General features: G+C 35.7%; 97 protein-coding genes, 4 pseudogenes and 1 riboswitch (2 of these 102 cut by a window edge). Of the genes and pseudogenes, 63 read left to right on the top strand and 38 right to left on the bottom strand.

Features of this window, described 5'->3' with window-relative positions; genetic code table 11:
* From AC0IXC_RS19565 to msrB, 3 genes and pseudogenes are all read left to right on the top strand, one after another.
* A protein-coding gene (locus tag AC0IXC_RS19565) for an AI-2E family transporter (protein ID WP_002016425.1) crosses the window boundary here: on the top strand, positions 1-875 show its 3' portion. The gene continues 160 nt to the left of window position 1, outside the view; 875 of the gene's 1,035 nt are visible here — the last part of the coding sequence; the start codon falls outside the window, past its left edge; it ends in the stop codon at positions 873-875.
* Positions 876-976: 101 nt separating this feature from the next.
* Positions 977-1,444 (top strand): annotated as a pseudogene (msrA, locus tag AC0IXC_RS19560) (peptide-methionine (S)-S-oxide reductase MsrA); the annotation flags it as partial.
* A 45-nt stretch (positions 1,445-1,489) separates the two neighbouring features.
* Complete coding sequence (gene msrB, locus AC0IXC_RS19555; protein WP_369811989.1) at positions 1,490-1,942, top strand: peptide-methionine (R)-S-oxide reductase MsrB; 453 nt, start codon at positions 1,490-1,492, stop codon at positions 1,940-1,942.
* Between the two features lie 25 nt (positions 1,943-1,967).
* Here the strand turns inward: msrB and AC0IXC_RS19550 are convergent, their stop codons facing one another.
* Entirely contained in the window at positions 1,968-5,084 is a 3,117-nt protein-coding gene (locus AC0IXC_RS19550; RefSeq protein WP_471653169.1) for an efflux RND transporter permease subunit, read from the bottom strand.
* 299 nt (positions 5,085-5,383) lie between these two features.
* On the opposite strand from AC0IXC_RS19550, the gene AC0IXC_RS19545 reads away from it, so the two are divergent.
* Positions 5,384-6,265, top strand: coding sequence for a TetR/AcrR family transcriptional regulator (locus AC0IXC_RS19545; protein WP_215590537.1), 882 nt, complete (start codon positions 5,384-5,386; stop codon positions 6,263-6,265).
* Between the two features lie 23 nt (positions 6,266-6,288).
* Here AC0IXC_RS19545 and AC0IXC_RS19540 read toward each other — a convergent pair whose 3' ends face one another.
* Positions 6,289-7,842 (bottom strand): ABC-F family ATP-binding cassette domain-containing protein, encoded by a 1,554-nt coding sequence (locus AC0IXC_RS19540; RefSeq protein WP_002143940.1) that lies wholly within the window; start codon positions 7,840-7,842, stop codon positions 6,289-6,291.
* Positions 7,843-8,011: 169 nt separating this feature from the next.
* Here AC0IXC_RS19540 and AC0IXC_RS19535 point away from each other — a divergent pair, with 169 nt between their 5' ends.
* Positions 8,012-8,584: a TetR/AcrR family transcriptional regulator gene (locus tag AC0IXC_RS19535; RefSeq protein ID WP_016102336.1), complete on the top strand. Its 573-nt coding sequence runs from the start codon at positions 8,012-8,014 to the stop codon at positions 8,582-8,584.
* Positions 8,585-8,642: 58 nt separating this feature from the next.
* A complete protein-coding gene (locus AC0IXC_RS19530) occupies positions 8,643-9,581 on the top strand; it encodes an SDR family NAD(P)-dependent oxidoreductase (protein WP_088040510.1) in 939 nt (312 codons plus the stop codon).
* Between the two features lie 48 nt (positions 9,582-9,629).
* On the opposite strand, the gene AC0IXC_RS19525 is transcribed toward AC0IXC_RS19530, so the two are convergent.
* The 7 genes from AC0IXC_RS19525 to AC0IXC_RS19495 form a co-directional block, all read right to left on the bottom strand.
* Positions 9,630-10,568, bottom strand: coding sequence for a glycosyltransferase family 2 protein (locus AC0IXC_RS19525; RefSeq protein ID WP_002130144.1), 939 nt, complete (start codon positions 10,566-10,568; stop codon positions 9,630-9,632).
* Positions 10,569-10,660: 92 nt separating this feature from the next.
* On the bottom strand, positions 10,661-13,333 hold the full coding sequence (locus tag AC0IXC_RS19520) for a YfhO family protein (protein ID WP_471653168.1): 2,673 nt from the start codon (positions 13,331-13,333) through the stop codon (positions 10,661-10,663).
* 321 nt (positions 13,334-13,654) lie between these two features.
* The gene (locus AC0IXC_RS19515; RefSeq protein WP_088040507.1) at positions 13,655-15,076 is read right to left on the bottom strand and encodes an oligosaccharide flippase family protein; all 1,422 of its coding nucleotides are present in this window, start codon (positions 15,074-15,076) and stop codon (positions 13,655-13,657) included.
* 93 nt (positions 15,077-15,169) lie between these two features.
* The gene (locus AC0IXC_RS19510; RefSeq protein ID WP_088040506.1) at positions 15,170-16,150 is read right to left on the bottom strand and encodes a glycosyltransferase family 2 protein; all 981 of its coding nucleotides are present in this window, start codon (positions 16,148-16,150) and stop codon (positions 15,170-15,172) included.
* Positions 16,151-16,381: 231 nt separating this feature from the next.
* On the bottom strand, positions 16,382-16,726 hold the full coding sequence (locus tag AC0IXC_RS19505; RefSeq protein WP_002016417.1) for a DUF2304 domain-containing protein: 345 nt from the start codon (positions 16,724-16,726) through the stop codon (positions 16,382-16,384).
* A gap of 6 nt (positions 16,727-16,732) precedes the next feature.
* Entirely contained in the window at positions 16,733-17,461 is a 729-nt protein-coding gene (locus AC0IXC_RS19500) for a glycosyltransferase family 2 protein (RefSeq protein ID WP_000021472.1), read from the bottom strand.
* A gap of 218 nt (positions 17,462-17,679) precedes the next feature.
* Positions 17,680-18,192 carry an acyl-CoA thioesterase gene (locus tag AC0IXC_RS19495; protein ID WP_000412118.1) on the bottom strand — a complete coding sequence of 171 codons (513 nt, stop codon included), beginning with the start codon at positions 18,190-18,192 and terminating at the stop codon, positions 17,680-17,682.
* Positions 18,193-18,558: 366 nt separating this feature from the next.
* Here AC0IXC_RS19495 and AC0IXC_RS19490 point away from each other — a divergent pair, with 366 nt between their 5' ends.
* Complete coding sequence (locus AC0IXC_RS19490) at positions 18,559-19,872, top strand: ArnT family glycosyltransferase (RefSeq protein WP_088040505.1); 1,314 nt, start codon at positions 18,559-18,561, stop codon at positions 19,870-19,872.
* 91 nt (positions 19,873-19,963) lie between these two features.
* Here AC0IXC_RS19490 and AC0IXC_RS19485 read toward each other — a convergent pair whose 3' ends face one another.
* The 3 genes and pseudogenes from AC0IXC_RS19485 to AC0IXC_RS19475 form a co-directional block, all read right to left on the bottom strand.
* The gene (locus AC0IXC_RS19485; protein ID WP_370458378.1) at positions 19,964-20,770 is read right to left on the bottom strand and encodes a methyl-accepting chemotaxis protein; all 807 of its coding nucleotides are present in this window, start codon (positions 20,768-20,770) and stop codon (positions 19,964-19,966) included.
* Positions 20,765-21,145: pseudogene (locus tag AC0IXC_RS19480) on the bottom strand (protoglobin family protein); the annotation flags it as partial. The pseudogene AC0IXC_RS19480 and the gene AC0IXC_RS19485, both read right to left, overlap by 6 nt.
* A gap of 241 nt (positions 21,146-21,386) precedes the next feature.
* On the bottom strand, positions 21,387-22,019 hold the full coding sequence (locus AC0IXC_RS19475) for a trimeric intracellular cation channel family protein (protein ID WP_002016412.1): 633 nt from the start codon (positions 22,017-22,019) through the stop codon (positions 21,387-21,389).
* Between the two features lie 495 nt (positions 22,020-22,514).
* On the opposite strand from AC0IXC_RS19475, the gene AC0IXC_RS19470 reads away from it, so the two are divergent.
* From AC0IXC_RS19470 to AC0IXC_RS19435, 8 genes are all read left to right on the top strand, one after another.
* Complete coding sequence (locus tag AC0IXC_RS19470; protein WP_193652225.1) at positions 22,515-23,966, top strand: O-antigen ligase family protein; 1,452 nt, start codon at positions 22,515-22,517, stop codon at positions 23,964-23,966.
* Between the two features lie 95 nt (positions 23,967-24,061).
* Positions 24,062-25,171, top strand: coding sequence for a glycosyltransferase family 4 protein (locus AC0IXC_RS19465; protein WP_002089874.1), 1,110 nt, complete (start codon positions 24,062-24,064; stop codon positions 25,169-25,171).
* 21 nt (positions 25,172-25,192) lie between these two features.
* A complete protein-coding gene (locus AC0IXC_RS19460) occupies positions 25,193-25,933 on the top strand; it encodes a WecB/TagA/CpsF family glycosyltransferase (protein ID WP_002016406.1) in 741 nt (246 codons plus the stop codon).
* 155 nt (positions 25,934-26,088) lie between these two features.
* On the top strand, positions 26,089-27,288 hold the full coding sequence (locus AC0IXC_RS19455; RefSeq protein WP_002016404.1) for an MFS transporter: 1,200 nt from the start codon (positions 26,089-26,091) through the stop codon (positions 27,286-27,288).
* A 207-nt stretch (positions 27,289-27,495) separates the two neighbouring features.
* Positions 27,496-28,212, top strand: coding sequence for a LytR/AlgR family response regulator transcription factor (locus AC0IXC_RS19450; protein WP_002089871.1), 717 nt, complete (start codon positions 27,496-27,498; stop codon positions 28,210-28,212).
* Between the two features lie 122 nt (positions 28,213-28,334).
* Positions 28,335-30,410: a carbon starvation protein CstA gene (gene cstA, locus AC0IXC_RS19445; protein WP_002089870.1), complete on the top strand. Its 2,076-nt coding sequence runs from the start codon at positions 28,335-28,337 to the stop codon at positions 30,408-30,410.
* Positions 30,403-30,606 carry a YbdD/YjiX family protein gene (locus AC0IXC_RS19440; protein WP_002130134.1) on the top strand — a complete coding sequence of 68 codons (204 nt, stop codon included), beginning with the start codon at positions 30,403-30,405 and terminating at the stop codon, positions 30,604-30,606. Before cstA ends, AC0IXC_RS19440 begins: the two co-directional genes overlap by 8 nt.
* A 146-nt stretch (positions 30,607-30,752) precedes the next feature.
* Entirely contained in the window at positions 30,753-31,808 is a 1,056-nt protein-coding gene (locus tag AC0IXC_RS19435; RefSeq protein ID WP_063226000.1) for a GGDEF domain-containing protein, read from the top strand.
* 111 nt (positions 31,809-31,919) lie between these two features.
* Here AC0IXC_RS19435 and pdxK read toward each other — a convergent pair whose 3' ends face one another.
* The gene (pdxK, locus tag AC0IXC_RS19430) at positions 31,920-32,744 is read right to left on the bottom strand and encodes a pyridoxine/pyridoxal/pyridoxamine kinase (protein WP_215590531.1); all 825 of its coding nucleotides are present in this window, start codon (positions 32,742-32,744) and stop codon (positions 31,920-31,922) included.
* A 134-nt stretch (positions 32,745-32,878) separates the two neighbouring features.
* Here pdxK and AC0IXC_RS19425 point away from each other — a divergent pair, with 134 nt between their 5' ends.
* From AC0IXC_RS19425 to AC0IXC_RS19415, 3 genes are all read left to right on the top strand, one after another.
* Positions 32,879-34,450 (top strand): GAF domain-containing sensor histidine kinase, encoded by a 1,572-nt coding sequence (locus tag AC0IXC_RS19425; protein ID WP_002016395.1) that lies wholly within the window; start codon positions 32,879-32,881, stop codon positions 34,448-34,450.
* A 20-nt stretch (positions 34,451-34,470) separates the two neighbouring features.
* Complete coding sequence (locus AC0IXC_RS19420; protein WP_002016393.1) at positions 34,471-35,118, top strand: response regulator; 648 nt, start codon at positions 34,471-34,473, stop codon at positions 35,116-35,118.
* 190 nt (positions 35,119-35,308) lie between these two features.
* On the top strand, positions 35,309-35,935 hold the full coding sequence (locus AC0IXC_RS19415) for an FMN-dependent NADH-azoreductase (protein WP_471653167.1): 627 nt from the start codon (positions 35,309-35,311) through the stop codon (positions 35,933-35,935).
* Between the two features lie 66 nt (positions 35,936-36,001).
* Here the strand turns inward: AC0IXC_RS19415 and AC0IXC_RS19410 are convergent, their stop codons facing one another.
* The gene (locus tag AC0IXC_RS19410; RefSeq protein WP_002191328.1) at positions 36,002-37,231 is read right to left on the bottom strand and encodes a chloride channel protein; all 1,230 of its coding nucleotides are present in this window, start codon (positions 37,229-37,231) and stop codon (positions 36,002-36,004) included.
* A 319-nt stretch (positions 37,232-37,550) separates the two neighbouring features.
* A riboswitch (SAM riboswitch) is annotated at positions 37,551-37,655 on the top strand.
* Between the two features lie 234 nt (positions 37,656-37,889).
* Here AC0IXC_RS19410 and AC0IXC_RS19405 point away from each other — a divergent pair.
* The 3 genes from AC0IXC_RS19405 to AC0IXC_RS19395 all read left to right on the top strand — a co-directional run bounded on the left by AC0IXC_RS19405 (position 37,890) and on the right by AC0IXC_RS19395 (position 41,511).
* On the top strand, positions 37,890-39,188 hold the full coding sequence (locus AC0IXC_RS19405; RefSeq protein WP_002068601.1) for a bifunctional O-acetylhomoserine aminocarboxypropyltransferase/cysteine synthase: 1,299 nt from the start codon (positions 37,890-37,892) through the stop codon (positions 39,186-39,188).
* The gene (gene metA, locus AC0IXC_RS19400) at positions 39,172-40,077 is read left to right on the top strand and encodes a homoserine O-acetyltransferase MetA (protein ID WP_002191327.1); all 906 of its coding nucleotides are present in this window, start codon (positions 39,172-39,174) and stop codon (positions 40,075-40,077) included. The genes AC0IXC_RS19405 and metA overlap by 17 nt, the downstream gene beginning before the upstream one ends.
* Positions 40,078-40,215: 138 nt before the next feature.
* The gene (locus AC0IXC_RS19395) at positions 40,216-41,511 is read left to right on the top strand and encodes a homoserine dehydrogenase (protein ID WP_471653166.1); all 1,296 of its coding nucleotides are present in this window, start codon (positions 40,216-40,218) and stop codon (positions 41,509-41,511) included.
* Positions 41,512-41,540: 29 nt separating this feature from the next.
* Here AC0IXC_RS19395 and AC0IXC_RS19390 read toward each other — a convergent pair whose 3' ends face one another.
* On the bottom strand, positions 41,541-42,167 hold the full coding sequence (locus AC0IXC_RS19390; RefSeq protein WP_002089845.1) for a YczE/YyaS/YitT family protein: 627 nt from the start codon (positions 42,165-42,167) through the stop codon (positions 41,541-41,543).
* Between the two features lie 97 nt (positions 42,168-42,264).
* Here AC0IXC_RS19390 and AC0IXC_RS19385 point away from each other — a divergent pair, with 97 nt between their 5' ends.
* From AC0IXC_RS19385 to AC0IXC_RS19365, 5 genes are read left to right on the top strand one after another with little or no spacing between them, the layout of a single operon-like run.
* The gene (locus AC0IXC_RS19385) at positions 42,265-43,242 is read left to right on the top strand and encodes a LacI family DNA-binding transcriptional regulator (protein WP_471653165.1); all 978 of its coding nucleotides are present in this window, start codon (positions 42,265-42,267) and stop codon (positions 43,240-43,242) included.
* A 10-nt stretch (positions 43,243-43,252) separates the two neighbouring features.
* Positions 43,253-44,134 carry an SGNH/GDSL hydrolase family protein gene (locus tag AC0IXC_RS19380; RefSeq protein ID WP_002034946.1) on the top strand — a complete coding sequence of 294 codons (882 nt, stop codon included), beginning with the start codon at positions 43,253-43,255 and terminating at the stop codon, positions 44,132-44,134.
* Complete coding sequence (locus AC0IXC_RS19375) at positions 44,131-45,048, top strand: ABC transporter ATP-binding protein (protein WP_002089840.1); 918 nt, start codon at positions 44,131-44,133, stop codon at positions 45,046-45,048. The genes AC0IXC_RS19380 and AC0IXC_RS19375 overlap by 4 nt, the downstream gene beginning before the upstream one ends.
* Positions 45,041-46,033 (top strand): ABC transporter permease, encoded by a 993-nt coding sequence (locus AC0IXC_RS19370; RefSeq protein WP_002089839.1) that lies wholly within the window; start codon positions 45,041-45,043, stop codon positions 46,031-46,033. The genes AC0IXC_RS19375 and AC0IXC_RS19370 overlap by 8 nt, the downstream gene beginning before the upstream one ends.
* 19 nt (positions 46,034-46,052) lie before the next feature.
* Positions 46,053-46,730: a uracil-DNA glycosylase gene (locus AC0IXC_RS19365; RefSeq protein ID WP_215590527.1), complete on the top strand. Its 678-nt coding sequence runs from the start codon at positions 46,053-46,055 to the stop codon at positions 46,728-46,730.
* A 38-nt stretch (positions 46,731-46,768) separates the two neighbouring features.
* On the opposite strand, the gene AC0IXC_RS19360 is transcribed toward AC0IXC_RS19365, so the two are convergent.
* The 3 genes from AC0IXC_RS19360 to AC0IXC_RS19350 all read right to left on the bottom strand — a co-directional run bounded on the left by AC0IXC_RS19360 (position 46,769) and on the right by AC0IXC_RS19350 (position 49,735).
* A complete protein-coding gene (locus tag AC0IXC_RS19360; protein WP_000953390.1) occupies positions 46,769-47,062 on the bottom strand; it encodes a DUF3817 domain-containing protein in 294 nt (97 codons plus the stop codon).
* Between the two features lie 209 nt (positions 47,063-47,271).
* The gene (locus AC0IXC_RS19355; protein WP_088040491.1) at positions 47,272-48,093 is read right to left on the bottom strand and encodes a Cof-type HAD-IIB family hydrolase; all 822 of its coding nucleotides are present in this window, start codon (positions 48,091-48,093) and stop codon (positions 47,272-47,274) included.
* Between the two features lie 358 nt (positions 48,094-48,451).
* Positions 48,452-49,735 carry a purine/pyrimidine permease gene (locus AC0IXC_RS19350; protein WP_471653164.1) on the bottom strand — a complete coding sequence of 428 codons (1,284 nt, stop codon included), beginning with the start codon at positions 49,733-49,735 and terminating at the stop codon, positions 48,452-48,454.
* Positions 49,736-49,830: 95 nt separating this feature from the next.
* Here AC0IXC_RS19350 and AC0IXC_RS19345 point away from each other — a divergent pair, with 95 nt between their 5' ends.
* The 3 genes from AC0IXC_RS19345 (at position 49,831) to AC0IXC_RS19335 (ending at position 51,549) form a co-directional block, all read left to right on the top strand.
* On the top strand, positions 49,831-50,823 hold the full coding sequence (locus tag AC0IXC_RS19345; protein ID WP_002143915.1) for a potassium channel family protein: 993 nt from the start codon (positions 49,831-49,833) through the stop codon (positions 50,821-50,823).
* A gap of 6 nt (positions 50,824-50,829) precedes the next feature.
* Positions 50,830-51,117: a YwdI family protein gene (locus AC0IXC_RS19340; RefSeq protein WP_001198367.1), complete on the top strand. Its 288-nt coding sequence runs from the start codon at positions 50,830-50,832 to the stop codon at positions 51,115-51,117.
* A 63-nt stretch (positions 51,118-51,180) separates the two neighbouring features.
* A complete protein-coding gene (locus AC0IXC_RS19335; protein WP_002016371.1) occupies positions 51,181-51,549 on the top strand; it encodes a DUF423 domain-containing protein in 369 nt (122 codons plus the stop codon).
* Positions 51,550-51,580: 31 nt separating this feature from the next.
* On the opposite strand, the gene gerQ is transcribed toward AC0IXC_RS19335, so the two are convergent.
* The 4 genes from gerQ to hemQ form a co-directional block, all read right to left on the bottom strand.
* Positions 51,581-52,018 (bottom strand): spore coat protein GerQ, encoded by a 438-nt coding sequence (gene gerQ, locus AC0IXC_RS19330; protein ID WP_002143914.1) that lies wholly within the window; start codon positions 52,016-52,018, stop codon positions 51,581-51,583.
* 27 nt (positions 52,019-52,045) lie between these two features.
* Positions 52,046-52,468: a cell wall hydrolase CwlJ gene (gene cwlJ / locus AC0IXC_RS19325; RefSeq protein WP_000538158.1), complete on the bottom strand. Its 423-nt coding sequence runs from the start codon at positions 52,466-52,468 to the stop codon at positions 52,046-52,048.
* A 174-nt stretch (positions 52,469-52,642) separates the two neighbouring features.
* The gene (locus tag AC0IXC_RS19320) at positions 52,643-53,920 is read right to left on the bottom strand and encodes a serine hydrolase (RefSeq protein ID WP_326996687.1); all 1,278 of its coding nucleotides are present in this window, start codon (positions 53,918-53,920) and stop codon (positions 52,643-52,645) included.
* A 195-nt stretch (positions 53,921-54,115) separates the two neighbouring features.
* Positions 54,116-54,859 carry a hydrogen peroxide-dependent heme synthase gene (hemQ, locus tag AC0IXC_RS19315; protein ID WP_001287592.1) on the bottom strand — a complete coding sequence of 248 codons (744 nt, stop codon included), beginning with the start codon at positions 54,857-54,859 and terminating at the stop codon, positions 54,116-54,118.
* Between the two features lie 278 nt (positions 54,860-55,137).
* On the opposite strand from hemQ, the gene pta reads away from it, so the two are divergent.
* Complete coding sequence (pta, locus tag AC0IXC_RS19310) at positions 55,138-56,109, top strand: phosphate acetyltransferase (protein WP_000067219.1); 972 nt, start codon at positions 55,138-55,140, stop codon at positions 56,107-56,109.
* A 69-nt stretch (positions 56,110-56,178) separates the two neighbouring features.
* On the opposite strand, the gene lipL is transcribed toward pta, so the two are convergent.
* Together lipL and AC0IXC_RS19300 are read right to left on the bottom strand one after the other, a co-directional pair.
* Positions 56,179-57,024: an octanoyl-[GcvH]:protein N-octanoyltransferase gene (gene lipL / locus AC0IXC_RS19305; protein ID WP_002143911.1), complete on the bottom strand. Its 846-nt coding sequence runs from the start codon at positions 57,022-57,024 to the stop codon at positions 56,179-56,181.
* Positions 57,025-57,151: 127 nt separating this feature from the next.
* The gene (locus AC0IXC_RS19300) at positions 57,152-57,847 is read right to left on the bottom strand and encodes an RsfA family transcriptional regulator (RefSeq protein WP_002016365.1); all 696 of its coding nucleotides are present in this window, start codon (positions 57,845-57,847) and stop codon (positions 57,152-57,154) included.
* A 289-nt stretch (positions 57,848-58,136) separates the two neighbouring features.
* Between AC0IXC_RS19300 and AC0IXC_RS19295 the strand changes: the two genes are divergently transcribed.
* From AC0IXC_RS19295 to AC0IXC_RS19270, 6 genes are all read left to right on the top strand, one after another.
* Entirely contained in the window at positions 58,137-58,361 is a 225-nt protein-coding gene (locus AC0IXC_RS19295; protein ID WP_000526075.1) for a YuzB family protein, read from the top strand.
* A gap of 237 nt (positions 58,362-58,598) precedes the next feature.
* Positions 58,599-59,654: a FecCD family ABC transporter permease gene (locus tag AC0IXC_RS19290; RefSeq protein WP_000388282.1), complete on the top strand. Its 1,056-nt coding sequence runs from the start codon at positions 58,599-58,601 to the stop codon at positions 59,652-59,654.
* The gene (locus AC0IXC_RS19285; protein ID WP_012262062.1) at positions 59,651-60,667 is read left to right on the top strand and encodes a FecCD family ABC transporter permease; all 1,017 of its coding nucleotides are present in this window, start codon (positions 59,651-59,653) and stop codon (positions 60,665-60,667) included. Before AC0IXC_RS19290 ends, AC0IXC_RS19285 begins: the two co-directional genes overlap by 4 nt.
* A 15-nt stretch (positions 60,668-60,682) precedes the next feature.
* Complete coding sequence (locus AC0IXC_RS19280) at positions 60,683-61,495, top strand: ABC transporter ATP-binding protein (RefSeq protein ID WP_000212073.1); 813 nt, start codon at positions 60,683-60,685, stop codon at positions 61,493-61,495.
* 201 nt (positions 61,496-61,696) lie between these two features.
* On the top strand, positions 61,697-62,635 hold the full coding sequence (locus tag AC0IXC_RS19275) for an ABC transporter substrate-binding protein (protein ID WP_002138981.1): 939 nt from the start codon (positions 61,697-61,699) through the stop codon (positions 62,633-62,635).
* A 145-nt stretch (positions 62,636-62,780) separates the two neighbouring features.
* Positions 62,781-64,085 (top strand): HD domain-containing protein, encoded by a 1,305-nt coding sequence (locus AC0IXC_RS19270; RefSeq protein ID WP_215590519.1) that lies wholly within the window; start codon positions 62,781-62,783, stop codon positions 64,083-64,085.
* A 39-nt stretch (positions 64,086-64,124) separates the two neighbouring features.
* Here AC0IXC_RS19270 and AC0IXC_RS19265 read toward each other — a convergent pair whose 3' ends face one another.
* Complete coding sequence (locus AC0IXC_RS19265; RefSeq protein ID WP_001147171.1) at positions 64,125-64,310, bottom strand: 2-hydroxymuconate tautomerase; 186 nt, start codon at positions 64,308-64,310, stop codon at positions 64,125-64,127.
* Positions 64,311-64,422: 112 nt separating this feature from the next.
* On the opposite strand from AC0IXC_RS19265, the gene AC0IXC_RS19260 reads away from it, so the two are divergent.
* A complete protein-coding gene (locus AC0IXC_RS19260) occupies positions 64,423-65,097 on the top strand; it encodes a site-2 protease family protein (RefSeq protein ID WP_002016358.1) in 675 nt (224 codons plus the stop codon).
* 25 nt (positions 65,098-65,122) lie between these two features.
* Positions 65,123-65,632, top strand: coding sequence for a YwhD family protein (locus AC0IXC_RS19255; protein WP_002016357.1), 510 nt, complete (start codon positions 65,123-65,125; stop codon positions 65,630-65,632).
* Positions 65,633-65,664: 32 nt separating this feature from the next.
* Here the strand turns inward: AC0IXC_RS19255 and AC0IXC_RS19250 are convergent, their stop codons facing one another.
* Positions 65,665-67,716 carry a transglycosylase domain-containing protein gene (locus AC0IXC_RS19250; protein WP_002143907.1) on the bottom strand — a complete coding sequence of 684 codons (2,052 nt, stop codon included), beginning with the start codon at positions 67,714-67,716 and terminating at the stop codon, positions 65,665-65,667.
* A gap of 100 nt (positions 67,717-67,816) precedes the next feature.
* Positions 67,817-68,542 (bottom strand): glycerophosphodiester phosphodiesterase, encoded by a 726-nt coding sequence (locus tag AC0IXC_RS19245; RefSeq protein WP_193652209.1) that lies wholly within the window; start codon positions 68,540-68,542, stop codon positions 67,817-67,819.
* Positions 68,543-68,692: 150 nt separating this feature from the next.
* Here AC0IXC_RS19245 and AC0IXC_RS19240 point away from each other — a divergent pair, with 150 nt between their 5' ends.
* From AC0IXC_RS19240 to speB, 4 genes are all read left to right on the top strand, one after another.
* Positions 68,693-69,100 (top strand): MerR family transcriptional regulator, encoded by a 408-nt coding sequence (locus AC0IXC_RS19240; RefSeq protein ID WP_002016353.1) that lies wholly within the window; start codon positions 68,693-68,695, stop codon positions 69,098-69,100.
* 5 nt (positions 69,101-69,105) lie between these two features.
* Complete coding sequence (locus AC0IXC_RS19235; protein ID WP_002016352.1) at positions 69,106-70,269, top strand: MFS transporter; 1,164 nt, start codon at positions 69,106-69,108, stop codon at positions 70,267-70,269.
* A 186-nt stretch (positions 70,270-70,455) separates the two neighbouring features.
* The gene (gene speE / locus AC0IXC_RS19230; protein WP_471653163.1) at positions 70,456-71,283 is read left to right on the top strand and encodes a polyamine aminopropyltransferase; all 828 of its coding nucleotides are present in this window, start codon (positions 70,456-70,458) and stop codon (positions 71,281-71,283) included.
* 218 nt (positions 71,284-71,501) lie between these two features.
* Complete coding sequence (gene speB, locus AC0IXC_RS19225) at positions 71,502-72,374, top strand: agmatinase (RefSeq protein WP_471653162.1); 873 nt, start codon at positions 71,502-71,504, stop codon at positions 72,372-72,374.
* Positions 72,375-72,672: 298 nt separating this feature from the next.
* Here speB and AC0IXC_RS19220 read toward each other — a convergent pair whose 3' ends face one another.
* On the bottom strand, positions 72,673-73,710 hold the full coding sequence (locus AC0IXC_RS19220; protein ID WP_002068536.1) for a PTS sugar transporter subunit IIC: 1,038 nt from the start codon (positions 73,708-73,710) through the stop codon (positions 72,673-72,675).
* Positions 73,711-73,944: 234 nt separating this feature from the next.
* Between AC0IXC_RS19220 and AC0IXC_RS19215 the strand changes: the two genes are divergently transcribed.
* Positions 73,945-74,307, top strand: a complete 363-nt coding sequence (locus tag AC0IXC_RS19215; RefSeq protein ID WP_002130097.1) for a YxeA family protein — start codon at positions 73,945-73,947, stop codon at positions 74,305-74,307.
* A gap of 25 nt (positions 74,308-74,332) precedes the next feature.
* On the opposite strand, the gene AC0IXC_RS19210 is transcribed toward AC0IXC_RS19215, so the two are convergent.
* Positions 74,333-75,373: a S66 family peptidase gene (locus AC0IXC_RS19210; protein ID WP_471653161.1), complete on the bottom strand. Its 1,041-nt coding sequence runs from the start codon at positions 75,371-75,373 to the stop codon at positions 74,333-74,335.
* A gap of 148 nt (positions 75,374-75,521) precedes the next feature.
* Between AC0IXC_RS19210 and AC0IXC_RS19205 the strand changes: the two genes are divergently transcribed.
* From AC0IXC_RS19205 to AC0IXC_RS19190, 4 genes and pseudogenes are all read left to right on the top strand, one after another.
* A complete protein-coding gene (locus tag AC0IXC_RS19205) occupies positions 75,522-75,959 on the top strand; it encodes a YwiB family protein (protein ID WP_002089794.1) in 438 nt (145 codons plus the stop codon).
* Positions 75,959-77,629: an arginine--tRNA ligase gene (argS, locus tag AC0IXC_RS19200; protein ID WP_471653160.1), complete on the top strand. Its 1,671-nt coding sequence runs from the start codon at positions 75,959-75,961 to the stop codon at positions 77,627-77,629. Before AC0IXC_RS19205 ends, argS begins: the two co-directional genes overlap by 1 nt.
* Positions 77,630-77,734: 105 nt before the next feature.
* Positions 77,735-77,906, top strand: a pseudogene (locus tag AC0IXC_RS19195) (RNA polymerase sigma factor); the annotation flags it as partial.
* Positions 77,900-78,058 (top strand): annotated as a pseudogene (locus tag AC0IXC_RS19190) (anti-sigma factor); the annotation flags it as partial. The pseudogenes AC0IXC_RS19195 and AC0IXC_RS19190, both read left to right, overlap by 7 nt.
* A 26-nt stretch (positions 78,059-78,084) precedes the next feature.
* Here AC0IXC_RS19190 and AC0IXC_RS19185 read toward each other — a convergent pair.
* The 4 genes from AC0IXC_RS19185 to map form a co-directional block, all read right to left on the bottom strand.
* A complete protein-coding gene (locus AC0IXC_RS19185; protein ID WP_000794128.1) occupies positions 78,085-78,459 on the bottom strand; it encodes a hypothetical protein in 375 nt (124 codons plus the stop codon).
* A gap of 145 nt (positions 78,460-78,604) precedes the next feature.
* Positions 78,605-80,005, bottom strand: coding sequence for a M28 family metallopeptidase (locus AC0IXC_RS19180; RefSeq protein ID WP_471653159.1), 1,401 nt, complete (start codon positions 80,003-80,005; stop codon positions 78,605-78,607).
* Between the two features lie 649 nt (positions 80,006-80,654).
* Positions 80,655-90,275 (bottom strand): SpaA isopeptide-forming pilin-related protein, encoded by a 9,621-nt coding sequence (locus tag AC0IXC_RS19175; protein ID WP_471653158.1) that lies wholly within the window; start codon positions 90,273-90,275, stop codon positions 80,655-80,657.
* A 772-nt stretch (positions 90,276-91,047) separates the two neighbouring features.
* Entirely contained in the window at positions 91,048-91,842 is a 795-nt protein-coding gene (map, locus tag AC0IXC_RS19170) for a type I methionyl aminopeptidase (RefSeq protein ID WP_080001788.1), read from the bottom strand.
* Between the two features lie 157 nt (positions 91,843-91,999).
* Here map and AC0IXC_RS19165 point away from each other — a divergent pair, with 157 nt between their 5' ends.
* From AC0IXC_RS19165 to AC0IXC_RS19150, 4 genes are read left to right on the top strand one after another with little or no spacing between them, the layout of a single operon-like run.
* Positions 92,000-92,902 (top strand): ABC transporter ATP-binding protein, encoded by a 903-nt coding sequence (locus AC0IXC_RS19165; protein WP_061673819.1) that lies wholly within the window; start codon positions 92,000-92,002, stop codon positions 92,900-92,902.
* Entirely contained in the window at positions 92,899-93,633 is a 735-nt protein-coding gene (locus tag AC0IXC_RS19160) for an ABC transporter permease (RefSeq protein ID WP_215590508.1), read from the top strand. The genes AC0IXC_RS19165 and AC0IXC_RS19160 overlap by 4 nt, the downstream gene beginning before the upstream one ends.
* Positions 93,634-94,761 carry a sensor histidine kinase gene (locus tag AC0IXC_RS19155; RefSeq protein ID WP_044438292.1) on the top strand — a complete coding sequence of 376 codons (1,128 nt, stop codon included), beginning with the start codon at positions 93,634-93,636 and terminating at the stop codon, positions 94,759-94,761.
* Positions 94,758-95,360, top strand: a complete 603-nt coding sequence (locus AC0IXC_RS19150) for a response regulator transcription factor (protein WP_044438293.1) — start codon at positions 94,758-94,760, stop codon at positions 95,358-95,360. Before AC0IXC_RS19155 ends, AC0IXC_RS19150 begins: the two co-directional genes overlap by 4 nt.
* A 39-nt stretch (positions 95,361-95,399) precedes the next feature.
* Here AC0IXC_RS19150 and AC0IXC_RS19145 read toward each other — a convergent pair whose 3' ends face one another.
* Positions 95,400-97,160: a M4 family metallopeptidase gene (locus tag AC0IXC_RS19145; RefSeq protein WP_215590505.1), complete on the bottom strand. Its 1,761-nt coding sequence runs from the start codon at positions 97,158-97,160 to the stop codon at positions 95,400-95,402.
* A 170-nt stretch (positions 97,161-97,330) separates the two neighbouring features.
* On the opposite strand from AC0IXC_RS19145, the gene AC0IXC_RS19140 reads away from it, so the two are divergent.
* Positions 97,331-98,188 (top strand): helix-turn-helix domain-containing protein, encoded by an 858-nt coding sequence (locus AC0IXC_RS19140; RefSeq protein WP_044438295.1) that lies wholly within the window; start codon positions 97,331-97,333, stop codon positions 98,186-98,188.
* An 88-nt stretch (positions 98,189-98,276) separates the two neighbouring features.
* The gene (locus AC0IXC_RS19135) at positions 98,277-98,423 is read left to right on the top strand and encodes a quorum-sensing peptide PapR (RefSeq protein ID WP_002068556.1); all 147 of its coding nucleotides are present in this window, start codon (positions 98,277-98,279) and stop codon (positions 98,421-98,423) included.
* Between the two features lie 16 nt (positions 98,424-98,439).
* Here AC0IXC_RS19135 and AC0IXC_RS19130 read toward each other — a convergent pair whose 3' ends face one another.
* The 3 genes from AC0IXC_RS19130 to cls form a co-directional block, all read right to left on the bottom strand.
* Positions 98,440-101,118, bottom strand: a complete 2,679-nt coding sequence (locus AC0IXC_RS19130; RefSeq protein ID WP_471653157.1) for a DUF4084 domain-containing protein — start codon at positions 101,116-101,118, stop codon at positions 98,440-98,442.
* Positions 101,119-101,246: 128 nt separating this feature from the next.
* Positions 101,247-102,200, bottom strand: a complete 954-nt coding sequence (uvsE, locus tag AC0IXC_RS19125) for a UV DNA damage repair endonuclease UvsE (protein ID WP_471653156.1) — start codon at positions 102,198-102,200, stop codon at positions 101,247-101,249.
* Between the two features lie 33 nt (positions 102,201-102,233).
* The gene (cls, locus tag AC0IXC_RS19120) at positions 102,234-103,427 is read right to left on the bottom strand and encodes a cardiolipin synthase (RefSeq protein ID WP_002089773.1); all 1,194 of its coding nucleotides are present in this window, start codon (positions 103,425-103,427) and stop codon (positions 102,234-102,236) included.
* 378 nt (positions 103,428-103,805) lie between these two features.
* On the opposite strand from cls, the gene AC0IXC_RS19115 reads away from it, so the two are divergent.
* From AC0IXC_RS19115 to pyrG, 8 genes are all read left to right on the top strand, one after another.
* The gene (locus AC0IXC_RS19115; protein WP_002130078.1) at positions 103,806-105,917 is read left to right on the top strand and encodes a (Fe-S)-binding protein; all 2,112 of its coding nucleotides are present in this window, start codon (positions 103,806-103,808) and stop codon (positions 105,915-105,917) included.
* A gap of 9 nt (positions 105,918-105,926) precedes the next feature.
* Positions 105,927-107,210 carry an acetyl-CoA C-acetyltransferase gene (locus tag AC0IXC_RS19110; protein WP_471653155.1) on the top strand — a complete coding sequence of 428 codons (1,284 nt, stop codon included), beginning with the start codon at positions 105,927-105,929 and terminating at the stop codon, positions 107,208-107,210.
* 49 nt (positions 107,211-107,259) lie between these two features.
* Positions 107,260-108,111, top strand: coding sequence for a 3-hydroxybutyryl-CoA dehydrogenase (locus AC0IXC_RS19105; RefSeq protein WP_002016322.1), 852 nt, complete (start codon positions 107,260-107,262; stop codon positions 108,109-108,111).
* Positions 108,112-108,183: 72 nt separating this feature from the next.
* Complete coding sequence (locus AC0IXC_RS19100) at positions 108,184-109,314, top strand: acyl-CoA dehydrogenase (RefSeq protein ID WP_471653154.1); 1,131 nt, start codon at positions 108,184-108,186, stop codon at positions 109,312-109,314.
* Positions 109,315-109,336: 22 nt separating this feature from the next.
* Entirely contained in the window at positions 109,337-110,476 is a 1,140-nt protein-coding gene (acdA, locus tag AC0IXC_RS19095) for an acyl-CoA dehydrogenase AcdA (RefSeq protein ID WP_471653153.1), read from the top strand.
* 64 nt (positions 110,477-110,540) lie between these two features.
* The gene (locus AC0IXC_RS19090) at positions 110,541-111,170 is read left to right on the top strand and encodes a TetR/AcrR family transcriptional regulator (RefSeq protein WP_002034889.1); all 630 of its coding nucleotides are present in this window, start codon (positions 110,541-110,543) and stop codon (positions 111,168-111,170) included.
* 165 nt (positions 111,171-111,335) lie between these two features.
* Positions 111,336-111,863, top strand: a complete 528-nt coding sequence (gene rpoE, locus AC0IXC_RS19085) for a DNA-directed RNA polymerase subunit delta (protein WP_002143883.1) — start codon at positions 111,336-111,338, stop codon at positions 111,861-111,863.
* Positions 111,864-112,120: 257 nt separating this feature from the next.
* On the top strand, positions 112,121-113,728 hold the full coding sequence (pyrG, locus tag AC0IXC_RS19080) for a CTP synthase (RefSeq protein WP_002016314.1): 1,608 nt from the start codon (positions 112,121-112,123) through the stop codon (positions 113,726-113,728).
* Positions 113,729-113,760: 32 nt separating this feature from the next.
* On the opposite strand, the gene AC0IXC_RS19075 is transcribed toward pyrG, so the two are convergent.
* Entirely contained in the window at positions 113,761-114,285 is a 525-nt protein-coding gene (locus tag AC0IXC_RS19075) for a DUF2529 domain-containing protein (RefSeq protein WP_471653152.1), read from the bottom strand.
* Positions 114,286-114,487: 202 nt separating this feature from the next.
* Between AC0IXC_RS19075 and spo0F the strand changes: the two genes are divergently transcribed.
* Both spo0F and AC0IXC_RS19065 read left to right on the top strand, forming a co-directional pair.
* Positions 114,488-114,856: a sporulation initiation phosphotransferase Spo0F gene (spo0F, locus tag AC0IXC_RS19070; protein WP_000398592.1), complete on the top strand. Its 369-nt coding sequence runs from the start codon at positions 114,488-114,490 to the stop codon at positions 114,854-114,856.
* Between the two features lie 211 nt (positions 114,857-115,067).
* Positions 115,068-115,343: the 5' portion of a class II fructose-bisphosphate aldolase gene (locus AC0IXC_RS19065; protein WP_002016312.1), read on the top strand. Its footprint extends 582 nt past the window's final position; the window shows 276 of its 858 coding nt (coding positions 1-276); it begins with the start codon at positions 115,068-115,070; its stop codon lies beyond the right edge, outside the window.

Raw genomic sequence — 115,343 nt, 5'->3', positions numbered from 1 at the left:
GTAAATTAGATCATTTCATGCCAATTAATCGAAAAATTATTATAGCGCTTTTATATGTAATGTTAGTGGCGGGAATTGCCATTACGCTATTTAAATATTTACCGGTATTAACAATACAAATTTCACAATTGATTTATCAATTTAATGTATTTTTAAGAAATCCACCTGATAGTGAATTAATTAAGTATGCAGTTAATGCTGTTAATCATATGGAGCTTTCTAAATATGTGGGGCAAGGCGTAGACATTTTGTATAAATCTATTACGAATGTTGGGAAATTTGGCCTTCAAGTTTTACTTTCTGTAATTTTAAGCTTATTTTTCTTACTTGAAAAAGCACGTATCGTTGCTTTTACTTCGAAATTTAAAGAAAGCCGACTTGCAATTTTCTATAACGAAATAGAGTATTTCGGAAAGAAATTTGCACGTTCATTTGGAAAAGTAATCGAAGCACAATTTTTAATTGCAATTGTTAACTGTGTTTTATCTGTTATTGCATTATGGATATTAGGATTCCCGCAATTACTAGGTTTAGCGTTAATGATTTTCTTGCTTGGTTTAATTCCAGTGGCGGGTGTTATTATCTCGTTATTCCCACTCTGTATGATTGCTTACAATATTGGCGGTATTATGTATGTCGTTTATATTGTAGTTATTGTAACAGTAATTCATGCACTTGAGAGCTATGTATTAAATCCGAAGTTTATGTCACAAAAAACAAACTTACCAATCTTCTACACATTTATGATATTAATTTTCTCTGAGCATTTCTTAGGTGTGTGGGGACTTATTATCGGTATTCCAATCTTCATTTTCTTATTAGATGTCTTAGATGTGACAAGTGATGAAATGGAGAAGGACGTTGGAAAAAAATAAAGTGAAGTAAAGAAAAAGCATCGAAGTTCGATGCTTTTTCTTTTATAACATGACGTTCCTTATGCCATACTGTAAGGAGAAGATAGAATAGGGGTGAAATAATGGCTGTAAATGAAAAGATAGAGTTAGCTACGTTTGCCGGAGGGTGTTTCTGGTGTATGGTTTCGCCATTTGAAGAGATGGAAGGGATTATACAGGTTGTTTCAGGCTATACAGGTGGCCATAAAGAGGATCCAACGTATAAAGAAGTGTGCTCGGAAACAACTGGGCATTATGAAGCAGTACAAATTACATTTGATGCAAATAAAATGCCGTATGAAGAGTTGTTAAATATATATTGGAGACAAATTGACCCGACTGATATAGGGGGACAATTCCACGACCGCGGGCAGTCTTATGAAACGGTGATTTTTTATCATAATGAAGAACAACATAAAAAGGCAGAGGCTTCAAAAGAAGAGCTCGAGAAAAGTGGGCATTTTTCGAAGCCAATTGCGACAAAAATATTGCCAGCTGCTACGTTTTATCCAGCTGAAGAATATCACCAAGGATATTATAAGAAGAATACATTTCGCTATGAGTTATATCGTAAAGGCTCAGGTCGAGATGCTTTTATTAAACAACATTGGCCAAAGAATAATGCTCATTTAAAAGAAAGATTAAACGAGATGCAGTTTTATGTAACACAGGAAAATGGGACAGAACCGCCTTTTCAAAATGAGTATTGGAATCATAAAGAAGAAGGGCTTTATGTAGATATTGTTTCGGGGGAACCATTATTTACTTCTTTCGATAAGTTCGATAGCGGCTGTGGATGGCCGAGTTTTACGAAACCAGTTATGTCAGCTAGTGTGAAAGAAAAAATGGATGTTAGCCATAATATGACGCGTACGGAAGTGAGAAGTAAAGAAGGAGATTCACATCTTGGGCATGTATTTCCAGACGGCCCAGGACAAAACGGCCTTCGTTATTGTATTAATTCGGCAGCGCTACGCTTTATTCAAAAAGAAGATTTAGAAAAAGAAGGATATAGTGATTTCCTAATCTTGTTTGGGAATAAAAAATAACCTCGCAGTCAGCGAGGTTATTTTTTTATTTTACTTTTTTCTTTTTAAATTTGCTTAATGCTTCATAAACGATTGGAACAATAAGAAGTGTTAATAACGTTGAACTTGTTAATCCACCAATTACTGTTACGCCAAGTCCTTTAGAAATTAAGCCGCTACCTTCAAATCCTAATGCAAGCGGGATAAGAGCCCCGATTGTTGCAATTGCAGTCATTAAGATAGGACGCAGGCGTGTTGTACCAGCTTCTAATAATGCTTCACGTGTTGATAGGCCGTCATTTTCTTTATGAATAACACGGTCAATGAGCACGATTGCGTTCGTTACAACGATACCAATTAGCATAAGAGCCCCAATCATCGCAGATACGCTTAACGTTTCGCCAGAGATTAATAAGGCAACGAGTGCACCAATGATTGTGAATGGTAGCGAGAATAAAATTGCGAATGGTGCAAGGGCACCGCCAAATGTAACAACAAGAACGAAGTATACAATGGCAATCGCAGCTAACATCGCTAAGCCAAGTTGTTTGAATGATTCTTGAATATCTTGTGTAACACCACCCATAGAAACATCTATACCAGAAGGAAGATCCATTTTATCTACTTCTTTTTGAACAGCGGCAGATGCTTTTGAAACGTCATCAGATGTTAGTTTTGCACTAACTTCCGCATAAACACGGCCATCACGATGTGTTACTGTGTTAGAAGTTTCACCTTCTTTTACAGTCATAACATCTTTAACAGCAACTTCATTACCAAGTGGTGTTGTAATTTTACGATTTGTTAAGTCATCGATCGTTTCATAGTTTTGTTTTTCAGTTTCTACATATACATTTATATCTTTATCATCTTTTTTAATTGTTGTAAGAACAGGGCGGTCATGTTGATTAGAAAGTCCCATTCCAATTTGAGCAGCAGTTAGCCCCATTTTACTTAACTTTTCTTGATCAGCGACTAAAGTATATTCTGCATATGTTTTTGCAACACTAGAGTCTATGTCTTTTAAATCTTTATTTTTCTTCATGATATTTTGAATGTCTTTCACGACAGGCTTAATTTCTTCAGAGCTATCTCCATAAACGTATAGCTTAATTTCGTTACTACCGCCACCTGCTCCGAAATCTTGGTTTTTCCATTCACCTTTTCCAGACATCTTTTGTAAATCTTTAACGACTTGTTCTTTCTCTTTTTCAAAGTTTTTCGTATCGTTATCATATTGAACGAAGAACATCGCTTGATTTGTTTGACCAGGGCTCATTGGGTTTTCGCCGCCTAATGAGAATTGAATCGTTTTGACGTCTTTTTTATCTTGGAAATGCTTTTCAGCTTTCGTTGCAATTTTTTCAACGTCGTCTAACGTTTGACCTGGCTCAGGTTTGTACGTTGCGATAATCATTTTTTCTTCTTCAGATGGTAAGAAGCTGACACCGATGATTGGTACAAGTGCAAGGCTGCCTACTAATAGGAGGACTGTGATACTTGATGTAATAATTTTATGGTTTAACGCCCATTCAAGTATACGTTTATAGCCGTTTGCTAATTTGCTTGGTTTTTCCTCATGATGTACTTCTTTTTCTCTCATGCTTTCCTTCTTAAATAAGGAATGTGCTAGCATCGGCACAATTGTAACTGCCACAAGTAAGGAAGCAAGTAGGGCAAAAACAATTGTTAAAGCAAATGGTAAGAACATTTCACCAATCATACCCTTTACAAGCCCAAGAGGTAAGAATACAGCGATTGTTACAATTGTAGAAGACATAATCGGGATAAACATTTCTTTCGTAGCTTCACGAATTAAATCTTTCCCACGTAATTTCTCTTCTGATAAAGACATACGTCGGTAAATATTTTCAATAACAACAATTGAGTCATCAACAACGCGTCCAATAGCAACTGTCATTGCTCCAAGTGTCATAATGTTAAGGGTAATATCCATTTGTTTTATTACTAAAACTGCAATTAATAAAGAAAGTGGTATAGAAACGACAGAGATTAGTGTTGTTCGAATGTTTCGCAGGAACAACATAATAATAACAATCGCAAAGATAGCACCGAAAATAGCTTTGCTAAGCATTGTTTCGACTGATTTTTCAATAGGCGCACCTTGATCGAATGTTGAAATAATCTCTAAGTCTTTATATTTTTTCTCAAGGTCTTTTACTTTATCTTTAACTGCATTTACAACATCAACTGTATTCGCATCAGCAGCCTTCACAATTTGAATACCGATTGCTTCTTTTCCATTCGTTCGAGAAATGGATTCTGCTTTTCCAACTTCTTTAATATCAGCAATCTCTTCTAATGTAACCGTTGGTATGCCATTCATAGCGGCCGGATTCATCTGTGGTGCTTGTGTTCCAGCACCAGCGTTTTGGCTACCTTGACCATTCGGTGATGAAGGGATAGCTGGAATTTTTAATTCTTTTAATGCTTTAATTGTTGTAATGTTACCATCGACAACAACTGATTTTTCCGTATCTTTAAATGTATATAAGCCAAGTGGTAACGATACGTCCGAACCTTTAATTATATTTTTTACAGTATCTTCACTTAAACCTAATTCTTTCATCTTATCTTTTTTGAAGACAAGCTGTACTTCGTCTACTTGTTGACCTGCGATTTGAACAGATGCGACACCATCAAGTCCTTTTAATCCAGGAACAATATTTTTTTCTACATTTTCTGTTAAGGAAGCTAAAGATTCATTTTTACTCGCTACGCTTAATGAAATAACAGGAAAGGCATTAAAGTTTACTCGTGAGACTTTCGGGTCTTTCACACCTTCTGGCAGTTTCACGTTTGCGAGCGATTCTTTAATTTCCGTTTCGGCTTTTTCCATATTTTTATCAAAATCATATTCTACCTGAATAGAAGATGCGTTTTGATAAGATGATGAACTAACAACGTTTACACCGCTTAAATTTTGGAGTTGCTCTTCCATTGGTTTTGAAATTTTATCAGCTACTTCTTCTGGTGTAGCACCAGGATAAACCGTGGTTACTGTTACAATCGGTGTTGTAATATCAGGAATTGTCTCCAGCTTCATATTGAGTCCAGAATAAATACCCGCAATAGTAACAATAATGGTTAGTAGCCAAACTGCGAACTTATTTTTTAACGTGAAATTGATGATTTTGTTCATGTTTGCGCTCCCTTTTTATTATATTGACCAATCGGTCAGTCTAATACATAATATAACTGACCGATTGGTCAGTCGTCAATGAAAAGAGATGGTATAATAAAATCAAACTGTAAGTAGTCGGTTTCCTATTTTTTTTCTGAGCATTGGCTTTTACTAACCGGATTTTATAGATGGAAAGGCTTCTATAAAAACCATTTACTCCATTAAATTTTAGATGGGGAGTTTTATTTTCAGTTAATGTGGAATAAAATCAAGTTTGAATTTACATAAGATGCGAGATTAAATTTAGGAGAGAGAATATGAAAGAAAAAGAGCGCTTAATTATAGAGATGGCTATGAGGTTATTTGCAACTAAGGGTGTAAATGCAACGTCAGTACAAGAAATCGTAACCGCATGTGGTATATCAAAAGGAGCTTTTTATTTATATTTCAAATCAAAAGATGAGTTATTATTGGCCACACTTCGATATTATTATGACAAGATTCAGAAGAAAATGCTGGATATTGAAAAAGAATCTTTATTACCACGTGAAAAATTTGACAAACAATTATATTGTCAGTTTACTGATGTGCAAAAACATAAAGAATTTATTATTATGCATGCAAGAGAAAATGCAATTCCGTTTAATAAAGAAGTAGAAGAGTTTATGATGAGGATGAAATTAGAGTCTCATACATTTTATCGGAATAGCTTACTGTCCATTTATGGTGAAAAGGTTATTCCATACTTGTTAGATCTAGTAATTATGGTGGAAGGGATATGCCGTGGGTATTTAGAATTAATTATTTTAAATGCACCAGAAATTGATTTGTCCTATGTCTCAGCTTTTATTTTAAAAAGGATAGACAATTTAGTAGAGGGGCTTCTAGAATCTTCGGAGGAACCTGTCCTACATGAAGAGAGACTAGGAGAATTTCTTTGTAGTTCTGAGCTTATTAAGGAACAGGTGAAGGAACATTTTCTAAGTGAAATTATTGTATTTAAACGAACATTAGCTGATCAATTAGAAAATGATGAGTTACTTGTAACTTTAGATGTTTTAGAAGCAGAAATGAGATTGCAAAATCCAAGAATTCCAGTCATTAGAGGTATGCTTGCTAATTTAGCGGTATATCCTAGTTTAAATGAGTTTCGATTGAGGCTTACGGCATACTATAATATAAAAAATCCTTGCATATAGAACGCAAGGATTTTCTATTATAATTAAGAATTATTTTGTGACCACTCTTCAACATTCCAAGTTTTTGTTATCCAGCCTTCATAAAATTCTGGTTCGTGACATACAAGAAGGATTGTCCCTTTATATGCTTTCAGAGCTTTTTGAAGTTCTTCCTTTGCTGTAACATCAAGATGGTTTGTTGGCTCATCGAATAGGATCCAGTTACTTTCTTCACCCATTAACTTACATAAACGAACTTTTGCTTGTTCGCCACCACTTAATTGATTTAGCGGGCGAGAGATATGCTCATTTTTTAATCCGCATTTCGCTAACATTGCACGAATTTGATGTTGGTCCATGCTAGGGAATGTGTTCCAAACATCATCAATTGGTGTTATATTATCCGCTTTTACTTCTTGCTCAAAGTATGCAGGCTCTAAGAAGTCACCAAGACTCGTTTTACCGCTTAAAGGTTTAATTTTTCCTAAAATTGTTTTTAGTAATGTTGATTTACCGACACCATTACATCCAACGATAGCAATTTTTTCACCGCGTTCAATTGTCATTGTTAGTTTTGGTAATAATGGATGTGTATATCCGATTTCTACATCTTCACCTTCAAAGACGAAACGGCTACTTGCACGACACTCTTTAAATGAGAACTCTGGCTTAATTGCTGTTTCAGGACGATCAATACGCTCCATACGATCAAGTTGTTTTTGACGACTTTTTGCACGACCTGTCGTTGAATAACGAGCTTTGTTCTTTGCAATAAAGTCTTCCTGCTTTTTAATAAACTCTTTCTGTTTTTCATAAGCATTTATATGTTGATTTTTATTAATTTCGGCTAACTCTAGGAATTTTTCGTATGTCGCTGTATAGCGCGTCATTTTTGTAAATTCTAGATGGAAAATAACATCAACGCATTTGTTCATAAATTCCGTATCATGAGAAATTAATAAGAATGCATGTGGATATTCTTTTAAATAATTAGTTAACCAATGAATATGTTCAACGTCTAAATAGTTAGTAGGCTCATCGAGTAATAACACTTCTGGTTGCTCAAGTAATAGCTTTGCAAGTAATACTTTTGTACGTTGTCCACCACTTAGTGCTGAAACATCACGATCTAAACCGATTGCATCAATTCCAAGACCTCTTGCTGCCTCTTCGATTTTCATATCTAGTAAATAGAAACCACCTGCTTCGAGAGCATCTTGGATTTCTGCCATCTGCTCAAGAAGGTCCTCTAATTCTTCCGGTGTTGCCGTTCCCATTTTTTCTGCAACTTCATTTAAAGCTTTTTCTTTTTCAAATAAAGGTAAAAACGCGTCAGCTAATACATCACGAATTGTGCGACCAGGTGTTAAAATTGTATGCTGGTCTAAGTAACTGTAATTTGTACCAGGTGTCCATTCTACACGGCCTTCATCATGGATAAGTTGACCAGTAATAATATTCATAAATGTTGATTTACCAACACCGTTTGCACCGACTAATCCGACATGTTCTCCTGCTAGTAAACGCATGGATACATCTTTAAATAATGTGCGATCGCCAAATGTATGGCCTAGTTTTTCTACTGTTAATAAGCTCATAGTATCCTCCGTCCAACTTGAAATAGTACCTTGAATCATGATACTAAATTATTGAGTATAATGCTATCCTTTCAAAATGTATCTTTTTGTAAGAAACTCATTGTATTTTTTTGGGAAAAGGTTATAATATTAATTGAACAGTGGTCAATTAAATTGTGAGGTATGAAAAATGTCGCCAAGAAGGGCAGTTAAACAAGAATTAACGAGAGAAATGATTATGAATGTAGCAAGAGACTTATTTATAAAATTAGGTTATCAGCATACTTCAATGCGTAAAATTGCAATAGAACTAGGATATAGCCATGGTGCCATCTATTATCATTTTAAAAATAAAGCAGAGCTTTTCTATGCGATGGTAGAGCAAGATTTTCAATTGCTAAATCAAAAATTAGATGAGATTAATGATCAAAATTTACCACAAGAGGAACAATTGAAAGCTGTTTTATTTGGTTTTATTGAATTTGGTTTGCAAAATCAAAGTCATTATGAAATCATGTTTTTAATTAGAGATGATGAGTTAAAAGAATGTTTAGCAGATGGCCCAAATGTTAGTTACGAAAAATTTGCTACTGTTGTATCTTCTTTGTGTAATGAGAAGGTAAATGTAATGACAATATGGTCTGTTTTTCTATCATTACATGGGTTTGTGGCACACTATTGTGGGAATGATCAAACATTTGAAGAAGTAAAAGGATTAGCTAAAGTACACGTGGAGTTTATTTCAAAATCACTTCTTATGTAAGTGATTTTCTTTTTAATATTAATTGAACAGCGGTTAATTAATTTAGGGGGGATATATAATGAAAAAAGCTTTAGTGCTAGGAGCATCTGGATCAATGGGGTATGCAATTGTAAAAGAATTATGTAGCAGAGGAATTCATGTAGTGGCCTTTGCGAGGAATAAAGAGAAATTAGAGATATTATTTTCTGGAGAAGAAAATGTGAAAGTTGTAGCGGGAGATGTATTTATACAGGAGGATATAATGGAAGCTGCGAAAGGCGTTGATATTATATTCCATGCTGTAAACATTCCATATTCAGATTGGGAGAAGAAGCAACCAAAATTATTAAAAAATATATTAGAAGTAGCAAGGTATTACGACAGTAAGTTAGGGATAGTTGATAATATTTATGCGTATGGGAGGCAAGGGGAAGAACTTGTAGTGGAAGAAGTTAAAAAGGCACCACATACGAAGAAAGGGAAAATTCGGTTACAGCTAGAAATGATGGCAAAACAGGGAAATGTACAAATGTTTATTGCACATTTTCCTGATTTTTATGGCCCAAATGCAGAAAGTACGCTTGTTCATCATACTTTAAAAGGTGTACTTGCAAATAAGTTATCAAGCTTTGTTGGAGATAAAAAGATTGCTCGTGAATATATTTTCACACCAGACGGTGCAAAAGCAATGGTTGAATTAGCTTTACGTGATGAGGCCTATGGACAAAATTGGAACATACCGGGTTATGGTGTCATTACAGGTGAAGAGATGATTCAACATATACAAGAATTAACGGGATATACAAAACCAGTAATGACAGTAAAAAAAGGTATGATAAATTTAATCGGACTATTTGATAAGCAGATGAAAGAATTTGTGGAAATGCTATATTTGACAGAAAATCCTGTTGTATTAAGCGGAGAGAAATATGAGAGGTATATTGGGAATATACCAAAAACTTCTTATTATAATGGGCTAAAAGAAACGATTATATCTATGCAACATAAGGGTGCGTAAATATTAGTATAAAAAAAGTTACTTCTGTAGGTAGAAGTAACTTTTTTATTATGCTTTTTGTTTGACTTCACTAACTTTCTTTTCAGCTACAATAAAATGTGGTCTACGTTTTGTTTCATAATAAATGCGACCGATGTATTCACCCATAACACCTAGGAAAATGAGTTGAATACCACCAATAAATAATATAGCGGAAATTAAAGTGAAGTATCCTGGGACTTCAACACCACCAACAATAATTTGAATAAATGTAGTAATTACGTATAAAATCCCTAAAATAGTTGTTAATAATCCAAGATATATAGATAGTCTTAATGGTTTATTATTGAATGAGATAACACCATCTATTCCGTAATTTAACAATTTAGAAAAAGTCCACTTACTTTCTCCATCAGAACGTAATACATTTTCATATCCAATAATTAGTTCATTAAATCCAATCCAGGAGAATAAACCTTTTGAGAAGCGATTGTATTCGCTTAAAGATAATAGAGAATCAACAGCTCTTCTACTTAAAAGTCTAAAATCTCCAATGCCGTCTACTAGTTCAATATCTACAAACTTATTCATCACTTTATAGTATAGACGAGAAACGAAAGAGCGAACGGGTGAATCACCTGTTCTTGTTCTTTTTGCAATAACTTGGTCGTAACCTTCGTTATATCCTTCTAACATTTCTTTTATTAGTGTAGGAGGATGTTGCAAATCGGCGTCCATAATAACAACTGCATCACCTGTAGCGTATTTTAAACCAGCTAACATAGCGGCTTCTTTGCCGAAATTCCGACTAAATGATATATAATGAACAGCTGCATCTGAATTTGCCAAATCACGTAGAATATTTAATGTATCATCTTTACTACCATCATTTACAAAAACAAATTCATAATCGGTAGTTAATTTATGAATTTCTAGAGAAGTCTCTGAATAAAAGGCTCGAAGCATCTTTTCTTCATTGTAGCATGGTACGACTATTGAAAGAGTCATTTTTGACCCTCCTTGTTTATAATGGTTAAAACGTTATTTAATATTTTTTATGAAGCTATCCGCTTTGGATAGCTTCATGATTTATTGAGTGCTCATTGCTGCTTTTTAAAAGGCAATTTTCGGCGTCCTTTTTGATTTGTAAAAACTAGTAAGGCTACACAAATAATTAGTGAAATAATTGATATAATCATACCTAATTTAAAGTAAGGTGTAACATAAGTCATTTCGATTACATGTGCTCCTTTTGTAATTGGTAAGCCAATAAAGGCAGAATTTGCTTTCGTGAATTCTGTTTCTTTTCCATCAACTTTTATAGTCCAACCTTTACTATATGGAACAGATAAATATAGTAATCCATCTTTTTTTGAGTTGATTTCACCTTTTAAATAGTTGTTTTTATAATAAATATTTTGAAGTCTATTTTCAGTTAGTTTTTTTGTTTCTTTTTGTACACCTTCGTAATTTACGATATTTGCTTGTAAGTCTTCAAGTTCGTATTCACCTGGCGCATCAATAGAAATAGTTAGTTGGTCTGGGCGATCGTCTTTACCTAAATTATAAACAAATCTTTCTAAAGGATATGAGTATGCACCAGTGTCTTCACCTTTCCCCATATCTTTCCCGTTAACTACTGCATGGAATGAACCTTTATTTTTTATCTTTAATTCTACAATTAAATCTCCAGGAGTATTAGGATAATTTATAGGTACAATCATATTTCCATTGCCATGGACAATGAGTTTATTATTCTCTTTTTCCATATTTTCTAGTTGTACTTTTTCCATATTGATAGATACCGCTTTTGAATTAAGGTTCTTTTTATCAAAATGAGTTAATGAAAAGTCTTTTCCATTATTAACGACTACAGCATGTAATAATAATTGGTCACGCTGAGCGAAGTTTAATTTAGAAAATTCTTCTTCACTTATACTAGAATCATATACATACCCTAACGGTAAAGCATAGTCATTTTTGTAAATATTATATGGTCCTACTTGTTTTAATAGTTTATATCCATATGGGATATTTTTTTGATCTGTATCAGTGCTTAGTACGCGATATTTTACACCTAACATATTTTCAAGTAGTAGTCGACTATCAACTTGGAAGAACATCGAAGGAGTGTCGAACCCTTGGAATACGTTGTATTTATTTTTCATAAAGTCATGAACATAATAATTAATCAAGCTTTGGTACGTACTTGTACCATGATAACCTTGTAACATTGGTGTGTTATGGGCGCTACCTGGGTTAAGAATACGATAAAAGTCCTTATCATATTCTTGTATATAACGAATGGCAGCAATCTCATCTTTGTTATCATAGCCAGATACATGTAAAGCTTCTTTTGTAGCATTGCTTTGTCCGAAAGCGGTACTAAGTATATTATTGGCGTACATGTAATTCATGGAAATTGTACTAACGAGTACGTTCACTACAACTAAAAATTGTATGAAAGGTTTAGAAAGATAACGCCATAAACATACTGTAATGAGAGAAAGAACGATAGTTCCGATTAAAATATTGTCAACTACCTGTAAAGGTTTATCACTTACATTTATATTTACTTTTCTATAAAATGCATAAATGAATAATCCTATTGACACTAATGAACTCATTATATAAGGTAATTTATGTTCTTTCTTATGAACAATCATCCAATCTAAGATGTATGCTATAGTTTGAGCAATTACAAATACAAATAAATAAAGCCATCTATATTGCATTGCTGAGAAACCATTAAATACAGAGTATGTATACGGAAGCATAAACAGAATGAACATGAAAAATGTAAAGAATACTTTATTTTTAACAAGTTTATCACGTATAAACATTCCAAATATGATTAGGAATAAAATTAAAGCTGGTAAAGCTAATTGATGATTTTCAGCATCATATACGAAGAAGATAGTTTCCATTAGATCTTTATAAAATGTATCTTCAAAGAATAAAGGTATATCAAATTTCTTCGTTAACCGATCCGCACTAAATACCGCATTGACTGATGGAATAAAGCAAACTGCAGCCAAGCCAAGTGATAGACCGTATAATAATCCAATTTTAATATAATAGGCTAGAAAAGAGACGATTGTTTTATTTTGTTGTGTGGCAAAGTATTGGAAAAATGCGTAAATGAAAATGAAAATACTTGTAATAAAAGCAAAATAAAAGTTCGATGCTAACATTAAAGTAGTAGCTACTAAGAAAAGTACACGTTTCTTTTCTATAATATATTTATCAAGTCCCCATATTACTAATGGTAAAAATACGATGGCATCAGCCATGAAATCCCAAAGTAATGAATGGCGCATAAAAGTAATACATCCACCATACATAATAGCAGCAATAAAAGATGAGAATATTGTTTTATTATGATAACGTAAAGAACCATACATGAATAACATAGCTAAAAAGTTTTTTAAAATACTCATGTATAATTTCATGTCATAGATTTGTTCAATATTTAATTTAGGAAGTAACAGCGTAATCCAGAAGAACGGAGCTGTACTGTAATAATAACTAAACTCTCCAAATAAATCTCCACCTAATCCATAATCAAAAGACCAAAAAAGATTACCATCTTTAAAGGCATGTTGCAGGAGAAATGTAAAGAAACCAAATTGGCTTAATGCATCACCTGTACCAGAAAAGATTTGATTAGATGTTAAAAAGAAATAATGAAAAGCAAAAGCACACAATAATAATATCGGAATAATCATTATAGTTTTCTTTGAGAAAATCTTATTGTTCGGCTTAATGCTCATAAAAATTTATAATCCTCCTTCGAAAGTTGTTACATATAAAAACACACCAATTATGAAGGTGTGTTTTTTAGTTTTAGCATAAAAAATATATATTTTTGTTGTATCATATATATTTTACAAGCATTGAGTTTCATAGTTTACTTGTAATTTAGTATAAAGCATTCTCAGAAAGTAAGTCAATTTGACATGGAATATATAGCATTTTTAACCACTGAAAATTCGAGAATAATGAAGTGCAGTCTTCAGAATTTATGTTCTGTAAATGGTGGTATATAAAAAGCCAAAAGCTTTTCCATTCTTAATAGGAAAAGCTTTTGGCTTTTAAGCGTTTTTACGAACTAATTTTTTATTTACAAATCCTAAAATCAACCCGCGTATTTGTGGATCAATTGCAAGGCCAATAATACCGTACAATATACCAGTAAGTGTTAGAGCTACCAGTGGTGGTAAGTTAATTAATACTGTGCGGTATAGGGCGTAACTGATTATAAATGCTAGTGTATTAAATACAATCCCTTTGAATAGTAATGTAAATCCTTTACGAACGAATAAAGTAAATCCGATTAATAAAGTAACCTCAGTAATGATAGCAGCTCCCGCAGCTCCCATCATTCCAAATTGGCTACCTAATACGATGTAACTTACGATAGCGACAGCTAATCCAATTCCCATCGTTGTCGCACGCTTCCACTGTTGACCAATAGTTGTTAAATTATCAGCAAGTGGATAGTTGATAGATTGTAAAATGACCATAAAGGCTAAGATTGCAAGAGCATCACCGGCTGGTGCATATTTTTCACCTAATAAAGTAACAATCCAAAAACTTGGGTCGGCGATAAATGGAATCGAAATTCCCATTCCTAAGAAAGACATAAGTTTTAATTCGAACTGAGATAGTTTTCTATGTTCATCAATATTCTTTTCATTTCCAAAAGCAAATAACTTTGGATAAAAGGCCGCTGCAATTACACCAGGTATTTGATAAAGGACAGCAGGTATTTTAGAAGCAGCTCCAAAGAATCCAACTTGCTCATACGTTGAAACTTTTTCTAATATAATGGGCCCTAACTGTGGTAAGAGCATAATGATAATGCCATTGATTGTGAAAATGAGCAATTGATCTAAAATACCTTTATCCCAGCCCTTATGAACTGTTGTATGGCGAATTACCATTATAAAGGCGATGAGTCCTGTTACGAGACTGGATATCCCGTACATGGCAGCAACCATCATAAGTGACCATTTAAAGGACATTCCTAGTAGAAGAGCAGCTGCGGCTGTTACACCTTGTATTACAGAAATAATCGCTGTAAATTGCATGCGTTCTGTTACTTGGAAGTAAGCCATCCCAACACCTTGTAAAGTGGCTCCAAACATTGTCGGCAGTACAACCCAATATACCATCGCACGTAAGTAAGCATCAGGATAGAAGAACTGAGCGAAAATAGCGAAGAGCACAGAAATTACGATAGCTAATACTAAACGAATACGTAAATAACTACTAATTAGTACGCTAATGTTAGCGTTGCTTCTCGTTCCTTCACGCATAAATGTATGTGTCAAACCTGCATCTGTAAAATAACAAATAACAGCGGAAACTGCTAAAGCAGTTGTAAACATCCCATACTCCTTTGGTGAAACATATCTTGCAAAGAAAATGGTCGCAATAGCAAGTACAAATCGAACAGTAATATTTCCTACAAATAGGTAGGAGGCGTTTTTAAGGATTTTATTTGTTTTCATGGAACAAGACCTTTCTATTTTTCAGGACGCACTTCGTCCTATTTGTAAATTTGATTTGTTTACGGAAAGTATGTTTAAAAGCGTATTCTTTATTTAAGAAAACATAAACTTTATTCGTACAAACCAAAGCATTGCGTATAGCTTTTTGCTTCGTTTTCCATTTTTCGAATAAATTTTGCGACAATATTTATTTATATCGCCCTTGATTAATTGAACTTGTGATTTATCTAACTTAGAGCTTCCTTTAATGTATATACAAGCATTGTTAATGACTGTATATGGGAATAGATAAGTTTCAAGGATTTCAATAAGTTCTGTAGAATCATTCACGATCAAGTCTTTTGATTTATTATGAACCCAATCCTTCATGCGATTAAATACTTCTAATTCTTTTGCTGTTTTTAATTCATAATCTTTATACTTTGAAGAAAGATTTCCTTCGGATAAGATTCGATAATATGTTAAATATTCATCTACATAGCATACATTTGTTACACTCATTAATTTAAATAGAAATTCTAAGTCTTCTCCCCAGCTACATCCTGGTGTGAAACGAATATTATGATCCATCACGATAGATCTTTTGAAAATCCAAGTGCTCGTCTGAGCAACAACTTGATGCGTTAAGAAAGCTTTTGTCATATCACCTTTAATAAAGTTTGTCGTGTGCTCAACTTTTTCACCAGTCTCTTCGTAAAAGTTCATATAGCCACAATAACAAGCGTTCATGTTGTTTTTATGCATGCTTTCAACTTGTTTTTCGATTTTTGTTGGATTCCATAAATCATCACTATCAAGAAAAGCAACATATTCTCCGCTAGCATTTTCAATTCCTGTATTACGAGCAACAGAAACACCTTGATTTTCTTGAGGGACGTATTTTATTTGTCCTGGGTACTTTTGTACAAGATTTTTTACGATAGAAGGTGATTGATCTTTGCTTCCATCATCTACAATTACAATTTCAATGTTTTTATATGTTTGATCTAGTATTGATTGCATCGTTTCTTCAATATATTTTTCCGTATTATACAGAGGTATGACAACGGAAACGAGTTGTTTTTGTTCCATCATAGAGTTTTTATCTCCTCAAATTTTTTATGTTTTGTACCATATATACAAGCCTTTTGAAAGGAAGAAGACTACAAGAACATCTGTATAAGTTTAACGCATATAAACTTTGTAAATCAACTTTCTATTGTGGTATCTCTTATAATTAGAAAGAAATAATTTGAAATGATAAAAGCTCCTGAATTTTTCAAGCAAAATTCAGGAGCTTTTATATATTAGTATTTAGTTAGGAAGTTATTCTTTATCTGTTATCTTTAATTTTTGTTTTAATAATGCATAATCTTGCGTTAATGTTACAAGTTGATGGTGTAATTTGGAGATTTTTCTCGTCAGGTCAAAAATTAGGATAAAACAGAATAATAGTCCGAATAAGAATAAAATGGACGGAGGATATTCTACTTTTAATAGTTTTCCAATCCAATTTATAATTTTATCCGTAGAACTTAAAATAGCCATTGCAACACAAACAAAAATCCATAAAATAGCATATTTTGTTTCTAAAGTCCCACGACGAATGGAATTAATAATTAAGAAGAATAGTAATAAAATAAAGATAAATGAAAAGGTAATTATATGCATTTATTATCAACCTTTCACGATTTTTTGCATCAATATAGCAAGACTTACCTTAACCATGTAATATGCAGATTTAAGGGGAGTGATGGAAGATTGTCCGCCTTGTCGCTCTTGCATATTTACAGATATTTCATTAATGCGGAGTTTTTTCTTTTTTAAATGAATAAGGACTTCTGGCTCCGGATAATCTTTTGGATAATTGTGTGCAAAAATCTTAATTACTTCTCGATTGATAGCACGATACCCAGAAGTTGGATCCATAAATGTTTGTTTTGTTAGTACTTTCAATAGAGCGGTAAAATAAAAAATACCGATTCTTCGGGAAATACTACCTTTATATGCTGTTTTTTCTGTAAAACGTGAACCAAGCACCATATCGCATTGATCCTCGGCAATAGGCTGTATGATTTTGTATAAATCATCAGGATTATGTTGTCCATCAGCATCGAACTGAATCGCAATATCATATCCGTTCTCATAAGCGTATTTATATCCAGTTTGTACAGCTGAACCGATACCTAGATTGTATGGTAAATTAACAAGATGAACAGGGAAATCTTTTACGATTTGAGCTGTTTTATCTTTTGATCCATCATTAATAACGCAAATGCTTAATGCTGTAAAATGCTGTTTTAGTTCTAATAATCTTGTTAATGTATCTGCAATTGCTTCTTCCTCGTTATACGCTGGAATAATAATTAACGTTTTTGGTATTGAAATTGGTACCTCAATAGACATTATCGCACCATCCCTTATATACTTAATCATACTATGGTTATTTTTAAACGAACATTATTTAATATACCATTAATAGTATAACAAAATAAAGGAAAAGCTGATGGGTGATTTTAGGAAACAGGCATCGAATAAAAATGCTAAGGCGTAACACTTTATTATAATAAAAAATACATGCAAGGAAGAAAAAACCTGTGCATGTATAAGATAAAATCCTAATGTTACATATTCCAAGGCTTACTTAAAGTTAACACTTCGGCCATTTCTTTACTTTTCAAACGTCCTTTTTTTCTATTTTCTGCACGCTCTGAACCAGTTGTATGTAGCCAATGTTCTTCCTCTGTTTCAGGAATTACTTGTGGTACAGATGAAGGTTTTCCGTCTTTTAATGCGACAAATGTAATGAAACACGTTGCGGCCATTCTACGCTCGCCTGCTAGTAGATCCTCTGCAATTACTTTTACGAAAACTTCCATTGAAGATTTTCCTGTATAACATACGAATGCTTCATAACAAACAGAATCTGCTTGGTGAATTGGAGTTAAAAAATCAACGGAATCGATAGATGCTGTTACGCAATGTTTGCGGCTGTGTCTCGCAGCCGCAATTGAAGCTATACTATCAATTTCTGCTAATAATTTCCCCCCGAAAAGTGTTTGGTGATTATTTAAATCGTTAGGAAAAACACGTGTTGTTTTAATTGCTTTTGATTCTCGCATGAATTTCTTTTCCATATATTCATCCCCTATTTTCTGTTTTCAATCAGAGTGACATGTGTAAGTGGAGTACCCATATTAGATATTTAATGAAGTAAAGTGTTCCAAAAGAGGATTATCCCACTATTTGCGGGCTAATAGTCAGTGGGGGATGAACAAAACCCCCGTGGATTAAAGTTTCACTTTATTGAAATTTCTGTATTTGTATTCATGTAACTGAAAGAAAATTTATCATATATAAAATGTAGTGTAAAAGAGGATTCGCTTACATTGCAAGTGAAAAAGTAATGACTATGTATTTGTCATAGAAATTCCCTATTAACCTTGTGCTTATTCATGATAGAATCGTTTTGTTATGAATGGAAATAGAGGTGCAATGGACATATGAATCATATAAGAACAAATTTTTCGTCTTTCTTCAGTAAAATAATGATTGGTGCGATGCTCGCATTTTTTGCCTATAGTTGTTGGTCGGCTTTTGAAACAAGTAAGCAATTTTTTGGAGGAAGTACAACAAGTATAACAATTGTATTAGTGATTTTTGTTATTCTTATTTTGTTAGTAGCATCAATTTTGCAATATCGTTTTACAGATAAACAATTTCTTGTTTTTCTTATAAGCATATCTACAGTTGTAAGACTTATCACAGTTCTATTAGTAGATGTTCCAATGATAGGTGATATGAAAGCTATGTATGAGTCTGCAAAGCAGATTGCAATTGGCAATAATATAGAAAATATAGCACAGTTACCTTTTATTATTTATGAATCGATCATCATTCGTATATTTGGTGATACGGTATTCGCTTTACAATTATTTAATATTTTATTTTGTACAGGAACTGCATTTTTCATTTATCGCATTGCGTCAATGGTCTTTGGAGAAGAGTGTGGTCGTATTGCATCAATGTTTTACGCTTTATATATTCCAAATATATTTATGAGTTCTGTATTAACGGCGGAATCACTCGCAATATTTTTATTTTATTGTGCTTGTTACATATTTTTATATAAGGGATTAGACCATCCTTATATGTGGGTAATTTCAGCCATTTTATTTGCGCTTAGCAATATGATTTTCCCAATGGGGTTATTTTTACCTATTTTTATAGTTGTATATGTGCTGTTAATTGAATTATTTCAATCAGCAACGAAACAAAAATTACTATTAAAAATGATGGGAATACTTATTCTGTTTTATAGTACTCATTTTGGTGTGAGCTATGGTATTAAGATGATGGGAATGTCACAGTATACGATTTCTAATCAGACTTATGTTCAATCTGTTTTAATTGGAAAAAGTCAAAATGAAGAAAAAACATCCAAAAATAAAAGTGTAAAAGAGCACATTGATCAAGAGTTAAAAGAAATGGAAGTAGAAAGATTTAAACTGTTAAAACCAGTTATTAACCAGCTTTCAGACGAGGGAATAAATTCTATTATTTTTAAATGTGAAAAGCTTATATATATAGTGGTGACATTATTTATGGCCATAGCTTTATTACATTTTCTAATTAAGAAACAGCAAAATGAAGGATATATGTTGTTTGTATTATTAATTACCGGATACGTGTCGTTAAGGCTCTTCCGAGTAGATATGGCATATTATAATATTATTATGCCAGCTTTGTTTATTTTACAAAGCTTTGGTGTTTATATGAGTTATTTTTATTGCCAAAAAATATTTTTCAGAAAATAAAAGAATCCATTTTGGATTCTTTTTTTGTAGATGGATGATAAGGATGAATGCAGAGCGGAGATGACGAATCTCCACTTTGTATCGATTCTTCTTATCGGTTTAGTTCTAGTTGTAAATTATCCGCTGTTAAGGCCATTGTTGAGGAATCGTCTTGAATACTCTTCATTACTTGTGAGATAGTCTCTAATTCATTTTCAATTTTTTTATTTTGTTCTTTAGAGTTAGACATATCTTTTACGATTTCTTGGAAATATTGATCTGTCGCATGCATACTATCTGTCCCTTCAGATACGAGAGAGCTTATTTGTTCCACGGAAGAAGAGACGTGTATAATTTGTTCATTAGTTTTTTCAACAAGTTTTGTAACGTTGGAAATTGATTCTTTCGTTTGCTCTGATAACTTTCGGATTTCTCCCGCTACGACTGAAAAACCTTTACCAAATTCGCCAGCACGTGCAGATTCAATAGCAGCATTTAATGCTAGTAAATTTGTTTGCTCGGCGATTGATTTTACAATATCAATGATTTCGTTAATTTTGTTAGAAATATCAAGAAGTTCATGAGTATCAGTAATGATAGTTTCCATATTCGTTTGGATGCTTTCCATTCGTTTGTTTTGCAAATTTAATTGTTCTTTTCCTTTATTGGCCTTTTCTTCTGATGTCGTAGCTAATGATGTACCTGTTTTTGCAATTCCTACGATACTTTCTGATTTAGATGTTAACTGTTGAATAGAAGAGCTTGTTTTTTCAGATACTGCCGCTAGTTCTGTTGCAATATGTGTAATCGTCATAGTTGTCAGTTCTTTTTCTTTTTCATGTTCTTTTTGGATTCTTTCATATTCGGACTCATAAGCTGCAATAACAAGTTCCTGTTCTAATGTGAATAATTTATTTATTACGTTTATAGAATAAGAAAAATCGTCTATCGTTGAAATTTTCGTTTGCAAAATCTTTATGACGGAGCGGAATAATTCTTGATAAGCAGCGGTATACCATTTTCTATGTAAACCAATTTGTACGTGCCTTTTTGCAATTTTAACACGTTGTTCAATAAAATCTTCATTCATATTCCCGCTGAACAATTCTTTAATATGTGTCTTTAAAGTTTGTTTTAATTTGGGAATAGAGCTGTAGCGTTCAATAACAGCAATTAAATTAGGTTGTTTTGTGATGTTGGTGTAGAATTTTTCTGTTATCCAATCTATTTCCTCATAAATAAATGACTGTAATACTTTAACAATTTGTAAATCTTCCTTTGAAATATGTAGCATATCCATTTGAGTTTTTAGTTCAGAATTAGCAGGCACGTTAAATATGATTTGTTGGTCTTTGCTTAATTCAATTATACTGGTGTTTGTTTTATTTTTTTTAAAAACCCCAAGCATCATTCTTCCCCCTGTTTATAAAACGTTTTCATTTTTTTGTTCTAATGTAATTATATATTTTTATATACAATTACTCTATAGTATATGGAATTGTATATAAATTAAGAGAATTCTATGTAGAATTCTCTTAATGGCCTTTATTAATTTTTGCATGTGTTTTAAAGAAAACTGGGAAATGTACATTATATATTACGGTGACTACACGAATAACGAATGTTATTAATAAACAGACATAGAAAGCTAATATGTGTGCCCCCATTGCATGTGTAATTAAGAAACTAACTGCTCCTAGAATAGAAGCAATTGCATATATCTCTTTTCGGAATACATACGGGATATCTTGAGCGCAAATGTCACGTAAAATACCGCCCCCAATACCTGTAATAACTCCCATTGAAACGACTAAAAACGAGGCGTCAACGTGATGTGACATTGCTGCATTTGCACCAATAGCTGTAAATACCCCTAAACCAACAGCATCAGAAAGCATAATAACGACTTGAAGTTTATTAATGCGCTCAAAAAACATACATGTGAATAATGCTGATAGTACACTTACGAAAAAGTAAATGGGTTTTACAAATGCGACAGGAGGCAGGTTACCAATCATAATATCACGAATAATACCGCCGCCGAGCGCAGTAGCTACAGCTAAACAAAGGACACCAAATAAATCTAGATCTTTTTTTAAACCAACTAATGTACCAGAAATGGCAGCGGCGATAATGCCAAGAAACGTAAATATATCGATTAATAACATGGCTTTAATTCCTTCCTCTTAAAGATGTTCCAGAGAAAAAATATACACTAAAGTTTTGGAAATAACAATTACTTTTCGCTACATGTAGAAAAACGGATGAAATAGCTAAAGAAAGCGTTTGAAAATGCTTGATAAGTAGCAATAAAGTAAAGCGAAAAAGTGTGGAAAGATTAATAGTATAGTTTTTTGATGTAGCTTAGTTGGAGGGATAGTACAATAAGATAAGTCCGATTTGTACATTTGTATAAAATGATAAAGAAATATTTTTGTACGGTCGAAAATAAGTGCATATGTGTTAGATAGTTTTTATAGGGAGAGGGAAGGATAGCTAAAGGACAATGTTTTCGGTTACTAATAATGCTGGACTTGACTAGTTTCGGCATGAAAAATAGTTCTCAATTTAAATATGAGTTATGTTATAATTGCTAGGTGTGTTTAAACAGTAGAAAACTATGATTAAAAGATAATGTGAAGATTTTGTATGGAGGTCTTGGAATGTTAGCAAATCAAGCTAGGGTTAGATTTGAGCATTTTTTGCTCTTTTTTATTATTTTACAGCCTGTTTTAGATTTATTAACGTCTCTTAGCATTGAGTTATTAAAAGTAAATGCGACAGTTGGAATTATGGTGAGATTCCTCATTATGGCAATGGGCGGTATCTATATTTTAATTCAGGCAAAAGAAAGAGAAAATAGGAAGTTTTTGATTTATCTTGTATTACTAGGAGCTGCATTAGGAATAGGGTTTATTAATAACAAGTTAATCAAGAGTCCTATTGTACTCGCAGAAGAAGTTAAATTCATTGGAAAAGCATTGTATATATATATTATGCTTGGTTCATACATTTTAGCTTTAAAATCACTAAAGAAAACAGTAAATATTAGCGATAAAGTTAGAAATAACATTATGTATTCAACATTAATTATTAGTGCTGTTATGGTTATTTCTATTACGACAGGTACAGATTTCGGTAGTTATGAATGGATGAAAGTTGGTTCCCGAGGGTGGTTCTATGCAGGTAATGAACTAGGGTCAATCTTAGCTATTATTTTCCCTATTGTGGTACTATATTCTATTCAAAAAACAAAGAGCGTGAAACACGTTTTATATTGGATTCCATCGCTTTTAATGATTTACTCGTTAATTCAAGTTGGTACGAAAGTAGGGATGGGCTCAATTGGTGCTACGTTAGCAGCAGCAATCGGGATTATCGTACTACAATTATTATTTGATAGAAGAAATCCAAACAAAAGGTCTCTTGTACTTAATGGATTAATTGCTATTTTCCTATTAGCTGGTGTTGTTGGAACGTTTAAAATGACGCCATTAGCACAAAATATGGGTATTCATAACAATTATTTATCAGAACAAAATGTAGCGCAGCAAGGTCAAAAAGAAAAAGAAATTAAAGAGAAAATTAAAAAAGAAGAAAAACAACATAAAGTTGAGAAACCAGAAGAAAAGGCGAAGGTAGAAGCTGAAGTTAAGAAAGAACTTGAGAAAGAGCAAAAGAAAGAAAATCAAGAAAATCTTATTTTCAGTGGACGTCAAGTATATGAAGAGCGACATAAGCAGTTCTTTAAAGAAGCGCCAATGTCACAAAAATTATTTGGAATGGGTTACGCAGGTAACTTTAAGTATAATGAACAAAAAGAGCCAGATCCGAAGCTAATCGAAATGGACTTCCATGATTGGTTTTATGATTTCGGAATTATTGGTTTTGCGTTAATGATGATTCCATTTATTTATTACGGCGTAAGAATCCTACTAGCATTTGTTACAAGATTTAAGGAAATATTTAATGTGAAATATGGAATGATTACAGCAAGCTTAGTATTAGCATTAGGTATTGCATATATTGCAGGACATATTTTGACAGCACCAGGAGTAGGGATTTACTTTGTAGTGGTGTTAGCTTGTCTAATTGTAGATTTAGAAATTGAATGATAAAAATAAAAGCTAACTTTTGTTAGCTTTTATTTTTTAGTACAGTAAAATAAAGATAGATGGAAATGTAGCGAGGATTTAAAGGAGGAAAAAATATGAGGATATTGCATATGAATGCAGGGGCAGAAGATGGTGGAGGAAAAACACATATTATTTCACTGCTCGATCAGTTTCCGGATGGTGAAGTAGAATTAGCAGTATTTGAAGATGGAATTGTTGCGAAAGAAGCAAGAGAGCTAGGAATAAAAGTTCATGTGTTTTCACAAAAATCTCGCTATGATTTATCCATTTTAAAGAACATAAGTGAATTCATTAATAAAGAAAAATTTGATGTAGTTCATACACACGGTCCTAGGGCGAATTTCTTTGTTTCTCTAATGAAGAAGAAATTCGCAGCAAAATGGGTTACGACAATTCATAGTGATCCATTTCAAGACTTTACTAAACAAGGCTTAAAAGGCTGGATTTTTACTAAATTAAATTTGAAAGCTTTAAAAAATATAGATTTATTTTTTGTTGTAACGAATAGGTTGAAAAAAAGCTTAGCCGCATTAGGTATTTCAAATGAAAAGATGCATGTTATCTATAACGGGATTGAATATGATCAGGAAAAAGCAGATGGCTATAATAAAAAGGAAATGTTTAATATTGATGAAGATGTGTTTACGGCAATCCAAGTAGCGCGTTTGCATCCTGTTAAAGGACATGAAGTTTTATTCGATGCGTTACAACAAACAAAATTGGAGAAAATTAAAGTATTATTAGTTGGTGACGGGCCGTTAGAAAGAGAACTAAAGGCGTTAGCTACTGAAAAAGGGATTAATGATAAAGTTGAATTTTTAGGGCATCGTCAAGATGTGAAACAATTATTTGCTTCATCACATGTCAATTTGTTAACTTCCCATAGCGAAGGATTTCCATTAGTTTTATTAGAAGCGGCAAATCAACGTGTACCATCAATTGTGACTAGAGCTGGAGAAATCGAACCGTTAATTGCAGATGAAACTTATGGGTGGATTGTACCGACTGGTGATGGAAAAGCATTGGCATCGGCATTAGAAGAGGCGTATGATAAGTGGAAAACTGGAGAGTTATCAGTAATGGGCAAGCATATTTATGAGCATGCTACTATGAACTTCTCACTTCAAAAATTATATGAAGATACGAAAGAAACATATAAGCAATTAATAGCAAAAAACCTTTAATGATAGAGAGGATAGTTAATTATGGCAGTACAAACGGTTGATATTCTAGGTGTTCCTTTCTCTACAATGACAATGGATGAAACGGTCCAATATTTAAAGGAACAACTAGAATTGGAGCAAACTCATACTTTTCAGGTAGTAACAGCAAATCCTGAAATTGTTATGTGTGCAAAAAAGGATGAAGAGTTCCATAAAACATTACTAAATACCGATTTAATTACACCTGATGGTATTGGGGTTGTAAAAGCAAGTGGTATGCTTGGTACACCTGTAAAAGAACGTGTAGCAGGTTTTGATTTAATGTGTAATTTATTTGCGAAGTTATCAGAAGAGAATAAACCAGTATCTGTTTTCTTATTAGGTGCAAAACCACATGTTGTACAAGCCGCGGCTGATCATTTAACGAAGACATATTCGGCTGCATCTATCGTGGGGATACAAGATGGATATTTTAAACAAGAAGAAGAAGAGAATATTGTTTCACGTATTCAAGAGGCAAAACCAGATCTATTACTTGTTGCACTTGGCTTTCCAAGACAAGAAAACTTTATCCAAAACAATAAGCATCGTTTAGAAACGAAAATGGCTGTTGGAGTAGGCGGTAGTTTAGATGTGTGGGCTGGAGAGGTAAAGCGTGCGCCAAAATGGATTCAATCTATTCATTTAGAGTGGTTTTACAGATTATGTAGTAATCCAACACGTTGGCGTCGTCAGTTAGTATTAGCTGAATTTTTAAAAGAAGTAATGCGTTCAAAAAAGTAGCGGAACATCGCTACTTTTTTTTATTTGTTTATTTTTGATAAACATTTTACTTTTTGGGAATGATGAAGGGGAATTTTTTATAAGAAAGTATTTTACTTATGAAATACACACGTGTAAAATGATGTGTAAAGACACCTGTGTAAGGAGGACTTCTTGTGAGCAAGGTAAAAGAAATTTCGAAGCGAAAGCTACTTGGTATAGCAGGGCTTGGCTGGCTATTTGATGCAATGGATGTTGGAATGCTTTCATTTGTAATCGTAGCACTCCAAAAAGATTGGGGATTAAGTACTCAAGAAATGGGTTGGATAGGTAGCGTTAATTCAATTGGTATGGCAGTAGGAGCGCTCCTTTTTGGGATACTATCAGATAAAATAGGACGGAAATCAGTCTTTATTATTACATTATTACTATTTTCTATCGGTAGTGGTTTAACTGCTTTAACGACGACATTCGCGATGTTCCTCGTTTTACGCTTTTTAATTGGTATGGGACTTGGCGGGGAACTTCCAGTTGCATCTACTCTTGTATCAGAAAGTGTTGAAGCGCACGAACGTGGAAAAATAGTTGTACTATTAGAAAGCTTTTGGGCTGGTGGTTGGTTAATCGCAGCTCTTATCTCATATTTTGTTATTCCTAAATACGGTTGGGAAGTTGCTATGGTATTAAGTGCAGTTCCAGCGTTATATGCTTTATATTTAAGATGGAATTTACCCGATTCTCCAAGGTTCCAAAAGGTTGCAAAAAGGCCATCCGTTATTGAAAATATAAAATCGGTTTGGTCTGGAGAATATCGTAAAGCAACAATTATGTTATGGATTCTATGGTTTTGTGTGGTCTTTTCCTATTATGGAATGTTCCTTTGGTTACCTAGTGTAATGGTACTAAAAGGCTTTAGTTTAATAAAAAGTTTTCAGTACGTACTCATTATGACTTTAGCTCAACTCCCAGGATATTTCACAGCTGCATGGTTTATTGAACGTCTTGGTCGTAAATTTGTATTGGTTACGTATTTAATTGGTACAGCATGTAGTGCTTATGTGTTCGGAATTGCGGATTCATTAACAGCATTAATAGTGGCGGGTATGTTACTATCCTTCTTTAATTTAGGTGCTTGGGGTGCATTATACGCTTATACACCGGAACAGTATCCAACAACTATTCGCGGTACAGGTGCAGGAATGGCAGCTGCATTTGGGCGTATTGGTGGTATTCTTGGACCACTATTAGTAGGGTATTTAGTTGCTTCACAAGCTTCACTATCGCTAATATTTACGATTTTCTGTGGATCAATTTTAATTGGGGCACTTGCTGTAGTTATACTTGGTCAAGAAACGAAACAGAGGGAATTAGTATAAAGAGAAACCTTAATCAGTGGTGTTTTGTCCATCAACCACTGATTATTAGCCCGCACCAATCGGGATAAAAAAAAGGGGAACCAAAGTGGTTTCCTTTTTTCTGTTTTTTTAGATAAATAATGGTATAGTAAGAAAAAGGGAATGTTTCTTACTAAAGCGAATGTATACAACAAGACATATGGAAAAAGGAATTAGGTGGCTGGATAAATGAAAATCTTACTTATCATGGAAGAAACAGAAGAGCGAAGAAAATTAGTTGAGAACTTTACTGAAAACATTCGAAATGTAGAATGTTTTGAAGCGAAAACTGGAACAGAATCTTTGCTAATAATGAAAAAACATACACCTGATTTTGTTTTTTTAAATTCGCAATTAATGGATGGTACTGGTTTTGAATATTCGAGTTTGTTACGAGAAGTGAATTGTTATACGAAATTTATTTTTATTGGTGAGGATATAGAAGAGGCAATTACAGCTTTTCGTTTCCAAGCGTTTTATTATTTATTACGACCATTTCGTGAAGAAGATTTACAATTCATTTTATATAAAATGGGAAAAGAACAAGGTGAGAAAGCAAAGAGTCATCTGCGTAAACTGCCGATAGAAGGCCATGAGGGGATTAGATATATTCTCCCGGAGGATATTGTATATATTAGTAAAAATAAGGAAAACAAAACCGTTTCAATTTATACAACGAATAATCAGTATATTTCAACATACACACTCCAGGAATTAGAAAATAAACTAAATGCATATGATTTTTTACGTGTACATAAAAGCTATTTAATTAATATGTCATATGTACAAGAACTTAAACCTTATTATAATGGCACGTATAATTTGCATTTAGACAGGTACGATGAGCAACCGATTCCAGTAAGCCGTAATTATGTAAAACGGCTTCGAAATAAAATTGAGCTATGACAAGTAATGAGAGAATTTTAACATAATAGCCTAGAAATCCTTCATGATAAGGAGGATTTAAATTAAATATTCAGAAAATTTAGTACAATCTCCTCTAAGAAGTAGTAATGGGGGGATTGTACGTGAAAACATTGAAATCAATTTTACTTTGGGGAGTTATTGCAGCGGTAGGAGCATCTGCTTTTGGTGTAATAGCTTTATCACAAGGTGAGACAATTAATGCTGTATGGCTATTAGTTGCTGCTGTATCAGTGTATGCGATTGCTTATCGCTTTTATAGTAGATTTATAGCAAGGAAAGTTTTTGGCCTAGATAATAATAGGCAAACGCCTGCTCATACGTTAAATGATGGGAAGGATTATGTTCCAACAAATAAATGGGTTTTATTCGGACATCACTTCGCTGCGATTGCAGGGGCAGGTCCTTTAGTAGGACCAATTTTGGCGGCGCAGATGGGGTATTTACCTGGGACTATTTGGATTATTGTTGGGGTAGTTATTGCCGGAGCTGTACAAGATTTTGTAATTTTATTTGCTTCAATGAGACGTAATGGTAAATCATTAGGAGAAATGATTAAAGATGAAATTGGTCCTGTTACAGGATTAATTGCGATGATTGGTATTTTAGGTATTATGATAATTTTATTAGCAGTATTAGCTTTAGTAGTTGTGAAGGCACTTGTTGGAAGCCCATGGGGAATGTTTACAATCGCAGCAACAATTCCAATTGCTATTTTAATGGGAGTTTACATGCGTTACATTAGACCAGGGCGAGTAGGGGAAGGATCAGTAATCGGTATTGTTCTACTAGTCCTATCGCTTATTGGTGGACAGTATGTAGCAGAAAATCCAACACTTGCAAGTATGTTTACTTTTAGTGGTGAAACAATTGCTATTATGCTTATCGTATATGGATTCATTGCATCGGCATTACCAGTTTGGATGCTCCTTGCACCACGTGATTATTTAAGTACATTTTTAAAAATAGGAACGATACTTGGATTAGCAATTGGTATTTTAATTGTAGCTCCAGATTTGAAGATGCCGGCAGTATCTAAGTTTATTGATGGAACAGGCCCTGTTTTCTCCGGGAATTTATTTCCGTTCTTATTTATTACAATAGCTTGCGGTGCTGTCTCTGGATTCCACGCTCTCGTTTCATCAGGTACGACGCCGAAAATGATTGAGCAAGAAGGTCATGCACAGCCAATTGGTTATGGGGCAATGTTAATGGAATCATTTGTAGCAGCGATGGCTATGATTGCAGCTTGTGTATTAACACCAGGAACTTATTTTGCAATTAATAGTCCAGCAGCACTGATCGGAACAGATGTATCACAAGCGGCTCAAGTTATTTCTTCGTGGGGATTTGCTATTACACCGAATGAATTAAAAGAACTTGCTGTTAACGTCGGAGAACAGACCATTTTATCACGTACAGGTGGCGCACCAACATTAGCAATTGGTATGGCACATATATTTTCACAAGTAATAGGTGGAACGGCGATGATGGCATTTTGGTACCATTTTGCCATTCTTTTTGAAGCACTATTTATTTTAACAACGATTGATGCTGGAACACGTGTAGGACGATTTATGATTCAAGATATTTTAGGGCATGTGTACAAGCCGTTTGCGAAAACAGATTCCACAATAGCGAATGTGGTTGCTACAACGTTATGCGTATTAGGCTGGGGGTACTTCTTATATCAAGGGGTGGTTGACCCTCTCGGTGGAATTAATACGCTATGGCCACTTTTCGGTATTGCAAATCAAATGTTAGCGGGGATTGCACTATTACTTGGAACGACAATTTTATTCAAAATGGGGAAAAAGGCATACGTTTGGGTAACGCTTATTCCGACTATAGGATTACTTATTGTAACGATGACAGCTGGTTATCAAAAGTTATTTCATGAAAATCCTAAAATAGGATTTCTATCACATGCGAAAGTATTTCAGGGAGCATTAGATGATGGGAAGGTATTAGCTCCAGCTAAAAATGTTGCGCAAATGAAACAAATTATTTTTAATGACTATATTGATGCGGCACTTTGTGGAATTTTTATGATAGTTGTAATTGCTGTATTAATTTCTGCACTTCGAATTTGGATTCAAGTATTAAGAAATAAGCCAATGCCATTAAAAGAGGCACCATATATTCCAAAAGATGAAAGTGAGTCGAGGAACTATGCTTAAAAATTTACGGAACGTATGGGGAAAGAGAAAGCAATTTATTAGTTTACTTGTCGGAGTTCCAAGTTATGAAACGTATGTAAATCACATGAAAATAAATCATCCAGAAGAGAAAATTCTATGTCAAAAGCAATTTTTTGCTGAGGCACAAGAAGCTAGATTTAATGCAAAAGGCGGAAAGATATCACGATGTTGTTAATGGAGGAGACGAAATTTCGTCTCCTTTTTTATTTTGCTGTTCCACGTGGAACAATAAAATAAAAAGTTTGGGAATTATAGGGATTTCGTAATACAATAACATATAGAAGGGGATAGAAGGAAAAGAAAAAGTAGGGAGATTATTTTATGTTTAGAGATCTATTTGTAAATATGACAATCATTCTGTCCTTTATCTTTGTAGGTGCTCAGCTTTTAAGAGATAAGCCATTAAAAGAAGGATTCTCTTTTTGGCAGAAATGTTTGGTCGGTATTTTAACTGGGATATTAAGTATATTATTGATGCATTTTGGTGTACATATTGAAGATATTATGTTGGATTTACGTTATTTAGCGGTTGTTTTGGCGATTATAATTGGTGGCCCGATAGCTAGTAGTATAACAGTTATGATCACTTTAATAACACGGGTATTTTTTACTGAGTATTCTTTAGCCTCTGAATTGGCTTGCTATACTATCGTGGCAATAGGGATTGGTGTTACTCTCATTTGGCGGATGAAGATTTCTATATTTACAAAATGGATATGGTTTAATGTATATAGTTTATCTATTTTAATACTACCGCTTTATATTTTATTTAAGGATATATATGTAGTGGCATTATATTTAGTTTGTTGTATTGTAGCGGCATACGTCACATTTGTAAGTGCAAGTTATGTATTGCAATCCAATGAATTATTTCAAACGATGAAGCATTATGCAACGATAGATGCATTAACGAATCTAGGAAATGTAAGACAGTTTGATTTCGAGATGAATCGTCATATTGGTAGCAAGCATATGAAAAATGATTCACTTTGTTTATTACTTATCGATATTGATCACTTTAAGTATGTAAATGATACGTACGGTCATCCTGCTGGAGATGAAGTGTTAAAACAACTAGGGCGTATTTTGTTAGAGAATGCACCATTCCCAAATTTAGTCTTTCGAAAGGGTGGCGAAGAGTTTGCTCTGTTGTTACCAAAAAAGAGAGTAGCATTTGGAACTCGTATAGGGGAACAAATTCGACTAGCAGTTGAAAAGCATTCATTTCAACTGCTAAATGGGGAAAAAATTAAAATTACAGTTTCTGTTGGGCTTTCAGAATATAAAAAATCACCTGAGCAATTTATTCAATCAGCGGATGATGCGTTATATTATTCAAAAAGAAATGGTAGAAACAAGGTTAGTTCAGCATCATAGGAATTCGGGGAGTGCTTTAAAAGATTTCTGTAAAGTAATTAAAACCCACAGAACAATAAATGTTCTGTGGGTTTTAATCTATTTTTAAATTTATTAATAAAAAGCGTTATGTTAGACAAGTTCTTTCGGTGCAACGAATTTGCGGTATGCACCGTGATGTGTTGGTCCTACATATTCGTTAATCTTAAATGAATGACGAATTGCAGCTGTGATGAATTCTTTCGCAGTTTTTACTGCTTCTTTCACCGTTTTTCCTTTTGCAAGTTCTGCTGTAATTGCAGCAGAATATGTACAACCTGCACCGTGTGTATTTGTCGTATCAATCTTTTCTGATTCTAGAAGATCGAATGTTTCGCCGTCATATAACACATCAATAGCAGTTTCTGTGCCTAGTTTGCTACCACCTTTAATCAGTACGTATTTAGCACCTAAAGCATGGATTTTTTTTGCAGCTTCTTTCATGTCCTCAAGAGAATTAATTTTCACACCACTTAATTGATATGCTTCAAATAAGTTTGGCGTTACGACTAATGCCTTTGGAACAAGAACGTCACGTAAGCAGTCATTTGTTTCAGGATGTAACGCTTCATCCGCTCCTTTACATACCATAACAGGATCAACTACTACATTTTCGAAATTGTGCTTTTCAATTGTTTTCGCAACCATTTCGATAATTTCTACTGATCCAAGCATACCCGTTTTTAAAGCATCTACGCCAACGCCTTCAATTGTCGTTTCTAATTGTGGTTTTAATGTAGAAGCTGGGATTGGGAATACGTTATGTGCCCAACCGTTATGTGGATCCATCGTTACGATTGTCGTAAGAGATGTCATTCCGTATACACCAAGTTCTTGGAATGTTTTTAAATCTGCTTGTATACCAGCACCGCCACTTGTGTCAGAACCAGCGATAGTAAGTGCCTTATTCAATGTCATTATGAAAGCCCCCTCAAGTGATATAATGAAAACTATGTTTTCACCATTATATCAATGTTACGAATAAGTACAAAGTGAAAAGTAGATGATTTATGTTAAGTACTATTTAAAATCTTGTATGTAGGAGACGAATTATGTTTCAAGAGAATCGTACAAATGAATTAGTTATATTAAAAGAGATTGCAGAAACGTTGAATACCTCAAATGATACATATCACGTACTTCAAGCTGTGCTGGAAAAGCTGTTGAATGTAACTGGTTTAACGACAGGATGGATTTTCCTTGCGGATGAAAATGGTAGATATACAAAATTAATTGATTACCAATTACCAGAGGGATTGAAATTCGAAAATAAACGACCGATGTGTGAGGGGAATTGCTGGTGCTTACACCGCTTTGTGGAAGGAAAACTAGAGCGAGCAGTTAATATTATTGAATGTAAGAGAATTAATAATGCGATTGAATACAACTGGGGAGATACAGAAGGGATTGTACATCATGCGACAGTACCGCTAAAAGCGGGAGAAGATGAATTTGGCGTGTTAAATGTAGCTAGCCCAGGTAAAACGCATTTTTCGGAAGAAGAATTAGTACTATTACAATCAGTTGCCTTTCAAATTGGAACGGCATTAAAGCGTACAAAACTGTATGAAAATGAAAAGAGAAGAGCTCATTATTATGTAAAGTTAGAACGCTTTATTCAAGCTTTAAGGACAATTCATAAATTTAATGCATTACCAGAAGAGATTGTAATGCAAATAGGGAGCTTATTTCTATGGGAGCAAGTTGTATTCTTTATTAGAGAAGAAAATGAACTAGCTGTGAGAGCTTCTTATAAGAAAGGTGAACTACAAGATGATTTGAGGGCAGCAGCACAGGAAGCGTTGGAAAAAGAAGAGTCTGTCTTGTCAAAGCGTCAGGTTGGGAATATAGAGCATCCCAATAGGGCAGTTATCGCTATTCCGATACATATTCAAGATCATATATTTGGAGTATTAAGTGTAAGTTCTAATAATGGAGAATTTGATATAAATACGATAGATGTAGTACAAGCGTTAGCAAATCATATTTCATTAATGATAGAGAACTTAAGATTAAATGAAAAACGCCGCGAACTTGTACGAATGGAAGAGCGTAATCGTTTAGCTAGAGATTTACATGATTCTGTTTCACAAAAGTTGTTTTCATTAACGTTTATGACGAAAGGCGCTGAAGCTGTCTTAAAGGGTCAAAACGAAAAGGTAGATCAGTCTTTGTATGAGATGCGTGAATTAGCACAAGGTGCCTTAAAAGAAATGAGGACATTAATTTGGCAGCTCCGTCCGGCTGGATTAGAGAAAGGGTTATTACCAGCTTTAAAGCAATATGGTGAAAGTTTAGGATTGAAAATTCGGGAACAAGTTACAGGTGTACGTGATTTGCCGCGTGTAGTAGAAGAAGCGCTATGGCGAATTGGACAAGAAGCTTTAAATAACGTAAGTAAGCATGCGAATGTAAGAGAAGCGACGATTTATTTCAAAGTGACGGAGAAAAATGTATCATTAGAAATAGTCGATCAAGGAAATGGGTTTGTAGAAAAGGATATAAAAGAGAAGAAATCACTCGGTATGACTACGATGCGTGAAAGAGTAGAATTAGTTGGTGGAACAATTAAAATTGTAAGTAGTAAGAAACGAACGAGTATAAAAGTAAATGTACCATTATGATGTGAAAATGAGGGAAGTTTGTGAAAATAAAAGTATTGTTAGTTGATGATCATACAGTTGTTTTAAAAGGATTAGCATTTTTTCTAAGTACACAGGAAGATTTTGAATTAGTTGGTGAAGCAAATAATGGGAAAGAGGCGCTAGTGAAAGTAGGCGAAACAAGTCCAGATGTCGTATTAATGGATTTATATATGCCTGAGATGGATGGAATTGAGGCAACAGCTTGTATTAAAAAAGAATATCCAAACGTGAAAGTAATTGTATTGACTAGTTTCTCTGATCAAGCTCATGTATTGCCGGCACTAAAAGCTGGGGCGAGCGGTTATATTTTAAAAGATATCGAACCAGATCAGCTTGTTGAAGCTATTCGAAGCGCGTATAAAGGTAATATTCAATTACATCCAGATATAGCAAATGCCCTTCTTTCTCAAACATTACCACAGGAAGAGAAAGAAGAAGAACCTTCCGTTCAAGTGGATGTATTAACAGCGAGAGAAAATGAAGTATTGCAGTTATTGGCGAAAGGGATGAGTAATAAAGAAATTGCTTCTGTTTTAGTTATTACAGAAAAAACGGTAAAAGCTCATATGAGTAGTATTTTGAGTAAGTTACATTTATCCGATCGCACACAAGCAGCATTATATGCAGTGAAAAATGGAATCGTATAAGACAAAAGTCGTAAGACCTAGTTCGCCTTTAGAAGGTGGACTTTTTTTATGGAAAAATACGTCTATGTGAGGACGTAATTGTTTTGATATAAAGATAAAATGTATTTGTAAGCAACAATAATTATAAGGGAGTACCCTTTTTCGTAAGTGATATATAACAACATAAGAGTGAGTAGTAGGAGGAAAAACAATGGCAACAGTTTTATTTGTAAAAGCAAACAACCGCCCAGCGGAACAAGCAGTTAGTGTGAAATTATACGAGGCATTTTTAGCAAACTATAAAGAAGCGCATCCAAATGATACAGTGGTAGAACTTGATTTATATAAAGAAGAATTACCATATGTAGGCGTAGATATGATTAATGGTACATTCAAAGCAGGTAGAGGATTTGATTTAACAGAAGAAGAAGCAAAAGTGGTAGCAGTTGCTGATAAGTATTTAAATCAATTCTTAGAAGCTGATAAAGTAGTTTTCGGTTTCCCATTATGGAACTTAACGATTCCAGCCGTATTACACACGTATATTGATTATTTAAACCGTGCTGGTAAAACGTTTAAATATACACCAGAAGGTCCAGTTGGGCTTATTGGAGATAAGAAGATTGCATTATTAAATGCACGCGGCGGCGTATATTCTGAAGGACCAGCAGCTGAAATGGAAATGGCTGTAAAATATGTAGCGAGCATGATGGGCTTCTTCGGTGTAACAAACATGGAAACAGTAGTTATTGAAGGACATAACCAATTCCCAGATAAAGCAGAAGAGATCATTGCAGCAGGTCTTGAAGAAGCGGCTAAAGTAGCAAGTAAATTTTAATTAAAAATATAATCGTCACTCGAAAAAACAGCATTAACATTTACATGTTAATGCTGTTTTTTTATATTAATTTGTAGTTTCGTTATGTTTAGGAAGCGGAAATGCATTCCCAATCGCTGCTGCCCCGAGCATCGGTAATAATAAATTGAGCGGGAAAAACATGAGTAATAGTAATGTTATAGCTATTGGTTTTCTTAATGCATAGCTTGAAATAGCTGTCGTGACGATGGCTACAGAAGCTATTGGATCTATAGGGATAATAGAAGCTATAGCATATCCGATACTTGATCCAGCAAATATAATTGGGAAAATATGTCCGCCGCGCCAACCCGTATTTAAACAAACGGCAGTAATACATAATTTTAAAATTCCTGAAAGAAGTAGTACCCAGAAGGATAAATGGCTCCATTCAACGACTAAATCTTTTAATTGATGTTCCCCTGAGAATAACGTGTAAGGAAGAAAAGTTCCTGTAATTCCTAATAAAATACCGCCTATAATTCCAAGTGATACCTTGTATTCTTTGAAGGGGTGGATTAATTTCTCTAATGTGAATTCTAATTTGAAATAAAAGAAACCAACTATAGCACCAATGCTAGCAAGTGGTAGAAAGGCGATCCATTCATTAAGAGCAAGAGACCCTTCCCCAAAATCAACAATAAAGGATCCACGATTATCGAGTTTACTAAGCAATAAGTAAACGGAAAAACCGGCAAAAGTGGTAGCTAAATATACAATTGCTTTTTTTCCTTTCGAAAATTCATTAATTTGTTCACCCTCATTTTCATTCGGAGCTAAGTAACCGAATAATGGTGCATTAAAAATTACACTTAAAGTAGCACCAATTCCAACCTCTGTTAGTTCATTCATTCCCTTTAAAGCAAAATTAAAGCGATCTCCTACCCATGTACAAAGTCCACCGATAATTCCAACGAGTGCTGCTTCTGGGCCTAAACTAGCTCCAAATATTAAAACGATAATCGCAGTTAAAGTAGCTTTATGTACAAAACTGTATTCGATTCTACCTGTTTTTTTATATTCAGCCATCACTTCGGGCATAAGACGTGGATATGTACCGAAGTATTTTTGTGTTAAACCAACGAGGATACCACCGATGATTGTTACACAAATGGTGTAATAAGGCGGAGAAGAGAAAATAGTAGGTAAGTATCCCCAAATAAAGTGAATTCCGATATTTATTGTAACTAAAAATAACCAGACTGTAGCTCCTACTATAGAGCCTAAAAGAATGCCATATAGGACGAGTATATAGTGCATGTCCTTTTTATTTGTCATGTTGTACCTCCGTTATGTAAATTTTCATGTAGAAAGGATTAAATATGCTAGTGTGAAATGAATTGAATATATATAGTATCTTTTTGAGGGTTTGGCTTATTCAATATATTGAAATCTCATGAAAATTTGAAACCAACGCGGTTAAACCACTTATTTAATTTTATATATTGATCGGAGTTTTTAAAAGGTCTTTTTCAAATGAATATGGAATATATTTCTTTTGTTGTTTATATTAAATTCCTTGCATTTAATTTAGAACATTCAGAAAAACCATTTGACATCAGGAAATTATTGCTATAAAATCAACGGTAATTGCATAGTCTTATCAAGAAAAGGTGGAGGGACAGGCCCGATGAAACCTTGGCAACAGCCGTATAACGGAATTGTGCCAAATCCTGCAGGTAATAATCCTGAGAGATAAGAAAGAGCCTTAGAGCGTGTTTTCAAACTGCTCCTTTCTTGTTTTCAGGGAAGGGGCAGTTTTTTATTTTGGATAAAGTGAAACTTTAATCAGTGGGGGTTTTGTCCCTCCCCCGCTAATTATTAGCCTTCATCAATCGGGCAGTTATCTCCCACCTAACTTCCTCGCATTTGCCGAATTTGGAGGTGGGAGTCTTACTGCCCGCAAATAGCGGGATAAAAGAAAGGAGAATGAGAGATGGGAGAATCATGGGGGAAAGGAACGATTTGTGTGCAAGGTGGCTATACGCCAAAAAATGGTGAGCCGCGTGTTTTGCCACTTTATCAAAGTACAACGTATAAATACGATACGTCAGATGATTTAGCAGCACTATTTAATTTGGAGGCAGAGGGATATATATATACGCGTATTGGAAATCCTACTCTAGCCGCATTTGAGCAGAAGTTATCAGATTTAGAAGGCGGTGTAGGGGCTGTTGCAACAGCTTCTGGGCAGGCAGCCATTATGCTTGCGGTTTTAAATATTTGCAGTAGTGGAGACCATTTACTTTGTTCTTCAACTGTTTACGGAGGAACGTTTAATTTATTTGGAGTGAGTTTGCGAAAGCTGGGCATAGATGTTACGTTCTTTAATCCTAATTTAACGGCAGATGAAATTGCGGCACTTGCTAATGATAAGACAAAACTCGTTTATGCAGAGTCGTTAGGAAATCCAGCAATGAACGTTTTGAATTTCAAAGAACTTTCAGCGGCAGCAAAAGAATTAGAAGTACCTTTTATCGTTGATAATACATTGGCGACGCCTTATTTATGCCAGGCGTTTGAACATGGGGCAAATATCATTGTCCATTCTACAACGAAATATATTGATGGCCATGCAAGTTCTCTAGGTGGGATTGTAATAGATGGAGGGAACTTCGATTGGACAAATGGAAAATACCCTGAGCTTGTCGAACCTGACCCGAGTTATCATGGCGTAAGCTATGTTCAAAATTTTGGAGCAGCAGCGTATATTGTGAAAGCACGCGTTCAGTTATTAAGAGACTACGGAAACTGTATGAGCCCATTCAATGCATATATTAGCAACATTGGCCTTGAAACATTGCATTTACGAATGGAGCGTCATAGTGAAAATGCTCTCGAAGTTGCTAAGTGGCTTGCCAATCATGATCGCATTGAATGGGTGAATTATCCAGGATTAGATAGTAATGAAAATTATTCGTTAGCACAAAAGTATTTGAAAAAAGGTGCTAGTGGAGTTTTAACATTTGGTATTAAGGGCGGATTAGAAGCAGCGAAAGAATTTATCGCAAATGTAAAGCTTGCAACTCTTGTAACGCATGTAGCTGATGCAAGAACTTGTGTAATACATCCTGCTAGTACGACGCACAGACAATTAAGCGCAGAAAATCAGCGTTTAGCTGGCGTTACATCTGATTTAATCCGTTTATCGGTCGGTATAGAAGATGTTTCTGATATTATTGCAGATTTAGAAGCGGCACTAGTCGGAGGCAAACAACATGCCGATCATAATTGATAAAGATTTACCAGCTCGCAAAGTATTGCAGAAGGAAAATATTTTTGTAATGACGAAGGAGCGAGCAGTAACACAAGATATACGTGCTTTGAAAATTGCTATATTAAATTTAATGCCTACAAAACAAGAAACAGAGGCGCAATTACTTCGTTTAATTGGAAATACACCGTTGCAATTAGATGTTCATTTACTTCATATGGAATCGCATCTGTCTCGCAATGTAGCGCAGGACCATTTAACGAGCTTCTATAAAACATTCCGTGATATTGAGAATGAAAAATTTGATGGACTCATTATTACAGGAGCACCAGTTGAAACTCTTTCTTTTGAAGAAGTAGATTATTGGGAAGAGCTTGGACGTATTATGGAGTATTCAAAAACGAATGTAACATCTACGCTTCATATTTGCTGGGGGGCACAAGCTGGTTTGTATTACCACTATGGTGTGCCGAAGTATCCTCTTGCGGAAAAAATGTTTGGTGTATTTGAACATGAGGTTCGCGAGCAACATGTGAAATTGTTACAAGGGTTTGATGAAGTGTTTTTTGCTCCGCATTCTCGTCATACAGAAGTACGAGAGAGCGATATTGAAAAAGTGAAAGAATTAACGTTATTAGCCAATTCTGAAGAAGCAGGCGTTCATCTTGCTATTGGGCAAGAGGGAAGGCAAGTTTTCGCACTCGGACATAGTGAATACAGTTGTGATACGTTAAAGCAAGAATACGAACGGGACTGCCAAAAAGGATTAAATATTGATGTGCCAAAAAATTATTTTAAACATAATAATCCAAATGAGAAGCCAATTGTTAGGTGGAGGAGTCATGGGAATTTATTATTCTCTAATTGGCTGAATTATTACGTGTATCAAGAAACCCCTTATATATTGTAAATGATTGTATAACACGTGGTAGCGTTTTATTTGTAAAGATTAACCTTTATTTTTCTTAATATTCAAAATACATTGTTTTTCAGATTTTTTGTCTATATAATGGCATCTAAACACAATTTTTGAGGGGTGGACAGTATTATGAAAGAAATTCAAGTGGGGTTATTAGGTCTTGGGACAGTTGGTAGTGGTGTAGTTCGTATTATTACAGATCATCAAGAACGACTTATACACCAAGTAGGTTGTCCAGTGAAAGTAACGAAAGTATTGGTGCAAAACATTGAGAAAGAGAGAGAAGTAGACGTGCCTTCTACTCTATTAACACAAGATGTGAATGAAATTTTAGATAATCCTAATATTGATGTTGTCATTGAAGTAATGGGCGGCATTGATGATGCAAAAGCATATATTTTACAAGCTTTAAAAAGCGGGAAGCACGTTGTGACTGCAAATAAAGATTTAATGGCGTTACACGGAGCGGAACTCTTAGCGGTAGCAAAAGATAATCAGGCTGATTTATTTTACGAAGCAAGTGTAGCTGGAGGGATTCCAATTTTACGAAGCATCGTAGAAGGACTTTCTTCAGATCTTATTACGAAAGTAATGGGAATTGTAAATGGAACGACAAATTTTATTTTGACGAAAATGTCAGACGAAGGGAGAGCATATAACGACGTGTTAAAAGAAGCTCAGCAGCTTGGATTTGCAGAAGCAGATCCAACATCAGACGTAGAAGGTTTGGATGCAGCAAGAAAAATGACGATTTTGGCTACTCTCGGTTTCTCTACAAATGTAGAGCTTGGAGATGTGAAGGTAAAAGGGATTACTTCTATTACAGCAGAAGATATTGAATATAGTAAGAGCTTAGGCTATACAATTAAATTAATTGGTCTTGCAAAGCGAGATGGCGAGAAATTAGAGGTTACAGTTGAGCCAACGTTACTTCCAAATGCACACCCTCTTGCGGCAGTGCAAAATGAATATAATGCTGTGTATGTGTATGGTGAAGCGGTAGGAGAAACGATGTTTTATGGTCCGGGAGCAGGAAGCTTACCGACAGCGACAGCTGTTGTTTCTGATCTAGTTGCTGTAATGAAAAATATTAGGTTAGGTGTAACAGGAAATAGTGCTGTAGTTCCGCAATATCAAAAGGTACTAAAAGAGCCAGATGAAATTATTGTGAAAAAGTTTTTAAGACTTCATGTGAAAGACGAAATTGGTGTGTTTGCAAAAATTACATCATTGTTCTCTGAGCGCGGTGTTAGTTTTGAAAAGATTATTCAAATGCCACTTGAAGAGAAAGGGAAAGCAGAAATAGTAATTGTAACGCATCGTGCTTCTCTTGCGGATTATGAGTACATTCTACATACATTGCAATCGTATGAAGAAATAGATTGTGTGAAAGCAAATTATCGAATTGAAGGAGATGCTAAGTAGTATCTCTTCTAATAAAACGAAAAAACCTATTAAGCGGCTTGCTTAATAGGTTTTTTTCTATTTAAAATCTGCGTACCAACTTGAATAAAAGCTTGAATAATCCAACCTGTTGTAAAGGATAAGATAATTGTTCCAAAATAGATTGGCCCATCTAATAAGAAGCTTAATGTTAAAAATAAAAAAGCTAATGAAATTTCTGTTCTTCTAAATGTCCATTTCTTTTTCTCAGCAACAGTTAAAACGAAAGCCTCTTGAGGTGCTGCACAAAGGTTAGTAGAGACGTAAAGACCAATTCCGGCTCCGACGAATAGGTTTCCGCAAATAAGTGTTATATATTTTGGAAGAGAGCGGATAATGTCCATAATGGTCGTAATAGAACCAACCCAATCAACAAAAAGAGAAATAAGAATCATCGTTACAATTGTGCCGATTGTAATTTGTTTTTTGTCCCAAAAGAGTACGATCAGGGTAAAAACAAAGTTAATCATGAAAATCCAAAAACCAATACTTATCCCAAAATTTTGATATAGTGCAATAAAGAAGGAATCATAAGGGCTAAGTCCAAAGGAAGTAATTGTCGTCATCATATTAATACCGATGGCGAGAATGAGTAAACCGCCAATGAAAAATATATATTCTAGTTTGAATCGAAGCATAGTTGTATATCCTTTCAAAATGTATTTGCTAAGAAAGGATATACTGTGGAAAGCTTACCAGGTCAAGCGAGAATTTTTGAGGGGAAGGGAGAATGAGATGACTAATATAAGAAAGATTGCTGAACTTGCTGGGGTATCTGTTTCAACTGTTTCACGTGTACTCAATAATCATCCGTATGTGAATGAACAGAAACGAAAAGAGATTTTAGCGATTATTGAAGAATTAAATTACACGCAAAATGTGAATGCGATTCATTTAGTGAAAGGAAAAACGAATGTAATTGGCGTTTTATTGCCGCACGTAAATGATCAATATTACAGTGCCATTATTGGGGGGATATCAAAGGAAACCGCAAAGAACAATTATAATATGATGCTTTGCCAGACAAATTATAGCGAAGAAAAAGAGCTTGAAATTTTACATATGTTAAAAATGAAAAAGCTTGATGGAGTAATTATATGTTCACGGACAAATAGTAAGGAAAAACTTGAAGAGTATACGAAGTTTGGTCCAATTGTGATGTGTGAAGAAATAGATTCGAATTTCATTTCGAGTGTACATATTGATTACTACAAAGTATTTTTGCGCGGGATGAAAAGCTTAATAGATGCTGGTCATACACGTATCGGATATTGCATTGGAAGAAGTAATAGTATTAATAGCCAGAGGCGAAAAAAGGCGTATGAGGATTCACTTCAAAAGATTGTTGTAACACCGTTAGATGCCTGGAAGTTTAAGGGCTGTTTTACGGTGGAAGATGGGCGCAATGTAGTCAGGGAATGGGCTCGTATGTCTGTAAAACCGACGGCTTTTCTTGTATCTTGCAATCATATTGCTGCAGGAATGGTAACGGAGGCGAAAAAACAAGGAATTCGTATCCCGGAGGATATTACGATTATCGGATGTGATGATCAAGAGGTGGCAAATATATTAGGTATTACGACGATTTCGCATTCTAGTAAAAATGTTGGTGTAAAGGCATTTGAATTATTATATGAAAAGATTAATGATGAGGAAATAGATGTGAAACATGTAGAGTTATTACCAGATTTGGTAGATAGGGAAACGACATAATAGAGAAGGTGTGAAAATCGCTTTTCGAAAATTCGTTTGGTATAATTATGGACAATCTATAGGGGCTAAAAGGGGTTTTGATATGAGATCAAAATTAGTAAAAGTAATTCTACTCATTACAATTGCGTCTTTCTGTTTATTTGCATACGGTTTTGTTTCGGGTGTAAATGATGTATTAAATCCGAAAGCTTCAAAATTAATTACGAAGACTGACGTAGTGGCAAAAGAGAAAAAGAAAACGGGAACGTTACAAGTAGTTAGTTTAGGTGATTCGTTAACGCGCGGCGTTGGTGATAAAGAAGGAATTGGCTATATTGGACGAATGAAAGAGAATTTACAAAAAGACTATAAACAAAAAGTTGCACTAAGCAATTTGGCAGTTAGTGGTGCGAAAATGCCTGATTTATTAAAACAAATCGAAAGCAGCGGAGCTCAATATTCAATTAAGCAAGCAGATGTAATTGTTTTAACAATTGGAGGAAATGATTTATTCCCAGGATGGGAATCGCTCGGAAAGATAGATTTAGAGACGTATCGTCCTGATACGGAAACGTTTCAAAATGAAGCGAAGAAAATTATAGAAGAAATTCGTAAATTAAACACAGATAGTCCTATTTTTTGGCTAGGTTTATACAATCCTTTTGAGGATGTAGAAGATTTAAGAGGTTCATCAAATATTGTTGTGGATTGGAATGCTTCTTTAGAGAAGTTAGCATTAAATGATAAAAATGTATATATTACACCGACATTTGATTTATTCCAAAATCGTGGAAAAGATTTATTATACTCCGATCATTTTCATCCGAATGAAGTAGGCTACACATATATGGCAGAGCGATTAGTCCAAAACGTCGTAAGCAAATTAAAACTAGAGCAAGGAGGGATAAAATGACGACAATACTTTCTGTACGAGACTTGAAGAAGGTAATTGGAAAGAAGACGCTTGTAGAGGACATTTCATTTGATGTAAAACAAGGAGAAGTGTTTGGCTTTTTAGGACCGAACGGAGCCGGGAAAACGACAACAATTCGAATGTTAGTCGGACTGATTAAAGCGACAGAAGGTACTATTTCTATCGGTGGTTATTCTATTAAGGAAAATTTCAGAGAAGCGATGCGTCAAATTGGAAGTATAGTTGAAAACCCAGAGCTTTATACATATTTAACGGGATGGGAAAACTTAAAGCAATTTGCGCGCATGCTTGGTGATATATCAGATGAACGTATTATTGAAATTGCAAAAATGGTTCATTTAGATGAGCGTATTCACGATAAGGTAAAAACATATTCCCTTGGTATGAAGCAGCGCCTTGGAATTGCACAGGCGCTACTTGGAAACCCGAAATTGCTCATATTAGATGAACCGACGAATGGTTTAGATCCAGCTGGGATTAGAGAACTTAGGGAATTTATACATAAGCTTGTAAAAGAAGAAAATATGAGTGTATTTATTTCGAGTCACTTGCTAAGTGAAGTGCAACTGATATGCGACCGTGTTGCTATTATTCATAAAGGAAAAATGATAACAGTTGCACCTATTGAAGAGTTGATCAAAACAGCGAGTGATCGTGTGGAATGGGTCGTTACACCGATTTCCAAAGCGAAAGACATGTTAGACGCTGCTGAAGAGATAGAGGAAGTTAGTGTAGAAGATGAGCGTTTATTATGTCGTATGGATGTTGCGTCTATTAATGTTTGGAATAAGCATTTTGTAGAAAACGGGATAGATGTACATAGCGTCAAAGAGCTTGTATTTACGCTAGAAGATTTATTTATTGAACTCACAAGGGGTGAGCAACATGCGTGAATTTGCGAATCTAGTTTTAAATGAATCAGAAAAGATTTATCGTAAGAAACGAATTGTTGTTGTCATGCTTATTTTAGCAATCTTGATTCCACTTTTTGTGTATGCTCAGTATCGTGAAATAGAAACGACGCAAAAAAGGCTTGGTACGACCGATTGGAAAGTATCATTACAGCAACAAATTGTTGATTCACAAAACCGCTTGAACAATTCTAGATTGCCAGAAGAATGGCGGGATTGGTTAAAAGTAAGAGTGGAACAACAACAATATTATTTAGATCATAATATTAATCCGACTGCGCCAGGAGCACCGACATTTGTGAGGGCGTTTATTGAACAAGGAATAACGTTATTTATTCCATTGCTCGTTATGATTGTCGCCATTGATATTGTTTCAGGAGAACGAAGTGATGGTACGATGAAAATGCTTCTGACGAGGCCAATTCGGCGCTGGAAAATACTCCTTAGTAAATATGTGACGATGTTATTTTTCATTTCGCTCATATTGCTTCTTGTCGGTTTGTTTGCTTACGCATTATCAGGGCTTGTATTTGGATACTCTGGATGGAATTTACCTGTGTTAACAGGATTCGTCATTGATAAGGAAACGTTAAATACAAACTTTGTACACCTTATTCCGCAGTGGCAATACATTTTAATGGCGTACGGACTAGCTTGGTTTGTTGCTATCGTTGTTGGAACTATATCATTTATGGTCTCTGTTTTAATTCGTAATACACCAGCTGGTATGGGCGTTATGTTAGCTGCGTTAATTGCAGGCGGCATTTTAAGTTCATTCGCAACGTCTTGGGAAGGTGCGAAATACATTTTTAGTGTCAACTTATCGCTAACGGATTATTTATCAGGAAAACTTCCTGCATTACAAGGGTTATCAATGGGATTTTCTTTAATAAATTTAACGGTTTGGGCAGTAGTATCTCTTATCATTTCGTTTGTAGTATTTACAAGGCAGGATATGGTGAATTAATTGGATAGGAAGTGAAGGCATGGAAAACATTTTGCAGAATGATTGGGGAACATTACTGGGGCCAGAATTTGAGAAAGAATACTATCAAAATTTAGCTAACTTTTTAAAAGAAGAGTATGAGGAGCATGTGATTTATCCAAAGGTAGAAGATATTTTTAACGCTCTTCAGTATACAAGTTATGAAAATACAAAGGTCGTTATTTTAGGACAAGACCCATATCATGGACCGAATCAAGCGCATGGTTTAAGCTTTTCGGTACAACCTGGTATTAAAACGCCGCCATCATTGCTAAATATGTACAAAGAACTTCGAGATGAATACGATTATGAAATTCCGAATAATGGTTATTTAGTAAAATGGGCGGAGCAAGGGGTTTTACTATTAAATACTGTGTTAACGGTTCGTCAAGGTGAGGCGAATTCTCATAAAGGAAAAGGATGGGAGCATTTCACAGATCGCGTAATTGAGCTATTAAATGAACGTGAAAAGCCAGTTATTTTCATATTATGGGGACGCCATGCTCAGGCGAAGAAAAAGTTAATTACGAATACGAGTCATCGTATTATCGAGTCTGTACATCCAAGTCCATTATCAGCAAGACGAGGTTTCTTTGGAAGTAAGCCGTACTCTAAAGTAAATACGATTTTAGCTAATATGGGCGAAAGAGAAATTGATTGGGAAATTCCAAATTTATAAATAGAAAAGGTAGTTAACAGTTGTTAACTACCTTTTTATTATTGTTGTTCGTTCTTTAGTTTTGCATCTAGTACAAAAGTACCGAATGGGATAACTGATGAAACGAATGCCCCAAGTGCCCATAAAATTGATTTACGGTGTACGATTGTTACTTGAATTACTGCAAAGATGAATAGAATAAATAAAACGCCATGAGCCATGCCTGTAATTTTAACAGCTGTTGCAAACCCTGCAAAATATTTTAATGGCATTGCTACAAATAATAGTAATAGGAAAGAAATCCCCTCAATTAAGCCGATTGCTCTTAATCTTCCGATTGGTGTAGATAACATGAAGTAGCCTCCTTTAATGTATGCTTGTATATAGTAAATTTGTATTCTTTTTCAAAATGAAATAGTCTATTTTGTTTCATTATATACAAAAAGAAAGTTTACACTACGAGAATAGTGCAAAGTTCAAAATATAGTCACAAAAGCGTTGTAATTTAAATAAAAACCTATTTGAAGTGTTTGACTTCAAATAGGTTTTATGAATGAAAATATTAAACAAGTACTTCCGTTTTTAAAACGAATTTCTCTACAACTTTTGCAACGCCATCGTTCATATTTGTATCTGTTACATAGTTTGCAATTTCTTTAATATCATCTGGTGCATTGCCCATCGCAACGCCAAGACCAGCAAATTCAATCATCGCTTGATCGTTATAGCTATCGCCCATTGCGATAACTTCTTCGCGCTTAATACCAAGTTTTTGGATTAATTGGTTTAAGCTCGTTCCTTTCGTAACACCATGTTCTGTAAATTCTAAGAAGAATGGTTTAGAGCGCATAACGCTTAATTGACCTTCTAGTTGTTTTTGTAGTTTCTTTTCTACTTCAACAAGGCGTTCAGCTTCTTTATTCATTAATACTTTTACTACAGGTTCTTTAACAGCAGTTTTAAAATCATCTACTTCAATAATCGGCATGCCAGTAATTTCGCCCTCAATTTTAGTATAAGGATTATTTTCTTCTGTTACGATATCATCGCCAATATAAGTATGAATCCATACATCTTCAGTTTTACTAATTTCAAATAGGTTGTGAACGATTTCAGGAGATAGCGTGCTACTGAAGATTTCTTCATTTGTTTTACAGTTAATAATTTTAGCACCGTTAAAAGATAGAATGAAGCTACCGTATTCTTCTAAAAGAAGTTCTTTTGCAACATTGCGCATACCAAAAGTTGGGCGCCCAGAAGCAAGTACAACTTTAACTCCTTTTTCTTGTGCTGTCATTAAAGCCTCTTTCGTACGAGGGGAAATTGTATGGTCATCGCGTAATAAAGTATCATCTAAATCTAAAACAATCATTTTATAAGTCATATAGAAAATCCCTTTCTTTGTTGGAATAGAAATAAATTTTTATGAAGATATTGGGGAATATATAGTAAGACATCGAACCTCTTTACATGAAATTAGGAGAAGTTCTGCATTGTTAGTATAAATTATCATGAGCGTGTTGCCCATGATAATTTATCCCGCTATTTGCCGGGCAGTAAGACTCCCACCTCAAAATTTAGCTGGGGCAAAGAAGTTAGGTGGGAGATTAACTGCCCGTAAACGCCCGATTGGTTCAACTAATAATCAGTGGGGATGAACAAAAACCCCACTGATTAAAGTTTCACTTTATCATTATCGTAACAACTCTAAAGGTAGAGTGCAATAATGGAAGTTTTCCAATTTACGATAGTTGTTTTTCGTGCGAACGAGAAAATAGTATTTCCAGCAAGATAGCCATTACAGATCCAAGAACAAGACCGTTACTTAAAAAAGATGCTAAAAATGGCGGCAGCGTAGAAAATGCTCCGGCTGGAACGAACATAACTCCGATTCCCGTAAAGATTGAAAGACCTGCTACTTTAAATAATTTTTCTTTATTTTGTACAGTGTCATATTCGCGAAAGGCGAGACCAATCATGCTTGCAAATACAGGGTAAATCGCAGCATACCCAACTGCGACGGGGATTGCTGCAAAGAATGAAGTAATCTTTGGGAATATACTAACAAGAATGATAAAGCTTGACCCTAACATAAATGGGAGGCGTTTATAAATATTTGTCGTTGCAATAAATCCTGCGGATCCAGAAATGGCAACAGGACCAATGGCTGAAAATAGACCGCCTAGCAATTGATTTATTCCTGTTATAATGCCAGCTTGTTTGAAGCGATCTGGAGCAGCACCTTCTTCATACTTAGAAACAACCTTTTGTACAACGCGAATACTTGCTAACATATTTGTTAGAAGTAATAGTGTGACGAAAACTACCGTAATTGCCATGTTCCATTCAATGCGAGGCATTCCAAAAACAAATAGAGATGGAAGACGAATTATATCTGTCACAGGTGTTACTGGATTAGATAATCCGAAGCACGCAAATAATATCCAGCCGCAGACGATACTGAAAAGAACGGAATATCGTCCAATAATAGGTAGCTTCATAATGAAAAAAGATAGTAAAATAACAATGAGTGAAAGAATAAATACCTTTGGCTGTACTTCCGTATGTTGTCCATCAAGGCCAAACATACCTTTTAAGAAGGAGCCACTAAGTTGTGCGACAAGAAGGAATAAATACGTTCCAATTACTGTAGGTGTAAAGTAGCGAACTAGTTTATCGATAAGTCCAAAAACACTAAGAATAATACAAATAATTCCGCTTAGTAGGAAAGCGTACTGAAGGACCTTAAGTGTTTCATTACTTGATCCAAATAATACGACGCCTAAACTTGCATACAGGGAGAAAATTCCCCACCAAAGGCCTGCGGGACCTTCTTGAATAGGAAGTTTATGCCCAAATATAGCTTGCAGTAGGCCGGCAAAACCGAGAATAAATAATGTTCTTTGTACAAACGCGATAGCTTCAGTGCCGTCAAGGCCGTAACTAGTTGCGACACTAATTGGTACAATAAGACTTCCAGCTAAAATAAATAGTGCCCATTGTAAGGCAGAAAGAAATAGCTTCATTATATCAACCTCTTTCATAGATTCCGTTTCTAGTATATAGGTATTTCATTTCCTTTGGCAAAGATTGTAGATAGAGAAAAGAGTTGAAATATAATATGAATGCACGTAAGCAATTATGGATAGCAGTTATATGTATGACCTTTGTTGTAATTTTAGGGACGATAGGATTTATGACAATTGAAGAGATTAGCTTGTTTCAAGCATTTTGGATGACGATGATTACTGTATTAACGGTTGGATATGGTGATGTAGTGCCTATAACACAGGCGGGGAAATTTTTTGCGCTCCTTATTATACCTGTTGGCGTCGGTATCGTTACGTATGCAATGGGGGTAGTTGCAGCTATGATCATTGAGGGTAACTTATTTCATGCAGTGCGGAGGAAGAAGATGGATAAACAAATAGCACAGTTACAAAAGCATATTATAGTATGTGGTTGTGGAAGAGTAGGGCTTCAAGTTGTACATGAATTAAAGGAAAAGAAAATCCCATTTGTAGTTGTGGATAAAGATGAAAGTATATTCGAACAGGAAAAGCTTTTATATGTACATGGGGATGCAACTGAAGATCAAGTGTTACATAATGCCGGAATTTCGAAGGCAGCCGGTCTAGTTGCTATCGTAGCAAACGATGCTGAAAATGTATTTATTACATTAACGGCAAGAGGGCTTAATGATACAATTAAAATTGTAGCAAGAGCTGAAAAGCCAGAAACAGAAGAAAAATTACGGCGCGCTGGTGCAAATAAGGTTATTAATCCATCTAGTATGGCAGGGATTCATATCGCAAAAGGTATTGCGAATCCGTTAACAGTTCATTATATTGATACAGTATTGTATGGAATAGAGCAATCATTTGTAATTGAAGAAATTCAAGTTGGTAAAGATTCTATCTTAGCTAGTAAATCGTTATTAGAGAGTAATGTGAGAAATCAATTTGATGTAACAATTTTAGCGATTTTAAGGGATGGGTATATTATCCATAATCCAACGGGGCAGGAAAAACTGCAAGAACATGATATGATAATAGTATTTGGTTCAGTGGAGAAACTGGGGCAATTTGAGAAAGAACTACAAAGTAAGAGGTGACAAGGAATGCAAGTATCTAGCGATAAGGTTTTAAATAAAATGGCGAGTGAAATTGCAAAGGCAAAAAGTAGTGAAGGACAAAAATCAAAAGAGCATTTATTAGTTGTGCGTGCATTATGTGATTTATTATTAGATGAACAAGTTGAGCCTTCTACGTATAGAGAACCACAAGTTCAATCACAAATAATCGGATCTCAGCCTATAACAACAGTTCAACCGGTTATGCCAGTTTCTGGAGAACCTGTGTATATAAAAGAAGAAGGTGCAAATGGTAATTCTTTATTTGATTTTTAGGGATTAAATCGTTTGGATTATATGTGAAAATTGCTTATGATAAAAATAAAAAGGGGAATTAAGATGAAAATTTTCTTTTTACTAGGTTGTATTGCAGCGGGGCTATCTGTTGCATTAGGGGCTTTTGGAGCACATGGTTTAGAAAATAAAATTTCTGCAAAAATGTTAGAAGTGTGGAAGACGGGCGTTACATATCAAATGTTTCATGCAGGTGGCTTATTCGTAGTTGCTCTATTAATGGACAAAATGCAATCATCACTTTTAAGCACTGCGGGTTGGCTTATGGTAGCTGGGATTATTATGTTCTCAGGCAGTCTTTATGCATTAAGTACAACAGGTATTAAATTCTTTGGCCCAATTACACCCCTTGGTGGTGTAGCGTTTATTGTGGCGTGGATTCTAGTCGGAACTGCAGTTGTAAAAGGGTTATAAAAAACAAAAGCTGGCATTCGCCAGCTTTTTTTTATGGTCTTGGAGCATAAGTTGCTTGTTGACCAGGTAAATACGTAATTTCTCCTGGGAATTCTACATAATCTAAATAAATCATTAGTAGTAAAAAGCGTTTTCCAGATTTCGGCTCACTAATTACGATATGATCACGGCCAGCTGCCTCGATGATCCCTGTATAAGATTGTGTACCAAGCGAACTACCGCGTTCATAAGTCATTACAACTGTAGCTGGCTTACCCTTATTTAAACGAAGGATATTTTCAATATACGATTGCTCTAGTGGTAACATACCTTGAGAAACTGCAAGTTGAGCCTGAGCAGCTTGTTGTTGCATCGCTTGCTGTTGTTGTTGTTGTTGCTGCTGCTGTGGGGTCATTTGTTGCGGTTGTACATAAGTTCCAGATGGTTGATAAAAACCTGTTCCGTAGTACGGGTTTTGTTGCTGTGTCATTCAAAAATCCCTCCTCATTTTCATTCCTTAATATACGCCTGGACAATCTCCACCAGATGGTTGGAAGAAGCAGTGTTTTTTAAAGCGACCAGAATTTTGTTGGTCATACCAAGTTGGTGGGCAAGGACCTTCAGGTCTAAAGAACCATAAGGCGAAGTTGGCGGGCCAAAAACGTTGTCCCTGAATTGTCCGGCGGGCTAAGGCAATATCTTGTTCTCTCGCTCGTTGATAAAAATACCCTTTTTGAGTTGCTTCAAAACCACCAGGATTTTGATAAACCATTTGACGTAAATTACGTATTTTTTTGAAATCTAAACAATTTCCGCGGACACGATTTACCCCAACGTTTCCGACCATTAACATCCCTTGTTGGCCTTCTCCTTCGGCTTCAGCACGCATCAGTCTAGCTAATAACTTAACATCTTCTTCGTTATACGCGATAACACCCATTATGTGTCACCTCTCTTTTTGGAATGCCTTGTAGAAAGAGGTTCATTTCTAGATGAAGTGTGGAACAATTACTAGTTCATACGTATGAGAAAAAGGACGCAGATATGACAACCAAACGAAGTTTTACATCTAGAGGGGAAAATAAAAAAGCTAGCGTGAGCTAGCTTTTCATCATTAAAATACTTTAGACCATAAGTTTGAGAAGAAATCGCCAATTGAACGCATTGTTAATACGAACCAATTTGCTTTTTCTACTTCTTCAGTCGCTTTTGCAGTAACTTTTATACTTTTATTTCCGTCTAAGAAACCATATTTATCAGTTGGTTCTAAGACGATTGAACCTACCTTTGCATCTTTCTTAATAGGAGCAACTAAATGCCCATCTTCAGCAAGTGATTTATCTGCTTCAGTAGAAATTTTGTAAGGTGATTTGCTACCTTTTGTAGTAACTACTGTCACTTCTTTTTCTGGTGCAACTGTTACGTAGTCTTCTTTTCCTTTTACTACAGAAATTTTGTTGTTTTTATCTATTTTTAATTTCTGCTTTTCGAAGTTATTAAATCCATATTCAATTAATGCGCGAGATTCTGTGAAACGTTCGTCCATTGATTTCGTTTTAATAATAACAGATATAAGACGTAAATCACCGCGTTTTGCTGTAATGGTAAAACCATACCCAGCTGTATCGGAACTTCCTGTTTTTAAACCATCTGCTCCTTCATAAGAGAAAGCAGCACCTGGTAACATCCAGTTCCAATTTTCCATACGAATTGGTTTTGGATGATTATCTGGGAAGTTTCTAAATCTTTGTTTTGTATCCTCTAGCATTTCTGGATACTTTGTAATAATTGTTTTTGAAAGAATACCCATATCGCGAGCTGACATGGAGTTTTCTCCATTCGGATCAGTTCCTTCAGGATGTTTTCCTTTTAAATCAGCGTTATTTAACCCAGTAGCGTTTACAAATTTATATTTCTTTAACCCTAGTTTTTTCGCATGTTCATTTGCGAGATTTAAGAAGTTCTTTTCACTTCCTGCAAGTAATTCTGCTAAAGCAATACTAGATCCATTTGCAGAGAAGATAACGATAGAATGGTATAATTCTCTTACAGTATATTGACGTCCTTTTTCGAACGGCACGTTAGAGAATTCATTATTACGTGAAACTTCATAAGCGTAATCAGAAATAGTTACTTTCGTATCCCAAGTGATTTTTCCTTCTTTAATTGCTTCTAATACGGCATAAATAACAATTAATTTTGACATACTAGCGATAGCTAGTAATTCATCTGGATTTTGTTCATGCAGTATTTTTCCTGTATCCGCATCAAATAGCAGTGCAGCAGCTGCCTCTATATGTATTTTTTCTTCTGCATGGGATGTTGTTACTCCTAAGGAAGAAATTGACAATAGAGACGCTAGTAAAATAGACAAGATTTTCTTCATATACATTATCACCTTCGCATCGTTATTAGCATATAGCTCGTACCATTTTAGCATAAATTTGGATATAGAAAGGTTACAATTTTGTAAGGAAATTGAAAAGAATTTGTCGATTTTTGTTCAAATTTGCAGAGAAAAGAAGTTTTTTGTGGGTAAATATAGAGGATAATAAAAAAAGGAACGAAATTCGTTCCTTTTTCATTATTATATGTGTAAAAATTTCTCTACTTTTTCGTCTGGTAAAATGTTCCCAACGAAGAATGTACCGAATTCACCGTAACGGGCACTTACTTCATCGAAGCGCATTTCATATATAAGCTTCTTAAATTGAAGAACATCGTCAGCGAATAATGTTACGCCCCACTCGAAATCGTCGAATCCGACTGATCCTGAAATTACTTGGCGTACTTTCCCTGCGTATTGGCGACCGATTTTACTGTGACTGTACATCATTTTTTTACGTTCTTCCATAGGAAGCATGTACCAGTTGTCATCACCTTGGCGACGCTTGTCCATTGGATAGAAGCAAATATGATTTGCTTTTGGTAACTCAGGATATAAGCGAGCTAAGATTTGTGGGTTTTGGTATGGATCTTCATCAGCTGGAAGGTAGTTGCTTAGTTCAACAACAGATACGTAAGAATATGCAGGAACTAAATATTCAGCTAATGTTGTTTTATTTAATTCTGTTTCGATTTCATTTAACTCTTCCATTGTTGGACGTAAGATCATAAGCATAATATCTGCTTTTTGACCAACAACTGTATACATTGCATGACTGCCTTTTTTTGCAGTAGCTACTTCGTTCCATTTTTCAACGACATTTAAAAATTCAGACACTGCTTGTCCGCGTTCGTCACTAGATAATGTTTTCCATGCTGCCCAATCAATAGAACGTAAATCATGTAAACAATACCAGCCATCTAACGTTGTTGTTGCTTCACTCATTCTATTCACCTCAGTTAATGATATTTTACACGTTAACTATAGCATATATAGGATTAAAAACATCTACATAAAGTTTCAGCGCATAAAATTGTCACATTTAAATTTACTTGAAAATAGGAGGATATAAGGCTTAAAGGGGCTTTATTTCTATGCTGAATTTTATGAAAATATAATCATTTTCATTTTATCTATTTTTTGGGAGCTATAAGTTTAAAATATAGAGGAAAAGCAGTATTCTTAAAGATAGAGTTTTTTAACATATGTAGGAGGGTTTATTCGTGAGCAACTTATTTACAACAGTAAAAGAAAAAGTTCAAGGAAAAGGCATTTCTATCGTACTTCCTGAAGGAACTGATGAAAGAATTTTAGGCGCTGCAGAGCGTTTAGCAAAAGAAGAGTTAGTAAAACCAATCTTAGTTGGTAATAAAGAAGAAATTAGCGCAAAAGCAGCTAGCATGAACTTAACATTAGCAGGCGTTGATATTTATGACCCAGCTACATACGAAGAAATGGATGCAATGGTAGCATCTTTCGTTGAACGCCGTAAAGGTAAAGCAACAGAAGAAGATGCTCGCAAAATCCTTAAAGACGAAAACTACTTCGGTACGATGCTTGTATACATGGGCAAAGCACAAGGTTTAGTAAGTGGTGCAGCTCACTCTACAGCTGATACAGTTCGTCCAGCACTTCAAATTATTAAAACAAAACCAGGCGTTACAAAAACTTCAGGCGTATTCATCATGGTACGTGAAGAAGAGAAGTATGTATTCGCTGATTGCGCAATTAACATTGCACCAAACAGCCAAGATTTAGCTGAAATTGGTATCGAAAGTGCGAAAACTGCTGAACTATTCGGTATTGACCCACGCGTTGCTATGTTAAGCTTCTCTACAAAAGGTTCTGCGAAATCTCCAGAAACAGAAAAAGTTGTAGAAGCAACTCGCATTGCAAAAGAAATGGCTCCTGAATTAACTTTAGATGGAGAATTCCAATTCGATGCTGCATTCGTACCATCTGTAGCTGAGAAGAAAGCTCCAGGTTCTACAATTAAAGGTGATGCTAACGTATTCGTATTCCCAAGCTTAGAAGCTGGTAATATCGGCTACAAAATCGCTCAACGCTTAGGTAACTTCGAAGCAGTAGGACCAATCTTACAAGGTTTAAATATGCCTGTAAATGATCTGTCTCGTGGATGTAACGAAGAAGAAGTGTACAAGTTAGCTTTAATTACAGCAGCTCAAGCACTTTAATTCTATAACGAATTAATATGAAAAAAGACCATCCTATTTCTTTTGAAATGAGGGTGGTCTTTTTGATTTCTATTTTTCTAAACCAAGTGCCTTATTATTACGGTCAATAATACGTTGTAAATTCGTCTCATATAAAGGAACTTCATCTACTGTTAGCTGAGATGATGTTAACTTTGGAGTGAATTGTTGCAACGTTTTTAAAAGGCGCATCATTAAATCTTGCACTGTAATTGTTTCGCCAAGTAATTCAGATAGTGAAGCCATCGTACTCGGTACAATTTCAGGATACGTAAATCTTGTTTCTTCGCCTTGAATTGCTACGTTGTAAAAATCACGAACGAGTGCGGCACGCTCAGATCCGCTTCCTGTCGCACATAAGTAAATTTGTACAGCAACGCCTCCGCGAATACGACGCTGAGAAATACCAGCAAATTTTTGATCGCGAATGCTCAAATCGTAGCTACCAGGACAATAAGAACCAACAATTTCTTTTGCTTCGATAGTAACATCGTAATCTTTTAACATTTCCTTAATTAAATGCCACATCGTATCGTATCCAAGGTCGATATCGATACCCTTTTCTGTTTCTTGGAATAAAAGTGATACGTTTAAAACACCTTCATCAAGTACGACAGCAAGTCCACCAGAATTACGAACGATAACATTGAAGTCGTTTTCTTTTAAAAAGGAAATACCTTCTTCTAAATGTGGTAGGCGTGAATCTTGAATGCCAAGAACAATTGTATTGTGATGAACCCAAGAGCGCATTGTTGCAGCGGATAGACCATTTCCAATACTTGTGCATAACGTGTCATCCATTGCGAATGACTGAAGTGCATGGAAAGTTGGTCCTAAACTAGACTGATCTACAATACGCCACTCTGGCTGAGATAAAATCGAACGGGAATTGCTCATATAACTAACCCCTTATTTTTAAAATGACAATCTCTATTATAGCAAAAAATGTAGAAAGGGGTTTTCTCATATATAAAGGGAAGTTTAGAGGTGAAAGAATAAAAAGGATGCATGCAATGCATCCTTTTTATTCTGCAATTTTTTCTAAGTTACCGTTTCGATCCATGCGGAAAGATGTTTGTGAGCGTTCCTCATCATCCATTACTGCTAATTTACGAGCACGGTTCATAATATTCATAAGTGTTTCGTAATCCTCTTGTACAGTATGAGATTGTTGTTCTAATTTTTCTAGTTTCTTTTCTAGTTCTTCATTTCGAAGGATTTGCGTTTTAATTTCTTGTTTCAATCTCGTATTCTCGTTTTCAAGAGCTGTTACTTTTATATTTGAAGATCCAACTGTTTGTAAAAAGTAAATAACATCTTGCATTGTTATTGAGCTTTTTGGAGCAGGGACAGTCGGCTTTTGATATGGAGTAGCTTCTGTATATTGAACAGCTGTTTCATACGGTACGTGTTCTTCATAATCAGTTATCGCCGCCGCTGAAGCTGGTGGTGTGTAAAGCAAACGTTTTTTTGTCTGTTCACCGCCCGCAGCACGCATTTTATCTTTACGATGTTTTTTTGCTAGTTGAAGAGCTTGTTCATAGCTATAGCGAACAACAGCATTCCAGCGGAAACCACAAGCAGCAGATGTGCGATTTAACTGATCTCCTACTTCTTCAAAAGCATTTAATTGAGTACTTCCTTCTCGAACATGGCGAAGCACCGTTTCAGCAAGTAATAAATCGTCCTCGTCTGTCCAAGCATCTTGTCTTACTTTCATAGATTCAACTCCCTTTCTTTTTATGAACTTCCTATTTTTATAATGGGCAAAAAAATGAGCTTTTATACAAAGCTTTTAAAAATATGGTAGATTTCAATGAAGAGAAGAAATGTGGCTATGAATGATGAAAGCTTTTGAAGGAGAAAATATAAAAAATAGGTAGCTTTATATAGGAATAGAGCTACGCCCGGAGACTTGCAACAAGCTTCAAAGAGCGGTAAAATACCATTTAGTGTTTATTTTTAAATGTACTTGTGAAAAGTTTAAAATAGAGGAAGTGTTATATATAATGGGAAACGAATTTCGTGTGTGTGATGATTGTCAGGCAACGAACGTTAAAACGTTGATTCCGAAGTTAAAAAAAGTAGATTCATGTGCAACGATTGAGGTTGCATGTCAGTCTTACTGTGGCCCTGGTCGTAAAAAATCATTCGCGTTTGTAAATAATCGTCCAGTTGCGGCTCCAACAGAAGACGAATTAATTGTAAAAATTGAAGCAAAATTAAATAAGTAAGAAAAAGAAGAGTGAACAGATTACTCTTCTTTTTTTATGTCCATAAGATAGCGTTTTGTATGAATTCGTATTTCAAAATAATGGTTGACAGTCTTTTGAGGTGGTAGGTAGAATAGAAAGTGTCTGATTCTGATAATCATTATCACGAAAAAGGTCAATTCACCTAATTTTTTTATTATTATTTGAGAATAAATTTCATTTTATTAAATATATGTTGTTGGTTAGGATGGTTGAGGGATGGAAGCGAGCGCAAGGAGTATAGAACAGCAAGATGTGAATGTTAAAGAGATTAAGAGCAGACCGCTCGTTGCTTCTATTATTTTAATAGCAGGCACAATTTTGTTAGCTTTAAGTATGGCAGTTTCTATTTCGTTTGGTGCAGCAGATATTAGTTTAAAGACCGTTTGGCAAGCTGTATTTCAGTTTGATGGTTCCATAACGCACCATAACGTAATTCAAGAACTTCGCATGCCTAGAGCAATAGGGGGCGTAGTTGCAGGTGCTTTTTTAGCGGTATCAGGTGCAATTATGCAAGGTATGACACGAAATCCACTTGCATCTCCATCGTTAATGGGGATTACAGATGGTGCTGTATTCGGAATTGCAATTATGTATGCATTCTTCCCTAATTCACCTTATTTAATGTTTGTTATCGCATCTTTTATTGGAGCTGCGTTTGGAGCGAGCATTGTATATGGTATTGGGTCTTCTTCACCAGGTGGATTAACGCCTGTAAAATTAGCTTTAGCAGGTGCAGCAATTAGTGCTTTATTAGGGGCAATTTCATCTGGAATTGCATTGTATTTCAACCTTGCCCAAGAGGTAAGTATGTGGAATGCAGGCGGTGTTGCCGGAGTGAAATGGCAAAGTATTAATATGTTAGTACCGATTGGTCTTGTTTGTCTCATTATAGCAATTATGATGTCGAGATATATCACAATTTTAAGCTTTGGTGAAGAAATTGCGATTGGACTTGGTCAAAATACGACATTAATTAAATTTATCGGAACAGTACTTGTTCTTGTATTAACAGGTTCTGCGGTTTCTATGGCAGGATCAGTTGGATTTGTTGGACTTGTAATTCCGCATATGACTCGTTTCCTTGTAGGCTCAGATTATAGATGGGTTATTCCATGTTCTGCGGTCTTAGGTGGATTGCTAATTGAATGTGCAGATATGTTATCTCGCGTTATTAATCCACCATTTGAAACGCCAATTGGAGCAATTACAGCGCTAATTGGGGTGCCATTCTTCCTCTACTTAGCACGTAATGAAGGGAGAGGAAAGATGTGAGGACGAGCGTCTTAACAAAAAAGAACGTTTCTATTTTAACGATTTTAGTAGGATTAATTGTTGCTGTATTTTTAATAAGTTTAAATACAGGAACATTTAAAATTCCTCCAATAGATGTATTAAAGTCACTAGTTGGATTGGGTGCAGAAGATCAATCTGTTATTTTATTTGAATTTCGTATGCCGCGTATGGTTATTGCTATATTAGTTGGTTCTGCATTAGCTATGTCAGGTGCAATTTTGCAAGGGCTATCACGAAACCCACTTGCTGATCCAGGTATTATAGGTATTAACGCCGGAGCGGGATTAACAGTTGTTGTATTCGTCTACTTTTTCTTTGGAAAAGTTGGAACTGGTACATTTTTATCTGTATTTATCCTTCCATTCTTCGCGCTAGTTGGTGCGATATTAGCAGCGATTATTATTTATTTACTAGCATGGAAAGACGGTGTTTCATCAACTCGATTAATTCTTGTTGGTATCGCTGTTGCAGCCGGATTTGGTGCGGTTAGTTTAATTTTCTCTATGAAGATGACATCTAACGATTTCCGTTTTGCAACGATTTGGTTGGCAGGAAGTTTATGGGGAACAGATTGGAAGTTCGTACTAAGTGTACTCCCATGGATGATTATTTTCTTACCACTTGCCATTAGTAAAGCGCACATATTAAATGTAATGAATTTAGGCGACTCTACAGCAGTTGGCCTTGGTGTAAACGTAGAAAAGGAAAGACGTAAATTATTATTTATTGCAGTTTGTTTAGCTGGTGCATCTGTTGCGGTGGCGGGAGGCATTGGTTTTATCGGTTTAATGGCTCCGCATTTAGCGAGACGCCTCGTTGGTGGTAAACATCAAATTATGTTACCAACGGCTGCATTAATAGGAACGTTCTTGCTTTTATTTGCAGATGTAATTTCAAGAAGTGTGTTACCAACTTCAGAAATACCGGTCGGTCTTGTTATTTCTGTAATTGGCGCACCATATTTCATATATTTACTTATGAGGACAAAATAAAGGGAGGCTTTTTGTATGGCAACTTTAGCAGTTGATGCGGTATCTGTTGGGTATAATGAAGGGTTAATTATAGATGGATTAACAGTTGAAATTCCGGAAGGACAAATTACAACGATTATTGGACCAAATGGTTGTGGGAAATCCACATTATTAAAAACGGCTTCTCGTATTTTGAAAGCAAAACGAGGTACTGTTTATCTTGATGGAAAAGCAATTGAGAAACAGCCAACGAAAGAAATCGCAAAGAAAATGGCGATTTTACCACAAACTGCAGAAGTGCCAACAGGCCTTACTGTGTTTGAACTTGTTTCATATGGACGTTTTCCTCATCAAAAAGGATTTGGAACATTGAAAGAAGAGGATTATCGCTACATTCATTGGGCACTTGAAGTGACGGGGATGACAGAATTCGCAAATCGTCCAGCAGAAGCTTTATCAGGTGGTCAACGTCAACGTGTATGGATTGCGATGGCTCTTGCACAAGGAACAGATTTACTTGTGTTAGATGAACCAACAACATACTTAGATATGGCTCATCAACTTGAAGTATTAAACTTACTGAAGAAGTTAAACAAAGAAGAAGGCAGAACGATTGTTATGGTTATTCACGATTTAAATCATGCTTCTCGTTTCTCTGATCATATGATTGCATTAAAAGCAGGTAAGTTAATGAAACAAGGAACGCCAGATGAAGTTATGACGAGTGAAACACTTCGTAACGTATTTGAGATTGAAGCGCAAATCGTTCCATGTCCAGTAAACTGTAAACCAATTTGTTTAACATACGATTTAGCGATGATTAATAATCAATTGCGTAAAAAAGCATAATTAATAGAATTTCCCCCTCTTAAAGAGGTGAGAGGGGGAGTTCTAATGGACGTTGAGCTTCTTACCCACGGATGGGAAGTTGAACGCCCGTTAGAACGGGTTATAAACAACAATTAATAAAAATATATTAATTAAATGTTGTTTCGTTTCTTATAGTTACATGCAAATTATAAGAGAAATACAGCTAGAAGGAGTCGGAATATGAAGAATTTTAAAATGGCACTATTAGCAATGGTACTAGTTGTTACTTCTGTACTATTTGCAGCTTGTTCTAACAAAGAAGAAGAAAAGAAAGCAGATGCGAAAACTGAAGAGCGCACTGTACAACACGCAAAAGGGGAAATTAAAATTCCTGCAAATCCAAAGAAAATTGCTGACCTTAGTGGTTCAACAGAAGAATTATTAATTTTCGGTATGAAACCGATTATTACTGCAAATACAACACAAGAAAAAATTGATTCACATATTGAGAAGAAATTGAAAGATGTAAAACCGGTTGGTTCTGCGTGGGGCGATAAAATTAACATCGAAGCAGTGGCTGCTGCAAAACCAGATTTAATTATTGTAAACAATCGTCAAGAAAAGATTTATGATCAATTATCTAAAATTGCACCAACAGTTATGTTAAAAACTCCATTAGACCAATGGCGTCCAAAATTCGAAGAAGTAGGTCAAATCTTCGGTAAAGAGAAAGAAACAAAAGAATGGTTCAAAAAGTATGATGAAAAAGCAAGCAAATTACATGATAAAATCGTTGCTAAAACTGGCGATGCAACATTCATGAAAATGGCTGCATATCCAAATGCATTCCGTGTATACGGTGACTACGGTTACGGTAGCGTAATCTTTGGTGATTTAAAATTACCAGCAGTTAAAGGTACACCAACTGATAAACCGTTAGTACAAATACAAAAAGAAGCTTTAATTGATTACAACCCAGATTACTTATTCGTATTTACAACTGGTGACGGTTCTCAGCGTCTAAAAGAATTCCAAGAAGAATCAATTTGGAAAAATATGAACGCTGTTAAAAACAACCATGTATTTACAATCAGTAATGAAGATGTAAACAAAGGATACTTCCCACTAGGTAAAGAAATGATCCTAGACGAAGTTACTGAGTTCATTTTAGGAAAATAATATATAAAGAAAAATCACCTTTGCTTTGGTAAAGGTGATTTTTCTTTATATAACAGGAATTAATATAGTCTTTCATTTCTTTCTGTTTCCTATATCGTTTATAATATATAGTAAGAATGCAGTAAAGAAAGGGGGATGTCGGAAAGTGGTATATTTAAACGACAAACTCAGCGAAACAAAAGTGTTTAAAGACCCAGTACATAAATATGTACACGTGCGTGATCGCGTTATTTGGGATTTAATCGGAACGAAAGAATTTCAACGCTTGCGCCGTATTAAGCAGCTTGGTACGACATTTTTTACATTTCACGGTGCAGAGCATAGTCGCTTTACTCATTCGTTAGGTGTATATGAAATTATTCGTCGTATGATTGATGATGTGTTTGATGGCAGACCGAACTGGAATGCTGAAGATAGATTGTTATGTTTATGTGCGTCATTACTTCATGATGTCGGTCACGGCCCATTTTCTCACTCGTTTGAAAAAGTATTTTCGTTAGATCATGAGAAATTTACACAAAAGATTATTGTTGGTGATACGGAAATTAATCGTGTGTTAAGCCGTGTGGATAAGGATTTCCCGCAAAAGGTAGCAGATGTAATTGCGAAAACGTCTACTAATAAATTAGCGATTAGTATGATTTCGAGCCAAATTGATGCCGATCGTATGGATTATTTATTAAGAGATGCATATTTTACTGGTGTAAAGTATGGGAACTTTGATATGGAACGTATACTGCGTGTCATGCGCCCGTACGGTAATCAAGTTGTCATTAAAAATAGTGGTATGCATGCTGTAGAGCATTATATTATGAGCCGTTATCAAATGTATTGGCAAGTATATTTTCATCCGGTAACACGTAGTGCAGAAGTAATTTTAACGAAGATTTTACACCGAGCTAAATCACTGCATGAGAAGTATTATGCGTTTAAAAATCATCCTGTTCATTTCTATTCTTTATTTGAAGAAGAAGTGACAGTAGAGGATTATTTAAAGTTAGACGAGAACGTAATGTATTATTACTTCCAAGTATGGCAAGACGAAGAAGATCCGATTTTAAGTGACTTATGCCGCCGTTTTATGGATCGAAATCTATTTAAATATGTAGAGTTTACAGATAAGCACGGTTTAGATAATTGGATGGAGCTAAGTAGCTTATTTAAAAAGATTGGACTCGATCCAGAGTATTACTTAGTTGTGGATTCAACATCGGATTTACCGTATGACTTTTACCGCGCAGGAGAAGAAGAAGAGCGTCTGCCAATCTTACTTCTTATGCCGAACGGGGAACTTAGAGAGCTTTCGCGTGAATCGGATATTGTTGAGGCGATTACAGGTAAGAAGCGAACGGATCAAAAGCTATTCTATCCGCATGATTTAATCTATGAAGATGGAAGAAAAGGAAAATATAAAGAGAGAATTATCGAGTTGTTAGAAGGAAAGAAATAAGAAGCAGCTAATAGCTGCTTCTTATGAAAAAACTTGAAATTATTTGTCGCTTAAGCGTTTTCCGCCAACTGCATAATGGTTTTTAGACATTTCTTCGATGAAAACAACGATGTTTTCTTCAGGAGCACCAGTTGTTTCGCTTACTGCTGCTGTTACTTTCTCAGCAAGAGCTTTCTTTTGTTCTTCTGTGCGTCCTTCTAGCATTTTCACTGTTACGTATGGCATGTATAATCGCTCCTTTTATGTAAGTTACACTCTTATTATAGCGGATTATGAGGAAGAACAATCGGAAAAACAAATAATTTCTTTTTTTGACATATGGAAGAGGAGATGAGTTATGGATCAGTTATTTAGATACCCATTGCAACAAATTCCATTGGTAGCAATGGCAATTATTATTGCGCTATCTGTGCATGAATTTGCACATGCGTATGTTGCATATAAATTTGGAGACGATACAGCGAAAAAGCAAGGACGTTTAACGTTATCACCGATGGCTCATTTAGATCCTATCGGTATGATTGCTGTACTAATTCTTGGATTCGGTTGGGCAAGACCAGTACCTGTTAACCCGTATAACTTTAAAAGACCGCGTCTTGCGGGAATATTAGTTTCTATTGCGGGACCGATAAGTAATCTTATCTTAAGTGCAATTGGTTTAATTATTTGGTATAGCTTAATAACGTTTGGTGTGTTAGATGCGATGCCACTTGCAGTAGCAGATACGCTGGATCAATTTTTCCAAATTTTTATTATGCTTAATATTGTTTTACTTGTATTTAATTTATTACCAATCCCGCCACTTGATGGTTATCGCGTTGTGGAAGATTTAGCACCAGCAAATATTCGTGCGAAAATGACACAGTATGAAAAGTATGGATCAATTGCGTTATTAATTCTTGTTATTACACCGCTTAGCAATTACACAATTCAACCTATTTTCAATGTTGTTATTCCATATGTATTAGTATTTTTACAAAATATCATTGCGCCTATTTTCAGGCTTTTTTAATCATTAAGCGAGGAGGAGTTTACATATGACAGAGAAAAAGAAAAAAATCGGTTTTAATATCGTGAAAAATGATTCAACAGATGGACATGGTGGTTTTGGCGTTGGGGCATTAAGTTTAGAAAATATTTCTCCTGTATTTGTTGATGTATTAGAGAAAACTGCGTTCGTTGATATCGGTGCGATGCATGCGCGTAGTACAGTAGAAAAAGGAATTAAGTTTTTAACAAATAAAGATGAAGTTCCAAACGGAAAACCGTTTTGGCTTGTTTGGGTAACAATTGAAAGAACACCAAACGGTGCTTATTACGCAGGTGCAACAGCCTGTGAAATGACAGTTGATCGTGAAATTCGCCGCGGATATAAATCACTTCCAGAGCATGTAAATAAAATGGATAAATCACTAAAGCGTCACATCATGATTGATCATATGGATGAATCATCTAAAAAAGTACTTGGTACATTCTTAAAAGAGCATAATGAAGCAATTTGGAACGAATCTAGTGAAGAATTGCGCCACGCATTATTAGGCGAATAAAAATAGCTGACGGATTTCCGTCAGCTATTTTTTTACCACGGGAGATATTTTTTCCACCAACCCGCCTTTTTCTTCTCTTCACTAACCTTTTCGAACTCTTCCTTATCATCAACGTGATCCATACAATACTCTGTTGGCTCTGTACCTTTTGCGAAATACATTTTCACAGAAATAGGACAATTTTTTGTAGCAATCTTACCGTTTTCAGGATTAACATCGACTGCAACAACATCTGCTGGTTGTTTGAATTCTTGTTTAGGCTGTCCATCTAATCCTTTTTCCATTGTATCGGTCCATATTTTTTTTGCGTATCCTTGTTCTGCTACGTTTGAAATGGATTTAGGTTGATCGTATCCAATCCAAACCCCTGTTACGAGCTGCGGGGTAAATCCAATCATCCAACTATCAGTTTCTGTAGAACCAGACTTTCCAGCATATGTTCTTGATAGTTTTGATAACATCGATTGACCGGTCACAGCGGCATAACTGCTTAGTTTTTTATTAAACATACCTGCCATCATTTCTTCCATCACAAAGGCTTTGCTTTTATCTAGAACTTGTTTACTTTCTAAATGAGCATCGTATAGCATATTTCCTTCATGATCAACGATGCGCCTTATAAAGATTGGTTTTACTTCTTTCCCGCCGTTTGCAAACATGCTATAAGCATTGACCATTTCAATTGGTTTTACAGGAGATGTGCCGAGAGCAAGAGACGGAACATCTTTTAATGCGCTAGTAATACCGAATTGCTTCGCTGTTTTTGTAAGAATGTCTTCGCCTAAAAATAGATTTGTCTTCACAGCATATACGTTATCAGAAACAGCGAGTGCTTGTGCCATTGTCACAAAGTCGTCTGCATAATAGTTTTTATAATTTTTCGGTTTATATTTGGAAACACCATCACCTAAAGTGAATACAGTGTATTCGCTTTTTAAGCGCGTAGCAGGGGTGAATCCTCGTTCTAAGGCTGCGTAATATAGGAATGGCTTAAATGTAGATCCGGGCTGACGAGCGGCTTGTGTAGCTCTGTTAAATTGACTCGTATTATAATCAGTTCCACCAACAAGGGCAGCCACTTCACCCGTTTTTGGATTCATAGAGACGAGGGCAGTTTGGATGTTTGTTGTTTCAGGTATATGATTTTTTACAGCTTGCTCTGCTACAGATTGTAATTTAGGGTCTAGGGTTGTATAAATACGTAAGCCACCTCGCTGTAAGGCTTGCTCATCTAATCCGATATCCCGAAGAAGAGAAGCTTGTACAGCATCTTGGAAATAAGGTGCGACCTCTGCCACTTTTTTCGTATCTAATGAGGCGAAAGTTAGCGGTTCCTTTTTTGCCGAGGCAGCTTGCTGTTTTGTAATATAACCTTGTTCTACCATTTCATCTAGTATGAGAGATTGACGCCCTTTAGCACGCTCCTCTTTTAAAAAGGGAGAGTAAAAGCTAGGTCCTTTCGGAATGCCTGCGAGCATACTAGCTTCTGCTAATGTTAATTCTTTTGCAGTTTTATCGAAATACAGGCGAGAAGCAGCTTCGATTCCGTAAGCACCATGCCCGTAATAAATTGTATTTAAATATCCTTCTAAAATATGATTTTTATTATAGTTCACTTCAAGGCGAACGGTATACATTGCCTCTAATAGTTTACGCTTCCACGTTTTATCATGATCTAAGTATAGGTTACGAGCATACTGTTGTGTAATAGTACTAGCACCTTGTACTTTTGCCATTGCTTTTAAATCGGCAACAATGGCACCAACAATGCGCTTTATATCAAATCCATGATGTTTGTAGAATCGTTGATCTTCAATAGATAGTGTTGCCTCTTTTACATAAGGAGAAATTTCATCAAGAGATACATTATAGCGCTTTTGTGTTTCATTACTTTGTCCTATAACAGTGTCATCATTAGCGTAAAAGACACTCGTTTGCGGCACTGCAACAGGGGGAGGCCCCATAATTTTTGCAGCTATAATGATAATAAAAAAGGAAAAAACGAAAAAAAGAACACAAGAAAACATTACGGTGAAGAAAAGACGTTTATATTTTTTAAGTTTTGGATTCATAGTTTGATCCATCTTTTTCAGCCCCTCATTAATACAAGCATTATTGTATTAGTATTGAGGGTTTTCGTTTATTTTAAACAATGAAATTTTGAAAACAAAAAAGCCCCTTCAATTAAGAAAGGAGCTCAAAGGCACGTGCTGGCCAATCGGTAATGATGACATCTACACCATAGTCAATCATAGTTTGTAAATCTTTATATTCATTAATAGTGTAAGGACGAAAAACGTATCCTTGCCCATGTGCTAATTGGACAAACTCTTTCGTTAATAATTGAAAGTTTGGATGTAATCCAGTCGCCTCGCGCCTTTTTGCTTCAGCAATAGGATCTGCAAGTGGTGTATCGTACAAAATCGCTCTTGGAATTTCTGGAGCAATTTCTGCTAATAATGAAACGGAATCGTGGTTAAATGATGAAAATACAATTTGATTGGATAGATGATATTCACGAACAAGAGCAACAACTTTTTCTTCAATATTTGGATAATGAAGAACATCTGTTTTTAATTCAATGTTAAGTTGTAAATTTGTTGTAGAGAGCCAAATAAATACTTCTCGTAATGTTGGGATTTTCGCCTCATGAAAAGAAGGATCTTTATGGCTACCAGCATCTAAAGCTTGTAATTCCTCTACAGTTTTCTCAGAAACAAGTCCCACGCCATTTGTTGTGCGGTCCACCGTTTCATCATGAATAACAACTAGTTCACCATCTTTTGATAGATGAACATCAAGTTCAATTCCGTGAGCACTAATGCGTTCAGCCTCTTGGAAGGCAATCATCGTATTTTCTGGATGTGTTCCTTTTACCCCGCGGTGAGCGAAAATAAGTGGTTTATTCATGTGAAAATCTCCTTATCATCTCTTTTCTTTCATTATGAAACTGCTTTGAGAAAAATACAATTCATATGACAAACATTTACAAAAATATAACAGTTGTACAAAAGTTAACGTTAACGTAAAATGTAATAATTGGTGAAGGGAGGAATACACATGTATAAAATTGATGAAGTAACAAAGCAAGTTGGTTTAACAAAGCGTACACTTCGTTATTATGAGGAAATTGGTTTAATTCATCCCCCAGAACGCAGTGAAGGGAACATTCGCCTGTATACAGACGAGGACATTGCGAGAATTAAAAGGATTGTGGAAGCGAAAGAAGTATTAGGAATTACGCTTCAAGAAATGCAACATTTCTTATCGTTAAAAGAAAGAATGGAACAAAGAAGAAACAGTGAGAATCCGCGTGACCGTGAAGTGATTCAAGAAATTAAAGAGATGCTTGAAAAACAAGTGCAAACGTTAGACGAAAAAATGGAGCAAATGCAGCGTGTTAAGGCAGAGCTAGAGGATAGTTTAAGCCGTGCAGTTACATTTTTAGAGAATACAAAAGGAGAGTAATCAAAATGGAGAGCAAACAAAAATTAGGGAGATTGATTACAGTGGTGGCTACCTTCCTTGCCTTTTCAGGTATAGGAGTAGTCGATCCAATTTTACCAAGTATTGCTGAACAAATTGGTGCTTCGCATTGGCAAGTCGAGATGTTATTTACAGCTTATATTTTAACGATGGCAATTATGATGTTACCAGCTGGAATATTTGCATCAAGATTTGGTGATAAACGAATGATGACGATCGGTCTTGCGATTGTAACTGTATTTGCATTTATATGTGGTATATCGCAAACGATTGCTCAATTATCTCTTTTCCGCGCGGGGTGGGGATTAGGAAATGCGATGTTCTTCGCAACGGCGATGACATTATTAATTGCATTAAGTAAAGAAGTTCATGAAGCAGTAGGATTATATGAAGCAGCTATCGGTTTAGGGATGGCAGGTGGCCCATTGTTAGGTGGTATATTAGGTGGACATTCTTGGCGTTACCCATTTTTTGCGACGAGTATTTTAATTTCTTTAGCATTTATTTTAGTTTTCTTTTTTGTAAAAGAACCGGAGCGAAAAGTGAAGCGTAAAGCAGCAGGCGTAGGTGAATTACTTAACCTGGTGAAGTATAAACCGTTTATGCAAGGTGCCATTTCTGGGATGTTATATTACTACGGATTTTTCGTCGTGTTAGCATATTCACCACTTATTATGCATTTATCTGCTATTCAATTAGGATTTGTATTTTGCGGATGGGGATTAGCATTAGCTTACGGATCAGCAATTTTAGCGCATAAGCTAGAAGGTAAATATGAACCAAAAACATTGTTAAAAGGTAGTTTACTCGTATTTGCGATTTTCTTAATTGCACTATTCTTCGTTAAAATTATGTGGTTACAAATCGTGTTAATCGTTCTATCAGGATTAGCATCAGGCTTAAATAACGCGTTATTTACAAGTTATGTAATGGATATTTCACCTTATGAAAGATCTGTTACATCAGGTGTTTATAACTTCGTTCGTTGGTTAGGGGGCGCGATTGCTCCAATTTTATCAGGAGTCATCGGTCATACAGTTTCACCACAAAGTCCGTTTTTAGTCGGTGGAATTGTTGTGTTAGTTGGTTGCGTAATGATCTTAATTCCGATTCGTAAACCGGTAGAAATAGAGACAAAAACCCTTTCTTAAGAAAGGGTTTTCTTTCCTATTGCAGAGCAATCCCTTTTCACATATATGTTAGAACCCTCTGACTAAAATATATTTTCGGTATTTTTGTACTTTTAACTATACTTTTTGGATGTTTTGTTTTATTTTTGTTAGGGGACATTAATGATGTCCCTATTATAAATTTGCATTGAAAGGCGTGATTGTACGATGGAACTATGGTTCACTGAAAAACAAACAAAGCATTTTGGAATTACGGCGCGTATTAACCGCACATTACATACGGAGCAAACAGAATTCCAAAAACTTGATATGGTTGAAACGGAAGAGTTCGGAAACATGCTTATTTTAGATGGCATGGTTATGACAACAGAAAAGGACGAGTTCGTTTATCATGAAATGGTAGCGCACGTACCTTTATTTACACATCCAAACCCTGAAAACGTATTAGTAGTAGGCGGTGGCGATGGTGGTGTTATTCGTGAAGTATTAAAACACCCAAGCGTAAAGAAAGCAACACTTGTTGAAATTGATGGAAAAGTAATTGAGTACTCTAAACAATACTTACCATCAATTGCAGGCGCATTAGATGATGAGCGTGTAGAAGTAAAAGTAGGAGACGGTTTCCTACACATCGCAGAAAGCGAAAATGAATATGACGTAATTATGGTAGATTCTACTGAGCCAGTAGGCCCAGCAGTAAACCTATTTACAAAAGGCTTCTACGCTGGAATTTCTAAAGCGTTAAAAGAAGATGGTATTTTCGTTGCTCAAACGGACAACCCTTGGTTTACACCAGAACTAATTACAACTGTGTTTAAAGACGTAAAAGAGATTTTCCCAATTACTCGTCTATACACAGCAAACATTCCGACGTATCCAAGTGGACTTTGGACGTTCACAATCGGATCTAAAAAACATGATCCATTAGAAGTAAGTGAAGAGCGTTTCCATGAAATCGAAACGAAATATTACACAAAAGAATTACACACTGCAGCATTCGCATTACCGAAATTTGTTGGCGATTTAATTAAGTAAGAGCGTTAAATTGAAATAAATAAAGTGTAAGTAACTCATTTAAGGTGTTTGTCTAGAAGGCTTGAACATGCTAGTTACTTACACTGCTACAAATGAAGTAGTCTTCTTGTGATAACAAGAAGGCCCAGGTAAATCGAGAAAGAGGAGCAATGCGCTCCAAATTTGAGAAATAGTGAAAGGTTGGGATACCTTAAGTTCCACATAAGGAGGAAAAGAATATGCGTTTTGATGAAGCTTATTCAGGTAAAGTATTTATTAAAAGTCATCCAAGTTTTGAAGAGTCAAAGGCAGTTATTTACGGGATGCCTATGGATTGGACAGTAAGTTTCCGTCCAGGATCTCGCTTTGGCCCTGCACGTATTCGTGAAGTATCAATCGGTCTTGAAGAATATAGTCCGTATTTAGATCGTGAACTAGAAGAGATAAAATATTTTGATGCGGGTGATATCCCATTACCATTTGGGAATCCACAGCGCAGCATAGACATGATTGAAGAATATGTAACAAAACTATTAGATGCCGGTAAGTTTCCACTAGGTCTCGGCGGAGAGCACTTAGTGTCTTGGCCAATTTTTAAGGCAATGGCAAAAAAATATCCGGATTTAGCAATCATCCATATGGATGCTCATACTGATTTACGTGAGTCATATGAAGGAGAGCCTTTATCCCACTCTACACCAATTCGTAAAGTGTGCGATTTAATTGGTCCGGAAAACGTATATTCTTTCGGTATTCGTTCTGGAATGAAGGAAGAATTCGAATGGGCAAAAGAAGTAGGTATGAACTTATATAAATTTGACGTATTAGAACCGTTAAAGGAAGTATTACCGAAACTTGCAGGACGCCCAGTCTATGTCACAATTGACATCGACGTATTAGACCCAGCTCACGCTCCTGGAACAGGAACATTAGAAGCTGGAGGTATCACATCTAAAGAACTATTAGAGTCCATCGTAGCAATTGCAAATTCAAATATAAAAGTAGTCGGAGCAGACTTAGTAGAAGTAGCTCCAGTCTACGATCATAGTGATCAAACACCAATCGCAGCAAGCAAATTCGTGCGGGAAATGCTGCTCGGTTGGGTTAAATAAAAGCGTAGGCAGCTCGCTCAGAATCGCAGGTCATTGGAACGCTCGACCGAGAAGCGCTTTTGGCTTCGAACGAGAGTGTGAAATGGCCGGGGATTCTAGTCGCTGTAGCTGGATAAAGTAAAAGTGAAGCCGACTCAAAAAGTGTTTTGAGCCGGCTTCTTTTATTAATAGGTAGGTTATTATTGTCTTATTTAGTAGTTAAGTCGATATACGCGGAGTTGTGTTCAATATAATTTCACTTACCGTCACGCGACATAAAAAAGAGCTATTCTCAAACGATGAGAATAGCTCCCTTTCTTTACGCAACTTTCTCTTCCGAAGTAATTCCGCGAATTTCATCAGCAGAACGGATTGGATATTTGCGGAACACAATGGAACCGACGTATCCAACAATAGTGGTAACGATTCCACATAATACGGCAGCAATCGTTACTTTTATTACATCATTAAATCCGAACAGTACGAGAAGTCCTGGAATTGGTGATGCTGTCCCTGGTGCATTATTAACGAGCTGGAACAGCGACGTAATAATACCGGCAAGCGCACCGCCAACAAAGTTTGTCATATAGATAGGAATTGGATTTGCTGAGACAACATCGGCCTGTGTTAACGGCTCAATTGCCACGGCGATTGTATCTTTCTTTGAACAGATTTTTAGTCGTTTAAAGAAAATGAAGTTCATTGGGGCAGAAGCTGCTACGGCAAGACTACCAATTGCCATTGGTAAACCAGTTAATCCAAGCATTGCAGTTAGTGCCATAGAACTTAATGGAGATGTAGAAATAACTGTTATTAATCCACCAAGCATAATACCCATAATGATAGGACTTTCTGTAGTTGCAACTGAAATCATAGAACCGATTTTACCGAGTGTTGCGTTAACGAGTGGATCCATAAGCATGGCCATTCCACGTGAAATTGGTGCGGCAATACATAGGATTGCTAAAAATTCTACACCAGCTGGTAATTTCTTTTCGAGAAATTTCACGACGAAAGCACAAACGTATCCAGCGAAAAATCCTGGTAAAATACCGAATCCACTAGTAGCTATACCGATTAAAACAGCGTATACGGGTGAAACACCGATTGCTAATGCGACTAAAATTGCCGCTGCGACACCGCTCATACTACCAGAAGCTTCCCCTACTGATTGTAAAAAGTCATTATGAAACATTTCTCCACCAATATAACGGTGAAATGCTTCAATAAGAAAACTTGCGATTGCTGCATTAGCTAAAGCGCCCATTGCTTTCATTCCGTAAGGCGCACGGTAACTGAAAAGTGTAAATAGACAAAGTACAACAAGTAATAGTGCTAAACCTTGCAAGATAGCCATTTGAAAACTGTCTCCTTTGATTTTTGTAATAAAAATTTGTATCATTCAATAATAATATAAAAGTTTGTTAAACGGAAAAATTTTTTATTGGGAAATTGCTGTAAGGTGAAAAACTCTTACAATAATGTAAGGAAAGTGTAAGGCATTTCGATAGAGTATAGTATGCCTTTTTTCGTATAATACAGGTATAGACATACGGCTAGTGAGAAAGCAGTGCAAACAGGAGGCGCATTTATGAAATTGGTAATTAAAGTTTTAGCTGTGTTCGCCATTATTTTAGGTGGAACAGCATATTATTTAAACACGAAAACAGAAGGTGTGCATGCTTTTGTAGACAACTTCTTTTCAAATAAAGAAATACAAGATTATTATGCTGTTATAGATAAAAGTGAGAAAAAAGACGATGAATATTTGTATACATTTAAAGGGTATACAGAAGATGGAAAGTTACAAGTTATTAAAAGAATGGTGAACCGTGAATTGCATACGGGTGCTTTTATAAAAATTTATGCAAAAGGTATGCAGGGAAAAGGATGGGCTGAAATCTCGAAAGAATCAATCCCGCAAAAAGCGTTGCAAAAAATAGAAAAACCATAAAAGGAGCGAATCGTTCGCTCCTTTTTTAGTGCGTTAAAATGGTGATAGCTGAACTTTCTTTATTAGAAATGATTTTTGCCCTTCCGCCAATTGGGAAAGTAAAGATTGGAGTTGTATGTCCGAAACTGGCATTCGCAATAATAGGGATATGAGCAAGTTCAGGCTTTGAAGCAATCATTTCTTGAATGTCCTCTATCATACATTCTGCTCCTTTTTGCATTCGTCCTATAAGAATGCCTTTTACATGTTCAAAGTCAGGTTGCTGCATAAGAGAATGTAAATATCGATCAAAAGTTTTTAGGGTAGATTTTCCTGTTAAACTATCCTCTTCAAGAAATAAAATTTTGCCCTGTAAGCTTGGCATATATGGTGTACCTTGCAGTAAATTAAATGTGCTCATATTGCCACCAATAATATCTCCCATCGCTTCCCCTTCTTGAATTGAAACATATCCTTCATTTTTAATAAATTCTCGATTTTCTTGATCCATATACCAAGAGTCATCGCTCCAAGTTTCAGCTGGTAGTATTTCAATAGGTTCATGAGAAGTTAAGCACTTTAAAAAGTAATCGGTCGTATAATCGAGCCCTTTCTCCATTCCAAATGAAGAGAAGTGAGGACCTGAATATGTAACTAAGCCTGTTTTAGCATAAATCGCGTTACTTAAAGCGGTAATATCAGAATAACCGCAGAAAATTTTCGGATTTTCTCGAATTAAATCATAATCGAGACGTTTCAATAAACCATTAGAGTTGTATCCGCCAAGTGTCGTCAAAATAGCTTTTACATTAGGATCTCTAAATGCTTCGTGGAGGTCTTGAACTCGTGAAGAAATAGAAGAGGAAGCGAATCGATCTATCTCATCAGCATATTTTGAGAATGTAACTTGAAAGCCTATGTCGGTTAATCTTTTTATAGCAAGGTCTCTGTTTTCATTTGAGACAATACTTAAACTACAAGATGGTGAAATAACCCTTATTTCATCACCTTTTTTTAATTTTGTTGGTAGCACCAAATTCACCCCTTGAAATGAAAGAATATTTAGATTTAAAAAATATTTTAACATATGAAATAAAGTGAAGGTGAATTATTTTTTGAAAAGGAGTTTTCCTGATTTTTCAGCAGACAGACAGAGTCTTTTTTTGATATGATAGGAAAAGTGATTTATTATAAGTAGTATTTAATATCTATAACATTTGAAGGGTGTGCAAGACGTGAAGAAACAACTTGCAGGCTTGCCGGTACACGTTCATTTCGTAACAGAAATCCGTGAAGGGGCGAGGAAGGAAACCGTTGCTTTTGAAGCAAATGGTCAATACTATGTAAAAGGTCAAGGTACATATATAACATTCCAAGAGCCGAACGAACAAGGCGAAGTGAAAACAATTATTAAAATTCAAGATGAACAAGTTCTCATTATGCGTTCAGGTGCTATTTCTATGCGTCAGACGCATGTGAAAGGTGAATGGACAACTGGTACGTATACGAGTGAACTTGGTACGTTTGCATTGCAAACGAAAACTGATAACGTTCTTTTTAAATGGTCGGATGAAAAGAAAAAAGGACAACTCTTCTTAACGTACGCATTGCTTCTAAGTGAACAAGAAGCTGGCAGATATACAATTACACTTAATTTGAAGGAGGCAAAATAATGAATTCTTTAGAACAAGTAAAAGGATTGATTAAAGAAGAAATTCAAGCTGCTGTATTAAAGGCAGAACTAGCGACAGAAGAACAAATTCCAAACGTTGTATTAGAATCTCCAAAAGATAAAACAAATGGTGACTTCTCTACAAATATGGCAATGCAACTTGCACGCGTTGCGAAAAAAGCACCTCGTATGATTGCAGAAGACTTAGTTGCAAGCTTCGATAAAGCAAAAGCTTCTATTGAAAAAATTGAAATCGCTGGTCCTGGTTTCATTAACTTCTACATGGATAATAGCTACTTAACAGACTTAATCCCAACAATCGTCAACGCTGGTGAAGCATACGGTGAAACGAATACTGGTAAAGGTGAAAAAGTACAAATTGAGTTCGTATCTGCGAATCCAACAGGTGATCTTCACTTAGGACATGCACGTGGTGCGGCAGTAGGTGACACTTTATGTAACGTATTAGCAAAAGCAGGATATGATGTATCTCGTGAGTACTACATTAATGATGCTGGTAACCAAATTCATAACTTAGCTCTTTCTGTTGAAGCTCGTTACATGCAAGCTTTAGGTTTAGAGAAAGAAATGCCAGAAGACGGTTACCATGGTGCGGACATCATTGGAATCGGTAAACGCTTAGCTGAAGAGTTTGGCGATCGTTATGCAAAAGCTGATGCAGAAGAAAGCTATGAATTCTATCGTTCATACGGTTTAAAATATGAGTTAGCAAAACTTCAAAAAGATTTAGCAAGCTTCCGTGTTAACTTCGATGTGTGGTTCTCAGAAACATCATTATACAAAAACGGAAAAATTGATCAGGCTCTTGCTGTATTAAAAGAGCGTGACGAAATCTTTGAAGAAGGCGGAGCAACTTGGTTCCGTTCAATGACTTACGGTGACGACAAAAACCGTGTATTAATTAAAAATGACGGTTCTTACACATACTTAACGCCAGATATCGCTTATCACCGTGATAAATTAGAGCGTGGTTTCGATAAGCTAATCAACATTTGGGGTGCTGACCACCACGGTTACATTCCTCGTATGAAAGCTGCTATTCAAGCACTAGGTTACGATAAAGAAACACTTGAAGTAGAAATCATCCAAATGGTACAACTGTACCAAAATGGTGAAAAAATGAAAATGAGTAAGCGTACAGGTAAAGCAGTTACACTTCGTGAGCTTATGGAAGAAGTAGGCGTGGACGCAATGCGATACTTCTTCGCAATGCGTAGCGGTGATTCTCATTTAGACTTCGATATGGACTTAGCTGTATCAAAATCTAATGAAAACCCAGTATACTATGCACAATATGCACATGCTCGTGTATGCAGTATCCTTCGTCAAGGTGAAGAGTTAGGATTAGCTACAGGCGGAGATGTAAATTACAAACTTGTTACTTCTGAGAAAGAAGTAGAGTTACTGAAAAAACTTGGTGAATTCCCGGCTGTAGTTGCGGATGCAGCGCAAAAACGTTTGCCACACCGCATTACAAGCTATGCATTTGAATTAGCAGCAGCATTACACAGCTTCTACAATGCAGAAAAAGTATTAAACCAAGATAACTTAGAATTAAGTAAAGCTCGTTACGAATTAATGAAAGCAGTACGCACGACACTGCAAAATGCATTAGCAATCGTAGGAGTATCTGCACCAGAAAAAATGTAATAAAGAAAAGCGGAGCCGACTGTTTAGTCCCAAAGGCTAAGGTTCTTAGACGGAAGGGATTAGGAGGCAGAGCTCGCTTTAAATAAAAGGCAATCACACGATGTTGTGATTGCCTTTTTGTATGGAGATAATAAAAAAATTATCAAACAAAAGGAGAATTTGCGTCGTCTTATATAAATGACAGGGGGGTTAAGATGGAAGAAAAGGTAGAAGAATTAATTGATATATATATAAGCAAATATATTCCCTATGCTATAAATTAGCGAAAACGAAAGACAAGGGGAAGGGATAAAAGAGTTGAAGGAGATCTGTGAATCGAAAAAAGGTGTTTTTACAGTTACATTAAAAGCAAATGAAAAGTATGTGTTTAATATAAGTGGTGTAATGGTGAAAGATGGATTTGTAAAAGTAAATTGGAAAGAGAAATAAAAGAGGCCCTGTAAAGGACCTCTTTTCTATTGAATAGTATAAGTAACAGAAAAGCTAACAGGACTATAGTAAACGTAAGGTGCATGAAATTGAACGTACATATTTCCATCTGTTTTTGCAGTGAAAATTCGGCCGTAACCATCAGAATAACGCCCAATAAGGTTATGATTTGAGTCATAAACACTGTAACTAGGAGTTTTGCTGTTAGGTTGAATTGTTAGCTCTTGTCCCTTTTGAAGGAAAATAGGTTCTTGTTCAGAACTAGCTCCAGTTTGCAAAGAATAAAATTTTGTAAAGCTTTGTTCTTGAGCGGCAGCAGCGACTTTTGTTTCAGGAATAAACGCGGTAGCGCCAGTAATTCCTGTTAAAGTTAATGCGCCGGCTAAAATCATATTTTTCATAGTAGAAAAGCCTCCTTATTAGTTGTAATCATTTTTGTTACAGTTAATATTGTATACGATAATGAATAGGAAAAAATATGCTTTTATGCATATATATTTTTTCTCAATAAAAGACCACTAATTAAATCAGTGGTCTTTTAAATGATTAAGCAGCTTTTTGTTCAGTTTGAGCAACAGGTTTTTGAAGGGTGTTATAAACACCAGTTCCGATAACTTCTAATGCCATTTTCATACGTTCTGGTGAAATGTTCTCAAATACATTATCTTGAGGCGTGTGATATACCTTTTCGATATGATAGATTAATGGATTCCAACTATCGACACCCATCCAAATAAATAGTGCAGAAGGAATACCCACTTCAGCAAATGGTACGTGATCACTAGAGCCGAATTTTCCTTGAAGAACGAGATCATTATTTAATTGTTTACCTGCTTGTAAGGCAGCATCTGTTACAAGGTTCGTTGATCCATCAGGAGTCATTGCATATAAATTCTTTGCTTTATCATAATTTGTTGCAACCATGTCTGCGTTAAAGACACCTAAAATTCGATCACGTTCTTTTTGGGACAGACTATTAACATAATAATCAGAGCCAAGTAAGCCAGTTTCTTCAGAACCAAAAGCAATAAAACGAATTTCTTTATCAGTTTCTACATTTTGAAAAGCACGAGCTAATTCTAATACTAATCCTGTACCAGAAGCATTGTCATTTGCCCCAGGTGCTCCAACGACACTATCATAGTGTGAACTTACAACAACAGCTTTTTCATTACCTGTACTATTTTTTGGTTTCTTTTTAGCGATGACATTTAAGGATGTTAAATTAGATTCATGTCTCGCTTTTAGGGAAAGAATTGTTGTCTCTTTTTTAGCGATTTCTTCTTTAAATGCATTTCCTTGAGCATAAGCAAGACCGAAGACAGGGATAGCCTGTTTTTTAGCTAAGCGAGGATTGAAAGTTTGTCCATAGTTTCCGCGTCCGCCAATTAAGCTGTATAAAAGAACACCTTTTGCCCCTTTACTAACAGCATTTTCAACCTGTTTATTATAATCTGCTACTGTTGCACCTCTTTCGAATAAAACAATTTTTCCGTTTACCTCATTTGGAATATCGTCTAATTTTGTACCACCTTGAACAAAGATAAGCGGAGCTGTAACAGCTTCTGTAGAAATTAGTGCATTTGGAGCAGCACCAGCTTGCCAATTACGCTTTGTCCCTAATGGTGATTCGATAAATCCAACGTATTGATCCGGCACTTGAAAGGGCTGATACTCTACTTCATATCCCATTGATTTAAGCTTCATACCAACATAGCGAGAAGCCCATTCTTCTGATTTTGTACCACCCGGACGGGGACCGATTGTTTCGGATAAGAAACGGATATGCTCGATGGCGCGGTTTGCATCAACTTGTTTTGTAATAGGTGGAGTCTGTGTAATTTCTGACGTGGAATCAGCTTTTGCTTGCCCGATTGGAGCTAAGCTAACGGCGAGTGATACAGCAAGCAAGGAGCTTACTATTTTTTGTTTCAGTGATTTTCTCATTTTTTCCTCTCCCATTCTTCTATTCTCTCTGACTGACAAAAGAAGACGGATAACGACTATATCCCGCATTAACGGGCAGTAAAACCCCCATCTCAAAATTCGGCTGTAAAGCAAAGAAGTTAGATGGGAGATCAACTGCCCGTAAAAGCCCGATTGGTTCAACTAATAATCAATGAGGGATGGAAAAAACCCTCACTGATTAAAGTTTCACTTTATCTTACCTTTATATATCTGAATTTTCAATAAATATATGTTGAGAAATAAAAAACGCTATATGCACATTTGCATATTTTCAGCGGATGTATGTATGCTATCATTTTAAATGAAGGTTCGCTTTCTGTTCTGAAGGCTCCTACATTGCATGAATCTAGTGTACCCAAACTTTAGATTATGTAGGGAAAAGGGATCCGTTATAGGGTTTCTTTTCTTTTGTTTTGTTTCAATCATGTGATGGTAACTATGTTTCCGCATTTCATAATTGTCATCAGTGATATATGTAAGGCATCCATATGAAAATACGAGGCTGTTCAAGAGTTTTCCGTACTTTTGGACAGCCTCACCCCGTTAAAAAGACGATACTTTGTGTATCGTCTTTTTTGCACAAAAAAAACAGCCAATCAACTAATAAATTGATTGGCTGTAAAACATATTATTTATAATGTTTTTTACGTTTTGTGGCTAAAATACTTAACAATCCAGCTAGTAGAAGAACGATACCTGCTGCTTGTGTATGATCTTCTTTATGACCTGTATTTGGAAGTTTTTTATCTATATTTCGATCATCTTGCTGTTTGTTTGTCTGTGTTTCAGGATTTTCTTTTTCTAGTTCCTCGGAAGTTTCTTTTCCTGGTTTCTCCTCTTTATTTGGAGGAGTAATTGGTTTATCATCTCCACCTGGTGAAGATTCGATCTTCTTATTTGAAACTGTAATTTGTAGTGGTGTAGCTTGAGCTTTTTCAATTGTAAAGCTTATCGGTGAAGCATCTAATTGATAGCCTTCAGGAGCCGTTGTTTCCACTAATTGATAATTACCAGGTTTTAAATCATTTACGATTAATTTACCGTGTTGGTCTGTTTTTAGGCCTTCTCGGATTATTTTTCCATCGTGGTCTAAGATATTGAAAATGGCACCTTCAAGTGTTCCACGGTGATCAATATCAACTTTAGTTAACTCAATTGAACCTGTTGTTAAGCTATTTAAAGCTTTAACAGAGGTAACCCCAGATTGTCCCTTCGTAATTATGAAAGGAATTGGCTTAGCACTTAAATCATAGCCAGTAGGAGCTTTCGTTTCAACGAACTGATAGTCTCCTGGACGTAAATCAGAAACGCTAATTTTTCCATCTTTATCAGTAGTTAAATTAGAACGAACATCATTGCCGCTTTGATCAACGATTTTAAAGATAGCACCTTCAAGAGTAGAGTTGTCAACGTCATCGACTTTAGTTAATTCAACAGCGCCCTTCGTTAAGCTATTTGTAGCAGTAACAGAAGCTTTAGCCGTTTGACTCTTTTCAACAGTAAACTTGATAGGGTTTTGATTTAAGTCGTAATGAGTAGGAGCCTTTGTTTCAACGAATTGATAGTCTCCTGGACGTAAATCAGAAACGCTAATTTTTCCATCTTTATCAGTAGTTAAATTAGAACGCACGTTGTTGCCGTTCATATCAATGATTTTAAATACTGCGTCTTTAAGAGCAGTACCATCAACATCATCCACTTTAGAAAGTTCAACAGCGCCTTTCGTTAAGCTATTCGTAGCTGTAACGGAAGCGATTTTTTCTTGCCCTTTTTTAACTGTGAACTTAATAGGTGTTTCGTTTAAGTCATAATGAGTAGGAGCTTTTGTTTCGATAAACTCATAGTCTCCTGGTGGTAATTCATCCACAACTAAACGGCCGTTTTTATCAGTAGTTAAATCAGTACGGACGTCGTGTCCATCCTTATTAACAATTTTAAATACGGCACCTTCAAGTGTTGTGTTTTCTTCAACATCATCCACTTTAATTAACTCCACACTACCTTTCGTTAAGCTGTTCGTAGCTGTAACGTAGACATGTTTTGTTTGACTTCTTTCAATTGTGAACTTAATCGGATCTTCATTTAAGTCATAATGAGTAGGAGCTTTCGTTTCAATAAATTGATAGTCTCCAGGTTGTAAGTCTTTAGCGATGATTTTTCCATCTTTATCGGTAACTAAATTTGTACGAATATCGTTACCGTTCATATCAGTAATTTTAAATACTGCACCTTCAAGTAGTTCTTTCGCATCTAAAGAGTCAACTTTCGTTAATTCCACGCCACCCTTAGTTAAGCTATTTTTAGCAGTAACAGAAACTTGAGTTGATTGGCTTTTCTCGATAGTGAAAGGAATCGGTGTTTTATTTAAATCATAATCTTTAGGAGCTGTCGTTTCTACGAATTGATAATCTCCCGGTCGTAAATTGGAAGCAGAAACTTTCCCGTGTTCATCAGTAGTTAAATTCGTGCGAACAACTTTACCTTTCGCATCAATGATGTTAAATACCGCATCAGAAAGTTTTGTATCTGGGTTTACATCATCTACTTTAATTAACTCTACAGCACCTTCAGTTAAGCTGTTAGTAGCAGTAACTTGCAGCTGTTCTTTTTGGCTTTTCTTAACTGCAAATTTAATTGGTGTATCATTTAATTTATAGTGTTCAGGAGCTTTCGTTTCAATAAACTGGTAGTCTCCCGGACGTAAATCAGGAACAGCAACTTTACCATATGCATCTGTCGTAAGATCAGTGCGAACATCATTACCGTTCATATCAACAATTTTAAATACAGCACCTTTAAGGACAGTACCATCAATATCATCTACTTTAGAAAGCTGGACTGCACCTTTCGTTAAACTGTTTTTAGCGGTAACAGAAATAGGTTCAGCTTGTCCTTTTTCGATTGTGAATGGAATTGGTTCTTTATTTAAATCGTAGTGTTTCGGCGCTGTTGTCTCGATGAATTGATAATCACCAGGACGCAGGTCAGAAACGCTAATTTTACCTTGTTGATTCGTGATAAGATCTTTGCGAATCACATCGCCATTCATATTAACAATTTTAAATACAGCGCCCTCAAGAGTAGTGCCATCGACGTCATCCACTTTAGAAAGTTCCACACCGCCTTTTGTTAAGCTATTTTTCATAGTAACAGTAGCGATACTTACTTGGCTTTTCTCAATTGTAAATACGATAGGTTTTTTATCTAAATCGTAATGTTTAGGGGCTGTTGTTTCAACAAATTGATACGTGCCAGGACGTAGGTTCTCAACAACGATTTTTCCTTCACCGTTTGTTTTTAAATCTGTTTTAAGTAATTTGCCATTTTGATCTAGTAAATTAAATACAGCATCGGCAAGTTTTGTTTGATCGTTTAAATCATCAACTTTAATTAATTCGATGCTACCTTGTTTTAAACTATTTTTAGCAGTTAAAGAAATAGCTTTTTTCTGTCCTTTTTCAATAGTGAAACCAATAGGCGTTTCATCTAAAACGTAATGCTTTGGAGCTTTCGTTTCGATGAATTGGTAATCACCGGGACGTAGGTCGTTAATTTCGATCTTCCCTTTACCATTTGTAACAAGGTCTTTATGAATTACAGTACCATTCATATCAACAATGTTAAATACTGCACCTTCAAGGGTAGTGTCATCGATGTTATCCACTTTAGAAAGTTCCACTGCACCTTTTGTTAGAGCATTTTTAGCTGTAACATGAAGAATTTCAGTTTGGCTTTTCCTAATTGTAAATTCAATCGGTTTTTTATTTAAATCGTAATGTTCAGGAGCTATTGTTTCCACGAATTGATACGTACCAGGACGTAGATTTTCAACAACAATTTTTCCTTCATCATTTGTTTTTAAGCCTTCTTCAACTAGTTCTCCGTCTGCATCTAATAAATTAAATACAGCGTTAGCAAGTTTTGTATCGATATCAATATCGTCAATTTTAGTTAATTCAACGCTACCTTTTGTTAAAGTGTTCTTACCTGTAACAGTAATCTTTTTCGTTTGACTTCTTTCAATTGTAAATGGAATCGGTGTTTCGTCTAACACATAGTGCTCAGGAGCCTTTGTTTCAATAAATTGATAGTCTCCCGGACGTAAATCAGAAACAGAAATTTCGCCGTTGTCGTCTGTAAAAAGGTTTGTATGAACTTCCTTACCGTCCATGTCAACGATTTTAAAGATTGCGCCTTTCAGCATCGTACGATCGATGTCATCGATTTTTGTTAAAGTGACAGCACCTTTCGTTAAGCTGTTTTTAGCAGTAACGGTAATATTTTCTTTTTGACTTTTTCCGATAGTGAACGGAATAGGGTCTTTGCTTAAGTCATAGTCTTTTGGAGCTTTTACTTCAATAAATTGATAATCTCCCGGACGTAAATCAGAAGCGGTAACTATACCGTTCTCATCAGTCGTTAAGCCTTTGCGAATTACTTTTTTAGTGTCATGAGCGTCAACGATTATAAATTCCGCACCTTCAAGTGTAGTGCCATCAACGTCATCTACTTTTGTTAAAGTGACGCCACCTGTAAGTAAACTATTTTTTACAGTAACAGGGATAGGAAGATCTTCCTTGCTACCTTTTTTAATCGTGAACTTAATAGGTGTTTGATCTAATTTATAATGTTCAGGGGCTGCGGTTTCAATAAATTGATAATCCCCTGGTGCTAAATCAGGAATAACTAATATTCCGTGTTCATCTGTTGTTAAATCTTTCATAATTTCCTTGCCAGTTGCGTCTTGTAATGTGAATACCGCACCAGCAAGAGTTATATTGCTTTCCACATCATCTTCTTTAATTAGTTTGACTTTACCTTTCGTCAAGCTATTTTTAAATGTAAGTGGAAGGAGTTCTTTTTGACTCTTTTCAATTGTAAATTCAATAGGCTCTATATTTACATCGTAGTAAATAGGAGCTTTTGTTTCGACAATTTTGTATTTGCCAGGACGTAAATCTTTTACTACTAATTTTCCCTCTTTATCAGTAGTAAGGTTTGTATGAACGTCTTCATCTTTGTCGTTAACGATTTTAAATACGGCATCTTCAAGTTTTTCTTTATCGTTTAAAGAATCTACTTTCGTTAATTCGATACCGCCTTTAGTTAAGCTGTTTGTAGCTGTAATAGATTTTGTAGCAGTTTGACTTTTCTCGATAGTGAAATCAATCGGTTTCTTGTTTAAATCATAGTGTTCAGGAGCTTTTGTTTCGATGAACTGATATTTACTAGGACGTAGTCCAGAAACAGCTATTTTACCTTCTTTGTTAGTAATAAGGTTCATATGAACATCTTTTCCGTTTTCGTCAACGATCTTGAAGACTGCTCCTTCAAGAGCATTTCCATCCACATCATCCACTTTTAATAGTTCAACATTACCCGGTACTAAACGATTTTCTGCTGTAACAGTGATGATTTCTTTTTGGCCCTTCTCAATTGTGAAGTTGATAGGTTCTGTGCTTAGTTTATAATGCTCAGGAGCCTGTGTTTCAACAAATTGATATTTGCCAGGACGTAAATCAGAAACCTTAATTTTCCCTTCAGCATCTGTAGTTAAGTCAGTATGAACATCTTTTCCGTGTTCGTCAATAACCTTGAAGACTGCACCTTCTAGAGATTCTTTCTTATCAACGTTATCAACTTTTACTAATTCAGCGTCACCTTTCGTTAAACTGTTCTTTGCAGTAACAGAAACGAAGGAGGTTTGACTTTTTTCAATAGTGAAATCAATCTGTTCTTTATTTAATTCATAGTACTTAGGAGCTTCTGTTTCGATAAATTTATATTTACCAGGCTCTAAGTTTTTAACGATTAACTTTCCATCTGATCCTGTTTTTAAGTTTTGTTGAATTGTATCGCCTTTTTCATTGACTATTTTAAATACCGCACCTTCAAGAGTTACATTTTCTTCAACGTCGTCAACTTTCGTTAAAGTGACGCCACCCTTAATTAGGTTATTTTCTGCTTTGACAGATACCGCCTTTGTTTGTCCTTTTTCAATTTCAAACTTAATAGGTGTCGGGTCTGTAACGTAATGAAGAGGAGCTTGTGTCTCAACAAATTGATATTTGCCAGGACGTAAGTCTTTTACTTCAATATATCCATCTTTATTTGTTGTTAATTGTTCATAGCCAGGGATTACTTTACCTTTTTCGTCTTGTAAGCTAAAAATGGCACCTTCAAGAAGTTTCTTATTCTCATCAAATTTCGTTAAGATGACTGAACCCTTCTTCAGACTATTTTTAGCAGTTACATTAATTACTGTTGTTTGATCTTCTGAGACAGTAAACCAGATTGGTTGGCTATTTAGATCATAATGAACTGGAGCTTCGATTTCTTTTAATTGATAAGTTCCAGGTTTCAATGGATCTACAGTAATTTGTCCATTTTCATTAGTTGTTAATTTTTCGTAGCCAGGAATTACTTTGTTATTTCTATCTAGTAAGGCGAAAACTGCACCTTTAAGTGTTTCGTTATTGTTCAGGTCATCAACCTTTGTAAGCACAGCTTTACCAACGAATTTCTTATTGCTAAGTTTGTATGTTGTCGTTTCTTGTGAACCAAGTTCAACAAGTCTGCCTTGCTTTAGATCCCAGCTAATTACATAGCCTGCTGGGGCCTTCGTTTCTTTTAATAAATATTTATCGCGTTTTAAGTTATTAAACTTAGCGATACCGTCTTTGTCTGTTGTTATTTTACGGATAACGGTTTTCCCTGTACGATCGTATAAAGTAAATTCTGCTCCGGCCAATGGTGCGTTCTTATTGTCGTTATCTACCTTTATAATTTCAAGGTTTCCGCGGCCTTTAGTAGCAGAGCCCCCACCGGAACCGGAAGACATTCGAACTTCAATCGTTTCAGTAGTTTCAGTATTTTTTACTGTTAAACTATTACCTGCGATTTTTGCTTTATTACTCACTTTTTCTTTATCGTCTGCATTAATAAATGAGCGGTATTCTAAAATATAAGCTCGATCAATTTTTTTCAAGAAGGCAATTTCGAAATGTTGCTTTCCGGTCTTATTGTCTGTTGTGATCGTTAACTTATAGTCTGTTCCTTTTTTTAATTCATTTGCTGTATCTTTTGTTAAATTTCCATATGGATCAACAGTAGTCGGGTATAAGTGGAATGAATCTTCCACAAGCACTTGATTATCTGTTGGATCGTCTGTTACAAACGCGTCTGCGATGGTTGATTGGCTTTCATTAATTGCGATACTCCAATTAATATAGTTGTCGTCTTGTACAGCTTTTTTTGTGACGAAGCTGCCACCTTTATTTACTTGAGCATCACCTTTAAGAGTGTTAACAATTTTAGAGCCATCTTTTAAATCGGCCTCGTTGTTGTAGGTAGCTTGGATAAGCTCACCATCAAGGCTTGTTTTAAAGATAATATAATAAGGTGAATTAATTGATTGTTTGAAATGAACCTTTAGGGTGTTGTTATTTTTATCTGTAGGTTCTTCAAGTTCATATTGCTCAGTTGGTACAGCATTACCAGGTCTTGCATTATCCGGGCTTCCATTTAAAATCATGTCACGTACTTCAATGGATCCTGGTACTAACTTTTGTTTATCTTTTATTACGTCTATAACATAAGGATCTTTAATCTCAACATTATTATAATTGAAGCCTATTATCCAAGTAATTTCCTTTGTTTGGGCGTTATAAGAACCGTATTTATACCCATTCGCCTTTGTGAAAGTATCAGGATCAAAATTCGCTGCATCTTTATTTGATTGTGGCTTAGAATCGGTATCTATCCAAGATAAGTTACCTGTATTTTTAAATGAAGTTTGGCCACTTTCTAATTTTGTATAATCAAAGTCTGTAGTATATTTTACGACTAATGTCTTTGTCATATTAGACTGATATGTACCTATAAGAGTAATATTGAAACCTTTATCCGTCACATCTAAAACATAGTCAGTCCCAGCTTGAAGAGTATAATCTCCGTCTTTAATTTCTAGTTGCTTATCTTTTAATTGCAATCCACCATGATCAAAGGTATCCGTAATGGTCGCGTTGTTTAATGGATAGTTGTTATTATTTACTATAATTGTCCAAGTTGTTGTTTTGTCTTTGTAGTTTGTGTCAGCTTTATTATTAGATTTAATAATGTTTTGCTGCTTGAAGCTAGCCTCATTTTCTTTACTTGAACCATTATCTGCGGTAACTGTATTTTTGACTTTTCCATCTTTTATGACTTTATCAGTTGGCTTTGTTTTATAAGTGATTACATAAGCACTGTTAATATCTTCATTAAATTGTAAATCGAACCCATTGTTCTTTTTGTTTACAGTGTAATTATTAGCAGTATCACCAGTCACAAGTTTTCCTTTATCATCATAAGCAGCATTTTTTACGACAATAGAATTTTCATCAAGTTCATGTGTATTGTCAAAAATATCTTTTAAAAGCGCATCTGTTTTTTTGATATCTCTTTGATCGCCATTGTAAGTAATTGTCCATTCGATTGTTTGTGTCTTGGGATCATATTTACTTGTTTTATCTAAATGTGTACCACGAGATACAGTTACAGTGGCATTTGCTTTTTGTTGGGACTGATTATCGCTTGTTATCGTGACATCATTTCTGAAATTCGTTGCATTTTCATCGGTTATTTTTGTTGCATATTCAATTTGATACGCTTGATTGATTTTATCCTTAAAAGCAATCTCTAATTTTGAACCATCGGATGAAACGATTTTGTACTCACTTGGGTCAGCTTCCGCACCACGTTTTACGTTCCCGTTAATATCCACATCTAAATGATAAACTTTAATAGAGTCTTTATTTAGGCTTGTACCTTGTGGAATATTATCTTTGAAAACAGCGTTTGTAAGGGTATCCTTCGTTTTATTCATTTCTACTGTCCAATTAATTTCATTTGTATTAATTGGTCTATCAGGCAATCCTTTTTTGTTCGTAGCTGTTTCTATATTTGGTTTGAAATCAATTGTAATAGAAACATCTTTATCCTTAATTGGGAAAGGAATTTCCTGTGTTGTTGTCCCTTTGATTTCGTCTTTATTGAACTCTGTTTTTAATTTAAGATTACCAACAACATCTGGATGGGTTTCAACATATTCGTTAAATGTCATGGTGACTTTCCCATCTTTTGTAACGATAAATTCCCCAATCACATTATTTTTATCATCATATAAGGGGCTTTTAATTGTATTGTAAATCTTAAAATGTTTCGGAAGATCAAAAATATAGTAATCTCCACTTTTTACATTCATTGATTTTAACAGCTCCCATTCAAACTCAATGTTGGCAGGGGAATCTGTGCTCGGACGATTATCATCGTTATTAAATGGTTTCCCATCCTTGTCCGTCAATTTTACACTTGTTAAAATTTTCTCCGTTATTTGTTTGGGAGATGGATCCGGATTCTCAGTAGGGTTGTTAACTGACTCTTGTTCCGGATTCTCAGCAGGCTTGTTAGCTGTATTTTGTTCCGGATTCTCAGCAGTTTTGTTAGTTGGGTCTTGTTCTAGATTCTTAGCAGGTTTGTTAGCTGCGTTTTGTTCTGGATTTCCAGCAGGTTTGCTAGCTGTGTTTTGTTCTGGATTCTCAGCAGGTTTGTTAGCTGCATTTTGTTCCGGATTCTCAGTAGCAGGCTTAGCTGGATCTTGTTCTTGCTTCCCGGTAGCAGGTTTAGCTACATCTTTTTCAGCTTCTTTAACCGGTTGTTCTTTATCTTTAGTATCTTCCAATTGAACAGGAACGGATATAGAATGAATCATCGTACCTAAAGGAAAAGCAATTTGAACTGATTTTGTATCGGATTTTAAAGTTGGATTAAATACAGTTTCAAGTTTAATTTTACCTTTAGCATCTTTTGAAGTTTCTACTTGATCATTAAATATTAGTTTCAGTTTGTTATCTTTAGCTGTCACAAAATATTGACCAATATGTTTTTGATCAACCACCAAATCTCCTTGCGTATCTTTAGATACTTTTAATGCAAGTGGTATTTGAAGCACTGCTGTATCGTTTGCATGTAAAACTTGAGAATCTTTTATTGACCAAGCATATTCTAACTGAATGGTGGATCCTAACTTTATTAAGTTTTTAGGACTTAATGCTTCGTCAATAATATGACCAGTTGCATCTTTCATTTCAACAGTGTCAAATAAAGAAGTTTCCTTTAACGTTTCAGCTTTTGCTTGATTGTATGGGAAACTAATAAACTGTGAAAATAGTACAAATACAATTAAACATATATTTAAAAGTTTTTTCATTTTTCCTCCCTTGAACATTCATTTGTCCATTGGGGACTTATTCCATATGAACAAATGGAATATAAAAAAGCTATTTGTTTTTACTATCCCTCCGTTTCTATACACGTTCTCTGATAAAAACAAATTATGTTCAAAGTAATATTATGTATAACGTAAAACAAAATGCATATTCAAACAGTTATATGGAATGAAATATGCATAATTCGACAAAAAATGTCGAAAAAACACTGATAAAAGGAACGATATCAGCCCTTTATATGTGAGATGATTTTCATGTAAAGTTGGTAAAAAAGAATGGTTATAAAGGTAAGTTTTACGATACATGCTAACCAAAGTAATGTATCCCATTGTGAAGGCCAGTTTTTCGCCTTAAAGTTATGTGGAAATAAAAATCTAGATAGGGTTGATTTTGGTCAGGATGAAGACAATATGTACTTTGAACATAGTTATCTGTTTTGTCAAAAGAGAGTTGTACGCTTAGTGGACCGAAGTTTAGGTATTATTGTTCCTTACATATTAGACGAATATAAGGTGTTTAGAATATTCGACTAAATCATTTCTCCGGTCATTTTTGAAGTTATTTTACATAATAAAAAAGAAGGTATTTCAAACTATAGTGATATCATCTTTTGTTAAAGATAATGATGAATAACCTCCGCTAAAGATTATATACTTAAATGATAAAGAGTTCAATAACATTTCATATATTTTCCAAAAGTGAAAAAAACGACCGTTTTAGTAGAAGAAATCTACAAATCGATCGTTTTTTATTTTATATTTCTGTTAAAATAATCGGTTCACCGCGTGTTACGACAACTGTATGTTCACATTGTGCAACAAGGCTTTTGTCTGGTGTAACGAATGTCCAACCATCATCACCGCGCTCAATAATATGATCAGCTTTCATAGAAATAAATGGTTCTACAGCGATAACAAGGCCGTCTTTTAGAAGCGCATTATCCATTGGATCATAGTAGCTTAAAATGTGGTTTGGAGCTTCGTGTAAGCTAAGACCAATACCGTGACCAGTTAAGTTTTGAATAACGTTATATCCACTTTTATGTGCAAAGTTAGAAACAGCACGACCAATTTGATTTTGTTTTGAGCCAGCTTTTACTTTTTTCATTGCTTCCCAAAATGAGTCTACTGCTGCTTGGCAAAGTTTTTCTTTTTCTTCATCGTCGCCAAGAACAAATGAGATACCTGTATCTGCATAATATCCGTCAAGTGCGGCCGATACGTCTACGTTTACTAAATCGCCTTCTTTTAATACGCGATCGCTTGGAATGCCGTGAGCAACTTCTTCGTTTACACTAATGCAAGTTACACCTGGGAATTTATATTCTTTTTCAGGCGCTGAAATAGCACCGTGCTCATCTAATACTTTTTTACCAATTAAATCAAGCTCTTTCGTTGTCATACCTGGCTTCGCTTGCTTTTTCATTTCTTCGCGTGCAAGTGCAACGATGCGGCCGATTTTTCGTAAACCTTCTAAATCTTGTTCATTACGAATAATCATGAAAACCACTGTCCTTCCTCGAATATATGTCTTATCCGATTGTATCATGTTTATTTTGCTCCTGCTACTCGCGTGCGGTATGCGGGTTGATTCCTCTCATAAAGAATACATGACAATTGTCATATTGATGTCATGACGCATCATACTGTTTCCTAACTTTTCCAGAGCATACAATGTAAATATAAGAAACGGCGGGGGTGGAGAGATGGAAAAGATTATTGAAGTAAATGGTGTTTCTAAAACATTTAAACATAAAAAAGCAGTAAATAACGTTTCATTTCATGTAAATAAAGGGCAAATAGTAGCATTACTCGGTCCAAATGGTGCGGGGAAAACAACGACAATTTCAATGATGCTCGGATTAAAAGATCCGACAGAGGGGAATGTCTCTATATTTGGAAAGAGTCCGAAGCATAGAGATGTTCGTAATAGCCTTGGTGCGATGCTACAAGAAGTAAGTGTGATTGATAGTATCACGGTAGAAGAGGCAATTGAGTTATTCCGTAGTTATTATACGAATCCAGTAGCGAAAGAAACATTACTTCAGCTATCAAATTTAGAATCAGAGCGAAAGCAAAGATGTGAGAAATTATCGGGTGGCCAAAAGAGAAGGTTAAATTTTGCACTGGCACTTGCAGGAAATCCAGAGTTGTTATTTTTAGATGAACCAACTGTAGGGATGGATATTACGTCTCGAAAAACGTTTTGGGAAACGATTAGAAAATTAGCAAGTGAAGGGAAAACGATTATTTTAACAACACATTATTTAGAAGAAGCGGATGCGCTAGCGGATCGAATTTTATTATTTGCGAACGGAAAGATTATCGCAGATGGCACACCAGATGAGATGAAAGCGACGATTTCTAGAAAAACAATCTCGTTTTATTCGAAAGAGAAAATTCCTAAGAGTTTACTAAAGGAATTACCGCATGTAACAGAAGTACAGTCAAATGAAGGGCGCTTCACTTTAACGACGGAAGATACAGATGCCACTTTACAAGCAATTTATCAGAGGAATCTACCTGTAACAGACGTTTCAGTTGAACGTGGAAGCCTCGATGAAGCATTTGAACAGTTTGTTGCAAATCAGAAGGAGGGAATCGCATGAGATCATTATGGATGCAATGTAAAATAGAGGTTTTACGTACGTTCCGCAATAAATTATTCATCTTTTTCTCATTATTAATGCCAGTTATGTTTTATTACATCTTTACAAATGTTGTTCAAGTCCCGCAAAACGGAGATGCATGGAAAGCACATTATTTAATTTCAATGGCGACTTTCAGTATTGTAGGGACTGCCCTTTTTAGTTTCGGTGTGAGACTTTCTCAGGAAAAAGGGCAAGGATGGACACATTTGTTAAAAATTACACCGCTTCCAGAGGGGGCATATTTAGCAGCTAAAATTATTGCTCAAACAGTAGTGAATGCTTTTTCAATCTTAGTTATTTTTATGGCAGGAATATTAATTAATAATGTTGAGTTAACGATAGGTCAATGGATTGGTGCCGGATTATGGTTATTATTAGGCGTGACACCATTTTTAGCACTCGGAACAGTAATAGGTTCGATCAAAAAGGCGGATGCAGCTGCTGGCCTGGCTAATATTTTAAATATGAGCTTAGCGGTAGTTGGCGGATTATGGATGCCGATAGAAGTATTCCCAAAAGTATTAAGGTCTATTGGAGAATGGACACCGACATATCATTTTGGTAGTGGGGCATGGGATATTGTAGCTGGGAAGTCAGTTGGGTGGGAAAATATCGCGGTACTAGGAGGTTATTTCCTTATATTTGTTGTAGTATCAATATATATAAGGAAAAGACAGGAAGCGGTATAAATGATAGAGAAGAAGTTTGAGATTTTTCCGAAACAGATGGGTTTCTTCCCATATATGTGGTTAGTGTATCTGTTATTTCCGATTTACCATCTAACGCAGGTATCAGGGTGGAAACTTGGGATAGGGAGCGGTATGTTGGTGCTTTTTATTATCACATACCGTCAACTTTATTTTGTTAATAAGACGTTCATTTTATGGGCATGTATTCAAATGGTACTCATCTTTTTATTTGCCTTATTTTATAATGCTTTTATGATATTTTTTGGTTTTTTCACGGCAAGTGCGATGGGCTTTGCGCCAAGTAAGAAAGTATTTCGAGTGTTGTTAGGACTGTTGATTACAATGCTTGGGGCCTTTATATTCGTATATTTTAAGCATTTAACAACTACAAATTTAGTGAATATAGTTCCAATGTTTATTTTAATGCTTCTTACGCCATTTGGAATGCGTAATTTTAATCAAAAAAAGATGTTGAAAAATCAATTAAACGAAGCAAATGAACAAATTAAAGACTTAGTAAAACGTGAAGAGCGCCAGCGAATTGCAAGAGATCTTCATGACACGTTAGGACACACATTATCTCTCATTACTTTGAAAAGTCAGCTCGTGGAGAAGTTAATTGTGAAAAATCCAGATCGTGCAAGTATGGAAGCGAAGGAAATTACACAAACATCTCGCACCGCTTTAAAACAGCTGAGAGAATTAATTTCTGATATGCGTATGATTACAGTGGAAGAAGAACTTGAGCAAATAAAAGCGATTTTGCAAGCTGCCAATATTGAATTAGAAGTAAAGCAGGAGGCTAATTCTAGCTCGTTATCACCAATTGAACAAAATATTTTAGGTATGTGTTTACGTGAAGCTGTTACGAATGTCGTGAAGCATAGTAAGGCAAAGGCATGTACAGTTTCTATATTAGAATCACAAGGTGAGTTGATTTTGAAAGTAGAAGATAATGGCGTCGGTTTGGAAAATCAAAGTCATGATGGAAACGGTATTCGAGGTATGAAGGAGCGGATTTCTCTTATTGATGGAGTAGTTGAACTGGATACGATCAATCCAGGGACACTGTTAACGGTGAAAGTTCCAATTGTAATTAGAACAGGAAAAGATGAGGTGAGGGCATGATTCGAATTATTATTGCAGAAGATCAACGAATGCTTCGTGGTGCATTAGGAGCCCTGCTTGATCTAGAAGATGATATTGAAGTAGTTGGGCAAGCGGCGAACGGTGAAGAGGCCTTAAAGTTAATTGAATCGTTAGAGCCAGATATAAGTATTATGGATATTGAAATGCCAATTCAAAGTGGATTAGATGTTGCAGAAACTTTAAAGAAAGAAAAATCATCTTGTAAAGTAATGATTTTAACAACATTTGCGCGTCCTGGGTATTTTGAAAGGGCAATGAAAGCTGGTGTGCACGGATATTTGTTAAAAGATAGCCCAAGTGAGGATTTAGCTTCGGCGATTCGTAACGTAATGAAAGGGAAACGAGAGATTTCTCAAGAGTTAATGTTTGGCTTATGGCAAGAGCAGAATCCGTTATCGGATCGTGAAAAAGAAGTGCTGTTACTTGCGAAAGAGGGAAAGACAGCAAATGAAATTGCGAAGGCACTTTATCTTTCACCTGGTACAGTGCGTAATTATATTTCTGAAGTATTAACGAAGCTCGATGCGAAAAATAGGATTGAGGCAATTACAATTGCGGAAGAAAAGGGATGGATATGAAAAAGAAGTTTACCTATAATCGGTAAACTTCTTTTTTGCTTATTTTCCTTTTTGTACTTCTACTACTTTACTAATTTTTGCTAGTGCTTTATATCCATGTGCTTGGAAAGCCTTTTCGAATTCTGTCGATGTTGTATTGCCATATAAATCTTTTGCAGCCTGTACGATGTGGGATTGAAGTGATTCAAAATCTTCTGCTGAGGTTGCGTAATTTTGCAATGCACGCATAACAACTTTACTTACTTTTTCATTTCCTTGTCTTTGAACAGATATACCGTTATACGTTTTACCTTCAGCTAATTGATATAATACATGGCTGATAATTCCAGAATTCACGTGAGATTCTTGATCATTTCCATCATTATAGAAATCTTTTAAGTTTGTGTATAGTTTGTTGCCGCCATCACCAATTTCCCCTGGGATGTCACGAATTGTTAGACCACCTAACGTATCACCCATAATCCAATTTCCTTTATCTTTCTTTACGTAATATTCTATTTGTGTACCCCAAAAATCTGCTAGACCTTCATTTAGCGCAGATGTTTCAGCACTTGGATATCGCACAATTTTATTTTTCGTCGTACCACTAAATACAGCATGTCCAAATTCATGAGCTGTTACGTCAAGAGCAGAGGTTAATTTTCCATTTAGCCCGTCACCAAAGACCATTTGATTCCAACCTGGATGCCAAAATGCATTTACATAGTTTTCTTTTACACCATCACTAACTTCAGTAGAATCAAATCCGTGGACGCTAGCAACAACTTTTGAGTCTTTATTATTGTAACTTTTCAGATTATGTTCTTTCTTAAAATAGTCGTAAATATCACTCATATTTTTCATAACACCAGCTGCTTCTTTATCTAAGAAGTTAGAGTTATCGCTTGAAATAAGTGTCCCTGGATAACCAGCTTGGCTATCGCCACCAAGGGAATCAGCGTAGTTTGCGTTGTAAATATAAATACCATTTCCGCGGGATAAATCAGCTAAATAAAATTTTCCATCAGAGCCTTTCGCAATATTAAATAATACATTTTCTTGTAGCGCATTTTTCCCAGTTCCTTGTTCTTTCGCTGGTGATAGTTTAGGTGCTGTTACTTGATTAATAGTTTTATTCTCTTTATTTTTAATAAACTTTTCTTGGAAAAGTACTTCACCAGTTTGTAAGTCCATGATTGCATTTCCGTTTATAACTTGTTCATTGTTTTCATAAGTAAATGTAAGGACCGTTGCGTATGTATAGTAGCCATCTTTTTTCTTATAAACTACCGTTTCGCTAGAAAATTCTGTTTCTGTCGCATCACTTGGAATTTGAAGTATATTGCGTAATTTAGATTTTACTTCATTTTTCGACAAAAAATTTGTTATAGTAAGATTAAGTTGTTGGTCTAAATTTTGGGCAACTTTACCACTAACAGTTGTAATTACTCCATTTTTATCTACTTTTACAATGAGATCTTGACCATATACTTTATAGTTTTTGTATGTTTGTGCAAGGCGTAATTCGGTTTGATTTTCTTTTGTTTCTTTATTTGTAGGTTGAAAATCGACATTCTTTTCAGTAGTAACTTGCTCTTGTTGAGCTTTAGCCCCATTTACCTCACCTTTTAAATACTTTTTAGCAATATTCTCTTTTGTATCGTTTTGAGGTTGTGTTAATTTTCCGATTGTTAAACCAGGCTGAGCAATTTCAACTTTTACTTCATTTTTATCTAATTCTTGAGCGTGAATAACTTCTGTTGATAAAGGACAAAGAAGACCGAATGTAACGAAAGCACTAGCAAGTTTTCTATAATTCATCTATAACACTCCTAATCTTGTATTGTGTATGTGAGATGAATTGTATGAGGAATTTGCCGAATTTTATATATATTATGCATTATTTCATATCAAAAATTGTCGAATGCACATTATTGTAGTGGTATGACAACTTAAAAAATTAGATTGTTATAATGGGACGGTGAGCAAGTATGCACGCAGAAAAACTAGGAAGCGAAATAAAGAAAATTAGGGGAATGAGAGGATTAACACAGAAACAACTCTCCGATAATGTATGTCATCAATCGGAGGTGAGCAGAATTGAGTCGGGCGCGGTATACCCAAGTATGGATATATTGCAAGGTATTGCAGCAAAGTTACAAGTTCCCATTATTCATTTTTATGAGGTACTCATTTATTCTGATATCGAGAGGAAAAAGCAGTTAAAAGATCAAATCATTATGCTTTGTAAGCAAAAGAAATATAAAGAAATATATAATAAAGTATGGAATGAACTGAAAAAGGAAGAATATCATCCTGAGTTTCAGCAGTTTCTTCAATGGCAATATCATGTATCTGCGTATGTGCTAAAGAAGATTGATTATGAATATTGTATTCTGGAGCTAAAAAAGCTACTAAATCAACAGTTAACTGGAATAGACGTGTATCAAAAACTTTATATAGAAAATGCAATTGCAAATATTTATGCTGAAAATGGTTATTTTAAGAAGGGTATGGAGTTATTTGAAGGTATATTAAAGCAATTAGAGGCATTGCCTGAAAATAAAGAGTTTGATGTGAAGGTAAGACATAATCATGCAAAAACATTATACTTAGATAATCAATATGAAGAAGCACTTTATCAAATAAATAAAGCCATTGAAATATCATGTCGAATTAATAGTATGGCATTGATTGGACAGTTATACTATCAAAAAGGTGAATGCTTAGAAAAGCTAGAGTATGATGGGGCAGAGATTGAAGATGCTTATGAAAAAGCTTGTTTCTTTTTCGATATATTAGAAATGCATGCGTATAAAGAAACGCTTATAAAAAAAATGAAGAAATAAAAACGACCTAAAAAATAGATATGCATAATTGCATACGATATGGATAAATTTTCATGATATATTAAAAGAAAAATGTGGGTGATGGAATATGAAAAAACTACTTATTGGTAGTCTATTAACGTTAGCGATGGCATGGGGTATTTCATTAGCAGATACAGCTTTAGAGAAAAGCCAAGTAATTTCTCATAATGATCAAGAGGTACAATTAGCTTCAGATATGCCTTTTGAGTATTAAAAAGCAACCGTCTTACTTAGACGGTTGTTTTTTTATGGAGTAACATCCAAACATCTTTACTAGAAACAGGTTTGCTAAAGAGGAATCCTTGAATGTGGTCACAGTTTTGTTCATGTAAAAACTTCCATTGTTCTTCTGTTTCTACACCTTCCGCAATAACCTCTAAATTTAATTCTTTCGATAGCGTAATAATGGAAGCGATAATCGCTTCTTCTAAAGGGCTATTTGTAATTCCACAAATAAATTCTCGAGCAATTTTTAATGTATTGATTGGATATTTCGTTAAATAAGCTAAAGAACTATAACCAGTTCCAAAATCATCAATTGAAATTTGAATACCAAGATTTTGAAGTTCTTCTAGTTTAGCAATTACAGAATGATTTTGATTAATCGCGATACTTTCTGTAATCTCAATATCTAGCGCTTCCGGCTTTAGTTCGGTTTCTTCCAAGACTTTTGAAATAGTTGATATTAAATCTGCGTGATTGAATTGAACAACAGATAAATTTACACCAACCTTTAAGTGAGAAAATCCTTGGTTATGCCACTTTTTTGCTTCTAAGCAGGCGGTATGTAAAATCCAATTACCAAGTTCAATAATAAATCCTGTTTCCTCTGCTAGAGGAATGAATTGGGCAGGCGATACAATTCCGAGTTTTGGATGTTTCCAGCGAATTAATGCCTCAAAACCGATAATTTGTTTTGTTTTTGTATTTACTTGTGGTTGATATTCAAGGAAAAATTCATTTTGTTGTAGAGCTTTTGAAAGTTCACCTTCTAGGAAGTGTATTTCATTTTGCGCAATACTCATTTCTTTTGAGAAGAAAATAAATCTATTTTTTCCATTAGCCTTTGCTCGATACATAGCCATATCTGCATTTTTCATTAATTCGGTTACATCGGTTCCGTAGTCAGGGTACATCGCAATTCCGATACTCGGTGTAACAGAAAGTTCTTCATCTTTAATAAAGTAAGGCTTATTTAAAATAGTTAAAATTTGTTCAGCCATAAAAGAAGCACTTTTTTCAGAGTACATATCTGGTAATAGAATCGTAAATTCATCTCCGCCTTGGCGGGCAACGATATCTTTTGAACGCAAACATCCACGTAATCTTTTTGCTACTTCAATTAATAATAAATCCCCGACATCATGGCCGAGTCGATCGTTAATTTTTTTAAACCGATCTAGGTCGAGGAACATAACCGCAACGTCATTAGTGTTGTTTTGAGCCAGATTTAAAATCGTTTTTAAATCTTTTTCGAATTTCCGTCGATTCGGTAGTCCTGTAAGTGCATCATGGAAAGCCATATGCTCTACTTGCTTTTGTTTTTCATATAAAGTTGTAATATCACGTGCGATACCAAACATCCCAACAACTTCTTTATTTATAAAAATAGGGATGAATGTAATGTGAAGGTGATAATAATAGCCTTCTTTTTCTTTTGTACGAATTTCTAGAGTTTGTGGTCTACCTTCTTTTGTAATTTGTAAAGATTTCTTCAATAATTCATGATCTTGTGGATCAATGAAGTGTTGAAGAGAATAGCTTGTTACTTCACAATAATAGGCTGTAAATAAACTTTCACAAGCCTTATTAGATTGTTGAAAAATCCCGTTCATATTTAAAGAAAAAACAGCATCAGGATGATCTTCGAATAAAGATTTATAACGTTGTTCACTTTTTGATAGGGCAGATACACCTTCTTCAACTTCATCTTCTAGTTGTGTAGTCAACTGTTCATACGTATCGATTAATACTTGATTATCTTTCCACATGTAAAGTTGTCGTAGGAATAATAATACTAGTGATAATACTAGACCGATTAGCATGAACTTATCATCCCAAGGTTGAATAACAACAAAGGAAAAAGTAATGATTATACTAAAATAAGGTAATATAAAGCGTACATAATCAAATCGATAATACTTTGTTTTCGTTTTATGCTGTATTGGTTTATCTAAAATGTATAGTATGGAAGACAAACCAATTAATAAAATTGAAGCAGTATGTATTAAGTAAGAGACTTCAGAAGAAGTTTCCATCCCTGCGTTTAATTGAAACAGATGTATATATCCGTACACAAGTATGATAGTAAAGCCGATAATTAATGAAATTCTGCTAGAAGAATATTGTTCTCTTCTATATAGGCTAATAACGGCGTAAATTACTAATGATTGTGCAATAAAGTATCCAATTAAAACCCAGGTATCTGTTGTTAACATACGAAAGCTTGAAAGATCCAAAATAAAAGTTAAGGTAAAATAAATATTCATAATAACAATAAAGATGCTATCGAATGAAAATTGAGCAAGGCCTCTAATAGAGTAATGTTTTATGAACTTTATAGCAAAGCCAGAGAAGAGTAAAATATATTGTACGATGAAAAAGGGCAACGCCTTATATGAGAATATGACTTGATCATATATAGAAAGTGAATGAAGAAATAAAGTTATCTCCATTGTCAATCCACATAGGCAAGTGCATAGTACTAAAACCCAAAATAGTTTGTCACCGCGCTTCATTTTCTTAATTGCTTTATATAGGCAATAGCAAGAAAAGAGTGTAGCAAAACAAAATAAGAAGAGAATGCCAATTTCTTTTATATTCAAGCTCTTAGGAATAAGGAATATCCAAAGAAAAAATATAATTATATACATCATGACAAAGTGTACATATTTTTTTTGATTAATCATATTATGACTCCGTTTCAATAAAGTTGAATCGCAGGTGGAAAATGCTAATTCCAATCATAGCATATAAAATAGGGTGTTTTTTACTAGAAAAATTACTTTTTTTGAAAAAAATAGCGCAACGTTACAATTTACCATTGCAATGTTGCGCTATTTATTCTTTTTATTCCTCTTATAGAGGATAGTTCACATATTAATTGTAGCATTGCTAAATCTTTCTGTTTACTTTCAATCATAATATCAAAATTATGATTAATTTTTTTTGTAATGTGTAAAAAGGGTTTAATAAATTCTAAATCAATATAATCTGCGTGGGCCCTAAATTCTTTTTCTGATCTAGGAGAAGAAATATGAACTTTAGGAAGGACATTTGTATGTGACCAAGTTTTAAATATCATAGGAAGCAATTCTTCTAGCGGTTCATTACAAAGGTTCGCTATATGATGATGATAATCGAACACGAAAGGGATTTTTTCTTTTTGACAAATGGCCAAAGTTTCAGAAGTTGTATACGTTTTATCGTCATTTTCAAGGGTCATTTGTCTTTTTATATGGTAAGGGAGTTTTTGTATATTTTTATGAAAACGTTCGATTGCCTTTTCCTTATTTCCATACGCGCCACCTACATGGATATTAATGTAGGAAGAATCTGCAATTCCCATAGCATTTAACACGTTATAATGATAGGTCATATCTGTAATTGCATTAGTTGTAATATGTGGTTTGTCGCTTGTAAATAGTGTGAATTGGTTGGGATGAAAACTTACGCGTAAATTGTGTTCTTGAATTAATGCTCCTATTTTACGCCATAGTGGAGCAAATATTTGAATGTAATCAAATTCAACTTCAGGATGTGTTGCAAGCGGGACGATAGAAGATGATAAACGATATAATGGAATTTCGTGTGCAATATTGTAATGAAGGATGCGTATTGTGTGTTCTAGATTTTGCAGTGTAACATTATATAATTTATCTTCACGCTCTTGTTTTTTTAGCTTTTTCCAGCTTGTAAATGTCATTGTTTTGGCAGGCGAACAGTCCCATAATGCCGTAGCATGTGAGACATATCCAAATCGAATTATCATATGTGATGCACCTCCTTGGCCCTTGAAATTTCTCTATAAAAAGAACGCGAGTATCGTTCCTATCCATTCCTTTCCTCTATCGATAATGGAGAGAGGATTGACATCTTCGAAGGAAAGTAATAAGGAGCGTTCCAAATCTTCCTCGAATTTACGTTTTACTTCTTGTATGAAATGTTTATCGTATAAAAGGCAATTGATTTCATGGTTAATATATATACTTCTCATATCGAAATTAGCAGTTCCGATATCACAAGTATGATCGTCTACTATAATAATTTTTGCGTGGAAAAATCCTTGCTGAAAAGCGTAAATATTACAACCAGCTTGTATTAACTTTCGGCAATATGGGAATTTTGCTTCTCGAACGAGGGCGTGATCAGCTTTTTGTGGAACGAGAATAGTTATTTGAACCCCACGTTTTCGCGCTTTTAATAATGCATTCATAATTTTTTTTCCAGGAATAAAATATGGTGTACCGATAAAGAGTTCTTTTTTCGCGCTTTCGATTAAATGTAAAAATGTATTTTGTAAATAGGCACCATCAGTAGGGATGAAACGATGTAGAATGGTCCCTGGTTGTTGCATAGGAAAATAAAGAGATGAATCTAATAAATTTTGGTCTGTATCGTCGAGCCAATCATGTAAAAATTGTTTTTGTAAATCTTGTATCCCTTCTCCTGTAAGACGTAAATGATAATCTCGCCATAACCCTAACCTTTGATTATGCCCTAAATATTCTTCGCCAATGTTAAATCCACCAATATAACCAATTTTCCCGTCAATAACTGTAATTTTTCTATGGTTTCTTTGATTTGCAGAAAAGAAAGGAAAAGGAAATTTCACTTTATGACAAAATGAAAAAGAGACACCATGTTTTTGTAGGGAGTAAATCGCTTCTTTTGATAAATAATGACTTCCAAACCGGTCGAGTAAAAGTCTTACTTCAATTCCTTCTTGTGCTTTGTCGATAAGTAACTTTAAAAACGTACGACTTATATCATCGTTTTTTACAATAAAAAATAAAACGTGCACATGGTGTTTAGCTTGTTTTATATCAGTAAAGAGAGCATCGTATAGATCATTTCCGTATGTATAAAGGCGAAAATCACTTTGACGTAAAGGGAAAGAACGAGAGCGTACACGCTTTAAATGAACAATTCTCCCATATGAAAGGTCGATTGTAATCCAGAGAGCGCTGCCTAATAACAAGAGAGATAAGAAAAACATAAGTAAATTCCCTCCTTCACGGTCTTTTCACCATCAATTTTTTACAAATCAAAATTTCACTGTATCCCGCTATTTGCGGACAGTAAGACGCCCACCTAAAGCAAAGAAGTTGGTTGGGATTCGGGCCGCCCGTAAAAGCCCGATTGGTGAGGGCTAATACTCAGTGGGGAGGAATGGCTCCCCGCCGATTAAAGTTTCACTTTATAGTTTCACCGAAATAAACAGCTTTATTAAAAAATGTGTTGTTGTATAACAAAAAACTGTTGACTGAATGCTCACTCATTATATAATGGGAATAGGGGATATAATTCAGAAAATTATATATTTTCGAAGATTCTAAAAAAGAAAGAGAGCTTACAAAGAGAGGGGTAGCATAAAATGAATAGCTTACTAATCATTAATTGGCTGGCTGCCATTGCTGTTATTGCTTATGCGGGGTATTTGTTTGTATATCTTATACGAACAAGGATGGCCTACATACAATTAGGAAAAAAGATTGAATTTGACCGTCGTTTTAAAGAGCGTTGGGATCTTCTTAAGGTCAATGTTTTCGGTCAGAAAAAGCTGCTGAAAGATAAAAAGAGCGGCATCATTCACGTTATGTTCTTTTACGGATTTATTCTTGTCCAATTTGGAGCAATTGACTTCGTTTGGAAAGGACTTGCACCAGGATCGCATCTTCCACTTGGACCACTATACCCTGCATTTACATTCTTCCAGGAAATTGTCACACTCGTTATTTTAATTGCAGTCTTTTGGGCTTTTCATAGACGCTATATTGAAAAGCTTGTTCGTTTGAAACGTAATTTTAAATCAGGCCTTGTTCTTATCTTTATTGGTGGCTTAATGATTTCTGTGCTACTTGGTAATGGGATGGGAATTATATGGCACGGCGAGGAGCTTTCATGGAGTGAACCTATCGCTTCTGCAATCGCTTACGTTTTCTCGGGATTAAATGAAACCGTAGCCATTTCAGTGTTCTATTTCTCTTGGTGGGTGCATTTACTAATTTTGTTAACGTTTTTAGTTTATGTTCCACAATCAAAACATGCGCATTTAATTGCTGGACCAGTTAACGTGTTTTTTGGTCGTCTTTCAAATCCGGGAAAACTTGAAAAAATTGATTTTGAAGATGAAACACAAGAAACATTCGGTGTTGGTAAAATTGAAGACTTTAGACAAAATCAACTTATCGACTTATATTCCTGCGTCGAATGTGGTCGTTGTACAAATATGTGTCCGGCAACAGGAACAGGGAAAATGTTATCACCGATGGATTTAATTTTAAAACTTCGTGATCATTTAACTGATAAAGGCGCAGCGGTAACATCAAAAGCACCGTGGGTTCCAGTTGTTGCTTTTAATAATACACAAGGAAATCAGTTAGCGATGATGGCAGCTGGAAAAGGACAACAAGAATCAGCGGCTACAGCGCTAGCGTACGACCCAAGTTTAATCGGAGACGTTATTACAGAAGAAGAGATTTGGGCGTGTACAACGTGTCGTAACTGTGAGGACCAGTGCCCAGTTATGAATGAGCATGTTGACAAAATTATTGATTTACGCCGCTATCTCGTTTTAACAGAAGGAAAAATGGACGCGGAAGCGCAGCGTGCAATGACAAACATTGAGCGTCAAGGTAATCCGTGGGGACTGAACCGTAAAGAGCGTGAAACATGGCGCCAAGGTGACGATGAAGTAACAGTTCCAACTGTAAAGGAGAAATCAAAAGCTGGCGAAGAGTTTGAATACTTATTCTGGGTTGGATCAATGGGTTCGTATGACAACCGCAGTCAGAAGATTGCGATATCATTTGCGAAGCTAATGAACGAAGCAGGCATTTCATTCGCAATTCTTGGTAATAAGGAAAAGAACTCTGGTGATACACCGCGCCGCCTTGGAAATGAATTTGTATTCCAGGAAATGGCGACTAAAAATATTGAAGAATTTGAAAAAGCAGGAGTGAAGAAAATCGTTACGATCGACCCTCATGCTTATAACACTTTTAAAAATGAGTACCCGGACTTTGGCTTACAAGCAGAAGTCTATCATCATACAGAATTACTAGCCCAGTGGGTGAAGGAAGGTCGTTTAAAACCTGTCCATTCTATTGAAGAGACAGTTACGTACCATGATTCCTGTTACTTAGGAAGATACAACGAAGTATACGAAGCGCCACGCGATATTCTAAAAGCAATTCCAGGTGTAAACCTTGTAGAAATGGCGCGTAACCGTGAAACGGGAATGTGCTGTGGTGCGGGTGGCGGCCTAATGTGGATGGAAGAAACGACAGGTTCTCGCATTAACGTTGCTCGTACAGAACAAGCGCTAGCTGTACAGCCGTCAATTATCGGTACAGGATGCCCGTATTGCTTAACGATGATTAGTGATGGCACGAAAGCGAAAGAAGTTGAAGAAACAGTTCAAACTTTGGACGTAACAGAGATTTTAGAACGCTCAGTTATCGGACAGAAGAAAGAAGCAATGTAGTTTGTAGGAATGCATTCAAAATTAGAAAGAGGTGCAATAATTGCACCTCTTCTAAGCGCAAGGATACCGAGCGAGCGCTCGGTGCTAAAAAAAGAAATGGGGGAAAGAAACATGAGTAAAACAGTTATTTTAAGTGCTGCAAGAACACCGGTTGGAAAATTCGGAGGAACTTTAAAAGACGTGAAAGCAACAGAGCTTGGAGGAATCGCAATTAAGGCAGCGCTTGAAAGGGCGAATGTTTCCGCTAGTGATGTTGAAGAAGTTATATTTGGAACGGTTATCCAAGGAGGGCAAGGACAAATTCCATCACGCCAAGCAGCAAGAGCGGCCGGCATTCCTTGGGAAGTGCAGACAGAAACAATAAATAAAGTTTGTGCATCAGGGCTTCGCGCAGTTACGTTAGCAGATCAAATTATTCGTACTGGTGATCAATCACTGATTGTAGCTGGTGGAATGGAATCGATGAGTAACAGCCCTTACATTTTACGAGGGGCAAGATGGGGATACAGAATGGGTAACAACGAAGTTATCGATTTAAACGTTGCAGACGGTTTAACATGCGCATTTTCAGGTATACACATGGGTGTTTATGGCGGAGAAGTTGCGAAGGAAGATGGAATCTCTCGCGAAGCACAAGATGAATGGGCATATCGTAGCCATCAACGTGCGGTTTCGGCACATAAAGAAGGGCGTTTTGAAGAGGAGATTGTACCAGTAACAATTCAGCAAAGAAAAGGCGATCCTATCGTCGTGGCTAAGGATGAGGCACCACGCGCGGATACAACGATTGAAAAATTAGCGAAATTAAAGCCTGTATTTGATAAGACGTCAGCGGTGACAGCAGGTAATGCTCCGGGACTAAATGATGGCGGTGCTGCACTTGTATTAATGAGCGAGGACAGAGCGAAGCAAGAAGGAAGAAAACCATTAGCGACAATTTTGGCGCATACGGCGATTGCGGTAGAATCGAAGGATTTCCCAAGAACGCCAGGTTATGCAATTAATGAATTGCTGAAAAAGACAGGTAAGACAATTGAAGACATAGATCTATTTGAAATCAATGAGGCATTTGCGGCTGTAGCAATTGCAAGTACAGAAATCGCAGGGATCGATCCGGAAAAATTGAATGTAAATGGCGGTGCTGTAGCAATGGGGCATCCAATTGGAGCGAGCGGAGCACGTATTATCGTTACACTTATCCATGCACTGAAGCAGCGCGGCGGCGGAATTGGAATTGCTTCTATTTGTAGCGGTGGCGGTCAAGGTGATGCAGTGATGATTGAAGTTCACTAATTAAGATTAGAAGATATATAGTTTATTAACAATTAAGGGGGAAGAAAAAATGAGTGTACAAAAGATTGTTGTAATTGGTGCAGGGCAAATGGGTTCAGGTATCGCACAAGTGTGTGCAATGGCAGGCTATGATGTGAAAGTGCAAGATTTAAAGCAAGAGCAATTAGATAGAGGGCTAGCTGTTATTTCAAAAAATTTAGCCCGCCAAGTAGAAAAAGGCCGTATGAAGGAAGAAGAGAAAGATGCGACTTTAAATCGTCTTACATGGACGCTCGATTTAAATAGTGTCAAAGAAGCTGATCTTATTATTGAAGCAGCTGTTGAAAAAATGGATATTAAAAAGAAAATTTTTGCGAATTTAGATGAAATCGCTCCAGAACACGCAATTTTAGCGACGAATACGTCATCGTTACCAATTACGGAAATTGCAGCGGTAACGAAACGTCCTGAGAAAGTAATCGGCATGCACTTTATGAATCCAGTTCCAGTTATGAAACTCGTTGAAATTATTCGTGGTTTAGCTACAGATGATGCAGTGTATGAAACGATTGAGGATATTACGAAAAAAATTGGGAAAGTGCCAGTTGAAGTAAATGATTTCCCAGGGTTTGTATCGAACCGTATTTTATTACCGATGATTAACGAAGCGATTTATACGTTATACGAAGGAGTGGCGACGAAAGAAGCAATTGATGAAGTAATGAAACTCGGTATGAATCATCCGATGGGACCACTTACGTTAGCTGACTTTATCGGTTTAGATACGTGTTTATACATTATGGAAGTGTTGCATGAAGGATTAGGAGATAGTAAATATCGCCCATGTCCATTATTACGTAAGTATGTGAATGCAGGATGGTTAGGACGTAAAACGGGTCGTGGTTTCTACGTTTACGAATAAATTCCTCCCTTTATTAAAGTAGTGGTCTGACCAAATTGTTAAAAAGATATATAGCAAACGGAGGCGAAGTACATGAATTTTCACTTTACTGAAGAGCAACAAATGATGAGGAAAATGGTTCGAGATTTTGCACAGAAGGAAATAGCTCCCTTTGTTCCTAGTATGGAACAAGGGGTGTTCCCGAAAGAGATTTTGCAAAAGATGGGTGAGCTTGGACTAATGGGTATTCCAGCGCCTGCAAAATATGGCGGGGCAGAAATGGATTTTATTTCTTACATTCTAGCAATTGAGGAAATTTCAAAGGTAAGTGCAACGGTTGGTGTAATTTTGGCTGTACATACGTCAGTTGGAATGAATCCGATTTTATACTTCGGAACAGAAGAACAGAAGCAGAAATATGTTTCTAAACTGGCGACTGGTGAATATTTAGGCGCATTTGCTCTAACAGAACCGAATGCAGGATCAGATGCAGGTAGTTTGAAATCAAGAGCTGTAAAGAAAGACGATCACTACATCATTAATGGATCGAAAGTCTTTATTACAAATGGTGGTGAAGCAAGTACATATATCGTCTTCGCGTCTACAAATCCAGATGCGGGGAAAAGCGGGATTTCAGCATTTATAGTAGAGAAAGATACACCAGGCTTAATCATTGGAAAAGATGAGCATAAGATGGGTCTTCTTGGTTCTCGTACAGTGCAACTTACGTTTGAAGATATGAAAGTGCCGGCCGAGAATTTACTTGGTGAAGAAGGACAAGGATTTAAGGTGGCAATGGCGAATTTAGATGTTGGGCGAATTGGAATCGGAGCGCAAGCATTAGGAATCGCGGAAGCGGCGCTTGCATGTGCGATTGATTATGCGAAAGAGCGTGAGCAATTCGGAAAGCCAATTGCGGCGCAGCAAGGACTCGGATTCAAACTTGCAGATATGGCAACAAGTGTAGAAGCAGCGCGATTACTTGTATACAGAGCAGCATCGCTAAGAGCACAAGGATTACCATGCGGTAAAGAAGCTTCTATTGCGAAATTATTTGCTTCTAAGACGGCCGTTGAAGTTGCGATTGAAGCGGTGCAAGTATTTGGCGGTTACGGTTATACGAAAGATTATCCAGTAGAAAGATTTTTCCGTGATGCGAAGATCACGCAAATATATGAAGGAACGAGCGAAATACAAAAGCTTGTAATTAGTCGAGTTTTATAAAAAGGCAGAGGGGGAGACGGGAATGCATTTTAAATTATCAGAAGAACATGAAATGATAAGAAAAATGGTTCGGGATTTTGCGAGGAATGAAGTAGCACCGACAGCAGCAGAGCGTGATGAGGAAGAGCGATTTGATCGCGCTTTATTTGATCAAATGGCAGAGCTTGGTTTAACCGGTATTCCGTGGCCTGAAGAATACGGCGGAATTGGAAGCGATTACTTGGCGTATGTAATTGCCGTTGAAGAATTATCCCGCGTTTGTGCTTCTACAGGTGTAACGTTGTCTGCACATACTTCACTTGCTGGATGGCCAATTTTTAAATTTGGAACGGAAGAGCAAAAACAAAAGTTTTTGCGCCCAATGGCTGAAGGGAAGAAAATTGGTGCATATGGCTTAACAGAACCAAGCTCTGGATCAGATGCTGGTGGAATGAGGACGACTGCAAAACGAGATGGAGACCATTACATTTTAAATGGTTCGAAAATTTTTATTACAAATGGCGGTATTGCTGATATTTATGTTGTTTTTGCATTAACAGATCCTGATTCGAAGCAGCGCGGCACGAGTGCATTTATTGTGGAGAGTGATACGCTAGGATTTTCGGTTGGGAAGAAGGAAAGTAAGCTGGGGATTCGTTCTTCGCCAACAACTGAAATTATATTTGAAGACTGCCGTATTCCTGTAGAGAATTTACTAGGGGAAGAGGGCCAAGGATTTAAAGTTGCGATGCAGACATTAGATGGCGGCCGTAATGGTATTGCGGCACAAGCAGTCGGTATTGCACAATCCGCTTTAGATGCTTCTGTAGAATATGCAAGAGAACGTCATCAGTTTGGGAAGCCAATTGCGGTGCAACAAGGAATTGGCTTTAAACTTGCGGATATGGCAACGGATGTAGAGGCAGCGCGTCTTTTAACATATCAAGCGGCTTGGCTTGAATCTGAAGGGCTTCCGTATGGGAAAGAGTCAGCGATGTCAAAAGTATTTGCAGGTGATACAGCGATGAAGGTAACGACTGAAGCGGTACAAGTATTTGGTGGTTATGGTTATACGAAAGATTATCCAGTAGAGCGTTATATGCGCGATGCAAAGATTACACAAATATATGAGGGAACACAAGAGATTCAAAGGCTTGTAATTTCTCGTATGTTAACGAAGTAGGAACAAAAGCGTAGGTATTTTCCTACGCTTTTTACTTCCAAAAATAATAGAGAGAGGTGAAGGGATGGTTAAACATAATGTACATGCGTCAGTGAAAGATGAAAAATTAGTTGCGTTAAGACGTGAACAAATGATTAAAGGTGCGGTGCAGCTGTTTAAGCAAAAAGGATTCCCGCGTACAACAACGAGAGAAATTGCGAAAGCGGCTGGATTTAGTATCGGAACACTTTATGAGTATATTCGCACAAAAGATGATGTATTATATTTAGTTTGTGATAGTATTTATGAACATGTAAAAGAGCGGTTAGAGGAAGTAGTGTGTACAGAGAAGGGAAGTATAGAAAGCTTAAAGATAGCGATAATGAATTATTTTAAAGTGATGGATGAATTGCAAGAAGAAGTATTAATTATGTATCAAGAGGTACGTTTTTTACCGAAGGAATCACTCCCATATGTATTAGAAAAAGAGTTTCAAATGGTCGGGATGTTTGAGGATATTTTAGAGCAGTGTACGGAAAATGGGACATTTACACTAAATAAAAAGGAAATACAGCTTCTTGCACATAATATTTTCATACAAGGACAAATGTGGGGATTTAGACGTTGGGCCCTGCAAAAACTGTATACTCTCGAAGAATATACAGAAATGCAAATTAGGTATGTACTGCAAGGAGCACATATGTCTCCGAAATAAAGAATGGACAAATTATAATTTTATTGCCCGTAAATAGCGCGATAAAAGTTTCCCGTTTTTTTTGTAGCATATTTGTGCGACTTTTGTTTATAATGAATAGTATGGATTTTTTTAAGCAGACCGTTATATATAAGCTTATATTTGAAGAAAGGAAGTGCCGCATAAGTGGGTTTTAAGCAATATTCACCAGAAGAGCTAAAAGAATGTTCAATGATTGAAGTTGTACATAGTGTTTTAGGGAATAAAAGACAAGCAACGACATTCAACGAGTTGGTTCAAGAAATCGCTCAAGTGCTGGGACTATCTCAAGGGCAAGTTAATACGAAACTCGCACAATTTTATACAGATTTAAACATCGATGGACGTTTCATTAATTTAGGAGAAAATCGTTGGGGGCTACGTAGCTGGTACCCATATGAGCAAATTGATGAAGAAATTCTGCCTCAGCCAAAACCGAAGAAGAAACGCAAAGTTGAAGAAGACGGTTTTGACGACTACATTGAAGAAGATGATGTAGAAGAAGTAGAAGAAGAAGTAGAAGAAGATGTAGTAGATTTGGACAAAGTTCTTGAAGACGAAGACGCAGATGATGAAGATGATGATCTTGATGATTTAGAAGAAGATAATGAAGACTTCGCAGAAGAAGAACTTGAGTATGATGAAACTGAAGAAGAAGAAGAGGAAGAGCGGTAGTTCTTGACTTTTCATTATCGTCCATGTAGAATCATTTTTGGGCTCTTTAAAAAAAGACGATAATACTTTTAAAGTGTAAATATAAAAGAAAATTGCTCCCTACTTATTACTTTATGTGATGAGGGGAGCAATTTTCTTTTTTGTTTTTTGTTTAGAAAATAAAAAGAGTCTAACAATAAGATGGATACAGTGTTATCTACATACGTTGCGCTTTGCAACGGTGATTATATAACAGCAAAATAGGAGGGAGCTTTTTCATGACTAAGTATATTTTTGTAACAGGCGGTGTAGTATCGTCTTTAGGTAAAGGTATTACAGCAGCATCTCTTGGAAGACTTTTAAAGAATCGTGGTTTAAACGTAACTATTCAAAAGTTTGATCCATACATTAACGTAGACCCAGGGACTATGAGCCCCTACCAACACGGTGAGGTATTCGTAACAGATGATGGTGCAGAAACGGACTTAGACCTAGGTCACTATGAGCGTTTTATCGACATCAACTTAAATAAATACAGCAACGTAACAACAGGTAAAATTTACTCTTCAGTTCTTCAAAAAGAGCGTCGTGGTGAATATTTAGGAGGAACAGTTCAAGTTATTCCTCACATTACTAACGAAATTAAAGAACGTGTATATCGTTCTGGTCGCGAAACAAATGCCGACGTTGTTATTACAGAAATCGGTGGAACTGTTGGTGATATCGAGTCTCTACCATTCTTAGAAGCAATTCGTCAAATTAAGAGCGACATCGGTCGTGACAATGTAATGTACATTCACTGTACGTTAATCCCGTACTTAAAAGCAGCGGGTGAAATGAAAACAAAACCAACGCAACATAGCGTTAAAGAGCTTCGCAGCTTAGGTATTCAACCAAATATTATCGTTGTTCGTACAGAACTACCTGTTTCTCAGGACATGAAAGACAAGCTTGCATTATTCTGTGACATCGATACAAAAGCAGTTATCGAAGCACGCGATGCAGATACTTTATATGCGGTTCCATTATCTCTTCAAGAACAAAACATGGACCAAATCGTTTGTGATCACTTGAAGTTAGACAATCCAGCTGCAGATATGACAGATTGGACTGCGCTAGTTAATAAAGTACGTAACCTTTCTAAGAAAACAAAAATCGCTCTTGTTGGTAAATACGTAGAGCTTCAAGATGCATACATTTCTGTTGTAGAAGCGCTTCGTCATGCAGGTTATTCATTCGACACAGATGTAGAAGTAAAATGGGTAAATGCTGAGCACGTAACAGCAGAGAACGTAAAAGAATTAGTTGGCGATACAGATGGTATCCTTGTACCAGGTGGCTTCGGCGATCGTGGTGTAGAAGGTAAAATCGTTGCAATTCAATATGCTCGTGAAAACAAAGTTCCATTCTTAGGAATTTGCCTAGGTATGCAACTTGCATCAATCGAATTTGCACGTAACGTATTAGGATTAGAAGGAGCTAACTCTTCTGAAATTAATCCTGACACACCTTATGCAATTATCGATTTATTACCAGAACAAAAAGATGTAGAAGATTTAGGTGGTACACTTCGCCTTGGTCTATACCCATGTAAGCTTGCTGAAGAAACAAATGCTTACAATGCTTACAATGAGCCGGTTGTATATGAGCGTCATCGTCATCGTTATGAGTTCAACAATCAATTCCGTCCAGATATGGAAAAAGCAGGATTTGTATTCTCTGGTACAAGCCCAGACGGTCGTCTAGTGGAAATTATTGAATTACAAGATCACCCTTGGTTCGTGGCAGCACAGTTCCATCCAGAACTTGTATCTCGTCCAAACCGTCCACAACCATTGTTCCATGACTTCGTAAGTGCTTCTATTACGAATAAAGAGAGCAAGTAATAAAAAAAAGCGCCTGAAATAGGGCGCTTTTTTTAATATTCGTTTAACATTTCATCAATTGTAAATTTCAATCCGTGATAAGCAAATAAAGCTATAATTAAACTTGGGAACCCATAGCGGTTACCTTCATCATCTGGAATAAGACCTTTTAACAGCTTTGTATCAATATGTATATCTGTATATTGTTCCAGTGATTCAACACCTTCTTGAATAGCCGAGATTCCAACGATAGATTGGCCTTCTTCATGAAGTTTTTTCGCGGTTTTTATAATTTCTTCATCTGTCGAAAAACGACTAATAAGAAGTACGCGGTCCGCAGAAGTCACTGCCGCCGGTTCACCGTTTTCTATTAAACGTTTTGCTTGTTTCATTGGTTCGGCGCCAAATAATGCTTCTGAAACAATACCCTCCATTTCGTTTGTACCGTGCAAGTAAATGAAGCCGTCTCCCACTAACGCCTGGGCAAGTAGACGAGCGCTATCTTCTATATTCATTTCCTCTTTTTGAGAAATTCTGGAGAAATATCCACTTAATTGAGTCGAGAAAATTTTTAACATGTTGTTGCTCCTTTCTTTCGTGCTAGCCGGTTCCCATTATAGCTCATTTTTTTTAGAAAGGGGAAATCGTAGGGTAGCATAACGAAATAGTAAACGGTAAAATAAGAAAGAATAGGAAGGGATTTGGCAAAGAGTAGCGAAAATAAACCGATAAGATATAAGAAGCTTTAAATCTTGTACTTACACAGAAAGGTTGGGAGTTATGGAAGGGAAAATTTTAATCGTTGATGATCAATATGGCATTCGTGTTTTATTGCATGAAGTGTTCCAAAAAGAAGGTTATCAGACGTTCCAAGCAGCGAATGGATTTCAAGCTTTAGATATCGTGAAAAAAGATAATCCAGATTTAGTAGTGTTAGATATGAAAATCCCAGGTATGGATGGTATAGAGATTTTAAAACATGTAAAAGAAATTGATGAGAGTATTAAAGTTATTTTAATGACTGCTTATGGAGAATTGGATATGATTCAAGAAGCGAAAGATTTAGGAGCTTTAATGCACTTTGCTAAACCGTTTGATATCGATGAGATTCGTCAAGCAGTGAGAGATCAGCTTGCCGTAGAGGCGTAAAAAGTGAATTTTTTATAAAAAATATGGAAAAAAGCGTTTACATGGACTATTGAGCAGGTGAATACGGTTGAGTTTTTGAGTACAAGTTGTTATCCTATTGAGTGTAGAAAGAAGTCCGGTATGTAAATATACATATTTTACCTTATTCTGGTCATACTACCAGCGATAAGAATTTATCGGATACAAAAAACGTTTTTTAGGAGGATTCACCATGCCTTTAGTTTCTATGAAAGAAATGCTAAACACAGCACTAGAAGGAAAATACGCAGTTGGTCAATTCAACATGAACAACTTAGAGTGGACTCAAGCTATCTTAGCTGCTGCGGAAGAAGAAAAATCTCCTGTAATCTTAGGTGTATCTGAGGGTGCAGCTCGTCATATGACTGGTTTCAAAACAGTTGTAGCTATGGTTAAAGCTTTAATCGAAGAAATGAACATTTCTGTTCCTGTAGCGATTCACCTTGACCATGGTTCAAGCTTCGAAAAA

The sequence above is a fragment of the Bacillus sp. AC266 genome, from assembly GCF_979253805.1.
The sequence above is the reverse complement of the archived record's forward strand: the minus strand, read 5'-3'. Positions and strand labels throughout refer to the sequence as shown.

Coding starts and splice junctions, on each gene's coding strand:
- AC0IXC_RS19550 (WP_471653169.1), bottom strand. CDS start 5,084: ATGAACAAAATCATCAATTTCACGTTAAAAAATAAGTTCGCAGTTTGG.
- AC0IXC_RS19545 (WP_215590537.1), top strand. CDS start 5,384: ATGAAAGAAAAAGAGCGCTTAATTATAGAGATGGCTATGAGGTTATTT.
- AC0IXC_RS19540 (WP_002143940.1), bottom strand. CDS start 7,842: ATGAGCTTATTAACAGTAGAAAAACTAGGCCATACATTTGGCGATCGC.
- AC0IXC_RS19535 (WP_016102336.1), top strand. CDS start 8,012: ATGTCGCCAAGAAGGGCAGTTAAACAAGAATTAACGAGAGAAATGATT.
- AC0IXC_RS19530 (WP_088040510.1), top strand. CDS start 8,643: ATGAAAAAAGCTTTAGTGCTAGGAGCATCTGGATCAATGGGGTATGCA.
- AC0IXC_RS19525 (WP_002130144.1), bottom strand. CDS start 10,568: ATGACTCTTTCAATAGTCGTACCATGCTACAATGAAGAAAAGATGCTT.
- AC0IXC_RS19520 (WP_471653168.1), bottom strand. CDS start 13,333: ATGAGCATTAAGCCGAACAATAAGATTTTCTCAAAGAAAACTATAATG.
- AC0IXC_RS19515 (WP_088040507.1), bottom strand. CDS start 15,076: ATGAAAACAAATAAAATCCTTAAAAACGCCTCCTACCTATTTGTAGGA.
- AC0IXC_RS19510 (WP_088040506.1), bottom strand. CDS start 16,150: ATGATGGAACAAAAACAACTCGTTTCCGTTGTCATACCTCTGTATAAT.
- AC0IXC_RS19505 (WP_002016417.1), bottom strand. CDS start 16,726: ATGCATATAATTACCTTTTCATTTATCTTTATTTTATTACTATTCTTC.
- AC0IXC_RS19500 (WP_000021472.1), bottom strand. CDS start 17,461: ATGTCTATTGAGGTACCAATTTCAATACCAAAAACGTTAATTATTATT.
- AC0IXC_RS19495 (WP_000412118.1), bottom strand. CDS start 18,192: ATGGAAAAGAAATTCATGCGAGAATCAAAAGCAATTAAAACAACACGT.
- AC0IXC_RS19490 (WP_088040505.1), top strand. CDS start 18,559: ATGAATCATATAAGAACAAATTTTTCGTCTTTCTTCAGTAAAATAATG.
- AC0IXC_RS19475 (WP_002016412.1), bottom strand. CDS start 22,019: ATGTTATTAATCGATATATTTACGTTTCTTGGCATTATCGCCGCTGCC.
- AC0IXC_RS19470 (WP_193652225.1), top strand. CDS start 22,515: ATGTTAGCAAATCAAGCTAGGGTTAGATTTGAGCATTTTTTGCTCTTT.
- AC0IXC_RS19465 (WP_002089874.1), top strand. CDS start 24,062: ATGAGGATATTGCATATGAATGCAGGGGCAGAAGATGGTGGAGGAAAA.
- AC0IXC_RS19460 (WP_002016406.1), top strand. CDS start 25,193: ATGGCAGTACAAACGGTTGATATTCTAGGTGTTCCTTTCTCTACAATG.
- AC0IXC_RS19450 (WP_002089871.1), top strand. CDS start 27,496: ATGAAAATCTTACTTATCATGGAAGAAACAGAAGAGCGAAGAAAATTA.
- AC0IXC_RS19440 (WP_002130134.1), top strand. CDS start 30,403: ATGCTTAAAAATTTACGGAACGTATGGGGAAAGAGAAAGCAATTTATT.
- AC0IXC_RS19435 (WP_063226000.1), top strand. CDS start 30,753: ATGTTTAGAGATCTATTTGTAAATATGACAATCATTCTGTCCTTTATC.
- pdxK (WP_215590531.1), bottom strand. CDS start 32,744: ATGACATTGAATAAGGCACTTACTATCGCTGGTTCTGACACAAGTGGC.
- AC0IXC_RS19425 (WP_002016395.1), top strand. CDS start 32,879: ATGTTTCAAGAGAATCGTACAAATGAATTAGTTATATTAAAAGAGATT.
- AC0IXC_RS19415 (WP_471653167.1), top strand. CDS start 35,309: ATGGCAACAGTTTTATTTGTAAAAGCAAACAACCGCCCAGCGGAACAA.
- AC0IXC_RS19410 (WP_002191328.1), bottom strand. CDS start 37,231: ATGACAAATAAAAAGGACATGCACTATATACTCGTCCTATATGGCATT.
- AC0IXC_RS19405 (WP_002068601.1), top strand. CDS start 37,890: ATGGGAGAATCATGGGGGAAAGGAACGATTTGTGTGCAAGGTGGCTAT.
- metA (WP_002191327.1), top strand. CDS start 39,172: ATGCCGATCATAATTGATAAAGATTTACCAGCTCGCAAAGTATTGCAG.
- AC0IXC_RS19395 (WP_471653166.1), top strand. CDS start 40,216: ATGAAAGAAATTCAAGTGGGGTTATTAGGTCTTGGGACAGTTGGTAGT.
- AC0IXC_RS19390 (WP_002089845.1), bottom strand. CDS start 42,167: ATGCTTCGATTCAAACTAGAATATATATTTTTCATTGGCGGTTTACTC.
- AC0IXC_RS19385 (WP_471653165.1), top strand. CDS start 42,265: ATGACTAATATAAGAAAGATTGCTGAACTTGCTGGGGTATCTGTTTCA.
- AC0IXC_RS19375 (WP_002089840.1), top strand. CDS start 44,131: ATGACGACAATACTTTCTGTACGAGACTTGAAGAAGGTAATTGGAAAG.
- AC0IXC_RS19370 (WP_002089839.1), top strand. CDS start 45,041: ATGCGTGAATTTGCGAATCTAGTTTTAAATGAATCAGAAAAGATTTAT.
- AC0IXC_RS19365 (WP_215590527.1), top strand. CDS start 46,053: ATGGAAAACATTTTGCAGAATGATTGGGGAACATTACTGGGGCCAGAA.
- AC0IXC_RS19360 (WP_000953390.1), bottom strand. CDS start 47,062: ATGTTATCTACACCAATCGGAAGATTAAGAGCAATCGGCTTAATTGAG.
- AC0IXC_RS19355 (WP_088040491.1), bottom strand. CDS start 48,093: ATGACTTATAAAATGATTGTTTTAGATTTAGATGATACTTTATTACGC.
- AC0IXC_RS19350 (WP_471653164.1), bottom strand. CDS start 49,735: ATGAAGCTATTTCTTTCTGCCTTACAATGGGCACTATTTATTTTAGCT.
- AC0IXC_RS19345 (WP_002143915.1), top strand. CDS start 49,831: ATGAATGCACGTAAGCAATTATGGATAGCAGTTATATGTATGACCTTT.
- AC0IXC_RS19340 (WP_001198367.1), top strand. CDS start 50,830: ATGCAAGTATCTAGCGATAAGGTTTTAAATAAAATGGCGAGTGAAATT.
- AC0IXC_RS19335 (WP_002016371.1), top strand. CDS start 51,181: ATGAAAATTTTCTTTTTACTAGGTTGTATTGCAGCGGGGCTATCTGTT.
- gerQ (WP_002143914.1), bottom strand. CDS start 52,018: ATGACACAGCAACAAAACCCGTACTACGGAACAGGTTTTTATCAACCA.
- cwlJ (WP_000538158.1), bottom strand. CDS start 52,468: ATGGGTGTTATCGCGTATAACGAAGAAGATGTTAAGTTATTAGCTAGA.
- AC0IXC_RS19320 (WP_326996687.1), bottom strand. CDS start 53,920: ATGTATATGAAGAAAATCTTGTCTATTTTACTAGCGTCTCTATTGTCA.
- hemQ (WP_001287592.1), bottom strand. CDS start 54,859: ATGAGTGAAGCAACAACAACGTTAGATGGCTGGTATTGTTTACATGAT.
- lipL (WP_002143911.1), bottom strand. CDS start 57,024: ATGAGCAATTCCCGTTCGATTTTATCTCAGCCAGAGTGGCGTATTGTA.
- AC0IXC_RS19300 (WP_002016365.1), bottom strand. CDS start 57,847: ATGAAAGTAAGACAAGATGCTTGGACAGACGAGGACGATTTATTACTT.
- AC0IXC_RS19295 (WP_000526075.1), top strand. CDS start 58,137: ATGGGAAACGAATTTCGTGTGTGTGATGATTGTCAGGCAACGAACGTT.
- AC0IXC_RS19290 (WP_000388282.1), top strand. CDS start 58,599: ATGGAAGCGAGCGCAAGGAGTATAGAACAGCAAGATGTGAATGTTAAA.
- AC0IXC_RS19280 (WP_000212073.1), top strand. CDS start 60,683: ATGGCAACTTTAGCAGTTGATGCGGTATCTGTTGGGTATAATGAAGGG.
- AC0IXC_RS19275 (WP_002138981.1), top strand. CDS start 61,697: ATGAAGAATTTTAAAATGGCACTATTAGCAATGGTACTAGTTGTTACT.
- AC0IXC_RS19265 (WP_001147171.1), bottom strand. CDS start 64,310: ATGCCATACGTAACAGTGAAAATGCTAGAAGGACGCACAGAAGAACAA.
- AC0IXC_RS19260 (WP_002016358.1), top strand. CDS start 64,423: ATGGATCAGTTATTTAGATACCCATTGCAACAAATTCCATTGGTAGCA.
- AC0IXC_RS19255 (WP_002016357.1), top strand. CDS start 65,123: ATGACAGAGAAAAAGAAAAAAATCGGTTTTAATATCGTGAAAAATGAT.
- AC0IXC_RS19250 (WP_002143907.1), bottom strand. CDS start 67,716: ATGGATCAAACTATGAATCCAAAACTTAAAAAATATAAACGTCTTTTC.
- AC0IXC_RS19245 (WP_193652209.1), bottom strand. CDS start 68,542: ATGAATAAACCACTTATTTTCGCTCACCGCGGGGTAAAAGGAACACAT.
- AC0IXC_RS19240 (WP_002016353.1), top strand. CDS start 68,693: ATGTATAAAATTGATGAAGTAACAAAGCAAGTTGGTTTAACAAAGCGT.
- AC0IXC_RS19235 (WP_002016352.1), top strand. CDS start 69,106: ATGGAGAGCAAACAAAAATTAGGGAGATTGATTACAGTGGTGGCTACC.
- speE (WP_471653163.1), top strand. CDS start 70,456: ATGGAACTATGGTTCACTGAAAAACAAACAAAGCATTTTGGAATTACG.
- speB (WP_471653162.1), top strand. CDS start 71,502: ATGCGTTTTGATGAAGCTTATTCAGGTAAAGTATTTATTAAAAGTCAT.
- AC0IXC_RS19220 (WP_002068536.1), bottom strand. CDS start 73,710: ATGGCTATCTTGCAAGGTTTAGCACTATTACTTGTTGTACTTTGTCTA.
- AC0IXC_RS19215 (WP_002130097.1), top strand. CDS start 73,945: ATGAAATTGGTAATTAAAGTTTTAGCTGTGTTCGCCATTATTTTAGGT.
- AC0IXC_RS19210 (WP_471653161.1), bottom strand. CDS start 75,373: ATGTTAAAATATTTTTTAAATCTAAATATTCTTTCATTTCAAGGGGTG.
- argS (WP_471653160.1), top strand. CDS start 75,959: ATGAATTCTTTAGAACAAGTAAAAGGATTGATTAAAGAAGAAATTCAA.
- AC0IXC_RS19185 (WP_000794128.1), bottom strand. CDS start 78,459: ATGAAAAATATGATTTTAGCCGGCGCATTAACTTTAACAGGAATTACT.
- AC0IXC_RS19180 (WP_471653159.1), bottom strand. CDS start 80,005: ATGAGAAAATCACTGAAACAAAAAATAGTAAGCTCCTTGCTTGCTGTA.
- AC0IXC_RS19175 (WP_471653158.1), bottom strand. CDS start 90,275: ATGAAAAAACTTTTAAATATATGTTTAATTGTATTTGTACTATTTTCA.
- map (WP_080001788.1), bottom strand. CDS start 91,842: ATGATACAATCGGATAAGACATATATTCGAGGAAGGACAGTGGTTTTC.
- AC0IXC_RS19165 (WP_061673819.1), top strand. CDS start 92,000: ATGGAAAAGATTATTGAAGTAAATGGTGTTTCTAAAACATTTAAACAT.
- AC0IXC_RS19160 (WP_215590508.1), top strand. CDS start 92,899: ATGAGATCATTATGGATGCAATGTAAAATAGAGGTTTTACGTACGTTC.
- AC0IXC_RS19155 (WP_044438292.1), top strand. CDS start 93,634: ATGATAGAGAAGAAGTTTGAGATTTTTCCGAAACAGATGGGTTTCTTC.
- AC0IXC_RS19150 (WP_044438293.1), top strand. CDS start 94,758: ATGATTCGAATTATTATTGCAGAAGATCAACGAATGCTTCGTGGTGCA.
- AC0IXC_RS19145 (WP_215590505.1), bottom strand. CDS start 97,160: ATGAATTATAGAAAACTTGCTAGTGCTTTCGTTACATTCGGTCTTCTT.
- AC0IXC_RS19140 (WP_044438295.1), top strand. CDS start 97,331: ATGCACGCAGAAAAACTAGGAAGCGAAATAAAGAAAATTAGGGGAATG.
- AC0IXC_RS19135 (WP_002068556.1), top strand. CDS start 98,277: ATGAAAAAACTACTTATTGGTAGTCTATTAACGTTAGCGATGGCATGG.
- AC0IXC_RS19130 (WP_471653157.1), bottom strand. CDS start 101,118: ATGATTAATCAAAAAAAATATGTACACTTTGTCATGATGTATATAATT.
- uvsE (WP_471653156.1), bottom strand. CDS start 102,200: ATGATAATTCGATTTGGATATGTCTCACATGCTACGGCATTATGGGAC.
- cls (WP_002089773.1), bottom strand. CDS start 103,427: ATGTTTTTCTTATCTCTCTTGTTATTAGGCAGCGCTCTCTGGATTACA.
- AC0IXC_RS19115 (WP_002130078.1), top strand. CDS start 103,806: ATGAATAGCTTACTAATCATTAATTGGCTGGCTGCCATTGCTGTTATT.
- AC0IXC_RS19110 (WP_471653155.1), top strand. CDS start 105,927: ATGCATTCAAAATTAGAAAGAGGTGCAATAATTGCACCTCTTCTAAGC.
- AC0IXC_RS19105 (WP_002016322.1), top strand. CDS start 107,260: ATGAGTGTACAAAAGATTGTTGTAATTGGTGCAGGGCAAATGGGTTCA.
- AC0IXC_RS19100 (WP_471653154.1), top strand. CDS start 108,184: ATGAATTTTCACTTTACTGAAGAGCAACAAATGATGAGGAAAATGGTT.
- acdA (WP_471653153.1), top strand. CDS start 109,337: ATGCATTTTAAATTATCAGAAGAACATGAAATGATAAGAAAAATGGTT.
- AC0IXC_RS19090 (WP_002034889.1), top strand. CDS start 110,541: ATGGTTAAACATAATGTACATGCGTCAGTGAAAGATGAAAAATTAGTT.
- pyrG (WP_002016314.1), top strand. CDS start 112,121: ATGACTAAGTATATTTTTGTAACAGGCGGTGTAGTATCGTCTTTAGGT.
- AC0IXC_RS19075 (WP_471653152.1), bottom strand. CDS start 114,285: ATGTTAAAAATTTTCTCGACTCAATTAAGTGGATATTTCTCCAGAATT.
- spo0F (WP_000398592.1), top strand. CDS start 114,488: ATGGAAGGGAAAATTTTAATCGTTGATGATCAATATGGCATTCGTGTT.